At 64.3% G+C, this 99,703-nt stretch carries 75 protein-coding genes, 1 tRNA gene and 1 pseudogene (1 of these 77 running past the window's edge); 32 read left to right on the forward strand and 45 right to left on the reverse strand.

Features of this window, described 5'->3' with window-relative positions; translation table 11 throughout:
* Both BM244_RS19815 and BM244_RS19820 read left to right on the forward strand, forming a co-directional pair.
* On the forward strand, window positions 1-2,074 hold the 3' portion of the coding sequence (locus BM244_RS19815) for a glycoside hydrolase family 127 protein (protein WP_093400707.1). The gene continues 740 nt to the left of window position 1, outside the view; only the last 2,074 of its 2,814 coding nucleotides appear in the window; its start codon lies off the left edge, out of view; the stop codon is at window positions 2,072-2,074.
* 348 nt (window positions 2,075-2,422) lie between these two features.
* Window positions 2,423-2,653 carry a hypothetical protein gene (locus BM244_RS19820; RefSeq protein ID WP_139226984.1) on the forward strand — a complete coding sequence of 77 codons (231 nt, stop codon included), beginning with the start codon at window positions 2,423-2,425 and terminating at the stop codon, window positions 2,651-2,653.
* Window positions 2,654-2,686: 33 nt separating this feature from the next.
* On the opposite strand, the gene BM244_RS19825 is transcribed toward BM244_RS19820, so the two are convergent.
* The 6 genes from BM244_RS19825 to BM244_RS19850 form a co-directional block, all read right to left on the reverse strand.
* On the reverse strand, window positions 2,687-3,628 hold the full coding sequence (locus tag BM244_RS19825) for a glycoside hydrolase (RefSeq protein ID WP_254784639.1): 942 nt from the start codon (window positions 3,626-3,628) through the stop codon (window positions 2,687-2,689).
* A gap of 83 nt (window positions 3,629-3,711) precedes the next feature.
* On the reverse strand, window positions 3,712-5,265 hold the full coding sequence (locus BM244_RS19830; protein ID WP_093400649.1) for a glycoside hydrolase family 27 protein: 1,554 nt from the start codon (window positions 5,263-5,265) through the stop codon (window positions 3,712-3,714).
* 73 nt (window positions 5,266-5,338) lie between these two features.
* Window positions 5,339-6,757 (reverse strand): amino acid permease, encoded by a 1,419-nt coding sequence (locus BM244_RS19835; RefSeq protein ID WP_093400650.1) that lies wholly within the window; start codon window positions 6,755-6,757, stop codon window positions 5,339-5,341.
* Window positions 6,758-6,778: 21 nt separating this feature from the next.
* On the reverse strand, window positions 6,779-7,432 hold the full coding sequence (locus BM244_RS19840; RefSeq protein ID WP_093400651.1) for a GntR family transcriptional regulator: 654 nt from the start codon (window positions 7,430-7,432) through the stop codon (window positions 6,779-6,781).
* 49 nt (window positions 7,433-7,481) lie between these two features.
* The gene (locus BM244_RS19845) at window positions 7,482-8,492 is read right to left on the reverse strand and encodes a 4-hydroxyproline epimerase (protein WP_093400652.1); all 1,011 of its coding nucleotides are present in this window, start codon (window positions 8,490-8,492) and stop codon (window positions 7,482-7,484) included.
* A 12-nt stretch (window positions 8,493-8,504) separates the two neighbouring features.
* A complete protein-coding gene (locus BM244_RS19850; RefSeq protein ID WP_093400653.1) occupies window positions 8,505-9,431 on the reverse strand; it encodes a dihydrodipicolinate synthase family protein in 927 nt (308 codons plus the stop codon).
* Window positions 9,432-9,508: 77 nt separating this feature from the next.
* Between BM244_RS19850 and BM244_RS19855 the strand changes: the two genes are divergently transcribed.
* Window positions 9,509-10,768 (forward strand): NAD(P)/FAD-dependent oxidoreductase, encoded by a 1,260-nt coding sequence (locus tag BM244_RS19855; RefSeq protein WP_093400709.1) that lies wholly within the window; start codon window positions 9,509-9,511, stop codon window positions 10,766-10,768.
* The gene (locus tag BM244_RS19860) at window positions 10,765-11,949 is read left to right on the forward strand and encodes a M24 family metallopeptidase (RefSeq protein WP_093400654.1); all 1,185 of its coding nucleotides are present in this window, start codon (window positions 10,765-10,767) and stop codon (window positions 11,947-11,949) included. Before BM244_RS19855 ends, BM244_RS19860 begins: the two co-directional genes overlap by 4 nt.
* Window positions 11,950-12,056: 107 nt before the next feature.
* On the opposite strand, the gene BM244_RS19865 is transcribed toward BM244_RS19860, so the two are convergent.
* Genes BM244_RS19865 through BM244_RS19880 form a run of 4 tightly spaced genes read right to left on the reverse strand, consistent with a single transcriptional unit; the run spans window position 12,057 to window position 18,784 of the window.
* The gene (locus BM244_RS19865) at window positions 12,057-13,619 is read right to left on the reverse strand and encodes a family 43 glycosylhydrolase (RefSeq protein ID WP_093400655.1); all 1,563 of its coding nucleotides are present in this window, start codon (window positions 13,617-13,619) and stop codon (window positions 12,057-12,059) included.
* A complete protein-coding gene (locus tag BM244_RS19870) occupies window positions 13,609-15,375 on the reverse strand; it encodes a DUF885 domain-containing protein (RefSeq protein ID WP_093400710.1) in 1,767 nt (588 codons plus the stop codon). The genes BM244_RS19865 and BM244_RS19870 overlap by 11 nt, the downstream gene beginning before the upstream one ends.
* 2 nt (window positions 15,376-15,377) lie before the next feature.
* On the reverse strand, window positions 15,378-16,409 hold the full coding sequence (locus tag BM244_RS19875) for an Ldh family oxidoreductase (RefSeq protein WP_093400656.1): 1,032 nt from the start codon (window positions 16,407-16,409) through the stop codon (window positions 15,378-15,380).
* Complete coding sequence (locus BM244_RS19880; protein ID WP_093400711.1) at window positions 16,406-18,784, reverse strand: glycoside hydrolase family 127 protein; 2,379 nt, start codon at window positions 18,782-18,784, stop codon at window positions 16,406-16,408. Before BM244_RS19880 ends, BM244_RS19875 begins: the two co-directional genes overlap by 4 nt.
* A gap of 154 nt (window positions 18,785-18,938) precedes the next feature.
* Here BM244_RS19880 and BM244_RS19885 point away from each other — a divergent pair, with 154 nt between their 5' ends.
* The 3 genes from BM244_RS19885 to BM244_RS19895 are packed head-to-tail and all read left to right on the forward strand — an operon-like array spanning window position 18,939 to window position 25,746.
* Window positions 18,939-21,413, forward strand: coding sequence for a S9 family peptidase (locus BM244_RS19885; protein WP_093400657.1), 2,475 nt, complete (start codon window positions 18,939-18,941; stop codon window positions 21,411-21,413).
* Between the two features lie 8 nt (window positions 21,414-21,421).
* The gene (locus BM244_RS19890) at window positions 21,422-24,175 is read left to right on the forward strand and encodes a DUF5695 domain-containing protein (RefSeq protein ID WP_093400658.1); all 2,754 of its coding nucleotides are present in this window, start codon (window positions 21,422-21,424) and stop codon (window positions 24,173-24,175) included.
* 38 nt (window positions 24,176-24,213) lie between these two features.
* Window positions 24,214-25,746, forward strand: a complete 1,533-nt coding sequence (locus tag BM244_RS19895; protein WP_093400659.1) for a peptide MFS transporter — start codon at window positions 24,214-24,216, stop codon at window positions 25,744-25,746.
* A 9-nt stretch (window positions 25,747-25,755) separates the two neighbouring features.
* Here BM244_RS19895 and BM244_RS19900 read toward each other — a convergent pair whose 3' ends face one another.
* From BM244_RS19900 to BM244_RS22795, 4 genes are all read right to left on the reverse strand, one after another.
* The gene (locus BM244_RS19900) at window positions 25,756-28,059 is read right to left on the reverse strand and encodes a DPP IV N-terminal domain-containing protein (protein WP_093400660.1); all 2,304 of its coding nucleotides are present in this window, start codon (window positions 28,057-28,059) and stop codon (window positions 25,756-25,758) included.
* The gene (gene galA, locus BM244_RS19905) at window positions 28,059-30,533 is read right to left on the reverse strand and encodes a beta-galactosidase GalA (RefSeq protein WP_093400661.1); all 2,475 of its coding nucleotides are present in this window, start codon (window positions 30,531-30,533) and stop codon (window positions 28,059-28,061) included. Before galA ends, BM244_RS19900 begins: the two co-directional genes overlap by 1 nt.
* Window positions 30,534-30,588: 55 nt before the next feature.
* Entirely contained in the window at window positions 30,589-33,498 is a 2,910-nt protein-coding gene (locus BM244_RS19910) for a TonB-dependent receptor domain-containing protein (RefSeq protein ID WP_254784641.1), read from the reverse strand.
* A 436-nt stretch (window positions 33,499-33,934) separates the two neighbouring features.
* On the reverse strand, window positions 33,935-34,294 hold the full coding sequence (locus BM244_RS22795; RefSeq protein WP_139226985.1) for a hypothetical protein: 360 nt from the start codon (window positions 34,292-34,294) through the stop codon (window positions 33,935-33,937).
* A gap of 112 nt (window positions 34,295-34,406) precedes the next feature.
* On the opposite strand from BM244_RS22795, the gene BM244_RS19920 reads away from it, so the two are divergent.
* Window positions 34,407-34,748, forward strand: a complete 342-nt coding sequence (locus BM244_RS19920) for an HNH endonuclease (RefSeq protein ID WP_254784642.1) — start codon at window positions 34,407-34,409, stop codon at window positions 34,746-34,748.
* Between the two features lie 411 nt (window positions 34,749-35,159).
* Here BM244_RS19920 and rlxS read toward each other — a convergent pair whose 3' ends face one another.
* The 9 genes from rlxS to BM244_RS19965 all read right to left on the reverse strand — a co-directional run bounded on the left by rlxS (window position 35,160) and on the right by BM244_RS19965 (window position 42,909).
* Window positions 35,160-37,124, reverse strand: coding sequence for a relaxase/mobilization nuclease RlxS (rlxS, locus tag BM244_RS19925; protein ID WP_093400663.1), 1,965 nt, complete (start codon window positions 37,122-37,124; stop codon window positions 35,160-35,162).
* 267 nt (window positions 37,125-37,391) lie between these two features.
* A complete protein-coding gene (locus tag BM244_RS23670) occupies window positions 37,392-37,973 on the reverse strand; it encodes a hypothetical protein (RefSeq protein ID WP_254784643.1) in 582 nt (193 codons plus the stop codon).
* 36 nt (window positions 37,974-38,009) lie between these two features.
* Entirely contained in the window at window positions 38,010-38,642 is a 633-nt protein-coding gene (locus tag BM244_RS19935) for a lytic transglycosylase domain-containing protein (protein WP_093400664.1), read from the reverse strand.
* The gene (locus BM244_RS19940; protein ID WP_093400665.1) at window positions 38,630-39,214 is read right to left on the reverse strand and encodes a S26 family signal peptidase; all 585 of its coding nucleotides are present in this window, start codon (window positions 39,212-39,214) and stop codon (window positions 38,630-38,632) included. Before BM244_RS19940 ends, BM244_RS19935 begins: the two co-directional genes overlap by 13 nt.
* Window positions 39,207-39,440, reverse strand: a complete 234-nt coding sequence (locus tag BM244_RS19945; RefSeq protein ID WP_093400715.1) for a helix-turn-helix domain-containing protein — start codon at window positions 39,438-39,440, stop codon at window positions 39,207-39,209. Before BM244_RS19945 ends, BM244_RS19940 begins: the two co-directional genes overlap by 8 nt.
* A 155-nt stretch (window positions 39,441-39,595) precedes the next feature.
* Entirely contained in the window at window positions 39,596-39,895 is a 300-nt protein-coding gene (locus BM244_RS19950; protein WP_093400716.1) for a DUF736 domain-containing protein, read from the reverse strand.
* A 969-nt stretch (window positions 39,896-40,864) separates the two neighbouring features.
* Window positions 40,865-41,284: a DUF2958 domain-containing protein gene (locus BM244_RS19955; protein WP_093400666.1), complete on the reverse strand. Its 420-nt coding sequence runs from the start codon at window positions 41,282-41,284 to the stop codon at window positions 40,865-40,867.
* Window positions 41,281-42,267 carry an ArdC family protein gene (locus tag BM244_RS19960; RefSeq protein ID WP_093400667.1) on the reverse strand — a complete coding sequence of 329 codons (987 nt, stop codon included), beginning with the start codon at window positions 42,265-42,267 and terminating at the stop codon, window positions 41,281-41,283. Before BM244_RS19960 ends, BM244_RS19955 begins: the two co-directional genes overlap by 4 nt.
* Window positions 42,268-42,696: 429 nt before the next feature.
* On the reverse strand, window positions 42,697-42,909 hold the full coding sequence (locus BM244_RS19965; RefSeq protein WP_093400668.1) for a helix-turn-helix domain-containing protein: 213 nt from the start codon (window positions 42,907-42,909) through the stop codon (window positions 42,697-42,699).
* 91 nt (window positions 42,910-43,000) lie between these two features.
* Here BM244_RS19965 and BM244_RS19970 point away from each other — a divergent pair, with 91 nt between their 5' ends.
* The 4 genes from BM244_RS19970 (at window position 43,001) to BM244_RS19985 (ending at window position 50,158) form a co-directional block, all read left to right on the forward strand.
* Window positions 43,001-43,534 (forward strand): RNA polymerase sigma factor, encoded by a 534-nt coding sequence (locus tag BM244_RS19970; protein WP_093400669.1) that lies wholly within the window; start codon window positions 43,001-43,003, stop codon window positions 43,532-43,534.
* 12 nt (window positions 43,535-43,546) lie between these two features.
* Window positions 43,547-44,551 carry a FecR family protein gene (locus tag BM244_RS19975; protein WP_139226986.1) on the forward strand — a complete coding sequence of 335 codons (1,005 nt, stop codon included), beginning with the start codon at window positions 43,547-43,549 and terminating at the stop codon, window positions 44,549-44,551.
* 82 nt (window positions 44,552-44,633) lie between these two features.
* Window positions 44,634-47,720, forward strand: coding sequence for a TonB-dependent receptor (locus BM244_RS19980; protein ID WP_175518322.1), 3,087 nt, complete (start codon window positions 44,634-44,636; stop codon window positions 47,718-47,720).
* A 2-nt stretch (window positions 47,721-47,722) separates the two neighbouring features.
* A complete protein-coding gene (locus BM244_RS19985) occupies window positions 47,723-50,158 on the forward strand; it encodes a S9 family peptidase (RefSeq protein WP_093400672.1) in 2,436 nt (811 codons plus the stop codon).
* A 2-nt stretch (window positions 50,159-50,160) separates the two neighbouring features.
* Here the strand turns inward: BM244_RS19985 and BM244_RS19990 are convergent, their stop codons facing one another.
* Window positions 50,161-51,327: an asparagine synthase-related protein gene (locus BM244_RS19990; protein WP_175518323.1), complete on the reverse strand. Its 1,167-nt coding sequence runs from the start codon at window positions 51,325-51,327 to the stop codon at window positions 50,161-50,163.
* Between the two features lie 160 nt (window positions 51,328-51,487).
* On the opposite strand from BM244_RS19990, the gene BM244_RS23280 reads away from it, so the two are divergent.
* Window positions 51,488-51,976: a hypothetical protein gene (locus tag BM244_RS23280; RefSeq protein ID WP_175518324.1), complete on the forward strand. Its 489-nt coding sequence runs from the start codon at window positions 51,488-51,490 to the stop codon at window positions 51,974-51,976.
* Here the strand turns inward: BM244_RS23280 and BM244_RS20000 are convergent.
* Window positions 51,940-52,617 (reverse strand): lasso peptide biosynthesis B2 protein, encoded by a 678-nt coding sequence (locus tag BM244_RS20000; protein WP_093400675.1) that lies wholly within the window; start codon window positions 52,615-52,617, stop codon window positions 51,940-51,942. The two genes, BM244_RS23280 and BM244_RS20000, sit on opposite strands and share 37 nt — an antisense overlap.
* A gap of 284 nt (window positions 52,618-52,901) precedes the next feature.
* Complete coding sequence (locus BM244_RS20005) at window positions 52,902-53,783, reverse strand: GntR family transcriptional regulator (RefSeq protein ID WP_175518325.1); 882 nt, start codon at window positions 53,781-53,783, stop codon at window positions 52,902-52,904.
* Here BM244_RS20005 and BM244_RS20010 point away from each other — a divergent pair.
* The gene (locus BM244_RS20010; protein WP_093400676.1) at window positions 53,782-54,348 is read left to right on the forward strand and encodes a helix-turn-helix domain-containing protein; all 567 of its coding nucleotides are present in this window, start codon (window positions 53,782-53,784) and stop codon (window positions 54,346-54,348) included. The two genes, BM244_RS20005 and BM244_RS20010, sit on opposite strands and share 2 nt — an antisense overlap.
* A 25-nt stretch (window positions 54,349-54,373) precedes the next feature.
* On the opposite strand, the gene BM244_RS20015 is transcribed toward BM244_RS20010, so the two are convergent.
* The gene (locus BM244_RS20015) at window positions 54,374-54,832 is read right to left on the reverse strand and encodes a DNA -binding domain-containing protein (RefSeq protein ID WP_093400677.1); all 459 of its coding nucleotides are present in this window, start codon (window positions 54,830-54,832) and stop codon (window positions 54,374-54,376) included.
* Window positions 54,833-55,010: 178 nt separating this feature from the next.
* On the opposite strand from BM244_RS20015, the gene BM244_RS22800 reads away from it, so the two are divergent.
* From BM244_RS22800 to BM244_RS22805, 4 genes are all read left to right on the forward strand, one after another.
* Entirely contained in the window at window positions 55,011-55,352 is a 342-nt protein-coding gene (locus tag BM244_RS22800) for a hypothetical protein (RefSeq protein ID WP_139226987.1), read from the forward strand.
* Window positions 55,353-55,756: 404 nt separating this feature from the next.
* Window positions 55,757-55,936: a hypothetical protein gene (locus BM244_RS23285; RefSeq protein ID WP_175518326.1), complete on the forward strand. Its 180-nt coding sequence runs from the start codon at window positions 55,757-55,759 to the stop codon at window positions 55,934-55,936.
* 248 nt (window positions 55,937-56,184) lie between these two features.
* Window positions 56,185-56,261 (forward strand) — tRNA-Pro (locus tag BM244_RS20020).
* A gap of 312 nt (window positions 56,262-56,573) precedes the next feature.
* Window positions 56,574-56,711, forward strand: coding sequence for a response regulator (locus BM244_RS22805; protein WP_139226988.1), 138 nt, complete (start codon window positions 56,574-56,576; stop codon window positions 56,709-56,711).
* Window positions 56,712-56,753: 42 nt separating this feature from the next.
* Here the strand turns inward: BM244_RS22805 and BM244_RS20025 are convergent, their stop codons facing one another.
* Together BM244_RS20025 and BM244_RS20030 are read right to left on the reverse strand one after the other, a co-directional pair.
* The gene (locus BM244_RS20025; protein ID WP_093400678.1) at window positions 56,754-58,451 is read right to left on the reverse strand and encodes a M61 family metallopeptidase; all 1,698 of its coding nucleotides are present in this window, start codon (window positions 58,449-58,451) and stop codon (window positions 56,754-56,756) included.
* Between the two features lie 165 nt (window positions 58,452-58,616).
* Window positions 58,617-59,093 carry an Lrp/AsnC family transcriptional regulator gene (locus BM244_RS20030; protein ID WP_093400679.1) on the reverse strand — a complete coding sequence of 159 codons (477 nt, stop codon included), beginning with the start codon at window positions 59,091-59,093 and terminating at the stop codon, window positions 58,617-58,619.
* Between the two features lie 140 nt (window positions 59,094-59,233).
* Here BM244_RS20030 and BM244_RS20035 point away from each other — a divergent pair, with 140 nt between their 5' ends.
* The gene (locus BM244_RS20035) at window positions 59,234-60,187 is read left to right on the forward strand and encodes an ornithine cyclodeaminase family protein (protein ID WP_093400718.1); all 954 of its coding nucleotides are present in this window, start codon (window positions 59,234-59,236) and stop codon (window positions 60,185-60,187) included.
* Window positions 60,187-62,271, forward strand: a complete 2,085-nt coding sequence (locus tag BM244_RS20040; RefSeq protein WP_093400680.1) for an amidohydrolase family protein — start codon at window positions 60,187-60,189, stop codon at window positions 62,269-62,271. Before BM244_RS20035 ends, BM244_RS20040 begins: the two co-directional genes overlap by 1 nt.
* Window positions 62,272-62,277: 6 nt before the next feature.
* Here the strand turns inward: BM244_RS20040 and BM244_RS20045 are convergent, their stop codons facing one another.
* A complete protein-coding gene (locus tag BM244_RS20045; protein WP_254784645.1) occupies window positions 62,278-63,795 on the reverse strand; it encodes a S10 family serine carboxypeptidase-like protein in 1,518 nt (505 codons plus the stop codon).
* A gap of 38 nt (window positions 63,796-63,833) precedes the next feature.
* Entirely contained in the window at window positions 63,834-65,114 is a 1,281-nt protein-coding gene (locus BM244_RS20050; protein ID WP_254784646.1) for an aminotransferase class V-fold PLP-dependent enzyme, read from the reverse strand.
* Window positions 65,115-65,288: 174 nt separating this feature from the next.
* Here BM244_RS20050 and BM244_RS20055 point away from each other — a divergent pair, with 174 nt between their 5' ends.
* The 5 genes from BM244_RS20055 to BM244_RS20075 all read left to right on the forward strand — a co-directional run bounded on the left by BM244_RS20055 (window position 65,289) and on the right by BM244_RS20075 (window position 74,017).
* Window positions 65,289-66,716, forward strand: coding sequence for a S10 family serine carboxypeptidase-like protein (locus BM244_RS20055; protein WP_093400682.1), 1,428 nt, complete (start codon window positions 65,289-65,291; stop codon window positions 66,714-66,716).
* 168 nt (window positions 66,717-66,884) lie between these two features.
* Window positions 66,885-69,953, forward strand: a complete 3,069-nt coding sequence (locus BM244_RS20060) for a TonB-dependent receptor domain-containing protein (RefSeq protein WP_254784647.1) — start codon at window positions 66,885-66,887, stop codon at window positions 69,951-69,953.
* A gap of 76 nt (window positions 69,954-70,029) precedes the next feature.
* Window positions 70,030-71,247, forward strand: a complete 1,218-nt coding sequence (locus BM244_RS20065; RefSeq protein ID WP_093400683.1) for a pyridoxal phosphate-dependent aminotransferase — start codon at window positions 70,030-70,032, stop codon at window positions 71,245-71,247.
* Between the two features lie 2 nt (window positions 71,248-71,249).
* Window positions 71,250-72,716: a S10 family serine carboxypeptidase-like protein gene (locus BM244_RS20070; protein ID WP_093400684.1), complete on the forward strand. Its 1,467-nt coding sequence runs from the start codon at window positions 71,250-71,252 to the stop codon at window positions 72,714-72,716.
* Complete coding sequence (locus BM244_RS20075) at window positions 72,713-74,017, forward strand: APC family permease (protein ID WP_093400685.1); 1,305 nt, start codon at window positions 72,713-72,715, stop codon at window positions 74,015-74,017. The genes BM244_RS20070 and BM244_RS20075 overlap by 4 nt, the downstream gene beginning before the upstream one ends.
* Window positions 74,018-74,276: 259 nt before the next feature.
* On the opposite strand, the gene BM244_RS22810 is transcribed toward BM244_RS20075, so the two are convergent.
* Window positions 74,277-74,750, reverse strand: a complete 474-nt coding sequence (locus BM244_RS22810; RefSeq protein WP_139226992.1) for a tudor domain-containing protein — start codon at window positions 74,748-74,750, stop codon at window positions 74,277-74,279.
* Between the two features lie 374 nt (window positions 74,751-75,124).
* Here BM244_RS22810 and BM244_RS20090 point away from each other — a divergent pair, with 374 nt between their 5' ends.
* Window positions 75,125-75,688, forward strand: a complete 564-nt coding sequence (locus tag BM244_RS20090) for a DNA-3-methyladenine glycosylase I (RefSeq protein ID WP_093400721.1) — start codon at window positions 75,125-75,127, stop codon at window positions 75,686-75,688.
* On the forward strand, window positions 75,685-77,103 hold the full coding sequence (locus BM244_RS20095; RefSeq protein WP_254784648.1) for an MFS transporter: 1,419 nt from the start codon (window positions 75,685-75,687) through the stop codon (window positions 77,101-77,103). The genes BM244_RS20090 and BM244_RS20095 overlap by 4 nt, the downstream gene beginning before the upstream one ends.
* Window positions 77,104-77,453: 350 nt before the next feature.
* Here BM244_RS20095 and BM244_RS22815 read toward each other — a convergent pair whose 3' ends face one another.
* Window positions 77,454-77,702 (reverse strand): hypothetical protein, encoded by a 249-nt coding sequence (locus BM244_RS22815; RefSeq protein WP_139226994.1) that lies wholly within the window; start codon window positions 77,700-77,702, stop codon window positions 77,454-77,456.
* Here BM244_RS22815 and BM244_RS20100 point away from each other — a divergent pair.
* Entirely contained in the window at window positions 77,689-78,606 is a 918-nt protein-coding gene (locus BM244_RS20100) for a DUF6624 domain-containing protein (RefSeq protein ID WP_139226996.1), read from the forward strand. The two genes, BM244_RS22815 and BM244_RS20100, sit on opposite strands and share 14 nt — an antisense overlap.
* 328 nt (window positions 78,607-78,934) lie before the next feature.
* On the opposite strand, the gene BM244_RS20105 is transcribed toward BM244_RS20100, so the two are convergent.
* Window positions 78,935-80,260 carry a metal-dependent hydrolase family protein gene (locus BM244_RS20105; protein ID WP_175518327.1) on the reverse strand — a complete coding sequence of 442 codons (1,326 nt, stop codon included), beginning with the start codon at window positions 80,258-80,260 and terminating at the stop codon, window positions 78,935-78,937.
* Between the two features lie 34 nt (window positions 80,261-80,294).
* Here BM244_RS20105 and BM244_RS20110 point away from each other — a divergent pair, with 34 nt between their 5' ends.
* Window positions 80,295-82,478, forward strand: a complete 2,184-nt coding sequence (locus tag BM244_RS20110) for a penicillin acylase family protein (RefSeq protein WP_093400689.1) — start codon at window positions 80,295-80,297, stop codon at window positions 82,476-82,478.
* A 40-nt stretch (window positions 82,479-82,518) separates the two neighbouring features.
* Here BM244_RS20110 and yghU read toward each other — a convergent pair whose 3' ends face one another.
* The 10 genes and pseudogenes from yghU to BM244_RS20155 all read right to left on the reverse strand — a co-directional run bounded on the left by yghU (window position 82,519) and on the right by BM244_RS20155 (window position 95,594).
* Window positions 82,519-83,412, reverse strand: a complete 894-nt coding sequence (gene yghU, locus BM244_RS20115; RefSeq protein ID WP_093400690.1) for a glutathione-dependent disulfide-bond oxidoreductase — start codon at window positions 83,410-83,412, stop codon at window positions 82,519-82,521.
* Between the two features lie 125 nt (window positions 83,413-83,537).
* Window positions 83,538-83,756, reverse strand: a complete 219-nt coding sequence (locus tag BM244_RS22820) for a hypothetical protein (protein WP_139226998.1) — start codon at window positions 83,754-83,756, stop codon at window positions 83,538-83,540.
* A gap of 265 nt (window positions 83,757-84,021) precedes the next feature.
* Complete coding sequence (locus tag BM244_RS20120; protein ID WP_093400691.1) at window positions 84,022-86,886, reverse strand: TonB-dependent receptor; 2,865 nt, start codon at window positions 86,884-86,886, stop codon at window positions 84,022-84,024.
* A 122-nt stretch (window positions 86,887-87,008) separates the two neighbouring features.
* The gene (locus BM244_RS20125; protein ID WP_093400692.1) at window positions 87,009-88,352 is read right to left on the reverse strand and encodes a glycoside hydrolase family 27 protein; all 1,344 of its coding nucleotides are present in this window, start codon (window positions 88,350-88,352) and stop codon (window positions 87,009-87,011) included.
* 2 nt (window positions 88,353-88,354) lie between these two features.
* Window positions 88,355-89,389, reverse strand: a pseudogene (locus BM244_RS20130) (family 43 glycosylhydrolase); the annotation flags it as partial.
* Window positions 89,386-90,429: an arabinan endo-1,5-alpha-L-arabinosidase gene (locus tag BM244_RS20135; protein ID WP_093400694.1), complete on the reverse strand. Its 1,044-nt coding sequence runs from the start codon at window positions 90,427-90,429 to the stop codon at window positions 89,386-89,388. The pseudogene BM244_RS20130 and the gene BM244_RS20135, both read right to left, overlap by 4 nt.
* 51 nt (window positions 90,430-90,480) lie before the next feature.
* On the reverse strand, window positions 90,481-92,055 hold the full coding sequence (locus BM244_RS20140; RefSeq protein ID WP_093400695.1) for an alpha-N-arabinofuranosidase: 1,575 nt from the start codon (window positions 92,053-92,055) through the stop codon (window positions 90,481-90,483).
* A 7-nt stretch (window positions 92,056-92,062) separates the two neighbouring features.
* Window positions 92,063-92,989, reverse strand: a complete 927-nt coding sequence (locus BM244_RS20145) for a Gfo/Idh/MocA family protein (protein WP_093400696.1) — start codon at window positions 92,987-92,989, stop codon at window positions 92,063-92,065.
* 2 nt (window positions 92,990-92,991) lie between these two features.
* Complete coding sequence (araD1, locus tag BM244_RS20150) at window positions 92,992-93,984, reverse strand: AraD1 family protein (protein ID WP_093400697.1); 993 nt, start codon at window positions 93,982-93,984, stop codon at window positions 92,992-92,994.
* Between the two features lie 56 nt (window positions 93,985-94,040).
* Window positions 94,041-95,594, reverse strand: a complete 1,554-nt coding sequence (locus tag BM244_RS20155; RefSeq protein WP_093400698.1) for an aldehyde dehydrogenase (NADP(+)) — start codon at window positions 95,592-95,594, stop codon at window positions 94,041-94,043.
* A 109-nt stretch (window positions 95,595-95,703) separates the two neighbouring features.
* Here BM244_RS20155 and BM244_RS20160 point away from each other — a divergent pair, with 109 nt between their 5' ends.
* Window positions 95,704-96,462, forward strand: a complete 759-nt coding sequence (locus BM244_RS20160) for a FadR/GntR family transcriptional regulator (protein WP_093400699.1) — start codon at window positions 95,704-95,706, stop codon at window positions 96,460-96,462.
* Between the two features lie 31 nt (window positions 96,463-96,493).
* Here BM244_RS20160 and BM244_RS20165 read toward each other — a convergent pair whose 3' ends face one another.
* Window positions 96,494-97,813, reverse strand: coding sequence for a sugar MFS transporter (locus tag BM244_RS20165; protein ID WP_093400724.1), 1,320 nt, complete (start codon window positions 97,811-97,813; stop codon window positions 96,494-96,496).
* Window positions 97,814-97,996: 183 nt separating this feature from the next.
* Between BM244_RS20165 and BM244_RS20170 the strand changes: the two genes are divergently transcribed.
* Both BM244_RS20170 and BM244_RS20175 read left to right on the forward strand, forming a co-directional pair.
* Window positions 97,997-99,133 (forward strand): aldose epimerase family protein, encoded by a 1,137-nt coding sequence (locus BM244_RS20170; protein ID WP_254784652.1) that lies wholly within the window; start codon window positions 97,997-97,999, stop codon window positions 99,131-99,133.
* Between the two features lie 31 nt (window positions 99,134-99,164).
* The coding region (locus tag BM244_RS20175; protein ID WP_175518208.1) for a dihydroxy-acid dehydratase domain-containing protein at window positions 99,165-99,703 on the forward strand (539 nt) is incomplete at its 3' end.

Here is a 99,703-nt window from a genome sequence, read left to right on the forward strand (position 1 = left end):
TATTCTTCGGCTGGCTGCAGCGGGACGTGGCAAGTCGACTGACTCGCTGATTCATCTGCACGCTGTTGCGGCACCGCCCGCCAAGCGGCTCGACGTCGTCTATACCACCCGCTACGCGATCCACAGTTCGCTTTGGAACGCGCGCGCCAAAGCGCTAATCGTCAACTGGATCCCCCATTGCATCGCCTATTGCGAGCGGACCGACCTGAAGATCGGCGAAGGCGGACTCGATAATTTCATAGAAGCGGGCAAGGCGTTGCGCGGCGAACCCCACGATCGCCACAAAGGGTATGTGTTCGCAAACGCATGGGTCCACCAGACGGTCGAGTCGATGTGCATCGCGCTGATGGTCGACCCGCAGGGTGATGCCGAAGTGGCCAATGCGCAGGATCGCATGCGCGGTACGCTGACGCGCTGGATCCCGATCATCCTCGCCGCGCAGGAACCTGACGGGTACCTCCACACAGCCTACACGCTCGCGAACCGGGCCCATTGGCCGGAGCGCTGGTCGCCCGAACATCGCGGCGATCACGAAGGCTATGTCGCGGGGTATTTCATCGAGTCCGCGATCAATCACCACACGCTCACTAACGGCAGGGATCTCAGGCTCTATAACGCCGCCAAGAGACTCGCGGATTGCTGGGTCGCGAACCTGGGTCCTAGCAAGAAAGCATGGTTTGACGGGCATCAGGAGATGGAGCAGGCGCTGGTCCGGTTCGGGCGCTTCGTCAACGATGTCGAGGGCGACGGCCGGGGCGACGCCTACATTACGCTCGCGCGCTTCCTGCTGGACTCGCGCGAGGGCGGATCCGAGTATGATCAGAGCCACCTGCCCCCCGAACAACAATATGAGGCGGTCGGCCATGCGGTTCGCGCGGTGTATTTCTATTCGGGGATGGCGGACATCGCGGCCGAAACCGGCGATCGGGATTACCAAAGCGCGGCAATGTCGCTTTGGGACAACATGGTGAACCGCAAATACTACGTGACCGGCGGGGTCGGAAGCGGCGACACCGCGGAGGGGTTCGGCGAGGATTACGCGCTGCGCAACGACGCCTATTGCGAATCCTGCTCGAGCTGCGGGCTAATCTTCTTTCAGTATAAGATGAACCTGTCGTACCATGATGCAAAATACGCCGATCTTTATGAGGAGACGATGTATAACGCGCTGCTGGGTTCGACCGATCTTGCCGGGCGAACGTTTACCTATACCAACCCCCTGAACGATACCGAGCGGGCGAAGTGGCATGTCTGTCCATGCTGCGTCGGGAATATCCCACGGACGCTGTTGATGATGCCAACCTGGGCGTATGTTAAAGGCGACGACGGACTGTACGTGAATCTCTTCGTCGGCAGCCGTATCGATGTCGGCAAGATCGCCGGTACACAAGTCGAGATGGTGCAGGACACGGACTATCCATGGAAGGGTGCGGTCGCCATCACGGTCAATCCCGGCGAGCGCCGCCACTTCTCTATCCGCGTCCGCGTGCCGGATCGCAGGACCAGTCGGCTGTATACCGCAGAGCCAGAGGTGAAGGGCTTGCTTCGCCTGTCCGTGAACGGCGTCACGGTCCCAGTTCGGATCGAGAAGGGCTATGCCGTCATCACGCGCGACTGGGCTAGGGGGGATCGGATCGAGTTCGAATTGCCGATGACGGTGCAACGCGTGAAAGGGGACCCGCGGATCGAGGCAACCCGCGGCAAGGTCGCACTGCGCTACGGACCGCTGGTCTACAATGTCGAACGCACAGATCAGGCGAGGATCGATATCCCGCTCGCAACGACTGCGTTGACGCCGCATTGGGAAGACGACCTGCTCGGCGGGGTCACGGTCATCCGCGGCACTTGGGCCGATGGATCGCCAATGACCGCCATTCCCAATTTCGCACGGATGAACCGGACAGGCGACCCGATCCGCGAATTCCCGTCTGGCGAAGAGACGGTGCAATATGCTCCGGGCGCGACCTTAGGCGCCAGCGACGCCGCTGGCGCCAATACGAAGGATTCGCCTCCCCCGCCCGTGCAAAGAGGCCGTTCGCCGCGCTCGGTCGTGTGGATCACCGACGTGACCTAACGCGACAGGGTCATACCGACCGAACTTCGCCACCTCCGATACCGCGACGAGATGATGCCGCGTGCATTGATCTCGTCGCGCAACCGGGGCGCCTACACCTCAGTTCACGAGTCAAACAGACGCCGCCCAAACGGAGTAACGCCATTGTCTCACCCCGTTGTCGACCATATCGACCTGGAAAATCCTTACTTCGTTCGCAACCTTATTCGGCGTTGCTCGGATGGCGATCACGAGTGCCAACTCCGAATATGGCTACCAGTCCAGATGGACGATGGGTGCTGGCTATCGGCTATTCACATTACTGATCTGGGGTTACCCTCAATATCCGCCATGCCGGGGGACGATCCCTTGGGCGCCCTTCTGCGCGCCCTTGCCTTCGCTAGAGACGTCGTAGACCATAAAGATGGGGTCTTCTTGTTCTCCAATTCTAACTGGGAAGGTGCCGGCCTGCCGATCTCTCTCATGGGGGTCTCTACACCCAAAGAACTTGCTGCCATGGAGGCTCAGGCACTGGCTTTGAAATACGATGCGATTGAGGCGTTCAACGCTCGCATGTCCAATGCTCCGACGGTTGAGTGACGGGCTTCACCGGATCCAGTATCGTCCAATCACTCAGCAGTCGGCAGCCGTGCTAATCGGGATTGTCCCCGGCGGAACACGTGCGGGATGCTGCCAGAAGATGTCGGCGGTCAGGTGATGACGGTTGCCGTAGACGCGCCTCAGAACGGCGAAGAGCAAGGAATCATGTCGTTGCAGATCTGCCGCCGACAAGATCCTTACACCGTCGACGACCGCCAGCTTGTTCGACTCGAACCAGAATTGGGTTCCCTCTGCCCAATATTCCTGCACGGTGGTCTCGCCGTATTCGCCCTCCCATAGATCATGCTGCTTGGCGTTCGCATAAGCGCGCTCGACCGCGTGATAAAGCGCAGGGTCGGCGGTTTCTGCTGCTTCGAGGATCGCATGCGAAAACTCATGGACCAGAATATTTTCGCCGTAATAGCGCGTGCCAGGCACCCCAAGCAGGTTCTCTGCCGCACCGCTGGTTAGCTCGCCGCCCATGCCGCGCGCGCGCGCGTTCCAATAATCGCGGTCGGTCAGTCGGCCGATCCACTCCTGGTAGTGCTTCCGCTCGCACCGCGTCAGGCGGGGATCGTCCGCAGCAGGCTTTTTCCAGTCACGCTGCTCGGGCAAGTCGAGTGTGCCCTCGCTCTCGGCCATCACGACAATCCGCTGCCGACGCCCGACCAATGCCCGGGCAAGATCGGGACGTTTGGCCAGCATCTCCGCCACCAGCGACTGCGCCGCGCGCAATGCGCTGTCCGGCACGACGCCTGAACTGCTGACCGGGATACCGTCCACGTCGAGCGACCGGGTGTAGAACGGATCGAGCTTCAGGCTCGGCGAAGGCGGGAGGATCGCCTGCATCGGCACCGCAGTCGTCGCCGCACACCCTGCCAACATCGCCGCCGCCGCCAGCACTGTGTTGCGGCGCCATGCCGTCGTGCAGACAGGCCTTGTCGTTCGGGTAAGTGCGCAAGACAGATACGCCATTCGGCATTGTTCCTGAGGAAACCGATTGTAGTTGCATCGAAGCGTCAAGGTCGAGAGCCGAACGCGCGCCGATTACGATCTCATCATTGACCAGATTTAGATAAGCGGGAAGCTTCCCCGCGTACGCGCAGCAACACCGCGCCATGGCCCGGGACCGCGAACTGCGTACGCGATGCAGCAATATCCTTACTCGTCCATATATCCCTGATGGCGGTGATGATGTTCAGGCCCGCGTCAATCGGCCGGAGATCAATCGACGTCGGCGTCGTCGCGCGATTGAACAGCGCGAGCGCGACGGTGCCGTCGGCGAGATGCTTGGACCAGATCACCGTGTCGCCTTCGCTGCGGACCGCCCTGCCCTGCACCCCAGCAGGATCCTGATCGATCGCGATCACGCCAGGATTTTCGAGCAACCGACGGGTCGCCGCATCCGTCTGGCGCAGGTCGTGGCCCATCATCAACGGCGCCGCCGACATCGCCCACAGCGTCATGTGCGTAACGTACTCGTCACTGCTCATGCCGCCATTGCCCAGTTCGAGCATGTCGGGATCGTTCCATCCACCGGGTCCAGCATGGCCGAACTTCGGATTACGATCGAAGCCGATCTCGGCCATCGTCTTGTAGGTATCGGTAATGTCGCCGGTGGTACGCCACAGATGCCCGCCGACCGATCGGCCCCATGCAGCGACATCGAACCGACCATATTCGCACAGCGAATAGACAATCGAGCGGCCCGTGGCACGCAACGCCGCACCCATCTCGGCATAGCTGCGCCGTACCGTATCGGCATCGGCATAGAACCATTCGCCCGAGCACAAGTCGTATTTGACGTAATCGACACCCCAGGACGCGAAGGTCTTCGCGTCCTGGGCGACATGGCCGTAGCTTCCCTCATACCCGGCACAGGTCCGCGGTCCCGGCGAACTGTAGATCCCGAACTTCAGCCCGCGCGCATGGACGTAGTCGGCGAGCCCCTTCATGTCGGGGAACTTTGCATTAGGTTGCAGCACGCCCGCCGCATCGCGAGCGCCCTGCCAGCCATCGTCGATGTTGACGTAGCGATAACCGGCATCGCGCAGCCCGGTGGAGACCATCGCGTCGGCCATCGCCCGGACGGTCTTGTCGTCGATGCGGTCGGCGAACTTGTTCCAGCTGCTCCAGCCCATCGGCGGTGTCGCGGACAGCCCGTCCGGCACCAGCCTGGTGAGCGGCGGCAAGGCGGCGAACCGGAACGTGCGTGCGCGACGTTCGGCGACCGTCCCACGCCGTCCCGCCTGCACCACGTGCGACTCCCATATCCTGCCGTCGAGCGTGATGCCTTTTGGCCCCAGCGTAGCCGTCCACCGTCGCGTGGGGTTCGCGCGGTCATTAATGTTGCGGGTGGCAAAGCTCAGGCGGGTGCCGTCGATCACCGGATCGATCATCTCGACCGGACCGTACCACTGCGTCGTTACCCGCCCAGACAGCCCCGCGGCGGTACGATCGAGCTCCATCATCGTAACGCCGGGGTTGGCTGGCGCCGCCTCAAAAATCCACACGCCTTCCAATCTTGCGGTGGTGGCGGGCGACGCTGTCGCACCCGAAACTGCAGAGGCCGCGATCAGAACGCGCGCAATCGTGGCAACCCAGTGTCGCATTGCGGGAGCTCCCGAGATCTGTGAAACGAAGAGTCGGCGCACGGCGCGCGCCGACTAGCTTAGGTATTGACGCTCATGCCGTGACAAGCGGTGCCGGACGTCCCGCATCGCTCTTGCGTCGTCCGTATGCGAAGTAGATCACCAGACCGATGACGTTCCAGATGACGAACCGCCCGAGCGTCGCGGTCGGCAGGCTCGAGAGCAGATACAAGCATCCGGCTACCGTCAATCCTCCGACCAGATACGCGGCCGGGCAACGAAACAGGCGAGGCATGTCCGGCGCGGTCCGGCGCAGCACGATGAGACAGACGCCCACCGAAATGAATGCGATCAGTGTGCCCGCATTGGCCAGTTCGGCGATCTCGTCGAGTCGGAAGAAGCCAGCGACGGCGGCGATCGTCAGGCCCGTCAGGAGCGTGATCATCGTCGGACCGCCGGACCGTGGGCTGACTGTTGCGAGCCGTCGCGGCAAAAGGCCATCACGCGCCATCACGAAGAAAATGCGGCTCTGCCCGTACATCATCACCAGGATCACCGAAGGCAGCGCGATGACAGCGGCGAGCGCGATTAACTGCGCTGCGAACGGCTGGCTCAACTGGCGCAGCACGAGCGCAAGCGGCTCGGGCGAATTGGCCAGCTGCGTGAACGGCAAAGCGCCGATCGCGGCGATCGCAACCGCCATGTAGATTACCGTGCACACCAGCATCGAACCGATAATCCCGATCGTCAGATCGCGCTTCGGGTTCTTGGTCTCCTCGGCGGACGTTGCGACGGCATCGAACCCGTAAAACGCAAAGAACACGATCGCTGCTGCCGCCATAACCCCGCGCTTGTGACCGCCGATCTCGGTCGAGCCGAAGCCGTAGGGCATGAACGGTTGCAGATTGCCGCTCTTGAACGCGGGCAGCGCGTAGACGACGAAGATCGTCAGCGCGACCAGCTTGATGACGACGAGGACAATGTTGAGCGTCGCGCTCTGCCGTGTACCCAGGATCAGCATACCCATCACGGCTAGCGACACGAACACCGCCGGCAGGTTGATCAGCCCCCCGCCATGCGGTCCGACGAGCAGCGCTGCCGGTAGGTGAATGCCCGCCGCCTGGATCCAACCGACGAGATACCCCGACCAGCCGACCGCGACCGTCGAGCACGCGAGGGAATATTCGAGGATCAAGCTCCATCCGACCACCCACGCGACGGTTTCGCCGAGTGCTGTGTAGCTGAAGGTATAGGCACTGCCCGCCGCCGGGATCAGCGTCGCCATCTCGGTATAGGCAAGTGCTGCGCACCCACACACGACGCCGCACACAATGAATGCCAGGATCACCGCGGGACCAGCGCGTTCCGCACCGACGCCGACGAGCGTGTAGATGCCGGTGCCGACGATCGCGCCGACCCCAAGGGCGATCAGGTGCGGCCAGCTTAGAGTCTTGGCCAGACTATGCTGTTGAAGATGCGCCGGCGTTCCGAACGGTTTCCGCGGTCCAAACATGTACGCTCCCCAAAAAGTGATTCAGTCGGAACTGGACTCGAACTGGCCACGCAGGTCGAGCAGCGTCGATCCGATGTGGCTGGCCAGCAGCGTCGTCAGCCGGGCCTCGTCCCGCGCCAGCCAGGTATCGAGGAGCTCGCGGTGTTCGAGATGCGCGCGATCTTCACGCCCGGCAGGCTGAAGATGCGCGACAACATAGCGTTCGGCGAGGATCGCGAGCCGCTCGACCGTCTGGGTCGTGAGCAGGCGTCGGCCCGGACGCACCAGTGCGGTGTGAAACACTCGATTGGCAATGGCCACTTCGGCCAGTCGTTCCCCGGCAGCGCTGTCGAGCTCCTCAAACGCGACCTTCGCAATCTCATGGTCGCTTGCGGTGGCGACGGTCGAGGCATAGGCCGCAGCGTTCGGCTCGATACTCAGCCGAAGCGCGAAAATGTCGTCGGCCTCGTGGGCGGACATCGGCCGGACCGCATAACCGCGATTGGCGTGGCTGGTAAGCAGCCCCTCCTGCTCGAGGCGGGCCAGCGCCTCGCGCAAAGGAATTTTGCTCACCCCGAGCTCGGTTGCCAGAGCGTCCTGACGGATCGGCGTATTCCCGACCAGCTTGCCCGTCACGATCTGTTCGCGAACGATTTCGAACACTTGTTCTGACAACGTGCGGACGACGATGGCCATCAGCGGAAAGCTCCAATGCGAGGAACGTGTCCAGAACGAAGGTGCCGGCTCACGTGACCTGGAAACCTTCCCAGAACGTGTCGCTACGATCAATCCAGATCGTATTAAATCCTGTCGCGATAGCAGAGCCTTCGATCGAGGGTATGATCGCGGGCGTGTCGCCCAGCGTTGTCTGGGCCTCGACCCGGCCGATGAACCGGCTGCCGATATAGCTTTCGTGGACGAAGCGATCGCCGACCGACAGGCGCCCGCTATCCGCGAGATGCGCGAGCCGCGCCGAGGTGCCCGTGCCGCACGGTGAACGATCGATCGCCTTGTCGCCGTAGAACACCGCGTTGCGGCCGTCGGCTTCCTCGCCATCGCCCCCGCCGCGGGGTTTGTCCGCCCACAATACGTGGCTGACGCCGCAAATGGTTGGATCGAGCGGATGGACAGGCTCGAACACGCTGCGCACCGCCTCGCGGACCCGACCGCTGAGTTCGATCAGTCGCGCCGCACCGAGATCGTCCAGCCCCGTGTAATTGCCCTGTGGCTCGACGATCGCGTAATAATTGCCGCCGTACGCGACGTCGATCGACAGCGGGCCGATGCCTGCGACGTCGATTGCGATACCGCGCGCCGCCACATAGGCTGGCACGTTGGTGATCCGCACCGCGGTGACCTTGTCGCCCTGCGTTTCATAGGCGACGTCGATCACGCCGGCGGGCACCTCGATCCGCAGCTTGCCCGGCTCGGCAGGCTGGATCAGGCCGTGTTCGAGGCCAAAGGTGACCATGCCGATCGTGCCATGTCCGCACATCGGCAGGCAACCGCTCGTCTCGATGAACAAGATGCCAATATCGGTATCGGGCCGGGTCGGCGGATACAGGAACCCGCCCGACATCATGTCATGGCCACGTGGCTCGAAACACAGGCCGGTACGAATCCAGTCGAATCGTGCCATGAAATCCTGGCGTCGCTCCGACATGGACACCCCTTTCAGCAGGGGGGCCCCGCCCGCGACGAGGCGGACGGGATTACCGGCAGTGTGGCCGTCGATGCAGAAGAAGGTGTGACGCATTGCCGGTAGCTATCAGGCTGCGACGGCAGGCGCGAGGGCGGGCGAGAGGTCGGGCCGGGTGGCTGCAGCCTTCTCTACCATCGCGATCACCTCGGCACGGCGCGCGCCGACCAGCGGGTAGCGCGGCGGCAGGACACGCTCCGAACCTCGGCCCATGACCTGTTCGGCAAGCTTGATCGACTGGACCAGGTCATGCTCGGCATCGAGATGCAACAGCGGCATGAACCAGCGATAGATTTCCATCGCCTTGGCATGATCGCCCCGCTCGAACGCACGGACCAACTCGACCGATTCCCGCGGAAACGCGTTGGTCAGGCCCGAGACCCAGCCCTGCGCGCCAAGGTAAAGCCCCTCGAGCGCCACGTCGTCGAGCCCTGCGAACAGCACGTAGCGATCGCCGAACGCGGCGACGACGTCGGAGAAGCGACGCGTATCGGGCGCGGATTCCTTTACCGCGACGATGTTCTTCACGTCGACCAGTGCCGCAAGAACCTCGTTGTCGATCTGCGTGCGGTACGCGGGCGGATTGTTATAGAGCATGATCGGCAGGCCAACGCCGTTCGCCACGCCCTTGAAATGCTCGACCAGTTCGTGCGGCTTCGGAACATAGACCATTGGCGGCAGCAGCATCAGGCCATCGGCCCCAACCTTCTCCGCGGCTTGCGCGTACCGAACGGCGCGACGCGTGTCGTATTCCGAAACACCGGTGACGACCGGGACGCGACCGGCGACTGCCTCGACTATCGCGGTGAGCACCTCGACTTTCTCGTCGAATTCAAACGAGTTGTTCTCGCCTACCGTCCCGAGCGCGATCACGCCGGTCACGCCGTCACGGATCAGGTCATCGACGACCCGCTGCGTGTCGGCCAGATCGATCGACAGATCTTCACGAATCTGCGTCGTAACTGCTGGAAAAACGCCCTTCCATTCGACAGACATTCGTTCTCGACCTTTCTAATATTGCTTATATATATACCGTATACGAAATCGATCCCGCAGTGCAACAGGAGAATGACGTGCGATCGATCGCAATTATCGGCGCCGGAATCATCGGGTTGAGTAGCGCGATCGCATTGCTCGATCGCGGATTCACCGTGACGGTGTTCGATGCCGATCCCGACGGTCGCGCCGCGTCATGGGGCAATGCGGGACATATCGCCGTCGAGCAGGTCGAACCGCTGGCGTCGCCCGCAGCCCTGAAGTCCGTGCCGCGCCGCCTGTTCTCCATGGGCGGAGCACTAGCGCTGCCGCTGTCGATGGCGGCGCGGTGGCTACCGTTCGCGACGCGGCTCGTTGCCGCCTCGACGCCCGCACGGTTTGCTGCGGGGACCTCCGCATTGACACCGCTGGTGGCGGCCGCGATGCCGGCCTGGCAGGATCTGGTCCGCACTATCGGTGACGAAGGCCTGCTTCGTCGCGATGGGCACCTCGTCCTGTGGGAGAGCGCCGCGACCGCCGCCGCCGGGCGCGCGAAATGGGCGCGGACCGACATTGGCACCGCCCGGATCGAGGATGCCGACGACGCGCTGTTGCGGCGCCTCGGCGGGATAACCCGATCGGTCGGGGGCGCGATCCGGTTTACGGGCAGCGGACAGATCGCCGACCTGGATCGCCTCGCGGTCGCGCTGAAAGCGGCGCTCGTTGCCCGCGGTGGACGGATCGTCTCCGCAGCGGCAACGCTCGCGCCCGACGGCGACGATATTCGGCTCGTCGGTCACGATGCCGATCTGGTGCTGGTGACGGCCGGAGTTCGGTCGCGGGCGCTGTTGGAACCGCTCGGCTACCGCGTGCCGATGATCGCAGAACGCGGCTATCATATCCGCGCACCGATCCACGCGTCCCTTAACGTCGGCGCCGACCGCTGGCCTGCCGACATGCCGCCTTTGGTGTTCGAGGACCGCTCGATGATCGTGACGCGCTACGCGGATACCGTGCAGGCAGCGAGCTTCGTCGAGTTGGGCGATCCCGATGCACCTGCCGATCCGCGCAAATGGCAGCGGCTGGAGAAGCATATCGCAGACCTTGGTCTGCCGATCGCCGGGCCGTACAGCCGGTGGATGGGGTCGCGTCCTACCCTGCCCGACTACTTGCCCGCAATCGGACGCTCGAGCACCAGCGCCAATCTGTTCTACGCCTTCGGGCATCAGCATCTGGGCCTTACGCTGGCGCCGATCACGGCGCAGATCGTAGCTGCGCTAGTTACCGAGACCGCGCCGCCGGTGCCAATCTCTGCCTTTTCGCTGTCCCGCTTTGCCACCAAAGGAAGTTCCCAATGACCATCGGCGGATCCACCGCGGCCGAACAGCTGGCGACACTGGCGCCTCGGCTTGTCCCCGTGCTGCAAATCACTGGAGACGAGCGACTGGCTCGCCTGGACAAGGTGCGCGCGCTGACCGCGGCGGCAGGTGCCGATGCGCTGCTGATCGGTGCGGGCGACAGCCTGCTCTATTTCGCGGGCATACCCTGGGGCGCGACCGAGCGGTTGGTAGCGCTGCTGGTGCCCGTCGCCGGCGATCCCGTTATGATCTGCCCACGGTTCGAACAAGGTTCGCTCGAAGCGGCGCTGGCGATTCCTGCGGAGTTGCGACTTTGGGAAGAGGATGAGAGCCCGGCTGCCTTGATCGCCGATGCGCTGAAGCCCGGCGCTCGGCTACTGCTCGATCCGCTGCTGCCTTACGGCGCCGCGGCAGCGCTCGGCAGCGTCGGTGGACTCTCGCTCGGCAATGGTGCGAGCGTGATCGACGGTTGCCGGATGATCAAGAGCGCGGCCGAGCTGGCGCTACTCTCGCAAGCCAAGGCGATGACGATCGAGGTCCACCGCAGCGCTGCCCGGATCCTGACGCCCGGCATCGCCACCAGCGAGGTGATCCACTTCATCAACGAGGCCCATCGGGCGCTGGGCTCGGCCGGCTCGTATTTCTGCGCCGTCCAATTCGGCCTCGCTACCGCATTCCCGCACGGCCTGCCCGGCGACCAGTTGCTCGAGGAGGACCAACTGGTGCTGATCGATACAGGCTGCCGGGTGGACGGCTATCATTCGGACATCACCCGCACCTATGCCTTCGGCAAGGTCGGCGACGAAGAACGCGCGATTTGGGACGTCGAGCACGAGGCGCAGGCTGCGGCGTTTGCCGCGGTGCGTCCCGGCGTGCGGTGCGAGAGCGTCGACGCCGCAGCACGCACGGTGCTTGAGAAGTCCGGGCTCGGACCCGATTACCGGTTGCCCGGATTGCCGCATCGCACCGGTCACGGCATCGGCCTCTCGATCCACGAACCGGCGTATCTCGTACGGGGTGATAGGACGCCACTCGCGCCGGGCATGTGCTTTTCAAACGAACCGATGATCGTGGTGCCGGACCGGTTCGGCATCCGACTGGAGGATCATTTCCACGTCACCGAGACGGGCGCTGAGTGGTTCACCGAGCCGCAGCCTTCGATCGATCGGCCGTTCGGGTAAGGTCGAGGACTCGCCACCCTTATCCTCCCACTCGTTTCACGAGCAGACCCCTTCCTTCTCGCAATCGGGAGAGGGAAGGCGGCGGCGGAGAGGATAGGGCGTTGCGCTCAATTGCAGGCCGATACCGGCGCTGCGTCGATCGGGCGTACCAACACCGGCTGGGCGCGAGGCCCGAGCGCCTCCCATTCCTCGACCGCGATCCCAGCATGCTCGCCCCCCGCACCCGAGGCATCGAACACCGCGCGCAGGCAGCGCGTGGTGACGGGCGCGAAGCTCGCCGGCTGAAACCTGCCGACCGCAGTGCCGAACCCGTCCGGGCTCGACACCGGTTTCCAGCCACCGCTCCAATATTCCAGATGCCAGCGCGCCGGCGGGGCAACGCCGATCGCCGACCCGGCGGGCTGGTCCGCCCAGAACCATATCCGTGCGCCGTCAAGTGTCACCGGTTTGTCCCAGCGATATTCGATCCATTGCTGCGCCGGATTGCGCGGGCTCCAGCTGCCCCACATGTCGGGCGGCAGCGGGGCGACCTTGGTAATGCCGTCGTTGAGCGACTTGATCCAATATTGCAGCGGGATCGGTTCGTTGGACGCCGCCGCGCTCGCCGATCGCGCCAGGTTGCGCGAGGGTGCCAGTGCCGGCTGCGGGCGCCGGGTCGGCATCACCGGCAGGATCGTCGCCGGGCTGACGCTGTCGTCGAAGTGCATCTCGTCGAGCGCCACGCTACGACGGAAATGCCCGCCGCCCACTGCGTCGGCGGTGTGATAGGCGAGATACCAGTGTCCCTTGAATTCGACCGCACCCGAATGCGAGGTCGTCGAGGACACTGGTTTCAGTACCACGCCGCGATAGGTCCACGGCCCCATCGGTGACGGCGCGGTGCCATAGGCGATGCAGGCATGGTACACCGCAGGCGTGCAATCCGATCGCGGCCCGGCGTGATTGCCGGCATAGAGCATGTAATAGGTGCCGTTGCGCTTCATGATCCACGGCGCCTCGAAGAAGCCGGTCAGACCCTCGACCGGGACCTCCCGACCCTTTGGCGTGATCATGTCGCGCTCGAGTTCCATCCCACGTAACTGACCAAACGTACCCCAATAGATGTACACGCGGCCATCGTCATCGATCATCACCGTCGGATCGATGTTCTGGATGGCGTTGGCGACCGGCACGCGTTGCGAGATGATCGGACCAGACGGATGCGCGTCGCGCCAAGGCCCGATCGGGCTGTCCGCCACCGCGACGCCGATCGCGAAGCCGTCCTTGGCGTCGGTGTCCTTCTCCAGCACGGGCGCGTACAGATACAGCTTCCCGCCGGGGCCGCGGACGATCTGCCCGGCATAGGCGCGGCCTGGCGCGGCCCAGGCGAACACCGCCTCGGGACGTGCGATGGCTGGGTAATGCGCCCAGTCGCCCGATTTGGGATCCTTGGTGGCGAGCAACTGCCACTCGTTCATGATAAAGTCGTTGACGTCCTTGGGCGCCTCGTCGCGCCCGGCGAGGATCCACAGCGTATCGTCGATGACTACCGGCGCCGGGTCGGTCGAGTAATAGCGCCCGTCGGCGAGGATCGGGTTGCCGGGACTGTGCAGACGCTCGGCAACGGGCGCCTGCGCGGTGACGACGCTCGATACGAAAACTGCCGCCGCCAGCCAGCCACTATTCCTCATCGGGATACGGCCCCTTGCCGCCGGCTGCGATCAGCTGGTCGGTGCGTGCCTCGATCACCGGCACCGGCACCGAGCCCATCTCCAGCATCGCATCGTGGAAGGCGCGGATGTTGAATTTCGCGCCCAGCGCCGTCTGCGCCTTCGCCCGCGCATGCTGGAACGCGAGCTGGCCCATGTAATATGACAGCGCCTGTCCCGGCCATGCGATGTAGCGATCCACCTCGGTCTCGATCTCGTGATCGGACAGCGCGGTATTGTCGTGGAGATAGGCCTGTGCCTGCTCGCGGCTCCAGCCCTTGGCGTGGATGCCGGTGTCGACCACCAGCCGCGCCGCGCGCCACGCCTGATAACTCAGATAGCCGAACAGGTCGTAGGGTGTCTCGTACATTCCCATGTCCTCGCCGAGCGCCTCGCAATACAGCGCCCAGCCCTCGCCATAAACCGACAGATAGGTGTCGCGCCGATACGCCGGCAGGTTGGTGTTCTCGGCGGCGAGCGGCATCTGGAACGCGTGGCCCGGCGCGCTTTCGTGAAGCGTCAGCGCGATTTGCGAATAGAAGGGCCGCGACGGCAGGTTCCAGGTGTTGACCAGATAGATGCCGGGGCCGCCCCGACCGCCGGTATAGAACGGCGCGATATCGGCCGGCACCGGCTTGATCGCGAACCGGCTGCGCGGGATATGCCCGAACCACTGCGACGCCTTGCCGTCGAACGTCTTGGCAATCCACGCCGCGCGGTAGAGCAGTTCGTTCGGTGTCTTGGGATAGAATTGCGGATCGGTCCGCAGATGATTGAAGAACGCCTGCAGATCGCCCTTGAACTGGACTTGCTTCATCACCCCGTCCATCCGCGCCCGGATCTTCGCGACTTCGACGAGCCCCAGCGCGTGAATCTGGTCCGGGGTCAGGTCCTGCGTCGTGTATTCGGCGATCTTGGACTGATAATAGGCCTTGCCGTCGGGCAGGTCGTACGCCGCCAGTTCGGGGCGGGCATGCGGGATGTAGTCAGTCCGGAGGAATGCGAGCAGCTTGACGTGCGCCGGCACCACCGCCTGTTCGATCGCAGCCCTGCCCTCGGCGGCGAGCGACGCCTGATCGGCCGCGGGAATGGTCGAGGGGAAATTCTGGAACGGGGCGTAGAAGGGCGAATCCTCGGCAGTCTTGGCCTCGACGACCTGCGCCACGCCGATATCGCGGCCCTTCAGCGTGACCTGCGGCAGCGTGAAGCCACGCGCTAGGCCGGCGCGCATGTTGGCGGTCTGCTGGTCGAAATAGCGCGGCACCTCGCGCATCATCGCGACGTAGTTGCGATAATCCTCGATGCTGCGGAACGGGCTGCGCGACGATTCCGAGATGTCACCCCAGAAGCTCGTATCGGCCGATAGAGGGCGCTCGTAGTCACGATACCGCTGGGCCGCGAGGAGCGCGTCTATCTGCTGCTTATAGACCGCGTAATTGACCCGGTTCGCGGCGCTGAGGCTTGCCAGCGGGATCGCGGCAAGCTGCTGCGACACCTGCGTCCAGCGCGCCAGCCGCTCGGCCTGCGCCTTGGGGCCGACGTCCGGAAGCCGAGCACGCCCCTTGGGATTGTTCTCATCGGGGCCGGACTGGCTGCTGCGCCAGGTATATTCCGCATTCGACAGCGCCTCGAAGCGCTTATCCGCCGATAGCGGGCTGGTCGCAGCAGGCGCGGCGTCGGCCGCGATCGGACCGAGCGTCGTGGTCGCCAGTGCCAGGCCAAGGACCAGTTTCCGCATCGTCATTCTCCTTGGGGCAATGTCATGATGTCTCGGTACAGCGCAGGTGCGATTACCACGCCGTCCGCCAAGCTGCGGTCGCGCGCGGCGTAGCGGCGCTGCGACGGCAGGCGCGCACCCTGCCCCTCGATCGCATCGAACATCGCCTCCGCGCGCGCCAGATGCTCGGTGACCGCATCGCCGAGGAAACCGACGGGATCGATCGCGACGATCAGTTCACCGCCGATCGGCGATCCACCCCTGCCCCGGTCGGCAGCGATCGACTCCCGGCTGGTCATGTCGCCGATCAGCGGCCCGGCGAGCAGTTCGACCATCGCCGCCAACGCCGATCCCTTGTGGCCGCCGAACGTCCGCATCGCACCCGCCAGCACCGCCTCGGCGTCGGTGGTCGACTGGCCGTTCGCGTCATAGCCCCAGTCGTCGGGCACCGGCTTGCCGGCGCGGCGATGCAGCTCGATCTCGCCGCGCGCCACCGCGCTAGTCGCGAAATCGAACACGAACGGATGCCCGCCCGGCCGCGGCCAGCCGAACGCGATCGGGTTGGTGCCGAACACGGGTTCGGTGCCCCCCGCCGGCGCGACCCAGGCATGGCTGGGGGTGAAGGCGAGCGCGACCAGTCCCTCGCTCGCCAGCGTCTCGACCTCGGGCCACAAGGCTGCGAAATGGACGACGTTGTTGAGCGCCATCGCGGCGATCCCGTAGTTGCGCGCCTTCTCAGCAAGTAGACCCCGCCCCCGCTCGAACGCGAGCTGCGCGAACCCGCCGCCGCCATCGACCTTTACCAGCGCGCGCGCTGGTTCGCTCACCACCGGCACGGCGTCGGTGGCGACGACCCCGCGCGCGATGCTGTTGGCCGCGACCAGCAGCCGGTAGATGCCGTGGCTCGTGCAACCGTCGCGCTCGCCCGCCACCATCGTCTCGGCAACCGCCACGGCATGATCGCGCGACAGCCCGGCGCCGAGCAACACCGCCCGCGCCAGCGTCCGAACCTCGTCGAGCGTCAGGCGAACGCCGCCCGCCTGATCTTCGCTCACGCGACGCTGCCGGGCTTGGTCGTGAACAGGCGAACCCCGAACACCGGCCCCGCGGTCGAGCGATCGCGCGGCACGAAGCGCACCTTGATGCTCGCCTTGCCCTTGGTAAGCCCGATCGGCAGCGGATATTCGATGTCGAAGAACTTGCCGGGCTTGTCGGCTTCGAGATGCTGGGTGGTGATCTTGACGTTGTCGACCAGGATATCGAAATCGCGGCCGCGCTCGTCGCCCCAATAGGTCGCCTGGAGTACCAGCGGTCCCGGCTTGGTCTTCATTGCGAATTCGATGAACCCGCCCGAGCGCGCATCGCGCCCGTTACGCCCGCGATAGCTGACCGGATAGGACAGCTCGGACGTCAGCCCATGATCGCGCTCCGGCTGCATCTCACCCAGATGCATCACGTCGACCGACCGGCCCGCGATGTCGCGCGCCTTGGCCTGTTCGGCAACGAACGCCGTCTCCTCGCTCTTCCACGCAGTCTCGGTGAAACGCTTGAAATACACCGCGCTGCGCCGTTCATACTGGCTGTAGAATGGCACGAAGCCGAGGTCCGCGGGCCGGATCACCCCACGCGTCGCATAGGTGGCGCGCGTCGCGTCGGTCTGGGTGAAGTTGGCGAGCAGGTTTTCGCCGACCATCGCCGGGTCGGCGCTGTCCCACTTGGTCTCGTTGGGCCCGAGATCGGCGGCCATCACCATCGGTCCGCGCAGCACGGCGATGGTATTCTCGTCACCCGGCGTCGCCTCGATCCGCAGGTCGAGCGGCAGCGTGATCGCAACCATGTCGCCCTTCTTCCAGCGCCGGTCGACGATCGCATAGCCCTTGGCGATCACGGGCGTGAACGGTTGGCCGTTGACCGTCACCACCGCCTGCCCGTTCGCCCACTCCGGCACACGCAACGCGATCGGGAAGCGCCCGGGCTTGGCGAGCGCCGTCAGCGTCAGCCGGGATTCCGGCTCGAACGGATAGCGGGTGTCGAGCGTCAGATCAGCGCCGCGCGTCTTCCACTTCGCGTCCGACGGGATGTAGAGATTGACCAGCAGCGTGCCGTCTCCCTCCCAGAAGATCGCCTCGCCGTGCTTGGCATGACTTTCCATGCCAGTGCCGACGCAGCACCAGAACGCATCGTCGTCGGGCGTCGAATAGCCGCGATCGGCTCCGGTCATCAGCGGCGTCATATAGGTGAAGCCGGCGTTCTGCGGGTTCTGCGCGGCCATGATGTGGTTGAGGTGCGTGCGCTCGTAATAGTCGAAGAACGCGCCCTCCGGCTGCCAGCTATACAGCTGCTGGGTGAGCTTGAGCATATTGTAGCTGTTGCAATGCTCGCAGGTCTGCTCGGTGATGTGGGCGGCGATCGTGTCCGGCTCGGAGAAATACTCGCGGTCCGCATTGCCGCCGATCACATAGCTGTGATGCTGGGTGACCGTATTCCAGAAATACCGCGCGGCATTGGCCGGCTCCGGCTTGCCGTTCAGCTCATGGATCCGCGCGAGGCCGATCAGCTTGGGCACCTGCGTATTGGCATGGAAGTTCGCGAGCTTGTCCTGCCCGGCGACAAGCGGATCGAGCACCCGGCGATCGTAGATCCGCTCGGCGATGACGAGCCATTTGCGATCGTTGGTGCGCGCGTACAGTTCGGCGTAGCTTTCGTTGAGGCCGCCATATTCGCAGCTCAGCAGCACCTGCATCTGCTCGTCATTCAACGCGGCGAACACGCGGGCGAAATAGTCGCCCAGCCCGGTCGCGACGGTGAGTGACTGGGGGTTGCCCCATGCCGCGTGAACGTCGAGCAGGCCGGCGAAGACCTTGTGCATCGTATAAAGCGGCGACCACGACCCGTTGAGATCGAACCCGCCGGACTTGATCTCACCGCGCATCACTTCCGCGAAGATCTCCTCGCCGTCGACGATCGTCCCATCCTTACGCTTGCGGCCGAGCGCGCCGACATAGCCAGTGCCGCGCTTGGCCTGCGCGCGCGCCAGTTCGGCGACGATATACTCGGCACGCGTTCGGCATTCGGCGTCGCCGGTCTGCTCGTTCATCTTGACGAGTGCGGTCATGTAATGGCCCAGCGTATGGCCGGCGATCGTGTCGCTTTCCCATCCACCGTATAGCGGCGCCTTGGCGGGCAGGCCGGCATAGACCATGAAATTGTGCATCAGCCGATCCGCGCTCAGCCGCAGCAGATAGGCGCGGTTGACGTCGACCGCGGTCGCGTAGGCGGACGGGCGCAGCCGTACCGCGGTTAGCGGCAAGGGCTTCGCGCGGGCAGGCAAGATTGCACCGCCCACGCCACGAGCGAACGACCCCTCGCCCACCGGCAGCAGCGTTACCGCCGCGATACCCATCATCAATTCTCGGCGAGTGGCCTGCATGTCGATCTCCATCCGAATATCGTATACTAAACTGAGATGTGAATGTTGCAAGCGTACAAACAGACCTATCAACCTTCCAAATCATATACTGTATAATTTGTATTGACGCCTTGCTGATCGTTCGTCAGTTTCCACAGCATCGTAGGGGACAACAATGCAGGCGCATCATCCGGCACGGCCACACCATGCCGCATTCCTGCTGGGAAGCGCGCTTGCTGTGTTCACGTCGGGCGTTCCAGCCGCCGCGAAGACCGTCGCCAAGACTGTTGCCAAACCTGTCCTCGCGACCCCCGCGCCAAAGTCGATAGTCGAGCGCTATGCACTCGCCGACCGCTACCTGCGCGAGAACCTAGACACGCTGATCGCAGACAGAGATTCCGGCGCGACCTTCGTCGCAGAGGGTCGCGGCATCCTGCTTCACCGCAAGATATCGGGCGAAACAACGATCCTGTTCCTCGATCCGGCAACTGGCGAGACCCAGACGGTCTCCACCTTTGCCGCCGTCGCGGGGCTGCTGACACGTGCGATCGGCAAGCCGGTCAGCGCGGAACGACCGGGTCTCGAACGGCTCGACTATGACCCGGCGACGCGGGTGATGACGTTCTCCGCGGGTGGTAAACGCTGGACCCTCGACGGTACGGGAACGCTGGCGGAGGCGAAGACCGGCGACGGGGACGGCACCGACGCGATCTCGCCCGATGGCCGGTTCCGCATCGTCTACCGCGCGTTCAACCTGGTGGCGATCGACGTGAAGAGCGGGCGCGAAGTGCTGCTGACGACCGATGGGACGCGCGACCAGCCCTATGGGCGCGGTATCGCGCCGCTTCCTGAAATCCTGAAACAGGGCACCGAGGATCCGGTCATGCCGGTGTCGGTGCGCTGGTCGCCCGACAGCCGCCGGATCATAACCTGGCGGCTCGATACGCGCGGCGTCCATCCCTTGACGGTGACGCAGGAAAATCCCCCAGGCAGCTTCTACCCACGCAGCTTTTCGTACATCTACCCACTCGCCGGCGCGGAGAAACTGCCGCAGGCGACGCGGATGGTGATCGACGTCGAACAGGCGCTGCGTCGTCGCAAGGCGAGTATCGTGCCGCTCGACATACCGAGCGAGTCCCTCCTCTATCCCGCCGACCCGGACATGGAATGGATCGGCAACACGCCGCGGATCAGCTGGACCGAGCGCGGCTATAAACAGATCGTCGTCTATCAGGCCGACCCGAACACCGGTGCCACGCATGTCGTCGCGCGCGAGGCGATCAAGCCCGTGGTCACGGTCACGTCGAGCGCATTGATGAGCGCCCCAGACATGGGCGGCGAACTGTCGATCTCCGAACGCAGCGGCTGGGCGCAGCTTTATCTGGTGCGTCCCGACGATCCCGATGGCGGCATCCCGCTGACCCGCGGTGCATGGGAAGTGCTGTCGGTCGATCATGTTGCCAAGGACGCGCACAGCCTGCTGATCACCGGGGTCGGTCGCGAACATGATCGCAATCCCTATTACCGCGCGCTCTACCGTGTGACGCTCGACGGCACGCAGCCGGGGCTGCTCACGCCCGAGCCGATCGATCATGATACCAAGGTGTCGGACGACGGTCGATGGATCCTCGACCGGATGTCGAGCCCGACCGTGCCGACCCGCACCGTGCTCCGCGACGGCACCGACGGACACATCGTCTCCGAACTGGCGCATGCCGACCCCAACGCATTGTTCGCGAGCGGCTTTACCGCGCCCGAACCGTTCCGCGGTGTGGCCGCCGACGGCAAGACGCCGCTCTACGGTATGATCCTGCGTCCTGCGAACTTCGATCCCACGCGGCATTATCCGGTGATCGACAATGTCTATACCGGGCCGACCACCACCGACGTCCCGGCCACCTGGGACGACGCTGTGATGGCCAGCGGCAACAGCGTCGCGCAGATCGGTGCGATCGTCGTGATGATCGACGGCCGTGGCACCTCGCGCCGCGGCCAGGTATTCCGCCTTCCCGCCTTTCAAAACCTAGGTGAGGTCGGCCTCGACGATCATATCGCGATGATCCGCCAGATGGCCGCTCGCTATCCCTACATGGATACCGACCGGGTCGGCGTGTTCGGCGGGTCGGCCGGCGGATACGACGCCGCGCGGTTCATCCTGCGCCGGCCGAACTTCTTCAAGGTGGCGGTCGCGTCCTCGGGCAATCACGACCTTCGGCTCGACAAGGCGTGGTGGCCGGAAGTGTCGATGGGCACCGCCGACACCGCGACGTGGGACCGGAATTCGAACATGTCGGTCGCGGCCAACCTGCAGGGCAAGCTGCTGCTGATCCACGGCGACATCGACGACAATGTCCCGATTACCGAGAGTTTCCGGCTCGCCCAGGCGCTGATCCAGGCAAAGCGCGACGTCGATATCGTCGTGCTGCCCAACACCACGCACGCGGTCTACCAGCCGTTCTTCTGGCGCAAGCTGCGCAACTACTTCACCCGCAACCTGCTGGACGAGGCGACGCCGGCCTTGCTGCCGTTATCGCCTTCGCCGCCGCCGGGGGCGCCCGCCGAGCCGCCGCGCGATGCCCCGCCCGCTGCCCCGCCTGCCTCTGTCCCCGCTGCGCCCTCTGCCACTGCGCCCGCCACTCCGATACGATGAGCCCCGCCATGACTCGCTTCCGCAGCCTTACCGCCGCCGCCCTTCTCCTCGCCGGTACGTCGCTCGCGATCCCCACGCTCGGAGCCGCGCGGGCGCAGGAGCAGCAGCCGGCGAAGCGCGTCTATCCGCCGATTGCCGAGACACCGATCCGTACGTCGAGCTTCGATCTGGCGCTGCGGTCGGACACGCAGACGCTGTCGCGGCTGTCCCCCACCGGCGACGCGGCGTTCGATTTCACCCCTGGCGCACGCGAAGCCGAGCGGGCCGGTGACGGCTATGTCCATATCGGCGACATCAACCTGCGGCTGCGCACGCCCGGCGGCGCGTGGACCGACTTCGCCTCCGCGCACCGGCGCCAGCCGATCCGGCTCCTACCCGCGGCCGGGCGGGTCCTCGCCGCCGCCGACATTACCGCGTCGCTGGGTGCCAGTCCGATCAAGGTCGAGCGGCGCTGGATCGACGATCACGGCGTGCTGGCGCTGCGCTTCACGCTGACCAATACCAGCACGCAGCCGATCGAGATCGGCGGCCTCGGCCTGCCGATGATCTTCGACAACATCATTTCGGACCGCGATCTCGAACAGGCGCATGCGCAGGCGAGCTTCGTCGACCCCTATATCGGCCGCGACGCTGGCTATCTCCAGGTCGCGCGGCTGAACGGCAAAGGCCCTGCCCTGCTGGTTCTCCCGGAAAAGGGCACGCCGCTGGAGGCCTATCGCCCGATCATGGAGGTGCGCGGGGCCCGCGACACCGATATGTTCACCGACCGCAGCCCCCGCGGTCAGACCTCCGAAGGGTTTTACGACTGGACCATCGCCAGCAAGGGGTTCGCCGATAAGGAATGGGCGAAGGCCGGCGAACAGTGGAACACGCCGACCAGCTTCACGATGGCACCGGGTAAGAGCCGCACGATCGGCGTGCGCTTCGTCACGTCGCCGTCGATCTCGGCGATCGAGGACACGCTGGTCGCCAACAAGCGCCCGGTCGCGGTCGGCATTCCAGGCTATGTGGTGCCGACCGACCAGGACGCCTCGCTGTTCCTGCGCAGCCCGCAACGCATCGCCAAGGTCGAGAGCCTTCCGGCAGGCGCGCTGACGGCGACCAAGGTGGCGGGAGCCAAGGGCTGGGTGCGCTATGCGGTACGCAGCAGCGGATGGGGGCGCGCGAGCCTCGCGATCACCTATGCCGATGGCAGCGTGCAGACCGTCAGCTATTTCATCACCAAGCCGCTCGACCAGGCGATGGCAGACCTCGGCCGGTTCTCCACGACGCAGCAATGGTACGAGAACAAGGCCGATCCGTTCGGCCGCAACCCCGCGATCCTCACCTATGACCGCGAAGCCGGGAAGATCGTCACGCAGGATCCTCGCGTATGGATCTCGGGCATGAGCGACGAGGGCGGCGGCGGCGGCTGGGTCGCAGCGATGGCCAAGCAGCTCGACAATCCTGACCCGGCAGAAGTTGCCAAGCTCCAGCGGCTGGTCGACGAGACCGTCGAAGGCCGCCTCCAGGTGGCGGACGGCGAGCATGCCGGCGCGGTGCGGAAGAGCATCTTCTATTACGATCCGGTCGAACATCCCGGCTATTACGATGCCGCCACCAACTGGAAGAGCTGGACGTCCTGGTCGAAGAAGGATGCCGGCGATCTCGGCCGCGCCTATAATTATCCGCATGTCGCGATCGGCCACTGGGTGCTCTACCGCGTCGCACGCAACCATCCTGGCATGGTCACTGCGCATCCCTGGCGCTGGTATCTCGACCACGCCTATCAGACCACCGTCGCGATGATGCGCGACGCGCCCTATTATACGCAGTTCGGATTGATGGAAGGCGACGTGTTCGTCGACATCCTGAAGGACCTGAAGCGTGAAGGGCTGACCACCGAGGCGACCGAGATGGAGCGCCTGATGAAGGGGCGCGCCGATCACTGGCGCACACTGACCTATCCGTTCGGCAGTGAAATGGCGTGGGATTCGACCGGCCAGCCCGAAGTCTATGCCTGGATGCGCTATTTCGGCTACCAGCCCCAGGCGGACGAGACCAGGCAGGTGATCCTGGCCTATGATCCGGCGATCCCGAGCTGGGGCTATAACGGTAATGCGCGTCGCTACTGGGATTTCCTGTACGGCGGTAAATATCCGCGGATCGAGCGACAGATCCACCATTACGGATCCGCGCTGAACGCCGTGCCATTGCTCGATGCTTACCGCGCCGATCCGTCCGACCTGCGGCTGTTGCGGATCGCATATGGCGGCGTGATGGGCGGGATTACCAACATCGATCAGCAGGGGTTCTCGTCGGCGGCGTTCCACTCCGCGCCCGACATGATGAAATGGGATCCGTACAGCGGTGATTACGGCATGGGGTTCTACGGCCACGCCGTCACCGCAGCGAGCTATCTGGTGAAAGATGCGACATTCGGCTGGCTCGGCTTCGGCGGCAACGTGAACCAGGCTTCCGGCACCGTCATTACGATCGCGCCGAAGGACGGCGCCCGCAGCCGCCTGTTCGTCGCCCCTGCCGGACTGTGGATCACGCTGACGGCGGGCAAGATCGCCAACGCCGCGTACGACACAGCCACGGGAGCCGTCACGTTGAAGTTGGATCCGGCATCGTCGACGACGCCCGCGGCGCGGATCACACTGGAAACGACGACGGCAGGCGGTCATCCGTACACGGTTCCGGGCGGCCGTATGGAGCGGGGTGAATACACCGTTCCCCTTTCGATGGCGGCGACGGACGTCCAGCTTCAGCCGAACTGAGCGTCACGGTCCATTTTCAGCAGGCACGGAACCACGATATGGCGAACTTCGCGCCCGTAGATCAACAGCCCATCGCCGCACGAACCCTGCTCGGTCATCCGCGTGGCCTGTTCCTGCTGTTCTTCACCGAATTGTGGGAGCGTTTTTCCTATTACGGCATGCGGGCGATTCTGGTCTTCTATCTGACCAAGCATTTCTTGCTTTCGACCGGTTCAGCGTTCGCGATCTACGGCACCTACACGTCGCTTATCTACCTCACCCCGGTGATTGGCGGTTATCTCGCCGACCATTTCCTCGGCGCACGAAAGGCCGTGCTCGTGGGCGGTATCTTCATCGCGATAGGTCATTTGCTGATCGCATTACTCGAAGGTCCGGCCGGGCAGCAGGGGCTGTATCTCAACGGCTTCTACCTAGGGCTCGCGGCGATCGTAATCGGCACGGGCTTCCTCAAGGCCAACATTTCGGTGCTGGTCGGGCAGCTCTATGCGCGCGACGACATCCGCCGCGACCCGGCCTTCTCGATCTTCTACATGGGGATCAATACCGGTGCGTGGCTGGGGCCGATCGTCATCGGCATCCTGGGTGAGACCGTCGGCTGGTCGTACGGGTTCGGCGCCGCGGGGGTCGGCATGCTGATCGGGCTGGGCATCTTCATCCTGTTTCGCCGCGAACTGAACGGAGTAGGGACATTGCCGGAACAGCCGCGCGTATCGGGTGACGCGTCGCGTGGCCGTTCGCACGAGACGTTCATCTATCTGGGGGCGATCGTTGCCATCGGTGTCGTCTGGTACCTGATCCGGTCGCAGGGTGCCGTCGGTGTCCTGCTCGTCGCATTCTCCGCGCTGACCGTGGCGTACATCGTGTATCGATCGGTCTGGACGTTGCCCCCGGTCGAGCGCGACCGTGTCTTCGCGGCGATGTTTCTCATCGCGCTCAGCCCGCTGTTCTGGGCGCTGTTCGAACAGGCTGGCTCGTCGCTCAACGTCTTCACCGACCAGCGGGTCGATCGGACGCTGTTCGGGTGGACCGTGCCGGCCTCCGTCTTCCAGTCAGTAAATTCGGCCTTCATCATCCTGCTCGCGCCGGTGTTCGCCGGCTTGTGGACGTGGCTCGCGCGACGCAGGGCAGAACCATCCGTCCCGCTCAAGTTCGGGATCGGTCTCTGTCTGGTCGGGCTCGGCTTCCTGGTGCTCGTGGGCGGCGTGGCACCTGGCACTGCGCTGACGCCCGCGGTCTTCATCATCCTGCTGTACCTGCTGCACTCGATGGCCGAGTTGTGCTTCTCGCCGATTGGCCTGTCGTCGATGACGCGACTGTCGGTCGGCAGCATGACCGGGCTGATGATGGGCACGTGGTTTCTGGCGACGTCGGCGGGCAACTTCGTCGCCGCGCTGATCGCTCAGGCGACGGGCGGGCAGAACGCAGGCCCCGACACGATCCTGATCGTGTATTCGAGGATCGGCTGGTCCGCGGTGATCGCCGGCGGCCTGGTCGCGCTGGTCAGCCCCTGGGTGGTGCGGTTGATGCACCTCGATGCGCTGACCAGAAGCCCGCCCCCCGCAGCGCGCTAGATCGCCCGACTATCGGCTTGGTGATCCCGCAGCATTCCAATCCGGCAGCGTGTCGCCTGCCAGATTTCGTACGAAAAACGCGAACTGCCGCCGTGCAACATAATCGATCGGCCCGGTCGAACGCCCGACGCTATGCTCGGCGCCCGGCACCACCAGCAGTTCGAAATCCTTGTCCGCGCGGATCAGTGCATTGGCGACCTGCATCGTCGAGGCGGGGTCGACGTTGCTGTCCTGCTCGCCGACGATCATCAGCAACTTGCCCGTCAGTTGCGCGGCATGATCGACGCCGGAAGCTGCCGCATAGCTCGCGTCGACCGGCCAGCCGAGCCACTGTTCGTTCCAGCTGATCTTGTCCATGCGGTTGTCGTAGCACCCGGCATAGGCCACCCCGACCTTGTAGAAATCGCCGTGGAACAACAGCGCGTTCAACGTGCTCTGGCCGCCTGCCGACGCGCCGTAGATGCCGACCCGGCTGACATCGTAGGACGGATCCTTCGCCGCCAGCGCGCGGTGCCACGCGATCCGATCAGGGAAGCCCGAGTCGGCGAGGTTCTTCCAAGCAACGTCCTGAAACGCCTTGGAGCGGTTGGCGGTGCCCATGCCGTCGATCTGCACGACGATGAAGCCGAGATCTGCCTGCTCCTGCATGCCGATCGCCTTGTCGCCACCAGAATGATAGCCGAACGGCCAATATTGCTTGGGCACGAAGCTGTCGTGCGGCCCGGCATAGATGTTCTCGATCACTGGATAGCGCTTGTGCGGATCGTAATTGCGCGGACGAACGACGACGCCCCAAATGTCGGTCTTGCCGTTGCGCCCCTTGGCGACGAACGCTTCGGGCGGTTGAAACCCGGCCGCCCGAAGCGCGCCATCATCGCCCGTGGTGATCGTCGCGATCAATGCACCGTCGCTCACCCGGTGCAGTTCGCTAATCGTCGGCATGTCGATGCGCGAATAGGTATCGACGTACAGATTTCCGTCTGGGGCGAAGCGAGCGTCGTGATCGGCCTTCGCCGGAGTCAGCGCGGTCAGGTGCCGGCCGTCGAAGTCGATCCGGTAGACGTGCCGAAAATACGGGTCCTCGCCCGCGTTCATGCCGCTTGCGGAGAAGGTGACTTGGCGCTTGGCATCGTCGACGGAGATGACGTCGCGCACTACCCATGATCCGGTCGTGATCCGGTTCCTAACTTTCCCGGTGCGGCCGTCGATCAGGTACAGGTGGTTCCAGCCATCGCGTTCAGACGCCCAGACGATCTCGTCGCCGCGACCGCCGACTTCGTGCGCGTATCGGCGATCGGCATAGACGAACGTCTTTGCATCTTCAGTCACGGCGGCGTGCGCAACGCCGGTCTCCGCATCGACCGCGACGATTCGCGCTTGCCCGAACCCACGCCGGACATAGTCGAACGCGACGCTGCGCCCGTCGCTGCGCCAGCGTGGTGCGGAGAGTTCGTAGGGATTGGGGAACAGCGCGTCGACGATCACCGTCTGGCGGCGGGTCGAGACGTCGAACAAAACGGGCTGTTCCTGATCGATCGCATCGCCGGGCTTGGGGTAGAGCTGGCTCTGCAGCTCCGGCTGAAGCTGATCTCGCGGCGACGATTCTACGCGCAATACCCGTCGCTGATACCCCGGCCTGACCCGATAGATCATGATGTGCCGGCTGTCGGGCGACCAGCGCAGCGTCTCCGGATCGTAGAAGTCGCCTGGCGTCCCGTCGACGCTAAACGGAACGACGGCTGCGTTGCCGGTCTCGCGCACGACCAGATTGTCGCCCTGCACGAGCGCCGTCCACTTGCCATCCGGCGATACCTTGGGACTATTCTCAGCCGGTACCGAGATATCGCGCACCACGCCGAAACCGCGCGGGCGGGTTCGGTCGACGGCGGCCTCGCAACGATAGGCGACGATCCCGCACTGCCAGCGCGTCTCGTCCATCGAGAAAGCGATCGCCTTGCCATTGTCGGCATAGTCGAATTCGGCGAACGGCAGGTGCATTGCATCGACCGCCTCGTGTCGGGCGTCGGCCAGTGCCGCCCCAAGCTTGGCCGTATCGAACGCCGGCGACTTGGCGAGCGTCTGCGCGTCCACCGTCTCGAACGCGAACCCGCCCGCCACCGTCTTGCGGTACGAGAAGTGACGCCCGTCCGGGGTCCAGTGCACCGGCCACGCCACCTCGCGCGTCAGATCCTGCCAAGCGGCACGCAGCCCGACCGAGCGCCGGAATGCGGCCTCATCGGGGGCAGCCCGAACCGCTGCGGACGCGCACAGCAAAACCAGCGCGAGTGCCCGCGACGAACGACGTACAATCATCAGATCTCCTTGGTCATGCCGATCATCGGCAGCATCGCCGATGCAAGCCCATCCCCGCGTGCTTCCAGCCGGATGGCCCCCCCCTTGTCGCCGGCCTGCACCAGCGCCATGCACAGCCCGTTGAACGCAGAACGTGACATCGCATGATCCGGCTCGCGACTGCGCGGATCGCCATTGCCGACCCCCAGCAACTTTGCATCGCCCGACAGCGCGAACGTCACCCGATCGGACGCGGTCGCCACCTCGCGCCGTTTCGCATCGAGGACCGCCACGCGGACTATGGCGACCTCGCCCGGTGCCAATTGCCGTCGATCGCTCGACAGCCCGATCCGCGCCGGCGCGTCGGTCGTCTCGCGCACCGCGTGCATCACATGCTTGCCGCCGCGATACCCGTACGCCTCGATTCGCCCAGGTCTGTAGGCCACCTGCCATTCGAGATGCGTGTTCTTCACCACCGTCTGCCGTCCGAGGCTCTGCCCGTTCAGGAACAGCTCGACCGCATCGCAGTTGCTGTGCACCCAGACCGAGACCGGCTGGTCCTCGCGGCCCGCCCAATTCCAGTGCGGAAACAGGTGCAGCACCGGCTCGCCGCTCCACCATGCGCGATAATAATGATAATTGTCCTTCGGAAAGCCGCACAAGTCCATCTGCCCGAAGTTCGAAACGTTCTCGGGCCAGCGTTCGAATGGTGTCGGCTCGCCGCGATAGTCGAAGCCGGTCCAGACGAACCCGCCGGCCAGGAACGGCCGCGCGTCGTAGAAGCTCCACCATGTTTCCGCTGTCGTCGCCCAGCGCGGAAATTCCCGGTCATAGGCCGGCACGAAGCCTGCCTTGTCGACACGTGCATATTCGCCGCGGGTCATCACCGTGCTGCCCGTCTCGGTGCCGATCATCGGCACGTCGAGATGCGCGGCGTGGTACGGATCGATCGCGTCGAGGTAGTAATTGCACCCCATCACGTCGAGCACGCGCGACGCCCCCTCCCCGAACTTGCCGTTGAACGCCTCCGTCACCGGACGCGTCCCATCGAGCTCGTACACCTTGCGCTTCATCGTCTCCGCAATCCGCGCGCCGGTTTCAGTGCCCCGGTGGATTTCTTCGTTGCCAATACTCCACAGAATGATGCTTGGATGATTGCGCCCCTGCCGCACCATGCGATCGAGTTGCCCCAGCCCTTCAGCGTTGCTCGACATCTGCCGGGTCTCGTTCATCAACAGGAGGCCCATCCGGTCGCATGCATCGAGGATCGCGGGTGACGGCGAATGATGCGTCGAGCGATAGGCGTTGCTGCCCATCGCCTTCAGCTGCTCGAGCCGCCAGACATGCAGGCTGTCGGGCACCGCGAAGCCGACGCCGGCGTGATCCTGATGGTTGCAGGTGCCCTTGATCTTGACCGGCTTGCCGTTGAGGAAGAAGCCACGCGACGCGTCGAACCGGATTGTGCGGATGCCGAACCGGCACGTATCGCGATCAGTCACGATGCCGTTGATCAGCAACTCGCTGACCAGTGTGTAGAGATGGGGTGTCTCGAGCCCCCACAGCGCGGGCGCAGCGATATGCGTGTGTTGCGCAGCCGTCGTCTCGGTCCACGCCGCGACGTCCAGCGGATCGGCGAGCAGCACTGCGACCTCGCTCCCAGCAGGATCGATTACGGTCGACCGGACCTGCAGCACGCAGGCCTTGCCGCTGTTCGCGATTTCGGTCGCGACACGGATGTGCGCACCGGCGGCGTCGATCGAACACCGCACGGTTGCGCCCCATCGCCGGATATGCGCAGGCGCGGTCTTGACTAGCCGAACGTCGCGGTAGAGCCCGGCGCCCTCGTACGACCATGCCTCGCCCAGGCTGACGTCGCAACGGACGACGAGGATATTGTCCTCGCTCGGCTTGGCGAAATCGGTGACGTCGATCTCGAACGGCGCATAGCCGCTCTCGTTCGCTCCGACGACGAAGCCGTTAAGAATCACGATGCAATTTCGCGCAACGCCGTCGAACTGCAGCATCAGCCGCCGCCCCGCATCCGCCGTGCCCAGCGCGATCACGCGTCGATACCAGCCGATGCTGGTCGCGGGCCACATCCGCCCGACCGGCTTGAACCCTTGGAACGAACCCGTGCGATCCGCCTCGCTGCCCGCGGGGCCGAATTGCGCGAACGGTAGGTCGACTGCCCAGTCGTGCGGGAGGGTGACCGCCTGCCACCCGGTGTCGTCGAACGTCGGCTCGGCGACCGGCGTCCCGATGTCGCCCGATTTGCCATATGTGTCGTGCGACCGGCCGAAACCGAAATCTCTCATCGGATCGCTCGCATGGCCAAGGTGAAACCGCCATCCCGCGCCAAGCGGCACGACCTCGCGAGGGCCGACCGACGCCAACGGGGCAGTCCGCGCTGCAATGCCCGGTGCACTCGGTGCAATTGCGGCAAACGCCGTCACGCCGCCTGCCTTCAACAGGTCGCGACGATCGAGATCGGTCATAGCGTCATCCCGGTAACCAAGGGCCGGTCGCCGCACCGCGACCGACCCGTTATCGTCAGAAGTTCACCGTAGCGCCGACGAACAGCGTGCGTCCGAGTGTATCGTACACACCTGGATAAGTATTGCCGTTGCCGAACGACGACAGGATGCCCGCCGCGATCGCGGGCGGATCCTTGTCGAAAAGGTTGTTGACGCCCGCCCGCAGCTGGAGCCCTTCCCCGACCGCGACAGTGCCTGCCAGATCGATGTAGTTGTATGCCGAGATTTTCTTGTTGATGACGCTCGGCGTGCCAGCGAGAAACGTGTTGTCAGACAGCGACGACAATTTGACCGAGTCGGTATGGCGCCAAGCCACCGATACCGACGCCCCCTGCGGCATCTGCCACGTCGTCCGCATCGCATGCCGCCACGTCGGGTTCGGCTGGCCGCAGGTATAACCGTACAGCCCCTTGCAGTCGTAGCTGCCAAGACCCGCCAGCGGTTCGGCGGCCTGCTCGATCAGGCGCGCACCGACCATATTGAGATTGAGCTTGCCGAGCGCGCCGATGCCGAACGTGTAATCGGCGGTGATGTCTACTCCGGAGGTCGTCAGTGAACCGGTATTGTACGTCGTCGAGACGATATAGCCGTTGGTGCCGAAGATCGCGCCCGAGCGTGGATCGCGCGTGAACAACGCGCAATAGAACGGATCGCCGCCGGCCACGCACTGGCTGATCGCGAGCGAAGGATCGACCGAGCTGATATAATCCTTCACCTTCACGTGGAAATAATCGACGGTCAGCGTAAGGTTACGCACCATGCGCGGTGTAAGGACGATACCCGCCGTATAGGTATCCGCCTTTTCCGGTTTCAGAGCGACGTTGCCGCCATACTGTGCCGAACAGGTGTCCGACGGGCATTCGATGATGCTGCCATATTGCGCCTGCGTCACGCCGGTCAGGCGGCAGACGTCGAACGATGCGCTCGGCGATGCGCCTGAGCACGGATCCTGTGCGGCGACGTTGCCGATGGACCGTGATCCGAACAGTTCGGCGATGTTGGGTGCGCGGATCGCGCGGTTGTAGCTGAGGCGAAGACGCGCATCCTGCGACGGCGCCCAGCTTGCCTCACCCTTGTAGGTCCAGACGTTGTACTTCGACTTCAGGCCGGTCGATTGCTGGTCGTTGCGATACGCCGAATAGCGAAGGCCACCGTTGATCGTGAGTGCATGCGCGAACGGCAGGTCCTGCAGGACCGGAATTTCGATCTCGCCATACGCCTCGTTGACGGTGATGCGCCCGTCCGAGTCGGTCACGCCACCCTGTTCGGCGACCGCATCCGCCGTATAGTTCAGCGTCTCGCGGCGATGCTCGGCGCCCAGCGCGATGTTGACGCCGCGCTTTGCCCATGGGCTGGTGATGCCGAACGTGCCAAGATCGCCGTTGACGTTCGCGGAGATCACCGTGAGCGCATTGCGCGACGCGGTGTTACTTTCCGAGAAAAGATAGGCCGCCTGCGTATCGGTGATCGCGTTGGGCTGGAACACGTTGACGGGTACGCACGCCGGATCGCTGCCGTCGATCACCGATCGGCAGGTCGGCACGCCGTTGACGTTTACCACGTCGAGCGCGCGCTGCGCCTTCACGTTGTCGACGTTGTTCATGTACGTCTCGTTGAACTTCACCAGCGAATGCAGATAGTTCACGTCATATTGAAAACCGTGGCCGAGGTCGCCGCGGACGCCGGCTGAGTAGCGGTAATCCTGGTGGCGAAGGTCGTCGCGTCGCGACTGCCCATCACCGAGCCGGTATCCGATCAGCGTATCCTGCGTCGCTGCGGTCCCAGCGGACGCTCCGCACAACGACTGTTGTTGCGCCACGCTCATCAGCGGGTTGTTGCAGGGCAAAGTGAAGCTTGTTCCCAGGAACAGCGCGGACGGCGCAACCTGCGAGAAGGTGTGATCCTTCATATACATGAAGCTGCCATAGACTTCGGCGATAGGCGCGATCTCGAACTTGGCAAATCCGCCGCCGATGTAGCGATCGTCGGAGCGCTGGAGGTAGTTGGTCGGCGAGTAGTTATACGCGTAGGCAGACGTATACGGCACCCAGGTCTGCGTACCGTTGATGTTGTTCGTCAGCGTCTTGCTAGCATTCGGGCCGCCAAGCGGAGTGAACGTGCCGTATTGCGTGTTGCTCGATCCACCGCAGATCAGAGCGGAGCCAGCATCGTCCGCTTGGTTCAGCGCGCACGCCGAAACGTCGCGGTTCGCCTGCAATACCGGATCGGTGTGGCGATACCCACCATAGACGGTGACGTTGCCACGACCATCGGCGAAGTTCTTGCCGTAGGCCGCGTTGATATCCTGCTTGCCGCCATCGGCGACGCGGTGCGGTGCGTTGGCATAGCCTCGCGTGGTGATGATGTCGCGCACTGCGCTGTTGTCGTTGGTGTGCACGCCCAGGCCAGACTGCGCGTCGATCCGCAACCCGTCGAGGTGATCCTTCAGCACGAAGTTGACCACCCCCGCCACCGCGTCGGATCCGTACACCGCGGACGCGCCGCCGGTCACCACGTCGACACGGTCGATCAGCGTCGACGGCACGAAGTTCAAGTCCATCGCCTGCTGGGGCAGCAACCGCTGGCCATTAAGCAGGACCAGAGTCCGGTTTGACCCAAGGCTGCGAAGGTTGATGTTGGCCGTGCCGTCCGAACCGTTCGAGACGTTCTCGTTCGCATCCGCCTTGAACTGCGGCAGGCGGTTCAGCACGCTCTCGACGTTGACCGCGCCTTGATATTTGATTTCCTGATCCGTCACGGACGTGATCGGGCTGTTGCTAGCGAGGTCAGGGCGGCGGATGCGAGTGCCTGTCACGACGATGGAGTCATCGCTTGCGGCAGCTGGTGTATCCGCACCGGGTGCCGGTGCAGGCAGAACCTGCGCATAGGCGCCCGAGGATAGCAGCATCGCTAGCACTGCAGTCATGCTGGAACGGTGACGACGTACGCCGACGATATTTTTCATGGATCCCTGGCCCCAACTTTGTGTCGCCCAGCAATCCATCACTAAACATCATTCGTGTCAAATATATTATACGATATTCGATATATTCGCGACCTGCTGGGCGTGCGGACGAAGCGCTCGACGGTATATCACCACCACCGCCTGTAGAATGGCAGTTCGTTAAGGCTGTTCGGCGTCGCACAATCGCTAAGCTTTCCCGGTCCGCTCCATACACTCTCGGCATCAGCTCCGCCGATTCCACAGCGTTTGGCCAAGCCAGTGGACGTACGATCATCGGCGGCCGTATCCTGCTCGGCAACCCGGCCGATTTCCCCGTTACCATCAAGCTCGAAGGCTATCGCATAGTCGCGCCGTCGCGGGTTTCCGGGTGGGGTCATCACGGGGGCAAATCTTGCCTTCACCACGGATGTCTACGGTTGACGGGTTGCTTCGACGAACGGTTCGGTGCCGGAGCCCTTTCATCTTCGCCGAGATTACGCATCTTCTGTTTCATGCAGCGGGACTTGGCATTGCGGTGCGCTATGCCCGTCTGATGGTTGTCCATCATCATCACGGGCGCCGCCAAATCGGTGACGAAACACGATTTTTGGCGAGCTCCAGCTTTGGCGATGGCGCGCTGTACGTCAAGTATCTCGTCTCGAACCAACGTGCCCTCCGTACCATCGTCGAGGATATTCTTGCCGTTCGCTTCGACTGGACACAGCCCGTGAACACACATGCCGGCATCAGGCATTTCTATTGGTTCATGCTGCGCCATAAGGCCCGGGGCTTTTGCTTCTGGTGAACCATCCTCCGGCGAAACGCGTCACGTTTCATCTAATAAGCTCCTCACGCTGCTGATTTTTCCCCATGATACCCATGTTCGAACCATGGGCGGACGTGTGAAGCGGATAGCAGGACTATTGGAGGCGGAGGCGCGGACGATCGCCGCCGAAGACACTGGGCGATGCGGGCTGTGCGAGCGGCCCCTGGGTCGAAAGGTGGAATGGCATCACCGTATCCCAAAAAGCCGGGGTGGTACGGAGGTCATCCCGGTTCATCCGATATGTCACCGTATCATCCATGCCAGCGTATCGAATCAGGATCTGGCAACGACGTTTGCGGACCTCGATGTCTTGAAAGCACGCTCGGATATCAGTCGCTTCCTGCACTGGATCGTCGACAAGCCTGCGGATTTTCACGCCCCCACCCGCCGAGCCGATATCCGGTAAGAGCATCGGCCTCGACGATCGATCGTCATCGGCAACCGACTTTTAAGCCGGCGGCAATTGACGATCGGAATATCGTTCCTTCAGCGACCCGAACGGAAGCGGCCGCCGAAAGAGGAAGGTCGAGCCTATGACGACGCACTGCGCGAATGGCGAAAGGCCAAGAGCGCCGCGTAGATCCCCGCGATCCGTCACCCTCTCGGATACCATCACTGCCAAGCTGTTCGCGATGGGCGCGGGCAGAACGTTTGCCCATTCTCGCTGCTGACGTCGGTCTCGTTGCAGCCGCAGCCTTAAGGCAAACAATTCGCACCATATCGCAGAGCATCAGTGATGGCGATACATCGAGCGGCGTGCGCCACAGGGTTGAAGCCAATGTTCCAAATCCCCTCGGCGGCGCATGTACAGGCACGATCACGAAATCTCCGGCCCGGCCCGGTCACGACCAAATCGCCAGTTGATCCCGTCCGCACGCATGATGCCGCCCACCTGGTGGTCCAACTGCTTTTCGAGCACCGGTCGCCACGGCACGAGCGTGAACTCCCGGCTCTTTTCGACCAGCGCGAACTTGCCGCTGAGCAGATCAACCTGGCGTGCCAGCCGCCCCTCGATCGTATCGCCAGTGCGGGCCTCGACGAACGTCTTGCCCATCTCCTCGGAAAGCTGCCCGGCCACGCGCAGCAACTCGCGCCGCTGGAGGATCGCCAGCGCGTTGGCGCGCAGCCTGACGGCGTCACCATCACGATCCGCCAATTGCTGCTCCACCAGCCACTGCCGACGGACCGTCACGACCGCGCGCACCTCATGCCCGAACCCGGCATCGCGGAGCGGCGTCGGCATGCCCGATTCGAGTTCACGGTCCAGCCACGTTGCGGCATCGATGCGGCCGAGCCGTTCGATGGGTATCGCGGACACAGTCTCGATCGCCATCGGCTGGTCGCGCAGCAAGCGTTGCTCATAGGTCTCAGCGCGATCGACATGATCGGCGGCGATGATCCATGTGCCGTTCAGTTCGCGGTTTACACCTGCGCCCGAGCGACGCATCGCCTCGAGCCGTCGCACATGCGTTTGCGCAAAGGTCTCGGTGGCCGATGGATCGTGGCGAAGATGCAGGTCTACCGAATAGCGCCCCTCATGCGCCGCCGCGATGGCCGCGACAGTGCGATCGGTCTGACGCGCCGCCGCTTCGCGCGGGCTGACACGCACGATCGAGCCTTCCGGCGTCGCACTGGTCGCGTCGCCAAACCCGATATCGACATAATGGACGCGGCCATCGACACCATCGACCATCAGATAATGGCGGTCGCGATGCTCGTCGGAAAAGCCTCGGGTGATGACGCGCCCGACGATCGGCTGTGCGTCGCTGCCAGTGATCACTTGATCCACCCCGGCGCGATCCAAGCGACGACGGGTGAGTTCGCGCTGCATCGTGCGGACGATGTCACCACGCTCGCCCATACGGCGCAGCGTATCGTCCAGACCGTCAGCCAGCCGGTAGCGGCCACCGCCGATATCATCGGCAAGACCCATCGTTTCCAGCCTACGCAACCGGCCCGCCTGGATCGACTGCTGGAACGGGTCACGGTCGGCGGCTACGGCGATCCGATCGGTATCCATGCGCCGAAGCAGGCGGCGGTCGATCGCAGTCAGTCGCTCCTGGCCGACATCGTGGCGCAGTCTCTCTTCGATTTCCCGGTCGGTACGCGGCCCGAGATCGAGCGTGATCAGCTCGGCCGCGCGCTCGCGGAGACCGTGCGCAATATACTCGCGTGCGATGACGAGATTCTGACCACGATCATCGACCCCGCGCAGCATGACATGGGTATGCGGTCGATCGGTATTGAAATGATCGACCGCGACCCAGTCGAGCTTCGTCCCGAGGTCGACCTCGACCTGCGTCATCAGTCGGCGCACATAGGGTTTGAGGTCGGGATATTCCGCGCCATCTTCTGCCGAGACGATGAACCGGAACTGGTGACGATCCCCGTTGCAGCGTTCGAGGAACGCCTTGCCGTCGGCAGAATCACGATCGGATGAATAGAGTTCGCCAGGCGCGCCGTCGCGCGTCACGCCGTCGCGCTGGATGTAGCGAAGATGAGCCTGCGCCGTTGCCATGCCCTTGGTGCCCAGTCGCACCAGTCGCGTCTTGACCACCGCGCGGCGCGACCGGAATCCGGCGAGCCGATCGCGACTGGAGAGAAGCCGGCCAACGCTTGCCCCACGCCCGATCCGACTGCCATCGAAACGGCGACCCTGCACGCCGGTCTTTGCGCCTGCCAGTCGGGCTGCGACGACGACGCGACCGACATAGTTGGCGGTACGCTTGCCGCCCTCGCCGCGCATGCGGCCAAGGTGGGGTTCGAACGGATCGTCGATCATGAGGACAATGCTCGATCTGGAACCAGAGTCTCGCAATTTTCGGCCAGAAATGGCTGAATTTGGCCATTCGCCGTACGCGCGTCTCCTATCGTCAGCCCCATGTCTCGCGATAAAACGATGTGCAGACAAAGACTTGAGGCCTGTCGCGAGACAGTGCCTTTATCTTGTTTTCCCCGCCCCCCTTCCCAGACCGCCTTCCGACGCGCGAAGAGAGCGGGGACACGATGCCTGTCCGGCACCGCATCCCGGCCTGAACGATCATGCCGATCACGCATCCGCGAACGCCCTGCGTGCGTCATTCGCCCGACGGAAGGCCTGCTTGCCTGTCATGTCGTGCGCGTTTCCATCGCCATCGACGATCATCACCGCCACGAACAACACGCCGTTGAACGTGCCGAGAATACGCACGCAGTACAGCTCTAGTCCGTGGTCATCCGCACTTTCATAGGTGCCGATCCAGCGTTCCTGCACCCTCGCCTGCCAATGAAAATCGCTCGGTTCCGCATCGAAATAGCGATGCGCCAACGCCGCGCCGGCGCCCCGTCCGAACTCGATGTCGAGCGCCGACACCAGCGCTGCCATCGTGCGATCCGATGCGACCGAGATGGGATGAACCATGGTCATGATAGCCTTCTTCTTCGTCATCCCCCGATCGAGGACGTGTTCCGCAAGACGGGCGGCGGGGCGGTTGTCAGGGCCGCGAAACGCAGTGAAGCGCCGCGCCAGCGGCGACGGAGGAACCGACTTTCTCGCGTTGGCAACACACAGGAACGTGCGCAGCGCGCTCCTTCCGCGGCAAAATTGGAAGGGGCCGCCGGTCTTGAGAACCGCTCGGCCGTCCGTCAGCATAGGACGACCCGAGACGAGCCCTTCCCCCGCCCGCGCTCATGGCACGACAGCCCGAACCGCGAAGAGCGATGGTTGCGACACGCCATCTGCCGTCGGTTCAGGACCCGCAGAGCCAGCATGACGGATCGCGAACAGGCTCGGCGGCGGCGGCAGGGCTGTTGGCGCCAAACGCAGCGGATCGCCCCCACTGACCGTGTCGAGGTAGGCGATCGTCTCGCGCGGCAACGCCGTCCGACCGGCGAGATAGGCAGCATAGCGGCGTGGCCCGGCGTTATAGGCTGCGAACAGCCCGGGATAGCCGAACCGGTCGTACATCAGCCGCAGATAGAGCGTGCCGGCGAGGATATTGTCGCAAGGGTTGTCGGGATCGATACCAAGACCGAGCCGAGCGCGCATCTCAGCCCAGGTCTCAGGCATGAGCTGCATCAGGCCGATCGCGCCTGCGCGACTGCGGATCGGCCGGCCACCGAGCGTGGTCCTGCCGCCACTTTCGGCGCGCATGACACGTTCGATCCAGCGCATCGGCACGCCGAACCGGGTCGATGCAGACGCGATACAGGACCGCCAGCGATCGACGTCGTGCGCGTGCGCGTGCGCGTGCGCGTGCGCGTGCGCCGGTGGGACTGTCAGCGTGCCTGTGGCAAGGACGAACCGGGTCAGCGCGCCCATAGCAAGCGCGCCTTCCCGATCACGTCCTCGCCGTCGGTGGACCCAAAATAGCGCCCGTCGAACGACGCTGGATTGTCGGTCATCAGCAGGAAGAGCTGGTGTCGCCTGAGGCGAACACAGCCGCTCCACCACGGCATCGCGCGGCCGTGTCTGTCGACGACGCGGCGCTGTGCGATCCAGCGCCCGTTGAGGAATATGGTCTCGCCCAGCGCGCAAATCTCGTCCCCGGCAGAGGCCACGACATGCTTCACCAGCGGGACATTGGCGGGGAGATAATGGCGGACGGCTGCGAGCATCCGGTACCGCGCAGGCAACCGTGCGATCACCATGTCGCCGCGGTTAACCGGTGCGCCGGGGGTCACGGCATAGAGTCCGATCGGGGCGCTGCCACTTGCGTTCCAGACAAGGCGCGGCAGCGGCGGCGCGACGATCGTGAGGCCGAGCGTCACGATCCCGACGGTGCTGACGACGACCCACCGCCTGCGTTTGCGATGCTTCAGGCGCGCTGCGCGCACGGCGTCGTCCCAGGCGAACAGCGGCGCATCGGACGCACGGGCGGTGCGCTTAGCCATGCTGCAGCTCCCGTGTCGCCTGCTCCGCCGACCAGGCGTCGAGGTCGTCAATATGATATTGGACGAAGCGGCAGTGGCGGCGGAAGATCGGTCCCTGACCCTTGACGCGCAACCGTTTCAGCAGCCGACTCGAGATCTTGAGATAGGCCGCTGCCTGATCGGTGTTGAGAAAGGGTGAGCCGCGTTTGGCGCGGTTCGCCCGTTCGATCGTATCGTCGCTGTCCATCGTGCGTACCTCCAAGCGACGGCGGCGTGCCGTCGGCGTCCCTGGGGATGGCGTGCGCGACCCCGGTTGCGGAGCGTCGAAAACCCGCACCTCCGTTTTCGACACAGCCACAACGGGAAGAATGCCCCGCGCGTCGGCGCGCGGGGCATTCGGATTCAGCGCGACCAGATGAGCTTGTGCTCGCCGTCGTCGCTTTGGATGAGCGTCGCGTAGATCGGTGCCGGGAACGACGGATCGTCGAGCTTGAGGCTCAGATAGTGTGCGCCGGTCTCGCGCGCTGACTTCGTCCAGGCCGCCCCGAATTCGACGCCATTGGCGCTGACACGGTGGTCGGGGGACTTGTCTGTGTCGTGCTCGCAGGGGCGGATCGTCGCCTTGACGCGGAGCGTCAGTGTCCGGATTTCGCCGATGTAGACGCCGTTTTCGCCGCGGGTGAAGCTGCCAATCTGTGCCATGTTAACCTCCTTCATGTGGTGCGACGCCGCCCGATGCGGCCTCGACAGGCGGTCGATCAGGCGGGCGGAGGACGGTCCCGCACCCCGTTCGGGGGTCCCCATCGCCTCTGCGCGATGGGGTGGACGAAGGGCCGAAGCACAGCGGAGGACGGCCAAAGCCGGGCTTCTTGTCTCGCGAGGAAGGCGAGGGATAGCCGAGCCGGGGAAGAAGGTCGGCGACGCCGTTGCGGGACCGGCGGACCCCGCCAGACCCGCCGAAAGAGAGGTCCGTTCAGGGCGGCAGCCAAGCATGCAGGAAGGACTGGCAAAGGCCCCTGTCACGCGCGACACACGGACCGGCCACACGCGAATCGCATCGATGCTGCAGGCGCCTGCCGTGTCCGCCCCACCGCCGCCATACTGTCGCCAACCAACGCCGCGGACCCTGGCTGTACGAATGACGTGACCGCGGCACGATCGGCGTCACGTCCGGCCGGACTGTGGTGAGCGAACCTTGATCGCGCCGCGTCGTTGTCCGGGAGCGCACCGCGATCGGGTCTATGTGGACTGCGATCGTGTCGGAATTCTCGCCGAAGGACGAGAACCTATCACGCGTCGTGCGGGATGTTGTGACCGTCCAGCACGGTGGCCGCGGTGACGGCATGACAGGTGCCATATTGACCGTCGATGGCAGCAATCTCGACAGCGACATCGCCCGTCCCGGGATAATGTATCGTGCCCCGGTTGGCGACCGAAGCCAACCTGGAGCGAGCTGGTGCAGCAAGGGCTTCCCGGTTGAGGGCTTACGCGACGCCTGCCCGACAACGCGGCCGAGACGCAAGACGACGATCGGATTGCAGCCATCAAAGCCGCGCGCCGCTGCCATCCTGGCAGCGGCGCGCGGCCGAAATTTGAGGGGCCGGTGCTGCCGATCTCGTGCGTTGGCGGCACCGGCGTGTTGACGTCCTGACGGTGGCTTCGACGCCTGCGTCATCCGCCGCCAGGCGAAAGGCCGGGATTAGACTCGATCTGGTCTGGACGGCGCAACAGCGATTCCGCTGCCAGGATCGAACCGGCGTGCCGTGCGGTCTCGAGCCAGACGGTCAGGGGATGGACGCTTTCGAACGACACGTCGCGCTCGATGAACAGACCGAAGGGCAAGCGTATGCTGGCGATTTCGGCCAAACTGAAAGAGCCGAGTTCCGGGCAGCCGAAGCCGAGATCGGCCAGCCCGAACAGAGTGTCGCCATCCTCGCCCAGTTCGGTCGCCAGCCACGTCGCCGCGCCCACCGGCGAGAACAGTTTCAACACAGGTGACGGGTCGAACCGTTCGCCTTTCGTGTCGTAAACGTCGCGGAACATATCGTTGGCGCGCAGTGCGAAACGATCGTCGGGGGTCAGGAGGATCATGCCCCGATCCTCTCGCTCTGCCCTGCCACCCGCCCCGCGGCCTGGGCCTCATGGTGCCGCGCCAGCAACCAGTCGGCGGCCTTGGTCGCGGCACTGGCGGCGCGGAAGATCGCGCGGTTGTCTTCGCGCAGCACCTCGAGCCATGATCCGATATAGTCGGCATGGCGGACGGTCGGCACGATGCCGAGCGCGGCGCAGAGGAACGCCGACCCCATCTCGGCGATCAGTTCTTCGCGCGCGTAGTCCTTGCTCCCAAAGCCGTTGGTCAGGTCGCGGGCCAACCGACTGGCATGGCCCGTGGCGTGCGTGAGTTCGTGCAGGCAGGTCCGGTAATAGTTCACCTGATCGAAGAAGGCAGGCTGTGGCGGAACCTGCACGACATCGAGGGAGGGCACATAAAAAGCCCGCGTTCCACCAATCCGGAAATCGACACCCGATGCGGCGATCAGCTCTTCGGCGACCGGCACGATCTCGCGCTCGGGCAAGGGTGCCGGATCAGACGCCAGCCCGGCGCGAAGCCCTTCGCACTGCGCGACATTGAAGACGGTAAACCGCTTGAGGAACGGGATAGCCCTGGCCTCGTCACCGTCGCGCGACGCGCGTTCCTTCTCAGCCTCGGGGGTAAAGCGGTCGGCATATACGACGGTGGTGCCACGCTCGCCCTTGCGTACGCATCCGCCCGCCTCCTGGGCCTGCCGAAAGGTCAGCCACGATTGTGACGGCCAGCCATGCGCGATGACGGCACCCCACAGGATCAGGATATTGACGCCCGAATAGGCGCGCGCGGTCGACGCATTGCGCGGTAGGCCCGGGCCGGGCCCTGCCCCGGCGCTCACATTCCACGGCTGAACCCAGGGGAAGCGGCCGGCTTCCAGCTCTGTGATGATCCGCGCGGTCACCTCGTCGTAGAGATTGGCGCGGTCGGTAGGGGCTTGGCGCTGTCCGCGCTGTCCCACGGCACAGTTTTCGCGTTTCGGACGCATGACTATCCTCCTGCCTACCCCAAAAGCACCATGGCCTCCCCGGAAAGCGGGGGTGGGCGGCAAGATGCGACCAGAGAGGTCCGCAGGAGCGGACGGCGGCACCCGAAGGGGTGCAATGCAATGGAGCACCCCAAGCAGGGCGCCGGGGTTGCCGCTGGCCGTGGCGGACCTAGCCGGGAGCGCCGCCCGGACCCGCACCACCGGGAGAGGCCCGATCCAACGCCGCCGCCGCGCCCGGCGGGGCGACTGCTTCGGGCCGGTCCCTGGCCGGCCCGGATGCGCCAGCGATCGCGACCTCTGGCCGAGACTCGCGTCGCGAGGCTCGGTGGCGAAGGCCTGGCCGAGCCATAGAGCGCGGTCGCGCGTCAGCGCGAGGCGGTACGTCGAATTTCGCCGAACATAACGAACATCAGACTGCCGCAGCAGTATCTAACTGGGATGTTTGAAGAATTCGATCGGCGAGACTTCGAAGCACTCCGCCAGATCATTCAGTCGAAGCAGCGTGAGGTTGATCCGGCCATTCTCGATCTGGCTCAGATACGACTGTGTAAAGCCAGCAACCTCGGCGAGAGGCTCCTGCTTAAGCTCCCTTTCCTTACGGAGCCGGGCCACATTGAGGCCAACCAGCCTGCGGATATCCACAATTCCTCATCAAGGAATTCGTGAGATAAGTTTATTCGTTAAAACGAATATGATATTGATGTCCGCTTGATGGATAGGGACGGAGCGGATTATGGCCGAACCCGAGCATTTTATCGGTCGGCAAATTATCGGGACGCAGCGTGACCAACCGATCGAGGACCTGTTTCGTCTTCACGCGGGCTGGCTGCGCGGGTTTCTCACGCGACGCCTGCACGCCCAACCGGCCGATGTGGAGGACATCGTACAGGACACGTATCTGCGCGCGGCGCGTCAGCCGGCCATGGTCATTGTCCATCCCCGCGCCTTCCTGTCGCAGACCGCGATCAACCTGTTCCGCGATGGAAAACGCCGATCGGCGGTTCGTGCGCGGCATCACCAGTCGATCGTGCAATCAGGGTTCGCAATGGAGGCGGGGTCGTCCGGGCTGCTGGAGCAGGAAGCCAGGCTCGAACTCGAGCGTCTTATCCTGGCCATGCCGGACCTGTACCGAGACGTCTTCGCTTTGAGCCGCTTTCGGCATATGACGAACGCGGAGATTGCCGCGCACCTCGGTATTTCGGTGAAGACGGTCGAGTGGCGGATGGGCAAGGCTCTGGAATTCTGCACGAGCAGGCTACGAGGCTAGGTGGCGCCGGTCATGACTGGAACCGATGAGCACGGTGAGGATGCCGTCGAGGCGCAGGCAGCGCAGTGGTTCGCGCGCCTGAAATCGCTGCCAGTGTCCCACGAGACGCTGCAGCAGTTTATCGCGTGGCAACGTGACGAGACGCACGCAGCAGCGTTCGACGCAGTCGAGCAACTCTGGTCACGCGCGGGCGACCTGGGCGATCGGCCCGCCATGGTGGCCGCAACGCAGGACGCGCTGTCCCGCAAGGGAAGACGGCGATCGTCGTCCTGGTCGCTACGCCCGGCCTTGGCGGCGTTGGCCGCGATCGTCTTTCTGTTGCTCGGCAGCGGCGCGACCTATTGGGCGCTGCGACCGAGTGCGAACGCGTATGCGACCGGGGTCGGTCAGCAAAGCGTCGTCGCACTGGAGGACGGCTCGAAGGTCACGCTCGACACCGACACGCACATCGTCGTGCGTTTCGATGCGGATGGGCGGAGCGTCATCCTGAAGCGGGGCCAAGCCTATTTCACGGTCGCGCACGACACCGCGCGTCCGTTCCGCGTCGAGGCGGGCGACACCGGCGTCCTCGCGACGGGCACCCAGTTCGCCGTGCGGCGCGATGGGAGGGCGGTCGACGTGACGTTGGTCGAGGGTAGCGTGCGGGTCGCCGCCGGGCGCGCGCCACCGGCAACACTCCGAACGGGGCAGCAGCTTGTGCTGCGTCCCGATCGGGCCGCTGTCGTGCGGGCGGTGGATGCCGGCACGGCGACGGCGTGGACGCAGGGCCGGATCGTGCTGGACGGCTGGACGCTGGCGCGCGCGCTGGTCGAGGTGAACCGCTATACGCCCAGACCGGTCCGGCTCGAAGCGGCGCGCTATGCCGATGCGCGGCTCAGCGGCACGTTCGATGTCGGTGATATCGACAGCTTCATCGCGGCGGCGACCGCGCTGCTGCCGCTGAACGCGCAGCGGGACGCGCACGGTTCGATCCGCCTCATCGAGCGCCCGTCGCAAAAATCGCCATCGCCGGGTTAGGGTCGTCACCATGCCGGCGCGTCTCTTGTTCCGAAGCCCCGGTACACGCCGGGACTCGGCGGAACGACAAGGGGCACGGGGCATGACGGGTTTTCAAACGGGGCGGTGGTCCGGTCTGCGCGGCGGTACCGCCGCCCTGCTGCTACTGGCGGCGGTGCCGTCCCCGCTACAGGCACAATCGGGGGCGCCCTCGTTCACCTTCAGAATTGCGGCGGGGCCGCTTCACCGAGCGCTGGTCGCCTTCGCTGCCGTGACGGGCGAGCAACTGCTCTATTCGACGGACCTCATCGCAGGCCGCAAGGCCCCCAGGCTGGATGGCCGGCTGCCGGCGGACCGGGCGCTCGACCGCCTGCTCGACGGAACCGGGCTCGCGGCGCACCGGATCGGGCCGCGGATGATCGTGCTACGCCCGGTTATTGCACCCGATCATGACCGCCCACCGGCAGCAGGACAGCCGAGCGCCAGTGCGGTGTCGACGCCCGGGCAAGGCGTCGCACAGCGAAGCCAGAGCCCGTCGTCCAGGGTGATTCGTGCGACGGCAGAGGAGCCTGCACGCGAGGAGATCGTCGTCACGGGTACGCATCTGCGCGGCGGCGCGGCGGGCTCGCCCCCGGTCGACAGACTGACGCGTGAGGATCTGGCCAGGCGTGGCTTTGCGACGGTCGCGCAAGCCTTGCAGGCATTGCCGGGCAATTTCGGGGGTATGGCGACCGAACAGAGCGCGCTTGCCTTTGCCGATACGACAGGCAGCAATGGCGGGTTCGCGACCGGCGTCAATCTGCGCGGCCTGGGGGCGGGTGCCACGCTGGTGCTGGTCAACGGCCAGCGGCTCGGGGGGTCGGGTACCAAAGGCGCGTTCAGCGACGTGACCAGCATCCCGACCGGCGCGCTCGACCGGGTCGAGGTGCTGATGGATGGCGCATCGGCGATCTACGGGTCCGACGCGGTCGGCGGCGTGGTCAACATCCTGCTCAAGCGTCGTTTCCAAGGGGCGGAGACCCGGGTACGGTTCGGCAGCGTGACGGATGGCGGCAAGCGCGACGTGCAGCTCGATCAGACGATCGGCAAGCAATGGACCACCGGCGGCATCATGCTGTCCTATGAATATGACCGGGCGGGTCGGCTGGCGAGCGACGACCGGGCGTTCGCGCGCTCGACCGATTCCCGCAGTCTTGGCGGGACTGATCACCGCTATATCTTCAGTTTGCCGGGCAACGTGCTCGGTATCAATCCGGTGACGGGCGCGCTCGGAGCGGCCTACGCCATCCCGGGCGGCCAGGACGGCCGATCACTGACGCCCGGCGACTTCCTGGCGGGCACGACCAATCTCCAGAATTCCCGGACCGATACCGATCTCATCCCGCGCCAGGAACGCCATAGCCTATATGCGACGCTCGACCAGGATATCGGCGCCGCGCTCCATCTCACCGCAGATGCGCGCTATTCGCACCGGTCGTTCGATGCGCGGCTGCCGGGCTCGGCGGCGATCGTGCAGATCACGGCCGCCAATCCGTGGTTCGTGTCGCCGACGGGCGCATCGTCCGACCTGATCGCCTATTCGCTGGCGCCGGAACTCGGCCCCATCGACACGCACGGTTATGCCGAGGCGATGGCGACGTCGGTCGGGCTCAATGTTGATCTTGGATCCAGCTGGAAGCTGCGCAACTACGGCGCGTTCGCGCAGGAACGCGAGCTGAACGAGTCGCGCAATCTGGTCAATACCGCCGCGCTCGCCGAAGCGACGGGCGCGATACCCGATAATCCCGCCACCGCGTTCAGCACCGCCACGAGCGGCTTTTTCAATCCTTACGGGACGGGCAGCAGTAACGCCGCCGCGATCCTCGATTTCGTCGGTGCGGGCTATTCGCGGTCGCGCACGCGCAGCCAGGTGCTGACGGGCCATGTCGATGCGGATGGTCCGCTCCTCTCCGTACCCGGCGGCATGGTCCGGCTCGCGCTCGGCGGGGATGTGCGGCGCGAGACGTTCCGGCGGAGTGGAGAAAGCCTCCTGTCGAGCGCGCTGCCGGTGGCGACCGGCGATGTGCGCGCGTCGCGACTGATCGAGGCCGGCTTTGCCGAGATGCAGGTGCCGATCATCGGCACGGCCAACGCCGTGCCCCTGATCCGCCGACTGGACGTATCGCTGGCGGCGCGGATCGAACATTATGACGATTTCGGCACGACGACCAACCCGAAGGTCGGTGTCTCCTGGATCCCCGTGACGGGCGTGACGCTGCGGACGAGCTACGGCACGTCGTTCCGCGCACCGAACCTGCGCGAGCTTCAGGACCGGGAACAATATTCGGTCACGACCCTGTCGCGCGGCGGCACGAGCGTACCGGTGATCCAGCTTTCGGGCGGGAATCCCGATCTGATCCCGGAAAAGGCGCGCAGTTGGACCGCGGGGTTCGACCTCGATCCTGTCGCCATCCCCCGCCTGCATCTGAATGCGACGTGGTTTCGGACCGTGTTCAGCCAGCGGGTCGCGACACCGGCGAGCGCGAACTTCGCCAATGCGCTGACCGACCAGACTCTGGTGCCGTTCGTCCGGTTCGTCTCGCCGATCGCCAACGCCGCCGATCTCGCCACCGTGACCGCGCTGCTGAACGACCCGGCGTTTACCGGCGGCAACAGCTTTCCGCCGACCAGCATCGCCGCGATCGTCGACACGCGCTTCGTCAACACCGGCAAGGTCGATGTGAGCGGGATCGACCTGTCCGCCAGCTACACGCTTCCGGCTGGCGCCAACACGTTCACCGTGTCGGGCAATGGCTCCTACCTGCTGCATTACCGCGAACAGGTCACGCCGACCTCGATCCCGGTCGACCGCATCAATCGCGTGGGGCAGCCCGTCGACCTGCGGGGCAGGATGAGCCTTGGCTGGCGCCGCGGCCCGGTCGATGCGCTGGTTGGCCTTAACTATGTCGCACCGTACCGCGATCTGCTCGGCACCCCGATCGACGCCTGGAAAACGGTCGATCTGCAACTGGGCTATACGGTGCCCGACGGACCCGGCGCGCTGCAGGGCGTGGCGATCGCGCTGTCCGCGCGGAACCTGTTCGACCGCCCGCCACCCTTCTATGATTCCCCGGTTGGGGTCGGGTATGACGCGGCGAATGCCGATGCGCTCGGGCGCTATGTGTCGGTGCAACTCACCAAGCGCTGGTAATCATGATCCCGCTTCTACTCTGCGTCATGCGGCGCCTTGTGGCGCTGTGCCTGCTGTGCGTCGCGGTGCCACTCGGCGCGCGCCCCTATAGCGTCGACGACATGCTCCGGACCGAGGGGTTCGGCAGGATCGAGGTCGCACCAGGCGGACGCTGGCTCGTGTTCGAACGGCAAATTCCGTTCGAGACAGCGGCGCGGTTCGACCTCGATGCCATGGAGGTGCTGCGTGCCCGGCTCTACATCGTCGATCTCGCGCACCCGGCAAAGGCAAGGCCGCTCTTGCTGCCGGAGCAAGGCGCGGGAAGCGTCATGCTCGGCTTTTCGCCGCGCGGCACGAAGCTGGCGATGGGACGGCTCGACGGACAACGCTGGACCCTGGGCATCGTGACCCTGGCCACCGGGGCGGTGCGCTGGTTCGCGGTCGCACCTGACTATTCGGACTTCCGGCCGACCCTCGCCTGGGCATCGGACGATACGCTCGTGATGCTGGCCCATGATGGCGATACGCCGCCCTGGGTCCTGCGGCGCGACGCGCAGGACCGGACAGCGGTATCGCGTGTTTGGGCCCAGGCGCAGGATGGCCGGGTGTCGACGGTTACGGCGATCGGCAGCGGGCGGTTTGACGGGATCACGGCACCGGCACCGCCGATGCATCTCCTCCGTCTCGATATAGTGACGGGGAACACGCAACTTCTGGCACGCGGCGCGTTCGAGACGCTGCGCTTGTCGCCCGACGGCCAGCATGTTGCGTTGACGGAGCCCAGCGAGATTATCCGCGTCACGACGACGTCGCCGATTCGGCAGTCCGCCGACCTGCGCCGGCGTCGACTGCGCATCGTGGCCATGACCGACGGGCATGTCTGGACACCCTGCGCGGCATGCGACCTGCCGTTCGATCCACCGATCTGGTCGCCCGACGGGCGCAATCTGCTCTTCTACGCGCGGCATGGCGATAGAAACTGGTCAACCGGTCAGCCATGGGTGGCGGACGTCCGGTCGCACCAGTCGCGCCCGGTCCCGCTTGCCGGGGTCCGGCCTGCGATCATCATGAGCAGGGGCGCGTATGACGCCGTCGCTATGGCTTGGCTCGGGTCCACGCCGATCCTATTCGGTCGCATGGATGCAGGCGCCACACGCGCCGACTGGTATGCAGTGGGGCCGCGTGGATCCGCAGTGCTCACGGCCGCGATTGCCAGCCCATCCTCGACGCTCATTCAGGCGCCGGGATCGGCCCCCATCATGCTGACGGCGGATAGTGGCTGGCGCCTAGGGACGCGCCGCGTGCCGCCCTTGCTGTCGGGCATGGACGGCGTGATGGCACTCGGCACCAGTTCGGCAAAGCCGGATCCGAACGCACCCCTGTTGGGCTGGCGACGAACGGCGGACGGGATACGGATCGACCTGCCAACCCGTCACACGCGTCGGTTCGTGGTTCGCACGGCCGGTGCGGCGCGTCCGGTAACCGTCAGCTTGCAGACGAGCACCGCGATCGTCACCGAAACACTGCCCAATGGCATCGCCCATCTGCTCGTCGTGGCGGCCGACCGGCCGCCGCTGGCCATCGCGACGATCAACGCGTCGCTCGCGGACGTGGCGGTGCGCGCGCCCCTGCCCGTACGCCACCGGCTCCCCGGTGGACGGACTGTCACGAGCTGGCTGTACCTGCCGGCCCCGGCCCCCTCCGGCCGGAGGCCGCCGCTGATCGTCATCCCCTATGCGGGCACGGTGTACGGCGACACGCCACCGGCGCTCTGGAATCCGGGGATCGGACGCACCTATACCAATGTCCCCGCGCTCGTTGGGCATGGCTATGCGGTGCTGCTGCCGAGCATGCCCGATCTTGCACCCACCGATACCGCGCCGTTCGACTTCGCAGGGCAAATCCTGTCTGCAGTCGACGCGGTAATCGCGCGCGGCGACGCCGACCCCGCACGGCTGGGTCTATGGGGCCACAGCTATGGCGGCTATACAGGAGCCACGGTCGCCACCGAGACCGATCGCTTCAACGCGATCGTCGTGTCGAGCGGCATTTATGACTTGACGAGTTTCCAGGGGACGTTCGCCCCGACGGCACGGATGAACCCGGGCTATGGCTTGGGCATCCTGCCCTGGGCTGGCTGGACCGAGACGGGGCAGCCCCATCTCGAGGCAAGCCCCTGGACCAACCCGGTGCGCTATGTCGCGAACAGCCCGATCTATCATGTCGGCCGCATCACGACACCGATGCTGATCCTGGCGAGCGACCGGGACTTCACGCCGCTCCAGCAAGGCGAGCAGCTGTTTTCCGCGCTTTATCGCCAGGGCAAGGATGCCGAACTGATCAGCTATTGGGGCGAAAACCATGTGCTGATGAGCCCGGCCAATGTCCGTGACGCCTATGCGCGCGTGTTTGCCTGGTTCGATTCCCATTTCGAGGCACCGCGCCGGCCCGGTCCGTGATGTCAGGCGCGCGCGGCGTCGATCGCGGTGATCCGATCGCACCAGGCGCGTGCCCAGCGCTCCATCAGCAGGACGACGAATATCTCGGTATAGCAGTTCGTCCGCATCACGTGCTCGGGGTCGAGCACCATCGCCAGCGTCTCGCGGTCAAGGAGATGATGCTGATCGAGCACGCCGCCGATCAGATAATCGCGCAGGAACGGCATGCTCGCCGCGAGCATTCGGCCGAAGAACGGCGTGAGGCAGCCCTTGCCGCGGCGCTCGAGCAGGATAGGCGGCAGCCGCTCTGCATAGGCCTGCCGGATCATCGCACGATCGCGTCTGCCCTGCGTAAGGTCGAGCGCAGAGATGGGCAGGACATGCTCGAGCAGGGGTTGCGACATTAAGGGATGCCGGACAGTCATCGCCGATGCGCACCAGGATCCGCCAAACGCCGCCCGACAGGCGGCGAGATTGAGAATCTGGAGCTGCTTGGCAGGAGCGAGGTCGACGGTGTCGTAGAGCCAGCGCAGCGGATGATCGTCGTGCGGCATGTCGCGGGCCACGAGATCGACCCGATAGTCCGGAAGGGCGATCGCGCTCGGTTCGATGCGCGCGCGCAAGGCCGTGCCGAGGACCGACCAGATCGATCGTCCGGTCCAGCCAGCAAGATCGGCGATCGTTGCGGCCTTTGAAAGCCAAGGCTGTGGATCGCGCCAGAGATCCGCGGCGATCAACGGCGTTGCGGGCTGGAAGAAGAGTGCGTCGCCGCCCTGGCCGGTGAGCAAAGTATCGGCGCCCAGCGCCCGTCCCCGCGCGGCAAGATCGCGATCGTGGAAGACACTGAGGCTGGCGACATTGGGGCGCAGCGTCACCGGCACGTCGGCCATAAGCGCCGCGTCAACGATGCGATGATCTTGGAGGGTTTCGTGGACCGGGAAGCCGAGATACGCGGCGACGGCTCGCGCATAGACGCGTTCGTCGCCCTCGCGGTCGATGGCATGATAATGGAACCAGCCGGCGACATCGCGACCCGACCGGACGAGGCCCGCGGCGACGATCGCCGAATCCAGGCCGCCGGACACTTCGGCGATCGCGATTCGCGTACAGGAATGCCAGGCGCCGATGCAGGCATCGATGAGGGCGGGCAGAGACGGTGGCGACGATGGTAGGGGCTGTCGCACGAACATGGCCGGCGCCCAGAGACGGGTCGTTCGTTGCGTATCTCCCGCAAGCGTCAATCGTGTGCCCGGGGGGACCGCTTCGACACCGACGAGCGGCAGCGCATCGCCGACCGAGCCGGGGGGCCCCCACCCGCAGCCAGTCGATCGCGAGACCGACCGGCGGCGCGTGGGCGATGAATGGCTCGGGCATGGACGTGACGATCTGCAGGGCTTCACACTGCCAGAGGACGCAATCGAGCATGCCGACGGGATCGCGGAAGATATCGAGAGAGGCCGGGTCATTTGGCTCGATCCGCAACGCCACATACGCGCCCCAGCACCGCGTCGTCAGGTGATCGCACAGCATGGCGAAGTCTTGGTCGCTATTCGAAAGGACACTGTCGGCGACGCGCCCCTCTTCGGTTGCGGTACGATCGAACACCGAACCGATGACGACCGTGCGATCGTCGACCGTACTATACTCGCGAGCGTGACCAAGCGGCGCTTCCGCCAGGACCGTCCATCCACGATGTTCCTGGACACTCTGCCAACCCCGGGCGAGGGCCGCCGTGCGAAGCCGTGCTGCCAACTGATCGGCAGGCCGATCCTCGACGCGCCAACGATACGCGATGAAGCCGGTCATGCGCTGGCGCGCTCGATGAGGAATATCGTTTGAAACCCTTCCACCTTGCCGATGCGTTCGCCCAGCAGAAGATCGCCATCGGCCAGCCAGCAATGCGCGTGGAAGGGGAAGAGCGACACGCCGAAGATCCAGTCGGCGCGCAGCCCGTAACAGCGCAGGAAATGCAGCAGGAAGAAGGACCGAAACAGGCACTGGATGCGGAACGGCAGCCAGAGGCAAAGGCGCTCGAAGCAGGCGGTTGCAGGCGCTGGGGAAAATTGCGGGACACGCGCGGTATCCCGCTGCGCATGCGCGATCATCTGGGCGAAGGACGAACGGCGAAAGCGCCATGTGGCGCAGACTAGTGCACGCAGGAAGCGGGCAATATCCCGGGCGTCGGGCGAGCGAAGGTCCGCCGCAGGCGCTTCATGCCAGAGCGGCGTGATCGGTCGCGCCGAAGCGCGGCTCCCATCCTGTTGGCCATTGGCCACGAGGCCTTGTTCCAGCAATTGGCTGCGTACCGCCTCCAGGGATATGGGACCACGATTGTGGCATGTGGCATCGCGAGGATCGTACACGCAGAAATAGGCGTCACGGTCGATATCGAGAAAGATGATGCCATCCGACGATCGGACGGCATGAACACTATCGGCGAGCGCTAGGGAGTCGAGAAGATCGTCGGATCGGAGCGCCATGGCGGGTTCCTCGCTATGCGGCACCGGCCTAAAGACCGGTGCCGCAGCCTTGGTCAGTCGTAATAGCCGACCATCAGCGTTTCCTGCCGGGCACCGATCGGCGTCCCCTTGGTCTGACGCCGTGCAGAGCCCAGCACGATCAGTTTGGGCGCGGATTGTGGTTCTTTCGTCATGATAACAACCTTTCCTTGCTTGTGTTTCCACTGCGACTCGGCAGTGGCATTAATGATCTCGCGCCATCGGAAAGACTCATCCAAGCTATATTAGAGATATATTTAACGCGCTCATTGTCTACGACCAAGGAACAGCGCGATCTCGGGCGACATGCTGATCCGCTGCTCATAGATTTTACGGATCTTGTCTCTGACAACATCGAGATCTTGATCGATCACAGTTTGAAGCAGCTCGATCAAAAAGGGTTCGGTGTCGCCCAGCAAGGCAATTTCGGCACGCCGGATCAGTTTGAGACGCCCATCAAGATAGCGATGCACGTCGGACAAGATCGTGTTGCCGGACGCTTCCACGATCGCGCAGAGCGTGTCCCATATATCCCCCGACCGAACGGCAAAGGTTATCCCTGGAGCCTCAGCCAAGGCTCGTTCGATGCAGGCGCAGTGGAGGCGGTACAGGTCCGCAATATCGCGCGCATCGAAACGTGCCAGATAATAGCCCTCGGACCGACGTTCCGTCACGATGTTGCATCCGACGAGGCGCGACAGGACCTCGCGAAGCGGGGTCACGCTGACATGAAGCCGCGACGCCAGGTCCTTAAGCCCGATGCGATCGCCAGGGCGGTAACGACCGTCTGCCAGCATGGCTGACACCAGCGCATAAAGATCATCGAATTTCGCGCGCTCCACCCGATCCGGCATCGCCAGGTCTCCCTTCGCGACGATCTTTCGTGATGGCACGGATGCATGTCGATGCAGGAGAGCCAAATCGGCACGGCCTCGCGGCATCTCGCCGGTTTTCTGCGGTGCGGCGGCGACCGTGCGGCGGCCAGACCACGCCGCATCGGCACGCCCCCCGCACTCTTGCCGAACGACCGTCAAGCGATCGCCCAGGACATGGTGGTGGCGCCCATAACGGTTTGATGACAGATCGTGTTTGATTGTAATAAACGCACGCGGCTCGCGATGCGTCTCGAAGGCGATATGCGGGTGCATGACCGGTTTGGCGCACGGAGTCGCTGGTATGAAACACTCTCCGATCGAAGCCGACGGCGGCGCGCGGATACTGACGCAATCGCTGCGTGCGATTCGCAAGAAGCGGGGCATGACAGCGAGTGACATTGCAACCGCGCTGGGGATGCCGTTGCGCACCTACCAGGAGTTCGAATCTGGCCGCGGCCCGCTTACCCACCAACGCCTCTTCGCTTTTGCAGAGGCAACGGACGCGGACCCCTTCGCGTTGCTTCTCGGCGCCATCTTCGGCCAACCCGACTTGGCGATGGACTGCGCGGACACGAAATTCTGCATGATCATAATGATGTATTTCGAGCAATTCGCTGACGAGCGGCGCGGCGACATCGCCTATCTCGACCCGCCCAATCTGGCGGGCGGCTTCGACAGGCTGTTCAAGGAGTTCGGGGCCAAACTCGACGATCGCGAACGCTTCTTGCAGAACTGGCTTGCAGGCCGAACCGGTTCCATCGGTTTGAGTGCGCTGCGTCAGCGCATGGTCAACCGTAGTGATCGCAAAGCCGACGGATCGCGCAAGGAAGACTCTTGAGCGACTGCGTGGAGCAGTCGGTATTTCAGCGGCGGACCAGATCGATATAGCCGCCGGCTGCGAGTTTGCGTGCGCCACAGACCAAGCGGTGGGTACGGGTGCGCAGATAGTCCGAACCGCCCGTCCAGTCTCGGTTCACGAGCCGATCGCTGAACAGGATTTGCGCGATAGCGCGATGAGGGCAACCGTGGGCCAGCGCATCGAGCACGGCGATGATATCCATCCAGCGTCGGGCCTTTGCGCCGACCGGGTATAGGGCCACCGGTATCCGTCGGTTTCGCAGAAACCCCGCAAGCCGGCGCAGCGCCAGCAGCCGGAGCTCCAGTCGGTCGGTGCCGCCGAGCTGATACCTAAGCCTGACGGGGCCGTCGAGCAGCGTTCCTTTCGTTATACTAAGTCGGATCGACCGCGAGCCTTTACTCAACAGCAGCTGTTCGCCCGACGACGGTATTGAAAGGTGCGTGACCGGGAGTGGCAACGCCATAAGATCAAAACCCTCGGGGTCGCCGCGCCTGGTAGGTATCGCATGGGCAACGATTGCCAATGGATCGAGGTCCGGGCGCCAGAAGAGCCGTGCGTCGCTCGCAGAACGGTCGGGATCTTCCGCGAAACTGCAATCCCCATAGCGGGTCGGGCGGAACCCCGGTCAGAAGCTCGATCGGATGCTGACCTTTTCCCACATGTTTGACGCCGACGTTATCATCACTTGGCCGATAGTCGGCGCGACGACGCAACACCTCCCAAGCAAAGGCAGCAGGATCGCTCAAGCTGTCGAACGAGGGCTTGCCGCGGGCGACCAGCGGCGGGAACGGGAGATGCGCTGCCATGAAGACGCTCCTGCTAAACACGCAGAAGTCAGACAGTTTTTGCGACAGCTGTCATATATTCGGGATATTTTCGACAGCAAATGGGCAAGCTCCTTTATATTCCGCACCCACCCTGCCTTTGACGCGCAGATGCAGCGAGCAATACCCGCACGATCTCCGCGTGATATAGGCAACTGACATGCCAACGTGAACCAATGTGGATGTGACGTGTGGTGATTTTGCGCACGCATTCAGACCTCTGCGTTTAACCGCGCCATTATCCGCCGTTAAACGATCAACCGGATGGTTGCCCTATCAAGGTTCAACCGTCGAGTTTACTCTCCAATGATAAAATCCGCTTAGGCCATTTCAGCATCGGTATATTCTTGTTGACGACGCTTGCTCGTTATAAATGCAAGTACCGGGCTTTCGATGAGAACGCATGGGTCCAAGATCCTGTGGCCATGGTGTCGCGAAAGGGCCTCGATTTGTATGCAGCGAGCCGTTGCTCGGCAGCATTGCCAACCACGATGCTATTCCGAACTTGGCACGTGCGCTCTTATTGCTGCGCGCTGGTACGTAGACTCAGCTAAAAGCCAAGTTTGACCGCTGTCTACGCCAAATATGATCCTCGCTATGTCGCTGCAGCGGTCGCAGTGCTTCAGGGGCTACTGACAGAGGTCGACCAGAATGCACGAAGCTGGTCCGCAGAATACCGCGTCGTAAAGACCGGGACCGCACCGCCGGACGTCATCAACCACATTCGCCGTAACCCTGTTTGAAGCGTCGGTATGACGTGGTGACCCAGCAGCGATGGGGATTGGTCGGTGTTAACGACTGCGGGCATATGAGCGCGATGCCGATTATGAAACTGCACCTGGGTATCGGCCAAGCACGGTGTATCTCGAGGCGACCGTAGCAAGTCGGCGGGCTGTAATGACTGAAATTAGCGCTTTTATTCGCAGCACCCTGGCATCGCGACGATAGGGCGCTTGCGTAATCGGCCAGGTATCCCTAACCGCAACACTGTCGGGGAGTGGCGCAGGCTGGTAGCGCACCTGGTTTGGGACCAGGGGGTCGCAGGTTCGAATCCTGTCTCCCCGACCATCATCCGCTAAGGTATTGATTTTTCGTCGCCAACATGGCGATCGGGAATGGTTATACCCATCGCTGTACCCATTTGGGGGCCGATGGATCGGGCTTACCGAACCTAAAGTTGCACGGTGGCAGCTGTCACTGGCGCAGGAAGATCACGGTGGCCGGCAGGGGGACGAAGCGTCCGCTCGCACTGCCCGGCAGCTTTCATATCCTGGTCGTCCGGCCGATCGCGCAGGGCTGACACGGGTACAGATACTGCCTGCCGAAGACAACGAGGCGACCGCCGGGCTGGCCGAGCGGGGCCTGGGTGACCTTGACCATGTGGTCACGCGCGTCGCACGTGGCGACGATGCGGCTGCTCTCGACCTCGACACGCCGTTCGACGTGGCGGTTCTCGACCGCATGTTGCCCGGCATCTACGGCGTCGCGGTCGTCGCGCAGTCTGAGAGCCTGGCGTGAGTGTATCGGCGATCGTCGAGATTTCTCATCAGCACCGATGGGTCACGTCGCAGGTACCCACTGATACGCCTGCACTGTTTCGCCGCGAGGCTGATACCGGATGTGCAGAGTTTGGTTAGCGCGTTTGACGTCCAGCGTCACATAGGCCTGCTGGTCGCCTTGCAGCGCATCCTGTGGGAAGCCGTTCAGGATTTCGTCGCCCTCCTTCAGGCCGGCCTTATCGGCGTTCGAGCCCTTGACCAGGCCGCGAACGATCTTTGGCCGGGCCTGAAGCGAGGCGATATCGAAGCCCAAGTCGTAGCGGCGCAGCGGCATGGTCAAGCGCCGAAACCCAGGGCCATACGCGTCGGAAGGCGGCAACACCGTCCCGCCGGCGAGCATCGCATCGAAATCGGCTGATCCCTTGTCGCCGAGCTCGGCTTTTAGCAGCGTTCGGTAGAGCGCCTCGTTCATCGACTGCCCGTTTCGTCGGGTCGTCAGCATGGTACGGACGATGTCGTCGAGCGAACGCTTGCCCTTCGAAGCGACGCGGATCTGCGCATCGACCATCTCGAAATACAGCGAGCCGCGATCATAGGGTAGCACGCGGATGCGCGTGTCGCGCCAGAAGCCCGCCGGAATCTCCGAATTGGGTGTGGCGATCTTGATGTTGGTATAATAGCGAGCCGCGGTCTCGTTCAGGTCCTTGAGGAAGTCGGCCGCCGAAATCATACCGGCGCGGAATGGTAGCGTACGCTGGTAATGCACCGCCAGCCCCTCGCCGAACCACGACCGGTCAAGGCCGCCGGCGGTATCCATCGACCCATCGAGCGAGTTGACCCAGCTGTGCAGCATCTCGTGTGCGAGCAGCGAGCGGAGGTCGTCGGGTTTCGACGACTGGTTGAACGTGTAGGCGAAACTGTCGGTCAGCCCGATGCCGCTGCCAGGGTTGCGGGTATTGGTGCGGCCGAACACGCCGAAGCTCGGCGAGGCATAGCCGAAGAAGCTGCCATAAAACTGGTGGAGCTTTCCGCCCCACGTCATCAGCGGCGTCATGTCGAACGGCGGTATGCCCTGCCACGCTGCGAAGAAGCCGTCGCTCGCCGGGCTAGAGGTACCAGGCCGACCACCCATGTAATAGACCGAGCCGAGCTTTGCGGGCGGCAGCGGTGCGCTGGCAACCACGTTGCCGACGCCGAAACTGGAAACCCCTGTCCCGCCCGCACCATAAGCATCAAAATCCCATTCGATACGCGTCACGCGCGCGGTAGTGTCGGCCGGCAGCAACACGAAGGCGTTGGCGGCGGCGGAAAAGGTGCCGTTCTCGGTGCGAATCTCATATTGCGGCAGCGCGAGCGGCAGTGCCGCAGCATCGATCGGCACGCGGTATCGGACCGTCACGACACCCTCGATGGCGCGACCCGCGCGCCAGGTGCGCGTGGTATTCGATCCGTCCTCGGCCTTGTCCTGCACAATGGCGGCAATCGGCCCGGTGCGATCGGCAAAGGCGAGTTGCTGCAAGTCCTTGCCGCTGGTGACGACCGTATTGGCGACCAGAGGAAGTTCGAACAGCGCATCGCCGGGCTTGGCGTGGAGGTCCTGCACGGTCAGCGTGACGTCGACATAGGGGATGTGCCGCGCGGCATCCGGCGCACCGGGCGCGAGGTGGATGATCAGCTGCGGTACGGCAGGATGGGCAGCACCCGCGAGAAGAAGGATCGACGGCACGAGAAGGCCCGTCAGCGTGCGATGAGTCGGCATGATCTCTCCCTGAAGCGGCAAGTCTAACCCTGTCACTCGGGTAAATCATCGCGCATCGCCGATCCGTCGACCCCGGTCTGCATTTCCTATGCGCAATGCGCGCGATCGATTGTTTGATTATGCCCCGAGACGATATCGCGCAAAAAGATCGGCGTCCTCCTCGCGCTAGCCAGCCGACGGCAGCGGCAGACGGTGCGTACACTTCATCTCGGAGAGCGTGGCGATCGACCGAATGTCCTCGACGCCGGGCAGTCGCAGCAGCGTGCGGAAAGTGAAATTCTGGTACCAGCCCATGCTCGGCGCGAGCACCTTGAGCATCACGTCCATTTCGCCGAACAACGTATACGCTTCGGTAATCTCGGGGATCTCGTCGACTGCGCGCATGAAGCGGTCGCGATTGTCATCGCTCAAACGACCCATCTTGAGCTGAGCGAAGATATACATGCTCTCGCCGAACTTTTCCCGATCGAGCACGGCGACCTGCGCCTTGATATACCCCTCCTCCTTGAGCCGCTGGATACGGCGCCAGCACGGCGACTGCGACAGCCCGACGCGATCGGCGATCTCGCTGGAGGATTCGGACGCGTCGATCTGGAGGCGATCGAGGATTTTCAGATCGAGACGGTCAAGTACGTCAGCCATCGTTATGCACCATTCCGGTCACGCGTGGATTGATATCACCCCCAGTCTACGTACGGCGCCCGCAATCGGCAAGTTTCTGCGCGAAAGGCGCTATAAGCTCGTCGCGACGACCGAGCGTCGGTCGCACACGGGGGATGACGATGACACGGGACGAACTGGCCATCTTTGACAGCCAGGCGGTTCGCGACGGCTTGAGCTATCCCGATTGCATTCAGGTAGTGCGAGAGGTGATGCAGGCTTTGTCGTCGGGCACGACGCGGCAATTGCTGCGGACGATGATCTCGCTGGGGCCAGGACGCACGTTCGCGCAGATGCCCGGCGCGCTTGGCGACCATGCCATGTTCGGCACAAAGACGATCAGCGTCTTCGCCGATCCGAACAGGCCGGGGCTTCGCCGTCATCGGGGGCTCGTCGTCCTGTTCGAACCGGAAGAGGGGCGCCCGGTCGCCGTCGCGGATGCCGAGGAGATCACCCATATTCGGACCGCCGCCGCCACCGCGGTCGCGACCGACGCGCTGGCCCGCACCGATGCGAAGACGTTGCTGATCGTCGGCACCGGCAGCCAGGCGCACGCGCATCTGAAGGCGCTGCCCTTGGTACGATCCTTCGAGCGTGTGCTGATCTGGGGCCGATCGCCTGACACCGCCGATGCTCTGACCAAGGAATATCGTCATCTCGGCACGGAGCGGGCCGATGATCTGGAGGCGGCGACGCGGACGGCGGACGTGATTTGCACGCTGACCGCGGCGTCGGAACCCGTGATCTTCGGCGACTGGGTGCAGCCCGGCACGCACGTCAATCTGATCGGATCGAGTGGCCCCGGCCCCGTCGAGGTCGACAGCGCGCTGGTCGCCAAGAGCCGCTACATCGCCGACAGCACGGCCTCCGCGCGCGATGCCGCCGCCGAGTTCCTGGTCGCCCGCGCCGCCGGGATCGTTGGCGAAGACCACATCGTCGGCGAGATCGGCGACGTGCTGCTCGGCCGCATCGCCGGCCGCACCAGCGACCGCGACATCACGCTCTACAAGTCCCTAGGCCATGCGGCGCAGGACCTTGCCGCCGCCGCTCATCTCTATCGGAGTTCGCGTCGCTGATGTCGTTGTCCCCTTTTCGTTCGGCACTGGCCGCATCGACTCTGCTGGCCGGTTTCTGTGCCGCCCCTGCCTTCGCCCAGCATGAGCGCATGTCGGTGATCGCCAATGGCGAGAAGGTCGGCTTCGTCGACGTCGCGCGGACCGGCAACCATGTCGCGGTCCAGTACGACGTGAAGAACAATGGTCGCGGCCCGACGATGGTCGAGGCGATCGAGCTCGGCGCCGATGGCCTGCCCGTCAGCTGGACGCTGGACGGCAAGGCGACCTTCGGCGGCGATGTCCACGAACGCTTCTTGCGTACCGCCACCAAGGCGGAATGGAGTGATTCGATGGGTGCACGCACCGCGACGGTCCGCGGCACGGGCCTGTATATCGGTCAGGCCGCGAGCCCCTGGGCGCTCGGCCTGTACGCGCGCGCTCTGCTCAAGGCTCCGGCCTCGACACTGACCGCGTTGCCGGGTGGGCAGGTGCATCTCGACAAGCTCGGGCCGGCGACGATCGGCAACGTCTCGTACCAGGCCTATGCGATCAGCGGCATCGACCTATCGCCGGACCTGATCCTGCTCGATGACAAGAATGCGCTGTTCGCCGTGCTCGACACCGGCGGCGCTGTGGTCCGCGAAGGGCATGACGCCGACGTGCCGGCGCTGGCGGACCTGGCGACCAAGCTGACCGCCAAGCGCTACGCCGCGCTCCAGAAACGGTTCGCGCACACTGTCGATGCGCCGGTTCGCATCCGGAACGTCCGCGTATTCGATCCCGTCAGCGGCAAGCGCGGCGAGCCGGTCTCGGTGGTGTTCGCCAATGGTCGGATCAGCGGCATCCAGCCTCTGGACGCTGTGGCTTCGCCGAGCGAAGCGCTGATCGACGGCCAGGGCGGGACGCTGATGGCGGGGCTGCACGACATGCACGCGCATATCAGCCTGGAATCCGCTATCCTCTACATCGCCGCGGGCGTCACCGAGGTGCGCGACATGGGCAACGACAACGCCTTCCTGCCCGACCTGATGCGCCGGATCGCGAGCGGCGAAGTCGCAGGGCCGCGGATCATGCCCGACGGGTTCCTGGAAGGCCGCAGTCCCTATTCGGCGCGGCTCGGTATCGTCGCCGACAGCGAGGCCAAAGCGCTGGAGGCGGTGCGCTGGTATGCCGCACGCGGCTATTGGCAGATCAAGATCTACAACAGCATGAACCCCGCCTGGGTGCCCGCCATCGCCAAGGAGGCGCATGCGCTTGGGCTGACGGTGACGGGGCATATCCCCGCCTTCACCAATGCCGATGCGATGATCGGCGCGGGGTATGACGAGGTGACGCACATCAACCAGCTGATGCTCGGCTGGGTGCTCGATCCGAAAGAAGATACGCGTACGCCGCTGCGGCTGACCGCGATGAAGCGCACCGCGACGCTCGATCTCGCATCGCCGCGCGTCCAGGCGACGATTGATCGGATGGTCGCGGGCGGGATTGCGCATGATCCGACCGCGGTGACGCTGGAGTTGCTGATGCTCAGCCGCAACGGTGTCGCCTCGCCATCGGTGGCCGAGTATATCGATCACCTGCCGATCGGCCTGCAGCGCCGCCGCCGTCAGGCGATCGCGCCGATCGCCAGCTCGGCGGATGCCGCAGGATATGACGGTGCGATGGCCAAGGTGAAGCAGACGCTGAAACTGCTGCACGACCGCGGCATCCGGTTGTTGCCTGGCACCGACGACCAGACCGGGCTGTCGGTACACCGCGAGCTGGAAATCTATGCCGAGGCCGGCATTCCGATCCCCGACGTACTGCGAATGGCGACGCTTGGCCCCGAGCAATATATGGGTCGCGACCAGGAGCTGGGTTCGATCGCGCGCGGCAAGATCGCCGACTTCATCCTGTTGCCGGGCGATCCGACGAAGGACCTGAGCGAACTGCACCGCATATCGATGGTGGTGAAGGACGGGACGATCTATTTCCCGTCCGAAATCTACCCCGCGTTCGGCGTGAAGCCGTTCGTTGCCGCGCCGAAGATGACGCTGCCCGCGCCCACACCGAAACTGGCAGGATCGGGCCCTGCGCACGATGCGATGGACGAGTTTGTGTACTGAGGGCGGCTATTTCCTGCCGGCCAAGACCTGCGCCACGAACTGGTGCAGGTCTGCGCTTAGGGCCGCCAGCGCGGTGTCGTCCTCGAACGCCGAATGGCCCGAGGCGTAGCGGTGGAACGCGGTGCGATCAACGGCCACGCCATTCTGTTCGAGGGCGAACTGGCCGGCGTAGACCGGCGTGGTGATGTCATAATAGCCGCCCGCGGCGAACACCCGCAGCGCCGGCTTGGCCTCCATCGCCGCCTTCAGATACGGGGCAAACGCCATCGCGCGGTAGCTGCCGCCATAGTCCTTGTCCCAGTCCCACTTAAAGTTGATCCCGAGGTTCAGGCTGCGATACGGGCTGGGCGCGGCGTAACCGAGCTCAGCCTTGAGATAGGTCTCGACCGACGCAGCGGCACCCGTGTTCGATCCCAGTGACATCGATGGATCGTCGAACGGCGGGCGCAGCTTGCTCTCCGAGATCAATCGGGTGGCGCGTCCGTCGAGTTGCCCCGTCCGAAAGCCCTTCGCCGCGAGCAGGCCAAGCATGAAATCGCTCCGCTCGATGCGCAGGTCCTTGGCCTCGATCGTCGCGGCGGGAATGCCGATCAGCGTCGAAAGATGCTCGGCAACACGGTGTTTTTCCGCCGCCGGCAACGCGGCGCCCTGCATAAGCGCGGCGGCATAATCGGTCTGGGCGAAATGCAACGCGTCGTCGAACTGCCGCGCAACGCTCCGCCCGCCGCGATCGATCGCGGCGTGATACCAGGCGACGGCGGACAGCGTCGGCAACAGCACCACGTCGGAGACCACCGGTCCGTCGCTATCGCCAACCGACAACGACAACAGCACGACGCCGTCGGGCAATGGTTTCTTGGCCTTCATATCCTCGTTGAGGATCGCGAGCGCGCGCGCGGTGCCATAGCTCTCCCCGATCAACAGCACCGGCGACCCGGTGCGGCCGTTGGCGGCGAGCCAGCGCGCGATCATCGACGAGACGCCGCGCGCATCGCCGCCCACACCGAAATAGCTCGACGCATCCTTGCCCTTGATCGGCATCGATGCGCCGGTGCCGACCGGATCGATGAAGACGAGGTCGGCGGTGTCGAGCAGCGTGAAGCGGTTGTCCTCCAAATGCGCGGCATCGCCCTTGCCGACGATGCGGCGCGGACCGAAGGCCTGCATGTGCAGCGGCGACGAGGATGCGCCGGGACCACCGTTGAACACGAATATCACCGGGCGTCCGGCCGGCTTCACGCCGTCGAGGACATAGGCATAGCTGACACCGACCGCGACCGGCGTGCCGTCCGGTCCCGCCATCGGTTGTTCGCTGACGATCGCGCGATAGGCGAGCTTCCGACCCGCGATCGTGACTACGTGCCTGGTCGTGACGACGCGCTCGCTGACGGCGTCGCGCGGCACCATCGGGTCCATCGCGCGCAGGAAGGCGGGTGACATCGGCGCATTGCCCTCGTCCTGGGCATGAAGCGCGGCAGGTGCCGCGGCGACGAGCAGCGTCGAGATCAGGGCGAGACGGCGCATGGGCATGGGTCCTTCGTAAGATACGGGCTGAAGCAGGCTCAAGCCTTGGGCAGCGCGGCGAGCAGCCGTTCGATATCGTCGATGTCGTTGAACACCGACGGACTGACCCGGAACCGGTTGCGCGACAGCGTGATCTGGATCTTCGCCGCCTTCAACCTGTCGGCGAGCTTGGCATGCGCGCCTTCGAGCACGCAGGTGACGAGTGGCGTACGGCTCTCGGGCGGGGTGACGACGGTATAGCCGAGCCCGCCCAGGCCTTGGTGCAGGCGCTCGAGCAAGGGTTGGCGGTGCGCGACGATCCGGTCGACGCCGATCCCGAGGATGTAATCGAGCGAGAAGCCCAGCATCGCCGAGATGGTGTGGGCATGCGTGCCGCCCGCGAACAGCCCTTCCATGTCGGGGCGCGGCGTGACGTCGGCGATCGGGTAGTCGGGCTTCGTCACCGGCGGATCGAACGGATAGACGTGCGGGGCGAATCCGGCGAGCTGGTAATAGCCGAAGCGGGTGCGCGTCAGCCGGTCGTGCAGATCGCCGCGGACATAGAGCAGCCCCAGACCGAAATCGCCCATCAGCCATTTGTAACTGGCGCAGGCCGCGAAATCGACGTTGGTCGCGCGCACGTCGATCGGCACGGTACCGGCCGCATGGATGATGTCGGCATAGACCAATGCGCCCTTGGCGTGCGCGATCTCGCAGACCCGCTTCAAGTCGTGTTCAAAGCCGTTGTAGGTCGACGCCAGCGACAGCGCGACGAGCTGCGTGCCGGGAATAATCGCGCGCTCGATGTCGTCGATCGCGATCCGCGCAACGCCTTGTGCGTCGCGGGGTCGTATCCAGGCGACGTCAACGCCCTGCCTTGCCAGTTCCTCGTACAGATAGAACGAGCCGAAAAAGTGCAGCGTGTCGGTGACGATCCGGCGCTTCTCGTGCGGGAAACCGAGCGCATCGATGATCGCCTGCTCGCCGGCTGTCGTGCTCTGGACGAACGCGATTTCCTCGGGCGTCGCGTTGATCAGGCGCGCGAAACTCGCCTTCACGCGCGTCTCGACCTCGTCGGTCGGATAGTGGCCGTCCATCGTCGCACGCTGATCGAGATACGCGCGTACCGCATTACGCGCGCCGAGCGGCACCGGGTGCATCGTGCCCGAATCCAGATACACGCCCGGCATCGGCGCGAAGCTCGCGCGATCCGGAAGCGCGCCAGAAGCAGGCTTAGTCACCGCCTTCGCCGCTGCGCTCGCCGCCAGGGGCAACGCGCCCGCGCCTGCCAGTACGCCGCCCAGCACACCACGCCGTGTCACGCCATTTTTCGCCATCATGCCCCTTCCGGTCGGCATCGAGCTTACCCCGACTGCCGCGCATAGTTTTAGCCGTTTCGCGCCACGATGACGGGGCCGCTTCTCGTCTGCACGCACGATCTGCGAACTACCTTTGCATTTGCGCATAAAAATCCCGCGCATTCCCGCGTAACCAGATTGCGAGGAGACGTATCGATGCTGAAACCAGGCCTGTCGTGCGCGATACTGTTGGCGAGCATCGCGGCGACCTCCAACGCACGCGCCGCCCCGCGAACCTGCGCCGTGGACGCCGTCGAGACCCACCATTCCGCACAGATCGGCAGCCGCCGGATCGAGTATGTCGCCTGCGTTGGCACCCTCCCCGTTCGCAACGTTGAGGGCGAAGCACATGGCCGGATCGTCTACACCGCATATATCGTCCCGACACGCTCGGCACGCCCGCTCAGCTTCGTGTGGAACGGCGGACCGGGGGCGGACTCGCGGACGCTGCAATTTCACGCGGTCGGGCCGCGGATTCTCAAGAACGGCGTGCTCGTCGACAATACCGCGAGCCCGCTCGGCATCAGCGACCTCGTCTTCGTCGATCCGGTCGGCACAGGTTTCAGCCGCGCGGATACGCCCGAGCACGCTGCCGCATTCTACGGCACCAACGCCGATATTGCCTCGGTCACAGGCTTCGTCCGCGATTTCCGCGTCGCCTATGGCCGCGAGACGAGTGGACTTAATCTGGTCGGCGAGAGCTTCGGTACGTGGCGCGCATCGGGCGTCGCTGAGGCACTGGTGAACCAGGGCATTCGCATCGACGGTGTGGCGCTGATCTCCGGCGGGATCCCGCTCGGCGACGAAGCGCGCAGCGATCGCCGCCGCGCCGTTTCGCTGGTCAACCGCACCGCGACCGCATTCGCGCTCGGCCGGCTGGCCCCCGATCTACAGAAAGACGAGGCGAAGACGCTCGCCGAAGTTCGCCACTGGGCAGAAACCGTCTACGCCCCCGCCCTTTCCAACCCTGCCGTATTGAACGACGCATCGCGCGCCCCGATCGTCGCTGGTCTGGCGCGCTATCAGGGCCTCGATCCCAAGACGATCGATGCCAAGACACTATGGGTTTCGCCCCGCGAATTCCGCATGCGTCTGTTGGCGAGCGAAGGCAAGACGCTCGGCATTTTCGACATGCGGCAGACCAGCGCGGCAAGCGAAGGCGGCGCCGGCAAGATCGTGCTCGACTATTACCGCCGGACGCTGGGCTACACCCAGGGCAGCTATGCCGGGATCGACGCCCCCGACGCCGGCGTTGGCAACGACTGGCAGTATGATCAGTCTCCGATCACCAAGGAGTCGCTCGCCCGCGCGATAGCCGGCGAAGGCCCGCCGAGCGCATCGCAACCCTGGATCCAGCGCGCCATGACCAGGGCGCCGAGGCTCCGCGTCTGGGTCGCAGCAGGGCTATATGACTCGCTCAACAGCTGCATCGGCAACGCGCTCACGGTTGGCGGACTGCCCAAGGCGCTGGCCAGCCGCTTCACGCTGAAATGCTATGCCGGCGGCCACATGATGTATCAGGATTCGCGCCAGACCGGGATATTCGGGCACGACTTGGCTGCGTTCCTGGGCCAGCGCGCATAAATTTTGCGGCAGATACTGAAAAAAAACGACCTCGTTGTTTCAACCGCGCGCTTCCAGCCACACCAACGACGAAAAAGTTCGGCCCGCCCGCGCTAAGCTGTCCACAGGTTGAGGCGAGAGCGGGTTCGGGGCGGATCGCACGCTGGGCAACGACATAAGGGGGGCTTCATGAACACCATACACGCCAAGATGGTCCGCGGACTGATGGCCTCGACGGCACTGCTCGCCGCGGTAACCGCCGCACCGGTGCTTGCACAGGATGCGCAGTCGCCGCTCGATCAGTCGATCACCCCGACCGCTGACTCCGTCGGCGACGGTGAGGCCATCGTCGTGACCGGATCGCGCATCCGTCGCGCCGGGCTCGACAACGCCGCGCCGGTCTCGGTCATCACCGCGCAGTCGATCACCGATCGCGGCTTCATCACCGCTGCCGACGCGCTCAACAACCTGCCCTCCAACGCACCGACGCTGAACCAGGCCGACGGTAGCGGCAATTCGAGTGGTGCCGGCTATCAGGCGCCGAACCTGTTCAATCTCGGTGCCGGCCGCACGCTGACGCTCGTCAACGGTCGCCGCATGGTAACGAGCGGGTCGGGAATCGGCGCGGCCGACGGCAGCGGCGATGCGTTCGTCGATGCGAACATCATTCCGGTCGGCCTGCTCGACCGCGTCGAGGTGTATCAAGGCGGCGGCGCGGCGGTGTACGGATCGGACGCGATCGCCGGCGTGGTGAACTACATCCTCAAGAAGGACTTCACCGGCCTGGAGGTCGACGCGCAGAACGGTATTTCCAGCCGCGGCGACTACGCCACGCACAGCCTGCGCGCGACCGCCGGCACCAACTTCGCCGACGGCCGCGGTAACGTCGCGATCGACCTCGGTTACTCAAGGTCGCCGACGCTGATGTTCTCGGCACGGCCGCTCTCCAATCTCGGGCGGCTGACGGTGAGCAACGGCGCCGATACCGGCCCGAGCGACGGCATCCCTGCGGTCAAGGAGATCTTCAACGCGGCGTTCTGGCCGTTCAACAGCAACGGCGTGATATTCACGCGCGCAGCGCCGGTCAGCCAGTTCCTCGCGCGCAGCGGCGGCAACGCGCTCCAGTTCGACAGCAGTGGCAATGTCGTGCCGTACAACACGGGCGTGCTGCAGGGCATTCCGTTCGCGGCCGGCGGCGACGGCTTCAAATACCAGGCGCTGGCTGGCCTGCGGACGGGCGTCGAGCGCTACACCGCGAACGTGGTGGGTCATTACGACGTCACCGATCACCTCACCATATCGACCGAGCTGCTCTATGCCCGCACCAACGGCACCGAAATCCCGCAGGGCAACAGCTACACCACGCTGAACGCCGGCTCGTACAATGGCCCGATCGCGTTCACCCGGAGCAATCCCTACCTCACAAGCCAGGCGAGAACGCTGCTCGGTGCGGCAAACCCTGCGTTTGGGAATGGATCGCCGCTGTACCTGTCGAAATATTTCTACGACCTCACGCCAGCCAACGACCAGACGACCGACACCGACACCTACCGTGCAGCGCTGTCGGCGCAGGGCGACTTCGATGTCGCCAGTCGCAATTTCTACTGGTCGGTCGGCGGCAGCTACGCGCGGGTCGAAGGGCAGCAGCGCAGCTGGCAGGTCGTCAATTCGAAGTTCCAGAACGCGATCAACGCGGTGTCGAGCGGCGGGCAGATCGTCTGCGGCATCAACGCCGATGCGATCGCGACCAACAACGATGCCGCCTGCGCGCCGATCAACCCGTTCGGCGACGGCAATGTCAGCACCGCCGCGCGCAATTACGTGAGCACGCGCGCTGGGCTGAACTGGACCAACGAGCAGGTCGATCTGCTCGCGACGCTCGGCGGCACGCTGGCCAGGCTGCCGACCGGCACGCTCGACTTCAGCCTGGCCTATGAGCACCGCGACGAACAAGCGCGCTTCGATCCGCTCGACGCCAACCGCCTCGGCCTGTTCGGCACCGGGGTACAGCAGCTCGCGCAGTCGGGCGGCTACAATACCGACGAATTCTCCGCCGAAGTGATCGTGCCGCTGATCGGCAAGGACTTCCAGCTTCCGCTCGTCAAGCTGCTCGAGGCCAAGGGCGCGTTCCGCTATGTCGACAACAGTTATGCCGGCCACCAGAACGTCTGGGACCTCGGTCTGCGCTGGGAAGTCCTGGACGGGATCACGCTGCGGGGCTCGCGCAGCCGCAACTTCCGCGCACCGACGCTGACGCAGTTGCTCGCACCCTCGTCGAGCGGGCTGGATTCGACGGGGTTCGATCCGTGCGACGCCGATCGTATCAGCAGCGGCCCGAACCCCGCGACGCGGCGCGCCAACTGTCTGGCCCTGTTCACCGCCAATCCCGGCTACGGCGTGGATGCGGATGGCACCGGCGCCGGACTGAGCGCAGCGGGCCGCCTCGCCCGCTTCCAGGATCCCTCCGAGAACTTCGCGCGGGCAACCGTCACCAGCGGCGGCAATGCCGCACTGCGTAACGAGATTTCGAACACCTGGACTTATGGGATCCTGCTCCAGCCGCGCTTCGTGCCGGGCCTGACGATCAGCGCCGACCGGATCGAGATCGACCTGAAGAACGGCCTATCGGCGTTCACCACTGAAGATTTCACCGCGGCATGTTACGACAACGCGGCTCCGGATCCTGCGGTGTGCAACGCATTCACCCGCCTCGCTGCCAGCGACGGCATCAGCCCGGGCGGCACGATCGCGACCGGCACGTCGACCACCTTCAATGCCGGCATGGTCCGCTATCACGGCGAAAACTATATGGTGGATTACCAGTTCGGGGTTGGCGACCTGTTCCACGGTGGCGACCTCGGCCGATTGCAGTTGACCGCGACGGCGACGCACAACACCCTGCTCACGACCTCGGTCACCGGTGCAACGTTCGTGCGGACCGACGATACGTATCTGTCGCCGGAATGGGTCGGCCGGTTCAACGTCGCCTATGCCAAAGGGCCGTTGCGCCTGACCTACCAGCTGCAATATTACGGGCGCACCGATGCGGGTTCGAACGTGTCGATCGAGACCACGCCGAACCCGACGCTGGCAAAGAACATCGTCCACGACGTCTCCGCGCAGGTCGATCTGGGCAAGGTCGCGGTCCGCTTCGGGATCGACAATCTGACCGACAAGGACCCGTCCTATCCGCAGATCGCATATGGCGACATCCTGGGCCGGCGTTTCTACGTCGGCGCGAAGATCAGGTTCAAGTGATGGCCCTGCCTGGCGCTCACCGCCGGGCGGCCTCTCGACATAGCCCCATGCGTTCCAGTAAAAAAAGACATCACCGATGAACCGGCCGGAGCTCCCTGATCTCGCCCTTTCGGTTGCCGAGGCCGCACGCATCGACGGCGCCCGGCCGCTCGGTACGGACTCCTATTCGCAATGGGTGCGAAAGGTGATCCGTACGGTGCGGTCCGAGCGCAACCTGCTGGTGAGCCTGTTCGACAGTTCGGTGCCGGAGCCGATCGAACTGCTGCGCCAGTTCGTGGCCGAGGGTTTTTCGGAGACGATCACCTCGCGCTACACCAGCGCATTCGCGAACGGGAATCCGTACGTCGTCGAACAACTCGCGCGGCGCTATGCGGTGCCTGCGGACCAGGTAGTCTGCACGACGGGCGCCACGGGCGCACTGTCGCTGATCTACCGCGCGCTGCTGAAGCCCGGCGACCGCGTGCTCGTGGAAAACCCCGGCTTCGACCTGTTCCACAAGATCGCCGAGACCTATGGCTTCGGGGTCGATCGCTTCGAACGACGCGGCGATGATTTCGCGATCGATCCGGACGAGGTGGCGGCGGCGATGACGCCCGAGACGCGGCTGATCGTGCTCGCGAACCTGCACAATCCCTCCGGCATGGCGATCCCGCCCGAGACGCTCGCGGCGATCGGCCGGATCGCGGAGGCGCGCGGCGTGCATGTGATCGTCGACGAGGTGTACGGCGACTATGTCGATCCCGTGCTACGCCCACCCCCGGGGATGCAGCTGTCGCCGGCACTGATCAGCGTGAGCAGCCTCACCAAGTCGCATGGGCTAAGCACGCTGCGGTGCGGCTGGATCGTCGGCGCGCCCGCGCCGATCGGCCGGATACGCGCGCTGGCGGAGGAGATCGACTTCGGCATCTCCAATTTGTCGCACGCGATCGCGGCGTTGGTGCTTGAGCGCCCGCAGCCGTTCGACGACTTCCGCAGCGGGATCATGCGCCGCGCGCGGCCGATCGTGGAGTCCTATCACGCGTATTGGCGCGACGAGGGCCTGGTCGCCGGCGCATTGCCGCCGTTCGGTTGCATTGCCTTCCCGAGGCTCGTCGGGATCGACGACACGGTGGGCTTTTCCGAATGGCTGGCCGATCGCTGCGGCGTGATCGTGGCGCCAGGCGAGTATTTCGGCGCACCCGGCCATATCCGCATCGGTTTCGCGCGTGCGCCAGCCGATGTCGATTACGGCTTGCAGGCGCTGACCGATGGGCTGATCCGATACCGCGATCAACAGGCGAGGGACACGCGATAGACATGACACGCCTCCTGATCGCAACGCTGCTCGCCGTTTCGAGCTGGACCATGCCGGCTGCGGCTCAGGCGAAACCGCCCGCCCCCGAAATCAAGGCGAAGCGCGATCAGGTGCTCATGCTGCACGGCCATGCGTTCGCCTATGCCGCCGAAGTCGGCGTGGTGCGGGTGTCCAGCAAGCCGGGGACCAGCGACGCGACCGCCGGCTACATCTCGTACAGTCATGCCGGCGATCCCGATCGCCCGGTGATGTTCATCTTCAATGGCGGTCCGGGCGCGGCGTCCGCCTATCTGCAAATGGGGGCGCTGGGCCCTGCGCGCGCGCATGTGCCGCAGGATCCTGTTGCGGTACTGCCGACCGCGGCACCGGTCGATGCCAATCCCGAGACCCCGCTCGACCTTGCGGACCTCGTCTTCCTCGATCCGCCCGGCACCGGTTTTTCGGCGTTGAGTGCTGGTGCGGACCGCGACTTCTATCAGTCGGTGACGGGCGATGCCGATGCCGTGTCGCAACTTGCGCGCGCCTGGCTCGCATCGCATGGCCGGACCGCAGCGCCGATCTACATCCTCGGTGAAAGCTATGGTACGATCCGCGCCGCCGCGATGGTCGATGCGCTGCGGGCGCAGGATCCAGCGCTTAAGCTGCGCGGCGTGGTGCTGCTCGGTCAAGCGCTCAACATGATCGAGACGTCGCAACGTCCCGACAATGTCGTCACCTATCCGGTATCGCTCCCTACGCTTGCCGCGATCGCCTGCTATCACCACAAGCGCCCCGCCCCGTGCGATCCGATGGGCAGCGCACGCGAAGCAGCAGCGTACGGACCGACCTATCTCGACGCGCTCTATCGTGGGCGAGCCTTGAATGCGGCAATGCGCGACACGGTGGCGACGAAACTGGAGGCGCTTAGCGGCATTCCCAAACCCTATTATCTCGCGCATGACCTGCGCATTTCGAAGGAGCAGTTCCGCGTCGAACTGCTGCTTGCCGAAGGCAGGGTACTCGGCCGCTACGACGCGCGCTACACCGCGCCTCGCGCTGCCGGCGCGGGCGAAGTGGTCGGGCCGGATGCTTTCTCGGCGGTATCCGACGTCTACGGTAAGGCCGTCTTGAGCCAGCTTGCGGCGATCGGCGTAAGCGACGCCGCCACCTACAAGGTCATCGTCCGCGGGGACGGAAATTGGCGGTACGGCGCAGGCGACTCGCCGTTCAACGACTGGCCTTTCATGGCGCGCCTCGAACAGGCGATGGCGGCAACGCCAGACCTACGCCTGTTCATCGGCACAGGGCTGTTCGACCTCACCACCACCGTCGGCGCCGCCGACTATCTGTTCGCGCAGTCCTCGCTCGCCCCGGCGCGCTATCGCAACGAACGCTATCCGGCCGGCCACGTCTTCTATTCGGACGACGTCAGCTGGCGCAAACTGATCCGCGATCTCCGCGCGTTCATCGCCGCGGGAGCACCGCATTGAGTGACGCGAAACTCGCCAAGGGCATCGATCTCTGGGGTGTCGTCGCGCTCGGGCTAGGCACGGCGGTCGGTGTATCAATCTTCTCGGCGATCGCTCCTGCAGCGAAGATGGCCGGGCCGGCGATGCTTTTCTCGGCACTGCTCGCGGCGCTGCCGATGTACCTGATTGCGATCAGCTACGCCTTCCTCGGTTCGGCTTGTCCCGTGTCGGGCGCATCCTTCGTCTGGCCAGCGCGGTTCCTGCACCCCGCCTGGGGCTTCTATGTCGGCTGGGCGCGGATCGTCGCCAATGTTGGCGCGATCGTGGTGCTGGCGCTGGTGCTCGTCAAATACGCGTCGATGCTCGTGCCGCTGCCGACCAAGCCGACGATGCTCGCAGTGCTGCTGCTCGCGCTGTTGACCAATCTGTTCGGGATCGGCATCGCCGCGCGTGTCCAGAAGATTCTGCTCGCGGGCATGCTGGTCTTGTTCGCGGTATTCGTCGTCTGGGGCGGGACGACCGCGGTCGACGTCGCCCGGCTGCAGCCGCTGTTCCCGCATGGGCTGCACGGGATGATCGCCGCGACGCCGTTACTGATGGGGCTGTTCTTCGGCATCGAAGCGGCGACCGAGGCCGGCGCCGAGGTAACCGACAGTCGCCGCACCATTCCGCTCGGCATCGCGCTGTCGATCGGGTCGGCGACCCTGCTGTATCTCGCCGTGGGCTTCGTCGCGCTCGGCGTGCTCGGCGGCGACGCGCTCGGCACCAGCGATGCGCCGATCCTCGATGCCGCCCGGCGCTTCATGGGCCCCGCGGCGACGCCGGTCGTCGTGCTGGCGGCGGTGCTGTCGATCGGCAAGTCGCTCAACGCGCTGTTCGCGATGTTCAGCCGCAGCCTGTATGCGATGGGCCTCGCCGGCTCGCTCCCCAGCGCACTTGGCAACGTCCATCCGCGCTGGCAAACCCCGCATGTCGCACTAATCGCGGTGTTCCTGCTGGGCTGCGTCGGCCTGCTGCTGCCGATGGAATTGACCTTCCTGTTCCTCGCGGTGAACATCCCCAACCTGCTCAAATACGGCAGCATCTGTCTGGCTGCGGCGCGCGTGACGGAACAGCACCCCGAACTCTACGACGCCGCGGCGTTTAAATTCTCCAAGCCCCGCATGCGCGCGCTCGGCTACGCCGGCGCCCTGTGTGCACTCACCCTGATCTTCGTCGGTTTCGAGGCCGACTGGCGTCCCTATGGGCTCCTGATGGCGTGGATGATCATAGGCATCCTGTATCGCGCCTCGGTGCCCCGTGTATTGCCAACGCAGCCATAAGTTCGTGATATATCGACCGTTTCCTGCCTATCCGACTACTTCTTCTGCCACGTAGGCCCATAGGTGACATTTAGAGCCGGATCGCCGTTCCTCATAAACGGACACCGGTTCATCGAGACTGGATGAATAGCGCAGGGCATTAGCGGACCGATCCAGTACGAACTGGTACGGAAGGAACTGCTATACTGTCCAAGACAACGCCCGCCATTGCTCAAGGAACCGATCCGTCAGATAATCTTCTACCCGTGGCGATTCGATGTCAGAGTATCGAGATGACGTCAGTATCTCCATCATGAATAGTAACCGACGTTCGACACCCGTAGTGACCAAGGTCTAGTTCGATCCAGGCATTAGCCACCCAAGATCGAAGCTCCTCCTCGTTGATGCCATCGGCCGGCTGCTTCAGCGTTAGCATCCAGCTATCGCCTTCCCCCTCCCAAGTCTGGAATCGACCGGCTTCTTCTTCCGTAATCAACGGTGCCATTGTGGCTAGCATACTATTGCAATGATCGATCCCGCTCTCTTCCGGCAGCTCCGTACCCTTCGGCATGAACGCGAAAACACGGATGGGTAGGTAATGTGTCAATCCGTCATCAGGAAAGATTATGATTTCAACATTATTTTCGATTGCTGGTGGGTCGGCGACGAGCGCAGCGAAAGCCGCCTGAAGCCCCACAATTCGTGAGCTAAGCCGTGCCCGTAGAAAATCGGCGTAGTCCGTTCTGCGTGTCATCAATCGTGCCTCCAGTCTGGCGCCGCTTCATCAGAGATTGGACGATCCTCGCGCAAGCGGTATTCAGCTCGTGGATCCTCTGCGCGCCGGCCGTGACCCACTTGCAGACATTCAGACGCCATTCCTCGCTCCCCAACTTCGCCCATTCGTTCATCTCGTTGGGCGGCAACGCTCGGCGGCCGATCAGCTGCCTGGACGGCTTGAAAGGCGAGAACAGCATTCGGTCCGGTTCGACCGGATCAGCGCCGAACTGCTTAACGCCATCAAGAGCTGATCCGCGCCGGCGATGGCGAACGGCATCGACACACCGGCACCGAGCGAGCATCGTCCCGGCCAGTATGCAAATCGACAGCAAAGACCCGGCACTGCCCGGCATGACCCGCGCCGAGCTATCTCGTTGCCGATGGGCGCAGAGCGACCTTTTGCTTGCGGCGTATCACGACGCCGAATGGGGCGTGCCCGAACGTGACCCGCGCGCGCTGTGGGAAAAGCTTATGCTCGACGGGTTTCAGGCCGGGCTGGCCTGGATTACGATCTTGCGCAAACGCGACGCGTTCCGGGCCGCCTTTGCGGGCTTTGATCCTGACACTGTCGCGCAGTTCGGCGAGCGGGACATCGCGACGATGCTCGGCAACGCCGGTATCGTCCGCTCCCGCGCCAAGATCGCAGCGACGATTGGCAATGCCCGCGCCTATATCGCGATGCGCGACGCCGGCGAGGATTTTAGCGGATTCGTCTGGAGTTTCGTTGATGGTGCACCGGTAATCGGCGACGGTGCCAAGGCGCTAACCCGCTCGCCCGCATCCGAAGCCTTGTCCGCGGCGCTCAAGCAGCGTGGGTTCAAGTTCGTCGGTCCGGTCATCGTCTACGCCTGGATGCAGGCCTGCGGCCTCGTCGACGACCATGAGACGTGCTGTTTTCGCCGAGCGAAATCATGACCCTCCCGCCATCGGAGCCGGTCGACGACGCGCATGCGGACGGCGCAACGACCAAGGCAATCCGCTACCCAGGCTGGACCATTGCCGCGACAATGCTGGCCTCTAGCCTCGCCTTCATCGACGGATCGGTGACCAACGTCGCGCTTCCCGCGATCGGCAACGATCTCGGCGGTGGAGCGTCCGATCTCCCTTGGATCATCAACGCGTATCTACTGCCGCTATCGGCGCTGCTTCTGCTTGGTGGCGCCGCGGGCGACCATTACGGCCGCAGGCGCATGCTGGTGCTCGGCACAGTCCTGTTCGCGCTTGCCTCGATCGGCTGCGCACTGGCGCCGACACTCTCGATCCTGCTGGCAGCGCGCGGAATGCAGGGCCTCGGCGCCGCGATCCTAATGCCTAACAGCCTGGGGATCCTCGGCAGTTCGTTCGAAGGCGAAGCGAGGGGGCGAGCGGTCGGGACATGGGCCGCAGCCGGCGCGATCGCCAGCGCCGTCGGTCCACCGCTTGGGGGCTGGCTGGTCGACACGCTGGGCTGGCGGACGATCTTCTACCTCAATCTTCCTGTCGCGGCGACAGCGACCGTGGTCGCCCTGCGCTATGTCGAGGAGAGCGATCCCGGCGAGCAACCACTTGATTGGCTCGGTGCGATCTTGGTAACCGCCGCGCTCGGCATCCTGACATGGGCGCTGACCCTGTGGTCAAGCGGTCATGTCCTGTCGCCGAAAATCGGTGCGGGCTTGGGCATCGGCATCGTACTGCTGGTCGCGTTCGTCGGCCAGGAGCACCGTTTAGGCGACCGCGCGATGATGCCGCTGACGCTGTTCGCCTCACCCCCGTTCGTAGGACTGACCTTGCTGACGCTGCTGCTGTACGGCGCGCTGGGAGGATTGCTGGTATTGCTGCCGTTTCTGTTGATCGTCGGTGGCGGATACACCCCGACCCAGGCGGGTTTCGCGTTGCTCCCCTTTTCGATCGTGATCGGCATTGCGTCGCGCTTTGCCGGACGACTGAGCGAGCGGATCGGGCCGCGCTGGCCGCTGACGATCGGGCCGATCGTTACCGGTGTCGGTTTCACGCTGATGGCGACCGTCGACCCGGGGGCCGGCTATTGGAGCAACGTGCTACCCGGTCTGGTGATGATAGCGCTCGGGATGGCCGGCGCGGTCGCTCCGCTCACGACCGCAGTTCTTTCGTCCGTCGACGATCACCACACCGGCACCGCATCGGGGTTCAACAGTGCGATCGCGCGAACCGGCGGCTTGATCGCAACGGCGCTGACCGGTGCCGTTGTAGCCGCATCGGTCGTACAGTTAACCGAGGCGTTCCATACCGCAGCCCTGCTAGCGGCATTTTCAGCAGTAATAGCAGGCATTATTGCGTTCGTGACACTCGGTGGAGAGCGTGGCAGACGCTAGCCTTAAGTCTGGACCCAGTTGCTGACGTTCAGCCGCAATTTCACGCCTACCACCTTCAGACATCAGTGCATGGCGGCGCTACGCGTCGTCGAGCGGTCTTTGAATAACAAGACGTGGGAGTTCGTCGCCGCACCCAGCATCTTCGACAATCGATTATTTAGCGCAATAGCAGCGCCACCAGCGGTCCCAGGTGAACGCGGTGCACAAGCTGGCGATGGTCACCAGCCTATCTCTGATAGGGAACGACTTTAGTGACGTGCATTACTTGAAACCTGCCGCGCAAACACTCCTATTTTGGAAGAAGATGGCGATGCGAGCTTTACTTTAACCCTCCAACCAATCGGTTGTGATCAGTCGGGGAACGCGGCCGAGTTAATGTACGACGGCACGCCGAAGTTAAGATTGAACGTCAGTGCCGCTTGTCTTTTCACATGGCCGGTCGCATCAATAAGTTTCGGCGGATGGAGAATATCGGTGCGGGCATTCCAACTCGGTTTGAGCGCGGTACTGATCGGATCGGCTTCCGCCAGTGCGGGGACTCCGCCGCAAAGTGTACCCGGTGTCCCACCCGCCCTCACCTCTTTCTTGCACAACGACATCGTCGAGTCCGGCGATTACCGATGGTTACGCGGGCGGTTTGCTGATGCGGCAGCTGTAGACAAGCAGGTGTTCGTCGCTGCTTTGGAGTGGAATGAAAAGTGTGAGAGCCAGTCGCGTACGGCGATGAAAGGCCTGCTGGCCACGATGGGCCAGACTTTTGATCCTGGTAAGGAGGTCTACACGCGGCCGTCACCATGCCGTCAGTTCGTACAACTTCCAATACCGGCGGATGTGACATGGTCAGCGTTTTCCGCTGCGCTCGGTCGCGTCCGGCCATATGCCCTCGGTATCATTCGTGCGACCGCGCTCGTCGAGCAGCAGGTGATCGATCAAGGCGACTATGCCGAGCAACTACGCACGCGACCGCTCGGGGAGCAGACATTGCGTTTCGCGTGGGTCGAAAGCCAGCGCCATGAGGGGGAAACCGCCGCCTATTCGTCGCTTGAACGGATCGTGTACGAAGGCATCCTGCTTCGTGCCCTGGACGACCGCGATCAAGGTAATACAGCATGGCTTTCTGCCAAGGTGGCTCATGAAGGCTGGCCAAAGCGTTCAAAGGTAGGTGACGCGGCATCCAGCGCGGCTTGGCTGCTTGTCCAACATGCCGATGCCAATCCAGCCTTCCAGCTGACTGCCTTGCGCCTTATGGCGCCGCTAGCGTCAGAAGATGAGATTGATCCGCGCAACTTTGCAATGTTGACGGACCGCGTCCAGCTCAAGCTCTCTGGTCAACAGCGATACGGTACGCAATGGACCTGCAACCGCGGCAACCGCGTGCCGTTACCACTGGCGAACACGGATGCGGTCACCGACGCTTTGCGCGCGAAGGCGAGACTTGAGCCACTCAAGCAAAACGCCGCCCAAATCGATACCTTGTACGGACCGTGCCCACCCGCGCTCTAGATCAGACCTAAACAGACCCAGTTCCGGACATCATGCCCCTCAACTCGCTTCCCGCAATCGGAAATTTGTTCATGTGCGGGCGATACGCGAGGTCGAGGAATGTTGGCTTGGCGCTGGTTTCTTCTGTCATGGCTATTCATTGCGGCAATGTATCAACCGAGCCAAGCCCTGGCTTCGGCATCATCCTAGAATTCCAGGGAACGTGATTCGTTCCGTTGATTACGTGGCCACAGTTTGCCGCGACAAACAAACGAAGTCGCGGAAGCAATGCAGATCCACAAGTTGACATTCGATGTCCAGTTGTCCGTGTCTGAAACCAGACGCTAATTCACCTTCTGACTTCGGATTGAAAGGGTGATAATGATTGGCTTATGAACGAGTTCGGGACAATGGTCCCGCCCTTCATGACCATCCGAACGCGACGAAGCGCGACGATATCCGCGGTCGGATCGCCCGATACTGCAACCAGGTCGGCCAGCAGACCAGGTTTCACCGTACCCAGCTTGTCTGCAAGATGGAGCGACCGCGCGTTGCCCGAGGTCGCGGCCATCAACACGTTCGCACGGGGCATCCCCGCACCGACCAGCAATTCCATCTCCCGCACGTTCTGCCCATGCGGGAACACGCCGACATCGCCGCCGACGCAGATCGGAACGCCTGCCTTAAGGGCCAGCTTCAGGCTTGAACGACTGAGCGCCACGGCGGGAGGCACGGGATCGCTGCCGTTCCAGCCGCGGTAGCGCGACGTCGCGTCCGATGCGGCGAGCGTCGGGCACAGCGCGATGTCCTTGGCCACCATCGCAGCGAAGATCGCGGGCGTGCCGCCATAGCCATGTTCGATGGTATCGACCCCGGCAGCAACCGCACGTCGCATACCCTCGGCGGTGGCAGCGTGGACGGCGACCGGTCGCCCCGCATCATGCGCCGCCGCCACCGCAGCCGTTATCTCCGCGAGGCTTAGCGTCGCGCGGCTCTCCTCACCGGGACGCCAGCGATAGTCGGCGTACAGCTTCACCCAGTCCGCGCCCGCCGCGATCTGGCGGCGCACCGCGGCGACCATCTGATCGACCCCCGACACTTCCTCAGCGCCCTGGGGGATGGCGACGCCAGGCTCGAAACCTTTCGGACCATATGCGCCCAGCGCCACAATCGCCCGCGTCGCGACCGACAGCCGCGGCCCCGGCACGATACCCTGATCGATCGCGGCCTTCAGTCCGACATCCGCATAGCCTGCGCCCTCCGTGCCAAGATCGCGTTCGCTGGTGAAGCCGGCGAGCAACGTCGCCTGGGCATTCGCGACCGCGCGCGCAGTGCGCAGCGCGAGCGGCTCATGCAGGACCTGATCGTCCCAGATCGCTTCGTTATAGGGGTGGAGGAACAGATGCCCATGACCCTCGATCATACCGGGCATCAGCGTATCGCCGGCAAGTTCGACGACGCGCGTATCGGCGGGCGGCGCCAGGTCGGGCCCGACGGCGACGATCCGGTCGCCCGTGACGAGCACCTGCCAGCCGGCATGGACCACGCCATCCGCGCCGTCGAAAACGCCCGCAGGCTTCAGCAGGATCGATTCTCTATCAGACGCGGGCAACGCGACCGCGGGCCCAATCAGCACCGCCGCGGTCGTAAGCAATATCGTCGTCAGCCACCGCATGGTCTTTCCCCCGTTCCCGCCTTACTCTTCGCTCATGGATAAGGTTCTTCGACACTTGCGCAATCCGGCGATCCTGTTGGCCCTGCTGACGACCGCGCCGAGTTCCCCGCCGACCGAGCTGGCGCGGTGGCAGTCACAGGCCACGCGTGTCACGATCACGCGCGACGATTGGGGCATCCCGCACATCCACGGGCGATCGGATGCCGATGCGATTTTTGGTTTGATCTACGCCCAGGCCGAGGACGATTTCGCCCGCATCGAAGTGAATTACCTGACCGCTCTCGGCCGTAGCGCGGAAGCGGATGGAGAAGTATCGGTCTGGGCGGACCTTCGACAGCGGCTGTTCGTCGATCCTGTCGAGCTGAAGGCGCACTATGCTTCCAGCCCGACCTGGCTGCGGTCGCTGATGCAGGCGTGGGCGGACGGGCTGAACTATTATCTGGCGACGCATCCGCAGACCAAGCCCCGCGTCCTCACCCGCTTCGAACCCTGGATGGCGCTCAGCTTTACCGAAGGGAGCATCGGCGGCGATATCGAACGGATATCGCTCAGCGATCTCAAGACCTTTTACGGCAACCCCACGCCGCCAACCCCGGAGGAACGCGGTATGATCCCTCGCGAGCCGTCAGGCTCGAACGGTATCGCGATCGCGCCCCGCCTGACCGCGCACGGCCGCGCGCTGCTGCTGATCAATCCGCACACCAGCTTCTATTTTCGCTCCGAAGCGCAGATGACGAGCGACGAAGGCCTGAACGCCTATGGGGCCAGCACCTGGGGTCAGTTCTTCGTCTATCAGGGCTTCAACCCCGAGGCGGGATGGATGCATACGTCGGCGACCGTGGATAATGTCGACGAGTTTGCCGAGCGGATCACTCAGACCCGCGAACGTTATGCCTATCGATACGGCAGCGAGGTCCGCCCGGTCGTCACGCACGCGGTCACGCTGCGCTATCGTCGCCCAGACGGCACGATGGGCGAGCGCCGCTTCACCACGTACGCCACTCATCACGGGCCGATCGTTGCCATCAAGGCCGGGCGCTGGATCGCGACCGCGCTGATGTGGAAGCCTGTCCCCGCGCTCGAACAAAGCTACCTGCGCACAAAAGCGACCGATCTCGCTAGCTACATCGCCGTCTCCGAGCTCAAGGCGAATTCGTCGAACGACACGCTGTTCGCCGACGCCAAGGGCGAGATCGCGTTCCTGATGCCGCAGTTCATGCCGATCCGCAGCGACCGGTTCGACTATACCCGTCCGGTCGACGGGAGCGATCCCGCGACCGACTGGCACGGGCTACATACGCTCGCCAGCCTGCCGAGCGTCGCCAACCCGCGCACGGGATGGGCACACAACACGAACGATTGGCCGTGGAGCGCGGCGGGGCCAGACAGCCCCAAGCCGGCGGACTATCCCCGCTACATGGATCAGGTCGGCGGTAATGCGCGCGGCGTCCATGCCGATCTATTGCTGACCGGCAAGCGCGGCTGGACGCCCGAGACGCTGCGCGCCGCCGCGTTCGATTCCTACCTGCCGGCCTTTGCGCGGTTGCTGCCGGGGCTCGTTGACGCATGGGACGCGCTTCCCGCCGGCGATCCGCGGCGAAAGGCGCTCACGGCACCCGTTGCGCTGCTGAAGGGCTGGGATCATCGCTGGGGCTACGACTCCGCCGCCACCAGCTTGGCGGTATTCTGGGGCGATGAACTCTGGCGCGAGGTCGGCGGCTTCGCGCAGGCCGAGCGCATGAACGTGCCCGATTACATCGCGACGCGCGTACCAGATGACGCAAAGTTCGCCGCGCTTTCCGCCGCAGTCGACCGGCTGACCCGCGACTTCGGCAACTGGCGCACGCCGTGGCAGACGATCAACCGGTTCCAGCGGCTCGACGACGCGATAAAGCCGCATTTCGACGACGTCCGCGCCTCCATCCCGGTCCCTTTCACCTCCGCGCAATGGGGCAGCCTGGCGTCGTTCGGCGCCAAGCCCTGGCCCGGTACGAAACGCTATTACGGCACCAGCGGCAACAGCTTCGTCGCGGTCGTCGAGTTCGGACCGCGGGTGAAGGCGATGGCCGTAATGGCCGGGGGTCAAAGCGGCGACCCGGCGTCACCGCACTTTGCCGATCAGACCCAGCGCTACGCAGAAGGCAAACTACGCCCCGTCTATTTCTATCCCGACGACCTGAAAGGGCATATCGTGCGTCGCTACCGCCCGGGCGGCTGACGAGCAGGTCGCGTCGGCCCTATCCCCCGCCCTGGCAGCGTTACCGCGTCTGGCTTTCCGCCCCTGCCCCTTCAAGCTTGTCCTGTGTTCGTGTGTCGAAGTCGCCAGCATCATGGCGTTCGTGAAGCTGGCTGGCAGGAGCGCCTATGATGCGGTTGACCATCCGCCCGCGCTGGACCGCCGGCCGCGCATTGACGAGGTCGGTCCAGCGCAGGACATTCTTATAGTTATTCACCTGGAGGAACTCGGCGGCATCGTAGACCTGGCCCGTCACGAGCGCGCCGTACCAGGGCCATACCGCCATGTCGGCGATCGAATACTCATCGCCTCCGACATATTGGCTCTCGCCCAGGCGGCGGTCCAGCACGTCGAGTTGACGCTTCACTTCCATCGAGAAACGGTCGATCGCATATTCAATCTTCACAGGCGCGTAGGCGTAGAAATGCCCGAACCCGCCACCCAGCATCGGCCCCGCACCCATCTGCCAGAACAGCCACGACAGCACTTCGGCGCGCTTGGCGACATCGGTTGGCAGGAACGCGCCGAACTTTTCGGCGAGGTAGACAAGGATCGAGCCGGATTCGAACACCCGGATCGGATCGGCGCCGCTACGATCGACCATTGCCGGGATTTTCGAATTGGGATTTGCGTCGACGAAGCCGCTGCCGAACTGGTCTCCGTCCATGATCTTGATCAGCCAGGCATCATACTCGGCGCCCGTATGGCCGGCGGCTAGCAGCTCCTCGAGCATCACGGTCACCTTCACACCGTTAGGCGTAGCAAGCGAATAGAGCTGGAGCGGGTGCTTGCCGATAGGTAGTTCCTTGTCGTGCGTGGGACCGGCGATCGGGCGGTTGATGCTGGAAAACCGACCACCGCTCTGCTTGTCCCAGATCCAGATCCTGGGCGGCGTATAGTTGGCGATCTCGTTCATCCAGGCTCTCCGCTTTCTTCAACTTTGCGACAGCGAATTGCGCTGTTGCAGGGGTAGACGCAAGGGCGGAGCCGAAGTCGCTGGATCGAGGATGGCCTGTTATTAGCCGTCACACGAACCCATAGTCAGCTATTCGTGTCCGCTTCACCGCTTTCCAACTTCAGACACTCGTTCATCTTTGCGCCAAGCGCTTTTGGTGGCTGATCTGCATTATAGACGTCGTGACTTGGGGGATTACAGCCGTCTGCTGTTTGCAGGCGGGCGGCTTCGGCCACCGGTGTGCCGGTTTCCGCCTGCTTCAGCGTGAAGGCGATCTGCACGTCTGTGTACCTAGATTTTTTCATGTCCAGCTCCTTGCCCGAAGGCTTCACAAGGCCGGAAAACTCTCGCTAAAATAGGACTAAGAAAAACAGGGTGGCGTCACGGTTCTCCTACCAAGGCGCATTCCTGCCGAGTTTTGCGCGGACGATCGCTCCGGCGTCAAGCGCGGCACTCGGCACACCCCTTGAGTGTGCCGCCACGCTTGCCCCGATCGCCTCAAGACGTACGGCCAGGTGTAGGATCGGTCTGTCAACGCGTCCGATCGTTCCACCTATCGGTATGCCTCGATCATTTGAACGTATAGCGTGCACCGACCGCGAACGTACGGCTGAGAAGCGTCGTCCCCAGATTAAACTTCTCCGGACCGCCGACATCCTCGAATTTGTAGTAAGTCTGCTGTTTCGCCTTGAGGAGGTTCACCGCATCGAAGGTGAAACCGAGGCGATCGGTCGCGTTCAAGGTCAGTTGAAGATCAAGGCTCTTCTCCGGATTGCGCCAGACACCGATGGGGTTGGCAAACAGTCGCGCCTCGTTATTCGCCAGGAATGCCTTGCGCCAGATGTACGACAGACGCGCGCCGACCGGACCACGGTCATACGCCAAGGTCGCATTGTACGAAAGGTCCGACACACCAAAGAACGGCGACGACGCCTGGCCCGTGATGTTGCCAGCCGCATCCGAAAGCGGAATGTTCTGCTTGGAATCGAGCACCGTCAAGCTGCCCTGGAACCCCAGCCCCTTCAGTACGCTCGGCAGGTAATCCGGGAAATACGTCAGGCCGAGTTCGACCCCTTTAAGGACACCGTTCGAAGCGTTGACGGGTCGCGTGATGGCGAACGAATTGGTAGCGCCGGCTACGATACCATTGTTCAAGATAGTCTCGCGAACCGTCAGCGGCACGACCAGCCCGTCGACCTCACGACGGAAGCCGGTCACGAAGATGGCGCTATTCCGATCAAAATACCACTCGACCGCGACGTCATAATTCTTCGAATGCGTCGGCTTCAGTGTCGCGGTCCCAGCCGTTCCGCTGCCGTAGCCGACATTGGTCAGGTCCCCAACCAAGTTGAAGTTCGGATTGATGTCAGTGAAGCTCGGGCGGCGTAGCGTCTGACCGTAATTGAATCGTACGCGCAGCTTGTCTGTAAGCTCATACCGCGCAGTGAAGCTCGGCAGCCAGCGCTGGGACCCAGTCGACACGAACGTCTGCGCGCCGTTATTGTAGCGATCGAAGAAGTTATAGTCGGTATCGACGGTGATGTGCCGCACGCCTGCCTGCAACTTCAGCGGCCGCCCGAATATCGAGACTTCGCCATCCGCCTGAATGTACGCAGCCAACGTCGTCTCATCGATGTCGAACACCCGTTGCAGGGACAGCTGGTCGGACGTCTTCAGCCCGTAGAGACCGCGCACCGTATCAGCGTTGTCATGCAACCAATAGCCGCTTGGCAGCACCCAGCTCGACGGCGAGTCGCTCTTGCCGTCGAAGAAGTCGGAATTGGTGAACAACGCTTCGGACGGCAAGGTGGACAAGCTCCGCCCCCCCAGCCCGCCTGCGTCTTGGGTACGGACCGAGGTCGAGGCCTTGCGATTGTCAAAGCGGAAGCCCGCCTTGATCTGGCGTAGAAAGCCTTCGTCCCAACCGTAATAGCCATCGAGCGTCCCCGTCAGCGCACTGCCCTTATCGCGGTTCGCGTTGTCATAGAATTGCGCAATGTTCCATTGGGCGGGATCGGTCAGCAAGGCGTCGTTGTCGAAGTGATACGACGGGATGCCACCGCCGGCATTGAAATCGACGTTGATCTGATTGGCCGTGCGCTCTGTCCGCATCGCCGTGAACGAGCTGGTCACCTTGCTCGTCTGATAAGCGATATCGCCGATGATTTTGCCATGCGAGCCGACATCCCATTTGCCGTTCAACGCGTAGACAAAACTGTCGGTCTTCGACTCGTTATAGTCGCCACTGTTGAAGCCGTAGACGCTGTTCGCCGTACGTGTCTTGACGAGGTTGGTACCGTCATACAGCCCGACCGGCTGGGGGTTCGCCCAGAAATCCACGAAGCTGAACTGCAAGCTGTTGAACGTCTCGCCTCGGAAACCGGCGTAGAACACTTCGGCCGTATAGACCGAGCTGCTGTTCGGGGACCATTGCAATGCTATGTTCGCCGAGGGGCGCTCACGCTTACCGTAAAGATCCGAGCTGAAAATCGCATCGCGCGACAAATAGTAGGGCGTCTGCACGCCGTTGATGTTCAACGTCGAGCCTGGCTCGGTCGACAGTCCACGATCGAGTCCCGGCGTCCAGTTCTGATTATTTGCGCCGGGGAAAATACGCTCCAGCGGCGCAAGGCCGGACCCGGCGGGCGGGGTTTCCGTCGCGAACGGCACCAAGGCGCCTGCGGTGATTGTCTGGTCGCGGTATTTCGTACGCGTGTAGCTGCCGTTCACCAGAATGCCGATGTCGCCGATGCCAGTGTGCCAGCGGTCGCTGACCAGCAGCGCGACGTTCGGATTATAGGTATCGGCCTGCTCGTTGTAGATGCCGCGCGCAAGACCGGAAATCGCAAACCCGTCGAAATCGAACGGACGCCGGGTGGCGACGTCGATCTGCCCGGCAAGCCCCGTCTCGATCTGCTCGGCGGCGCGCGTCTTGTAGACGTCGACTTGCTTGACGAGGTTGGCAGAGATGTCCTGCAGCGCGAACGCCTGCCCCGCCGCGGTAAAAATGTTGCGGCCGTTGAGCGTGGTTAGCGCATCGGGAAGCCCTCGGATCGAGATTGCTGCCGCTTCGCCGCCCGTACGATTGGTGACCTGCACGCCGGTGACGCGCTGAAGCGCCTCGACGACATTGTTGTCAGGCAATTTACCGACGTCTTCCGAGACGATCGAGTCGACGATCTGAGTCGAGGCTTTGCGTACGTTCAGGGCGCCGACGATGCTGGCGCGGACGCCGGTGACGACGATGTCCTCGTCGCTTTGGTCCGCCGCTGGCACGTCCTGCGTGGTAGCCGCATCGGTTCGGGCGGGTGTACCGGTCGCCGGCACGTCGGGACGGTCCTGCGGCGTAGTGGGGATGGCTTGCGCATAGGCCGGCGTTCCCAGCACCAGTGCTGCAATCGATGCAGAACATAGAATCAACGGTTTCATCGCCATGCGGCCTCTCCCTAACGTGTCCATCCGGCCGTCTTCCCGGCTCTTTATTACTCGGACATTCGCTAAAAGCAGCGAGACGTTGATGCAAGCGCTAATTTGTCCCGCATAACCGGCAAAGAGGCTCACATGGGCGTGAGTCGATAGAGGATTGCGCCATGCGATGGCACGTCTGCCGTCAGTGTTGCGGATGCGCGGGTCAGATCGCGATGGGCCCAGAGATCCCGAACGCTGACCTGTCCCGCTATCTCGAGAATGTCGAGATTTACCTGTACCATCCTCTTTGTTTTGTCTGTGTTGAACATCGCGACGTAGCGGTCGTTCGTGCGCGGCACGCGGGCCGACCAAATGCGTATGCCGTCTTCGACAAAATGCGGCTGGTTGTCGTAGCTCGCCTGGTTGACCGCAATCACTTCGGGATTGGTCAGCAGCTCGAGCGTTGCGTGGTCAAGATAGCGCAAGTCGCCCCCCATGATCAGCGGTGAGCGGGCGATCGACCAAAGAGTCATCAGCGTGCGCTGTTCGTCGGGTGTGAGCTTGGTGTCGCGCGTGCCGAGCGCGAGGCGCCCGAGCGGGAGCATATCCGCGTCAGGCCATCCGCCGGGTACGCGGTGTGCGTTCCAGTTTTCCAGCCGTGTGAACTGTGCTTCGAGCAGCGGCCATTCATCCCAAAAATCATCACTGATCCGCCACATCTGTGCGAAACGACGAACGTGATCGGCGCGGGGAACCGGCGTTTCGCCGGGCGAGAGGCTGAGGATAATCGGCCGCCCTGTCGCGACGATAGCGGCATGCGCGCCCTCGATCTCCGGGGCATGCGCATCATAGGGGCGGCTCATGTCGTCCATCTTCACCAGGTCGACGCCCCAGGCCGCGTAGAGCGTAAAGACACTGTCGTAATAGGCCTGCGCGCCGGGCTTGCGCATGTCGACACCGTACATGTCCGGGTTCCAGGCACAGATGCTGGCGGTGTCGGCGATGTCGCGCGCGCGGTATTTCGTCCCGAACACCGGCAGGTTGCGCTCCACCGCCAGCCGCGGGATGCCGCGCATCAGGTGGATGCCGAACCGCAGGCCGAGCGCGTGCACCCGGTCGGCAAGCGGGCGGAAGCCCTTGCCGTCGGCGCTCGACGGGAACCGGTTCGGTGCAGGGACCAATCGGCCGTACCCGTCCATCGCCGGTGACGGCTTGGCCGCGTAGGTGTAACTCTGCGCCCCCGGCTCGTACCACTGGATATCCACGGTAAAGATATCATAGCCCGACGGCAGCAGCTTCTCCGCCATGATCGTCGCGGTCTCGATCGCCTGCGCCTCGGTGATCGTCGTCGCGAAGCTGTTCCAGCTGTTCCAGCCCATCGGCGGTGTCGGCGCCAAGAGCTTCGAGCCTGCATTCGCGCCAGCGCCGATCGCGGCCGCGGGTACCACTGCGGCTCCCGCGGCAAGGAACGTCCGCCGATCGAAGCCGCTCACCGCAACGGGCCGTTGGCAACCGGTTCGCCGAAATCGGGGGTCCCGTCTGGCTTGTACGTGAAGGTCTGGACGCGGGTGTGGCGGTTGGGATCGAACAGCGGGTCGCCCTTGGTCGCCTCATAATCGCGCGCGTGATAGACCAGGATGTCGCGGCCGCGCTCGTCGACGGTGAAGCTGTTGTGGCCAGGCCCGAAGACCTTGTGCGCGGGCGACGACTTGAACACCGGCTGCGGCGATTTCGTCCAGGCCGCCGGATCCATGATGTCGACATCGTCACGCGCGGTCAGCATACCCATGCAGTATCGCGCGTCGGTCGCGCTCGCCGAATAGGTCATGAACAGCTTGCCGTTGCGCGCCAGCAGCGCAGGCGCCTCGGCGACTTTGAAGCCGCGGATCTCCCAATCGAGCGTCGGCACTGTCAGCCGCGCAGGCTTCGCCGCCAGTGTCAGCGGGGTCGCAAGCGGGGCCAGATAGAGGTTGCTATTGGTCTCGATCCCCGGCTCGCGCTGTGCCCAGGCGAGATAGCGCGTCCCGCGATGGACAAAGCTGGTCGAGTCGAGCGTGAAGCTGTCCCACGGCGTCTGCAACTGACCGAGCACGGTCCAGTTGCCGGTCATCGCATCGGGTCCGTCGCAGACCACCGCGAAGGTGCGGATGCGGAACACATCCTCGCCGCCGCCGCTGGGGCCGGCCGCGAAATACATGATCCAGCGGCCGTCGATCAGGTGCAGTTCGGGCGCCCAGAGAAAGCCGGACATCGGTCCGGTTTTCTCGTGCCGCCACAACACGCGCTCGTTGGCGGTCGACAGCCCTGCCAGTGTGCGCGAGCGGCGCAGCACGAGCCGGTCGTATACGGGCACCGAGCCGGTCATGTAATAATAGCCGTCGGTGTGCAGGAAGACCTGCGCGTCGGCACGCTGGCGGACCAGTGGGTTGACCGGCACCGGAGCCTTGGCTGCGACCCGGGCGAGCGCACCGCTAGCGGTCGCAGCACCAGCACCGGCCAGGAACAGCCGTCGTGTGAAATCCATCGTCATGGTCGATTCTCCGCAACTGGCCAGCCATCCTCACCCCAAGCGATCGGTGCGATGCGCAACGTCGGGGTGCCTTTGGTCTGGGAATCATAGGCGTGGTAGACGACATAATCCTTGCCGTCGGTGTCGTGCATCACCCCGGGGTGGCCGGGGCCGCGATAGCGCTGCTTTTCCTGGAGGTCGGCGCGCAGGAAGATCGTCCCCCCGCCCTGCATCATCGCGCTGCCGTCCTTGCCGAGATACGGCCCGGTGATCGCCTTCGATCGGCCGACGACGGTGTAATAGGTGCTGTTCACGCCCTTGCAGCAATAGTCGTAGCTCGCGAGCAGCCAGTAATAGCCGCCATGGCCGATGATGAACGGCGCCTCGACCGGGGCCGGGCCGCCGGCGGGTGCGGGACGGCGTGCGATCGCGTGGGGCTTCGCCGCGGGATCGAGCAGCTTGCCGCTTTTGGGGTTCAGCGCGAACAGCTTGATACCGGTCCAGAAGCTGCCGAGCGACAGCCACTCGCGGCCCTGCGCATCGACGACATGGTTGGGATCGATCGCGTTGAAATCGTCCTTGGGCGTCGACATCACCACCAGCCCCTCGTCGCGCCAGCCGTAGCCGGGCGCCTTGGGGTCGAGCGTCGGGCTGCTCGCGAGCCCGATCGCCGAGCGGTTCGAGCCGAAGGTGGAGACCGAATAATAGAGCCGGTACCGCCCGTCTGCGCTGCGCGAAATGTCGGGCGCCCACATGCCCTTGGTGCCCGGCACCGCCTTGGTCGCCCAGTCGGGCAGGCGCGACAGCGGCGGCGTGCCCGCCGTCCAGTGGACCAGATCGGGCGACGTCCGCGCGCTCAGCATCTGGCCATCAAGCCCGGTGCCGTAGACGTAGTAGGTGTTGCCTGCGCGGATCATCACCGGGTCGTGGACGGGCGCAATGTCGCCGGTCAAACTGGCGTTGAGAGCACCGCGCGCGGGCGGCGCATCGGCAGTTTGCGCCAGCACGCTACTCGTGAGCGTCAGCGCGATCAGTCCGGTCGCCCATCTTGGTGCGGCCATCGTTTCTCTCCTGGTAGGTGCGCCCGCCGGTTGCTCCGGCGGGCGTCATAGTCACTTCAGTTCGAGCATCACCACCGACATCGGCGGCAACGTCACCGACAGAGTGCCGCCACTCAGCCTTGCACCGTTGAACGCCGCCGGCGCCACCGCGTTAGGCGCGTCGAAGGTGTTCAGCGCGGTCATCGTCGGCGCGGTCAGCACCTGTCCGGTGACGCCTTGCGCGGTCACGCCCGGTAGCGCTGCGGAGACGCTGGTCGGCTTGTTCGGATCGAGGTTCGACAGCGCGATCCGCACCACGCCGTCCTTGCCACGCACGGCCGATGCGCTGACCGACGGCATCGTCCACTGGTCCTTGTTGTACCAGGGAGACTTGATGTCGATCGGCAGCACCGTACCGTCCATGTACGGCTTGTACATCGCGAACACATGATAGGTCGGCGTCAGCACCATCTTGTTGCCGTCGGTCAGGATCATCGCCTGCAACACGTTCACCATCTGCGCGATCGCGGTCATTTTCACGCGATCCGCGTGCTTGGCGAAGATGTTGAGGTTGATCGCGGTGACCAGCGCATCGCGCAACGTGTTCTGCTGGCGCAGGAAACCGGGGTTCGTGCCCGGGTCGCCGGCATACCAGGTGCCCCATTCGTCAACTGCGAGCCACATCGTCTTCTTCGGATCGACCTTGTCCATGATCGCCGAATGCTTGGTGATCAACTCGTCCATCCTGAGCGTCTCGGACAGCGTCTCGGCCCAGCCGCGCTCGTCAAATACCGTTGCCGAAGCACGCGGCGGCCACCCCCCGGGAATAGTGTAGTAGTGCAAAGAAAGCGCATCGACCTTGCCGATCAGCTCGCGCGCCATCGTCTCGGTCCAATGGTAGTCGTCCACGTTGGCCCCGCTTGCGATCTTCATCACGCGCGTATCTTTGGGCGCCTTGATGAAGGTGGCATAGCGCCGCGTGACGTCGGCGGCATATTCGGCGCGCATGTTGCCGCCACAGCCCCACAGCTCGTTTCCGACGCCGAAATACGGCACCGCCCACGGAGCCTTGTGGCCGTTCTTCGCGCGTTCGTCGGCCAGCGCGCCGGCGGGCGAGGTCATGTACTCGACCCATTCTGCCATTTCCTGAGGCGTGCCGTTGCCGACATTGCCCGCGATGTAGGGCTCGGCACCCAGTTGCCCGGCAAGGTCCATGAACTCGTGTGTACCGACCGTGTTGGGCTCGGTCACGCCGCCCCAGTGCGTGTTGATTTTGACCGGGCGCTTGGCCTTGGGACCGATTCCTTCGCGCCAGTGATACTCATCGGCGAAACAGCCGCCCGGCCAGCGCACCACCGGCACGCCGATGCCGCGAAGTGCGGTGACGACGTCAGTGCGGAAACCGCGGACGTTAGGAATCTTTGACTTCTCGCCGACCCAAAGTCCGCCGTAGATGCCGGTACCAAGATGCTCGGCGAACTGCGTGAAGATGCGTCGATCATAGGTCGGGCCGGGCGTGTCGGCGTGAACGGTCACGGTTGCACCGGTGGTCGCCGACGTGGGGGTAGGCGTTTCGGTCTGCGCGGTGCCGATGCCTGCGGTCGAGAGCAGCAGCGCCGTAGCCAGACCCTTCAGCGTCCGGGTCATTCTTGCCTCAATCATTGAAAGCCTCCACCGATGTGCGGGTGCCGCGCAGAAACGCGTCGGCGACGAGTGTAAATGGGGTCGTGTCGACTTCGCTGCGGCCATCGCGGATCAGCGAGGCGAAGCGCGTGTAGAGGCCGGGATATTCCTCGTCATCATTGTGCACCGTGCCACTCGGCAAGGTGAGCACCGCACCGCCCTTGGCGAGACTGAGCGTGCCAGCATCGGTTTCGACCACGATGTCCCAGCTCTGCGGGCCTGTCTGGCGCCAGTCGAGGTCCATGCTGATCAGCGTTCCTAGTGTGCTGCGGAAGGTCAGATCGGCCGCGATCGGAGCAGCGCGATTAGCGGGTGTCGACAGTGTCGCGGCGGTCAGAAAAAACGGCTGCGGCAGGATCTCGGTCGCGATCGAGAGTGCGTTGATCCCAGGGTCGAACACGCCGAGCCCACCCGGCTCCCAGATCCACGCTTGTCCCGGATGCCAGACGCGGACGTCCTCGCGCCAGACGATCGACACGCGCTCGATCTTGCGGTCCGTGAGCCAAGCCTTGGCCGGCGCGACACCCGCTGCGAACCGCGAATGCCAGCCCGCGAACAATGTCGTTCCCGATTCGGTAGCCTGGGTTTTGAGCGCATGGACCTCAGCAAGCGTGGCCCCCGGCGGCTTTTCCAGGAAAACGTGCACACGCTTGGCAAGCGCCATGGAGGCAAGCTCATGGCGCACCTGCGGCGGGGTGCACAGCGCGATCGCGTCGATCGCCGGACCGTTGGCGAGCAGCGTCTCGAGCGACCTGAAATTGGCGACACCCTCGACGCCCGGATCTCGCGGGCTAACGCTGGCGACGAACTCGAAGTCTGGATTGCCTGCAATCGACGGGAGGTGCTGGTCTCGCGCGATCTTGCCCATGCCGACGACCGCTATGCGGATTGCGGTCATCTTCACAAAGCTTTCACGACGACCGGCTGCGGAGCAGCCTTGGCCAGCGTATTGCGCAAGGGGAGCGCGAACGGCGCAGCCTCGATCTCGAACACGTCGCCTTCGCGTGTCGTCACGCCGTCAGCGAACGACAGCGTCGCAGTACCGAAGAAATGGACGTGCACGTCGCCGGGACGGCGGAACAGATCATATTTGAAGTGATGCGCCTCAAGGTTAGCGATGCTGTGCGACATGTTTGCCTCGCCCGACAGAAACGGCTTTTCCCACAGGAGTTCGCCGTCGCGATGGATGCGGCTCGCACCCTCGATATGGTCGGGCGGCGTACCTACGAGCAATTCGGGTCCGAGCGACGCCTGGCGCAGCTTCGAATGCGCGAGCCAGAGGTAGTTGTGGCGCTCGGTGACGTGGTCGCTGAACTCGTTGGCAAGGCACAGGCCAAGGCGGAACGGTGTGCCATCCGGACCGATCAGATAGATCCCGGCAAGCTCGGGCTCTTCGCCGCCATCCTCGGCGAAATCGGGCATCGCGAATGCCGCACCCGGTGCGACCAACCCCGAGCCATCGCCCTTGTAGAACCACTCGGGCTGCTGGCCGCGTGTCCCCGCTGCCGGCTTGCCGCCCGCGACGCCTTCGAGGAACATCCGCATCGAATCGGTCTGCTTCTCGGCGTCCGCGGCCGCACGGTGCATCTTGTCGCGGCCTTCGGCCGATCCGAGATGCGTCAGGCCGGTGCCGGTCATGATCAGGTGGGCAGGATCGACATGATCGATCGGCGAGATCAGGCGGCCCGCGGCGAGTTCGGCGGCGATGTCGATACTCGCGCCCGTTCCACAGGCCGCAACCGCGCCGGCAAGATCGCTACCGGCGGCAATCGCGCGCTCGGCCAGCGCGCGAACGCTGTCGACCCCGGTGACGAACGCCGCTCCCTCGTTAGTAGCCGCGATCACCGATCGCGTGCCATCGACGCCAACATGCTGCAACAGACGCAAAGTCATCAATTTCTCTCCTAAGCGGGACGCCGCTGTTACGGTTCGCCCCTGATATTTTCAGGTCAGTTGGCGGGAACGCCGTCGATCAGCCGCGGTGCGGTCGTGCCGTCACGCAACACTTCCGGCAGCAGTTCGGACAGCAGGTTCTGGTACGACACCGGCCGCAGAAACCGATCGATCGCGAGGCTGCCGACCGAGGTCGTGCGGCCGTCCGATGTCGCCGGGAACGGACCGCCATGGACCATGGCATGGGCGACCTCGACACCGGTAGGCCAGCCGTTCGCGAGAATACGTCCAGCCTTGCGTTCGAGCAGCGGGATCAGTCGCGACGCCATGTCGGCATCAGCGTTGTCCATCTGGATCGTCGCGGTAAGCTGCCCCTCGGCGGCGCGCAGTACGGCGTGAAGTTCGTCCTCGCTCGTGCAGCGCACCAGCAACGACGATGCACCGAACACTTCAAGGCCCAGAGCCTTGTCGCTCAGGAACTGCGCGGCGGTCGTCTCGAAGAATGCCGCCTGCCCTTGCGCGACGCCTTCGCCGACCTTGCCCCGCGCGATCTCGTTCACCGCATCGTGGCCGGCAAGGGCGGCGATGCCCTGCTCGTAGGCGGCATGGATGCCGCTGGTGAGCATCGTCGCGGCAGGAGCCTCGGGCAATGCCGTTGCGGCAGCGGACACGAATGCGTCGAGCCCCTCGCCTTCGATCGCGAGCACGAGGCCAGGGTTGGTGCAGAACTGCCCCGCGCCCATCGTCAGTGACCCGACGAACGCCGTACCGAGCGCCGCGCCACGCGCCTTCAGGGCTTCGGGCAGCAGCACGACGGGGTTGATGCTCGACATCTCGGCATAGACCGGGATCGGAACTTCACGGGCCTGTGTCAGCGTGACGAGCGCCAGCCCCCCTGCCCGCGAACCGGTGAAACCGACCGCGGCAATCCGGGGATCCTGCACCAGCGCGCTGCCGAGCTCGTTGCCCGGGCCTACCAGATGCGAGAACACGCCCGCCGGCAATCCGCACGCAGCGACCGCAGTCTCGATCGCGCCGGCGACCAGCGCGCCGGTGGCGGGATGCGCAGCGTGACCCTTGACGACGACCGGGCAACCGGCCGCCAGCGCCGACGCGGTGTCGCCACCAGCGGTCGAAAAGGCGAGCGGGAAATTGCTCGCGCCGAACACCGCGACCGGACCGAGCGGGATCATCCGCAAGCGCAGGTCAGGACGCGGTAACGGTGCGCGATCGGGGAGTGCCGGATCGATCCGGAGCCCCATCCAGCCGCCATGACGCACGACGCCCGCAAACAGCTTCAACTGGCCGACCGTACGACCGCGCTCGCCCTCCAGTCGTGCGCGCGGCAAGCCGCTTTCGCGCATAGCGGTGACGATCAGGTCGTCACCGAGCGCGATGATTTCGTCGCCGATCCGCTCCAGAAAGTCCGCACGGACGTCATTGGTCGTGGCGCGGTACGCATCAAATGCGGCATCCGCGGCGGCGCAGACGGCGGCGACATCGGCTGGACCATCCACGGCGAATGCATCGCCCGTCGAGGTTCCGGTTGCGGCGTCGATGGAGTGAAAGCTTACGCGATCGGTTCCGGTGGATGTAGTTGCTTCAGACATTGTAGCCTCTCCCTATACTCGGACATATAAGCGGCATGGGGGTTTGGCAACGTTTGTCGTTCCTTGATGGAAGTTGGGCTGGTAGGCCTAATCGCTGGAGCAAAACGACATGACGAAGATCGTAATTGATAAGGATGTGAGCGACGGCGTAGCGGCCCCCCGGGTGCCACGTGGCACGGGTCGGCGGTTGCATGGTGCGGTTGCGCACAAGCTGGGGACGGCGATTTTGTCGGGGAAATATGCGCCTGGCGATACGCTGTCGGGCGAGGTCGAGTTTTCGAAGATGCTGGACGTATCGCGCACCGCATACCGAGAGGCGGTGCAGGTCTTGACGGCCAAGGGACTTGTCGAGAGCCGGCCCAAGATCGGTACGCGGGTGCTGCCGCGCAGCCGGTGGAACCTGCTCGACCCTGACGTGCTGGCATGGGCTTTTGCGGGCGAGCCAGACATTACGTTCGTTCGTGGACTATTCGAATTGCGTGCGATCGTCGAGCCCGCTGCGGCCAGGCTCGCCGCCGAGCGTCGCGAGCGAAGCGATCTCAAGGCGATGAATGACGCGCTGGTGGCGATGCGGCGGCATACCTTGGCGACCGAAGCCGGGCGCGCGGCGGATCGTGAATTCCATGACGCGGTACTGACCGCGACGCGCAACGACACGCTGATCGTGCTGAGCGCAAGCATCGGCGCGGCGGTCAACTGGACCACGCAGTTCAAACAGCGTGCCCGGGCCCTGCCGCGCAATCCCATTCCCGACCATGTTCGCGTGTATGATGCGGTTGCGGCGGGTGATGGTCCTGCCGCCAGCGAGGCAATGCGCGTGTTGGTCGACCTGGCACTGGACGATACGCAAATGGCGATGGCGCGCTAAGCACCATCCCCATCCCTTATTCGGCCAGCCCTCAGGCGGCGCGCTGGTCCGGCAGCGGATCGGTGACCTTCGAGCCCCAGAGCGCGTAGAACAAGATGTAGAGCTCGCACGCGGCCGTTAGCAGGAACGACGCTTGCAGGCCGTACGTGTCGGCAAGCCACCCCTGCACGATCACAAGCGCCCCGCCGGCGATCGCCATGATAAGTAGCCCCGAACCCTCTTCGGTCAGCGGCCCAAGCCCCTTGATTCCGAGCGTGAAGATCGTCGGGAACATGATCGAGTGGAACAGCCCGACCGAAATCAGCGCCCACATCGCGACGTGACCGGTGGTGAAGGTCGCGATTAGCATGACGACGAATGCACCGATGCTCGCCAGTGCAAGCACGCGCTCCGCCGGCACGGTGCGCATTACGACGCTCCCGATCAGCCGGCCCACCATCATCCCGCCCCATAGGATGAAAAGGTAGTGCGACGCCTGCTCATGCGTCAGATTGCCGATCTGCGGCTGGCTGACGAAGTTGATGAACAAGTTGGCGACGCCGATTTCGGCGATCAGGTAGATGAAGATCGCCGGGATACCGAGCACAAGGTTGCGGTGCGACCAGAGCGACAACCCTTTGCGGTCAGCCCTCGCCGAGCGCTGCGTCGCTGAGCCCATTGCAGGCAGCGGGAAACGCGCGATAACGATGGCCAGCACCACCAGCACGCCCGCGACGATCAGATACGGCAGCACCACGGACTGCGCGTCGGACAGCCGCTCGGCGGGCGTCAGCACTGCAGTTGATCCGGCAACCGCGGTGCCAGAGGTCGAGCGACCCAGGATCAGATACCCGCCGAACAAAGGTGCGAGCGTAGCCCCTGCCGAGTTGAACGCCTGCACCAGATTAAGGCGCGACGACGCGGTTTCGGGCGGACCGACGACGGCCACATAGGGGTTGGCCGCGACCTGCAGCAGCGTAATGCCGCTGGCGATCACGAACAGCGCAACCAGCGTCACGCCGTAGGAAGGCAACCGCGCGGCGGGCACCATCATCAGTGCACCGACCGCCATCAGGCCGAGCCCGAACACCATCGCGCGCTGGTAACCAACCCGCTCGATCAGCTTGGCCGACGGAATCGAGGCAAAGAAATAGGCGATGAACCAGACGCTCTCGATCAGCGTCGTCTGCGTATAGCTGAGGTCGAACACGCTGCGCAGGTGCGGCAGCAGCGTGTTGTTGATGACCGTGATGAAACCCCACATGAAAAACAGGCTGGCGAGCAGGGTGAGCGCGGATCGATAGCTCGGGCTTCCGCTTGGGGCCGTGGATGTAGATCCAGCCTCGACCGGCCTGTGCGTCTGTATCGGCATCGCCATAAAGTATCGTCCTCCGTGCCGTGTCGGCGACTGGTCTACCGTATAGGTCGACAGACTTTATCCCGCATGGCTTGCCCATCGTTAAATTGTCCGACTATATAGCCATACAAGGCGCGTCAACGGCGTCGGGCGATTAAGGACGGGATGCGCACAATGTCGAAGTTTGGGTCGAAGTCGATGTCAAAGTCGGGAATCATTGCGGCGGCCGTACTCGCAGCGCTTTCGGCACACGCAGCAGAGGCAGCGACGGCTAAACGCGCGGCATTCGGCACACTGCCCGACGGCACCGCAATCGAAGCCGTCACGCTGACCGGCAGCAACGGTGTCAGCGCACGCATAATGACGCTTGGCGCGACGCTCCAGTCGCTCAACGCACCCGACCGCAACGGCAAGTCGGCCGACATCACGCTCGGCTATGATGATGCCGCAAGCTACGTCACCGCACCCAATTTTTGGGGCCAGACGATCGGCCGCTACGCCAACCGCATCGCCGGCGGTCGCTTCACGCTCGACGGCAAGCCGTACCAGATCACGCTCAACGACAAGACCAACACGTTACACGGCGGCACGGTTGGCTTCGACAAGCACGTCTGGTCGATTGTGTCCGTTACCAATGGCGTGCAGGCAAAGGTGGTCATGACACTGATCAGTCCGGCGGGCGACCAGGGGTATCCCGGCACGCTGTCGGTCAGGGTCACCTATGCGCTCGACGACAAAGGCGCGCTGACGATCGACTTCGATGCGACCAGCGATGCCCCGACGGTCGTCAACCTGACCAATCATGCGTTGTTCGATCTGGCCGGCGAGGGTTCCGCAACCGGCATATATGGCCAGCGGCTGACGATCCCGGCGCGGCGCTACACGCCCGTCAGTGCCACGCTGATCCCGACCGGTGAACTGAGACCCGTCGCGGGTACCGTGTTCGACTTCACGAAAGGCCGCGTGCTGTCCGATGGCATTCGCGACGGCCGCGATCCGCAGATCGTCATCGCGCACGGCTGGGATCACAATTTCGTGCTCGACAAAGGCGGTAGCGCAGAGCCCGGTCTCGCCGCACGCGTCGAGGATCCGGCATCGGGCCGCGTGCTCGAAGTGCTGACAACCGAACCCGGCGTGCAATTCTACTCGGGCAATTTCCTCGATGGTACGTTGGTCGGCAAGTCCGGCCACGTCTACCGGATGGGCGATGGCCTCGCACTCGAACCGCAGAAATTCCCCGACACGCCCAACCAGCCGGCGTTCGGCTCGGCGCGGGTCGAGCCGGGCAAACCTTATCACCACCGCATGATCTACCGCGTATCGGTCGCCCGCTGACGCCCCCGCTGAAATCTCCAGAAAGCTTCTCATGACTGACATGCCCAAACTCCGCAGCCGCGCCTGGTTCGACAACCCCGAGAATATCGACATGACCGCGCTCTATCTGGAGCGCTATCTGAACTTCGGGCTGAGCCTTGAGGAACTGCGCTCGGGCAAGCCGATCATCGGCATTGCGCAAACCGGCAGCGACCTGAGCCCGTGCAACCGCCACCACCTCGTGCTCGCCGAACGCCTGCGCGAAGGAATCCGTGAAGCCGGCGGGATCGCACTCGAATTCCCGGTCCATCCGATCCAGGAGACCGGCAAGCGCCCGACCGCCGGGCTCGACCGCAACCTCGCCTATCTGGCGTTGGTCGAGGTTCTCTACGGCTATCCGCTCGACGGCGTCGTGCTGACGATCGGCTGCGACAAGACGACGCCGGCGTGCCTCATGGCGGCGGCGACCGTGAACATTCCGGCGATCGCGTTGTCGGTCGGCCCGATGCTCAACGGCTGGCACAAGGGCGAGCGGACCGGTTCGGGGACGATCGTGTGGAAGGCGCGCGAACTGCTCGCGACCGGCGCGAT

The sequence above is a fragment of the Sphingomonas sp. OK281 genome (assembly GCF_900115295.1).
Classification (GTDB): Bacteria; Pseudomonadota; Alphaproteobacteria; order Sphingomonadales; family Sphingomonadaceae; genus Sphingomonas.

Excerpts from the sequence above, each read along its gene's own strand:
- BM244_RS19825 (WP_254784639.1), bottom strand. The coding sequence starts at position 3,628 with ATGGCGTATCTGTCTTGCGCACTTACCCGAACGACAAGGCCTGTCTGC.
- BM244_RS19830 (WP_093400649.1), bottom strand. The coding sequence starts at position 5,265 with ATGCGACACTGGGTTGCCACGATTGCGCGCGTTCTGATCGCGGCCTCT.
- BM244_RS19835 (WP_093400650.1), bottom strand. The coding sequence starts at position 6,757 with ATGTTTGGACCGCGGAAACCGTTCGGAACGCCGGCGCATCTTCAACAG.
- BM244_RS19840 (WP_093400651.1), bottom strand. The coding sequence starts at position 7,432 with ATGGCCATCGTCGTCCGCACGTTGTCAGAACAAGTGTTCGAAATCGTT.
- BM244_RS19845 (WP_093400652.1), bottom strand. The coding sequence starts at position 8,492 with ATGCGTCACACCTTCTTCTGCATCGACGGCCACACTGCCGGTAATCCC.
- BM244_RS19850 (WP_093400653.1), bottom strand. The coding sequence starts at position 9,431 with ATGTCTGTCGAATGGAAGGGCGTTTTTCCAGCAGTTACGACGCAGATT.
- BM244_RS19860 (WP_093400654.1), top strand. The coding sequence starts at position 10,765 with ATGACCATCGGCGGATCCACCGCGGCCGAACAGCTGGCGACACTGGCG.
- BM244_RS19865 (WP_093400655.1), bottom strand. The coding sequence starts at position 13,619 with ATGAGGAATAGTGGCTGGCTGGCGGCGGCAGTTTTCGTATCGAGCGTC.
- BM244_RS19870 (WP_093400710.1), bottom strand. The coding sequence starts at position 15,375 with ATGCGGAAACTGGTCCTTGGCCTGGCACTGGCGACCACGACGCTCGGT.
- BM244_RS19880 (WP_093400711.1), bottom strand. The coding sequence starts at position 18,784 with ATGCAGGCCACTCGCCGAGAATTGATGATGGGTATCGCGGCGGTAACG.
- BM244_RS19885 (WP_093400657.1), top strand. The coding sequence starts at position 18,939 with ATGCAGGCGCATCATCCGGCACGGCCACACCATGCCGCATTCCTGCTG.
- BM244_RS19890 (WP_093400658.1), top strand. The coding sequence starts at position 21,422 with ATGACTCGCTTCCGCAGCCTTACCGCCGCCGCCCTTCTCCTCGCCGGT.
- BM244_RS19895 (WP_093400659.1), top strand. The coding sequence starts at position 24,214 with ATGGCGAACTTCGCGCCCGTAGATCAACAGCCCATCGCCGCACGAACC.
- BM244_RS19900 (WP_093400660.1), bottom strand. The coding sequence starts at position 28,059 with ATGATTGTACGTCGTTCGTCGCGGGCACTCGCGCTGGTTTTGCTGTGC.
- galA (WP_093400661.1), bottom strand. The coding sequence starts at position 30,533 with ATGACCGATCTCGATCGTCGCGACCTGTTGAAGGCAGGCGGCGTGACG.
- BM244_RS19910 (WP_254784641.1), bottom strand. The coding sequence starts at position 33,498 with ATGACTGCAGTGCTAGCGATGCTGCTATCCTCGGGCGCCTATGCGCAG.
- BM244_RS22795 (WP_139226985.1), bottom strand. The coding sequence starts at position 34,294 with ATGGCGCAGCATGAACCAATAGAAATGCCTGATGCCGGCATGTGTGTT.
- BM244_RS19920 (WP_254784642.1), top strand. The coding sequence starts at position 34,407 with ATGGGCGGACGTGTGAAGCGGATAGCAGGACTATTGGAGGCGGAGGCG.
- rlxS (WP_093400663.1), bottom strand. The coding sequence starts at position 37,124 with ATGATCGACGATCCGTTCGAACCCCACCTTGGCCGCATGCGCGGCGAG.
- BM244_RS23670 (WP_254784643.1), bottom strand. The coding sequence starts at position 37,973 with ATGCTGACGGACGGCCGAGCGGTTCTCAAGACCGGCGGCCCCTTCCAA.
- BM244_RS19935 (WP_093400664.1), bottom strand. The coding sequence starts at position 38,642 with ATGGGCGCGCTGACCCGGTTCGTCCTTGCCACAGGCACGCTGACAGTC.
- BM244_RS19940 (WP_093400665.1), bottom strand. The coding sequence starts at position 39,214 with ATGGCTAAGCGCACCGCCCGTGCGTCCGATGCGCCGCTGTTCGCCTGG.
- BM244_RS19945 (WP_093400715.1), bottom strand. The coding sequence starts at position 39,440 with ATGGACAGCGACGATACGATCGAACGGGCGAACCGCGCCAAACGCGGC.
- BM244_RS19950 (WP_093400716.1), bottom strand. The coding sequence starts at position 39,895 with ATGGCACAGATTGGCAGCTTCACCCGCGGCGAAAACGGCGTCTACATC.
- BM244_RS19955 (WP_093400666.1), bottom strand. The coding sequence starts at position 41,284 with ATGATCCTCCTGACCCCCGACGATCGTTTCGCACTGCGCGCCAACGAT.
- BM244_RS19960 (WP_093400667.1), bottom strand. The coding sequence starts at position 42,267 with ATGCGTCCGAAACGCGAAAACTGTGCCGTGGGACAGCGCGGACAGCGC.
- BM244_RS19970 (WP_093400669.1), top strand. The coding sequence starts at position 43,001 with ATGGCCGAACCCGAGCATTTTATCGGTCGGCAAATTATCGGGACGCAG.
- BM244_RS19975 (WP_139226986.1), top strand. The coding sequence starts at position 43,547 with ATGACTGGAACCGATGAGCACGGTGAGGATGCCGTCGAGGCGCAGGCA.
- BM244_RS19980 (WP_175518322.1), top strand. The coding sequence starts at position 44,634 with ATGACGGGTTTTCAAACGGGGCGGTGGTCCGGTCTGCGCGGCGGTACC.
- BM244_RS19985 (WP_093400672.1), top strand. The coding sequence starts at position 47,723 with ATGATCCCGCTTCTACTCTGCGTCATGCGGCGCCTTGTGGCGCTGTGC.
- BM244_RS19990 (WP_175518323.1), bottom strand. The coding sequence starts at position 51,327 with ATGTTCGTGCGACAGCCCCTACCATCGTCGCCACCGTCTCTGCCCGCC.
- BM244_RS20000 (WP_093400675.1), bottom strand. The coding sequence starts at position 52,617 with ATGGCGCTCCGATCCGACGATCTTCTCGACTCCCTAGCGCTCGCCGAT.
- BM244_RS20010 (WP_093400676.1), top strand. The coding sequence starts at position 53,782 with ATGACCGGTTTGGCGCACGGAGTCGCTGGTATGAAACACTCTCCGATC.
- BM244_RS20005 (WP_175518325.1), bottom strand. The coding sequence starts at position 53,783 with ATGCACCCGCATATCGCCTTCGAGACGCATCGCGAGCCGCGTGCGTTT.
- BM244_RS20015 (WP_093400677.1), bottom strand. The coding sequence starts at position 54,832 with ATGGCGTTGCCACTCCCGGTCACGCACCTTTCAATACCGTCGTCGGGC.
- BM244_RS22800 (WP_139226987.1), top strand. The coding sequence starts at position 55,011 with ATGCTGACCTTTTCCCACATGTTTGACGCCGACGTTATCATCACTTGG.
- BM244_RS20025 (WP_093400678.1), bottom strand. The coding sequence starts at position 58,451 with ATGCCGACTCATCGCACGCTGACGGGCCTTCTCGTGCCGTCGATCCTT.
- BM244_RS20030 (WP_093400679.1), bottom strand. The coding sequence starts at position 59,093 with ATGGCTGACGTACTTGACCGTCTCGATCTGAAAATCCTCGATCGCCTC.
- BM244_RS20035 (WP_093400718.1), top strand. The coding sequence starts at position 59,234 with ATGACACGGGACGAACTGGCCATCTTTGACAGCCAGGCGGTTCGCGAC.
- BM244_RS20040 (WP_093400680.1), top strand. The coding sequence starts at position 60,187 with ATGTCGTTGTCCCCTTTTCGTTCGGCACTGGCCGCATCGACTCTGCTG.
- BM244_RS20045 (WP_254784645.1), bottom strand. The coding sequence starts at position 63,795 with ATGCGCCGTCTCGCCCTGATCTCGACGCTGCTCGTCGCCGCGGCACCT.
- BM244_RS20050 (WP_254784646.1), bottom strand. The coding sequence starts at position 65,114 with ATGATGGCGAAAAATGGCGTGACACGGCGTGGTGTGCTGGGCGGCGTA.
- BM244_RS20055 (WP_093400682.1), top strand. The coding sequence starts at position 65,289 with ATGCTGAAACCAGGCCTGTCGTGCGCGATACTGTTGGCGAGCATCGCG.
- BM244_RS20060 (WP_254784647.1), top strand. The coding sequence starts at position 66,885 with ATGAACACCATACACGCCAAGATGGTCCGCGGACTGATGGCCTCGACG.
- BM244_RS20065 (WP_093400683.1), top strand. The coding sequence starts at position 70,030 with ATGAACCGGCCGGAGCTCCCTGATCTCGCCCTTTCGGTTGCCGAGGCC.
- BM244_RS20070 (WP_093400684.1), top strand. The coding sequence starts at position 71,250 with ATGACACGCCTCCTGATCGCAACGCTGCTCGCCGTTTCGAGCTGGACC.
- BM244_RS22810 (WP_139226992.1), bottom strand. The coding sequence starts at position 74,750 with ATGACACGCAGAACGGACTACGCCGATTTTCTACGGGCACGGCTTAGC.
- BM244_RS20090 (WP_093400721.1), top strand. The coding sequence starts at position 75,125 with ATGACCCGCGCCGAGCTATCTCGTTGCCGATGGGCGCAGAGCGACCTT.
- BM244_RS20095 (WP_254784648.1), top strand. The coding sequence starts at position 75,685 with ATGACCCTCCCGCCATCGGAGCCGGTCGACGACGCGCATGCGGACGGC.
- BM244_RS22815 (WP_139226994.1), bottom strand. The coding sequence starts at position 77,702 with ATGTCGTTGTGCAAGAAAGAGGTGAGGGCGGGTGGGACACCGGGTACA.
- BM244_RS20105 (WP_175518327.1), bottom strand. The coding sequence starts at position 80,260 with ATGCGGTGGCTGACGACGATATTGCTTACGACCGCGGCGGTGCTGATT.
- BM244_RS20110 (WP_093400689.1), top strand. The coding sequence starts at position 80,295 with ATGGATAAGGTTCTTCGACACTTGCGCAATCCGGCGATCCTGTTGGCC.
- yghU (WP_093400690.1), bottom strand. The coding sequence starts at position 83,412 with ATGAACGAGATCGCCAACTATACGCCGCCCAGGATCTGGATCTGGGAC.
- BM244_RS22820 (WP_139226998.1), bottom strand. The coding sequence starts at position 83,756 with ATGAAAAAATCTAGGTACACAGACGTGCAGATCGCCTTCACGCTGAAG.
- BM244_RS20120 (WP_093400691.1), bottom strand. The coding sequence starts at position 86,886 with ATGGCGATGAAACCGTTGATTCTATGTTCTGCATCGATTGCAGCACTG.
- BM244_RS20135 (WP_093400694.1), bottom strand. The coding sequence starts at position 90,429 with ATGGCCGCACCAAGATGGGCGACCGGACTGATCGCGCTGACGCTCACG.
- BM244_RS20140 (WP_093400695.1), bottom strand. The coding sequence starts at position 92,055 with ATGACCCGGACGCTGAAGGGTCTGGCTACGGCGCTGCTGCTCTCGACC.
- BM244_RS20145 (WP_093400696.1), bottom strand. The coding sequence starts at position 92,989 with ATGACCGCAATCCGCATAGCGGTCGTCGGCATGGGCAAGATCGCGCGA.
- araD1 (WP_093400697.1), bottom strand. The coding sequence starts at position 93,984 with ATGACTTTGCGTCTGTTGCAGCATGTTGGCGTCGATGGCACGCGATCG.
- BM244_RS20155 (WP_093400698.1), bottom strand. The coding sequence starts at position 95,594 with ATGTCTGAAGCAACTACATCCACCGGAACCGATCGCGTAAGCTTTCAC.
- BM244_RS20160 (WP_093400699.1), top strand. The coding sequence starts at position 95,704 with ATGACGAAGATCGTAATTGATAAGGATGTGAGCGACGGCGTAGCGGCC.
- BM244_RS20165 (WP_093400724.1), bottom strand. The coding sequence starts at position 97,813 with ATGCCGATACAGACGCACAGGCCGGTCGAGGCTGGATCTACATCCACG.
- BM244_RS20170 (WP_254784652.1), top strand. The coding sequence starts at position 97,997 with ATGTCAAAGTCGGGAATCATTGCGGCGGCCGTACTCGCAGCGCTTTCG.